Consider the following 115343-nt stretch of genomic DNA (forward strand, 5'->3'; position numbering starts at 1 on the left):
AATGGCGTCATCAAAGCTAGGCCATCCGCAACCCGAGTCGAATTTGGTATCCGATTTAAACAGAGGGGTGTTGCATCTCTTGCACCGATAGATGCCTTCCCTGAAGAATTTGTTATATTTTCCGGTTCCCGGAGGTTCAGTGCCCTTGTGGACGATGATTCTTTCTTCCTCAGGGGTCAGTATATTGAAGGTCCTTGCGTCATCATCGACCTTGCGCGACAGTTCCAACGACATGTCCGGTTCATAAACCAGCAGGAAGGTATCTTCAAGTTCATCTTCAATGGTTTTCAGGGCTTCCAGCTCTTTGGGAGTGATCAAGGCAGGTTTGAGACTGCGGGGAAAAGCGATTACTTTTCTACCTTCTCCGAGTTCCGCCTCGAGAGAATTCAACCGCGTTTCATGTGATGCTGTCATCCGTGCTCCTTAATTCGCCTAATTTTAATCCAGTTAGTCCAACCGCCGAAGAGAGTTCCCGGTTAAAGGAATATCTTCGGCGGCTAAACGCTCCGAGATAAGATAAGGTTATTACTTTTCAGCGTAGACTACCAGGGTCGCATCCATTTCTTTTTCAGCGGATCTGACTTCGTCCAACTCTTTGGGTGAAATCTGCGCGAATTTCGGCGCATTCTCATAGGCGATGATCCGCTTGCCACCGAATTCTTTTTCCAGGCTCTGAATTTTGGAGAGTTGCGCGGCGCTCATTTGTTTAAACTGGCCCATCAGACAATCCCCTTTCAAAATATTTACCCTATTATGTCTGAATAAGGCGGCGCCACGGCAATACGTATCTGTACTAATTTCAGATTGCTAAGAACACCTAATCACAAATTTAAGCCTGAAAAGGCAATCGGAAAAAGTAGCAATGGCATGGTATAATAACTTTAGTAACTTGGAAACGGAGTTAGTCTGATGAGACTTGGACCTCCAGAAATCATTCTCATTTTAGTCGTGGTCATCCTGATTTTCGGAGTTGGTAAACTACCTCAAATCGGGAAATCTTTGGGTGAAGGTTTGCGTTCCTTCAAGAAAGCACAAGATGAAGTCAACACAGAAGTTAAAGCGATTAACGCGTCCGTAGAAGGGAAGCCGGCACCCAAGGAAAAAGTTGTTGAAACTCCCAGCACGCCTCCTCCGCCGCCTCCTCAAGCCAGCGATGACGCTTGATTCATTCTAAACGTCAGCAAGATTAAATTCTTACAGCCCTGATCATCAGGGCTGTATTTATTTGAGCCGTCTCCGCCAGACGTTTTTCGAGAAGGAACAATTAATTGAAGGCTTGTCTAAAAAATCGAAGCCAGTAACGCCCCGGCTGCCTTGAGAATGGCTTTCCCATGCCAATCGAAAGTAAAGTCATCGTCCTTGAGAAGGCATTCGACGGCTCCCGAATCCCTGGCTTTCAGCATCAGACGGTCAACGATGGGTTCGGGGATGCGCTGAAACAAAGATCTTCCCAGCCTGCCGATCAGCAGATCACGGCCGATAGCCGAACGCCAGGCTTGTTCATATTTTTTAAGCGAACCGGCAGTCAGGTCGCCTGCCGCCAGGGCTGTGCCAAGAGTATCGGCGGCCATGTCGGCGCACAGGAGGCCGTAATAAAGCCCTCCGCCGGTGGTTGGTTTTACCTGACCCGCCGAATCGCCGACGGCAATAACGCGATCATTGAAAGTGCGAGGGAGGGTTGAGAGAGGGATCGCCCTACAGCGGACTCCATCCAGCTCGGCACCGATCCGGCCCTGTGATCGCAATCTATCGACTAGCAATGGTAAATTGGCATCTACCCGCCGACGTGCGATAAGACCGATCTTGGCCCGGATATCCGAGATCGGGGCCATCCAGGAAAAATACCCAGGGGTATATTTTCTATCGACGTATACTTCGACACCAACCGGCTGCGGAGTAGCTACCTCTGTTTGAAAGCCCAGAGCCGCGCGGCTAATTTTTCCCATACCCAATTGACCGGTCAACCTCGGGGATAGCCCTGCGGCGACGACCACACAACGGGCGGAGATGGTGTGGGTCGATCCCCCCACGGTAAAGCCAACTTTAGCCTCTGTTAACGATGTCTTGATATGCGTTACAGTAGCGCCGAGGAAGAGCCTGGCTCCAGAGGATACCGCGGACTCCGCCATCTCTCGATCGAATCGAGCCCGGTCAATAGCTACAGCCTGGACGGAGGGCCGACTCAAATTAATGGCGCCGCCACCGGGACCATTGATGGCCGCTCCGCAATACTTCCTAAGGACCAGATCAGGAGAAATGTTGAATTGCTCCAGGCATTGGACACTGATTATCCCTGTACAGCAGATTGGTTGCCCAAGGTTTTGACGCCGCTCTAGCAAGATGACATCATGACCAGCAGCCGCCAACCGGGCGGCCGCCCTGCTACCGGCCGGTCCCGCGCCGACAACGATTACATCAGCGTCAAAATTCATCGAATTCCTGGCAAGACCATTCGAAAAACTCTCTGTACGGTCCCGGGCACTTTTATCATCTTTTTATCTGCGCAAACCAACTCTCGGAGGCAACTAAAAGAGGTAGAACTATTATATCAGCCCTAGTTGAGACGCCTTCATTACAGTCTGGGTCCGATTGGTCCCACCTATTTTAGCAAATAATGTCTGTAATGCTTTTTTTACGGTGACCTGGGCGATGCCAACTTCAAGGCTGATTTCCTTGTTGGTTTTTCCGCCAGCCAAAAGAGAGAGTAATTGTTTTTCCCTTTGGGTCAAGACAATGTTCCCAGGGTTCGATCCTGACTTGCCGCAGTTTATCTCTCCAGGTTTGAACATCGATTCGAGTGACACGGGGTTCCATACCGTTGCCCCAAGGGCAATGGTTTTAATAGCTGAACGAACTAAATCCGAGGATGATTCTTTTGATAAATAACCACCGACTTTCAATGGTGAGAATAGAATGGTGTCGGAACCGAGAACCAGTATTTTAATAGTAGGGAAACGTTCAGTAATACTCTGAATTAACCTTGATGTTTCTGGCCCGTCACCGATGAGCAAAATGTCGGGTTCGGCGGCTTCTATAAGTTCGAGAATCTCCGGTAGAATTGCCGAATCGCCCACAATTTCAACTTCCCCGGCAAACCTCAGGACTGTCCGCAAACCGGTACGAAAAATTTCATAATCATCCGCCAGATACACCCTGGTTTTGTCCTGGCGTCCCAGTTCCGATACTGTCAATTTATTCACCTCATGCAAGACAATTATATACTAAAGTTTGTTATTCGTCTATACAAAGGTATACAGAATATCCGAAAAGTCATATCCATAATGCTTAGAGCAAATAAGCATAGATGCCGATTCCAATTTTCCAGGTTTAGCCTTAAACTAAGACAACACTAAAATTACAATGTTTAATACAACCTTAACAGTTATTAAATACCAAACTTTAAACCATCCTACCAAACACTGATCCTGAAAGAAGGTGTCATGAGAATCCTCCTGAGCATTCCGTTACGTGACGGCATGTACACCAAGTTCCCCGATGAACTGTTGTCCATCGCGGCCGTTCTTGAAAAGAACGGCCACAAGGTCATGCTCCACGACGCCAATCTGGGAGATAGATCCGCCGAATCGTTCAGGGATTTTAATCCTGACATCGTCGGTTTATCAGTCTCCACCGGTTGTGTTGCTGATTCCATCAAGAAAGCCACCGAATTCAAGGCTGCCTTCCCTAATATCAAGACCGTCTGGGGTTTCCGGCATCCTTCAGCCCTGCCCGAGCAGACGCTGAAAGAAGATTACGTTGATTACATCATCATCGGCGCAGGAGAATACACCCTACTGGAACTGGCAAACTACCTCGAAAAGGGAAATGGTTCTCTTGCCGATATCAGGGGTCTGGCCTGGAAAAACGGCAATGACATCGTCATCAACGAACCCCGGACGTTCCTCAAAAATCTTGATGAACTGCCGGATCCGGCTTGGCACCTGGTAGACCCCAAGAAATACTGGGACGTCTCAATAATCACCAGCCGGGGCTGTCCCTTCACCTGCACCTTCTGCTCCGACGCCACCTTCTACAAGGGCAATGTTTCCGACCTGTCGGCTGAGCGCATCGCGTCCCAATCGGAACGGCTGCACAAGGAGTTCGGCGTCAATTACATCATGTATACCGGAGACAACTTCGGGATCAATAAGGAACGCCTGCACCAGTTTTGCCGCATCATGATCCAGAAGAAGCTCAAGCTGAAGTGGAACTGCCAGATCTCCGGCTACGTCACCGAAGAAGACGCCAGGCTGATGGCCAAGGCTGGTTGTACCGCAGTCATCCTGGGGACCGAGAGCGGCAGCCAGAAGATCCTCGATCTCCTGACCAAGGGCAACGTCCAGGAGTTTGAGAAAACCTTCTGGAACCTGGTCAAGCAGAGGATCATCCCGACCCTCTTCATTCAATACGGTTTTCCCACCGAGACAGCCGAAGACTTCAAAGAGACGCTGGAGTTCATCAAACGCCTGGATAACCCGCCTTACCTCTTTATGAAGTTCGTGCCTTATCCCAAGACGGTGCTCTTCGACCGATGCGCAGCCGAAAAACTGATTTCGGTGCCGGAGCGGCTTTCCGGATGGTCCAGTTTCCAGTTGTATTATGCCACCCAGGGCAATGTTTCCAATGTGCCGCAAAACCTGATGGATGACGCTTTGGCAAGTTTCCGGGCAACCTTTGCGACCCGGCGTTTCCGTTTCATGATCAGGCACAACCCGGCTTATTTCCTGATGGCTTTTAAAGAACCGAAACAGTTCTTTGGCTCACTCGCTTATTTAATTAAGAACTATTTGAACATGATATTTGATTCTGCTAACGGGAATGAGTCATGGGTCGTCAAAGTCCAAAGGATTTTCGGGCGAACACCAATGAAGAGGGTATCGCCGCAAGCAGCATCCAAGTAAGCCTGAGTCACCGGTAGTAACGCCGGAAGATATAAGAAATACCGAAACAAGGAGGAATTTGAAAAGAAATGTGCACTTATCTGGGGGCGGAAACGGTTGCCGTTGACGCCGCCAAACCCCGCCGAACCGCTCGAAATCTTTTCGTGACGGGGACACTTACCCTGATAGTTGTCTTACTGATGGCCGGATGCAGCGGCTTGAACGTCGGATTAGGATCGCCAGCGACCAAAAACGGTGATTACACCGATGACCAGACTCCCATTGTGCAAGAGGTCACCTGGATCGATCTTAAAGCTGATGAACTGGTTGCCAACTACCAGCAGTATATCGGTAAAGAGGTATACGTCAGGGATACGACGGTAGTTTCGAAAGAACTGGGTTCATTCGTCATTGTCGGCGACGGCAATGTCCAGGTATTTCCAACCGATCTGGCCTTCATTAATTATCTGGCCATCACCGACACCGTGGAAGCTCGCGGTATCGTTTCAGGAATCAATTCGGACGGGCAGATCATCCTGGAGGACGCTCACATCAACGTTTGGTTCAGCTGCTATCCGAGAGAACACAGCGCAAACGATGATATCGGTAACGACAGGGTTGTCCAGAGTAACACCAATGGCGTACCGGGGAACGGTTGGCCCGGCGAAACAAATCCTATTGTTCCCTAGTTTTCGGGCAGTAACGCAGATCGGAACCAATTAAGGAGGTGATGTTCTACCGCCAATAACTGAATAAGGCAAGCAAAGTCTCAAGCAATCAAAAGTCGCAAAAAAAGTCGCAAAAGCAAAGTCGAAAAAGAACAAGGAGAATTATGCAAAAGTTTCACAGTACAGTAAGTCGCCGTGATTTCATGAAGTTCATGGGCATCACCGCCGCCGGCCTGGGCGCCGCCGGTCTAGTTGCGCCTGCCTTCCATGATCTCGATGAACTCGCTGCCTCAACCAAAGGTAATCAGAGGCGTCCCTGGTACGTCAAAGAGCGCGAGTTCTACAACCCGACCGTCGAAACCGACTGGGCGGTGATGCAGCGCCGCGATCCCACCAACACCGGACAGCAGACCGAGATGTGGGCCAAATATTATGGCCAGAAACGGGCTGATGAGGCCTCTGCTAAGGGCGCTGCCAATGTCAAACAGTGGACCGCTAACAAAGAACCCGGGTTCACCTATCGTGCTCTTGCTCTTCAAAAATCAGTGACCCGCGGTTGGCCGGCCTACGTCAGCCTAGGCTGGGGTGGCCCGACCACCAACGGTACCTGGACCAAGGGCGGCGGTAAAGCTTACACTGGTGTCCAGTCGCCTGAAGAGCGCGGCGAAGCCAAGTGGACCGGTACCCCGGAAGAAAACTCCCAGTTAATGAACGCTTTCATGCGCTACTGCGGCAATGCTATTTCCGGCTACGGCCCGCTCGATACCGACTCTCGCGAATACAAGCAGATCATCTCGACCAACATCAAGCATAATGCGGCGCAGAAGGTTGTCTTTGAAGACGTCCCCGCTGGTTATGAAACCTCGACCAAGCGTGTTATACCGACCAGCCATCAATACTACTTAGTCAACTGGGAAATGATGAGCCACGACCTTTCCCGCACCACTCCCGCCCAGGGCGGTCTGTTCAACAGCTCAGACCATGTGGCCACCATACTGAAGCCGTCCACCTTCAACTTCCTGCGGTACCTCGGTTACGGCTATGTGGGCGGCGGTTCGGATGACGGCACGCCTTTCGTCGAGGGTGCCTCTGCAATATTAACCGGCGTCTGCGAAGGAAGCCGAAACAACGTCTTTAGCCTGACCCCGGAATATGGCCCGATCGGTCGCTTGCATAACTACGTTACCAATCTGCCCCTGGCGGCAACCAAGCCGATCGATGCCGGCATGTTCAAGTTCTGCTACACCTGCGGAAAGTGCGCCAACAACTGTCCCTCCGGGTCCATCTCCACAGCGTCCGAGCCGACCTGGGAAATCCCGGATATCAACGGCATTCCAAGCACGATGCATAACCGGGGCACCAAGGAGTTCTGGAGCGACGGCGCCCTGTGCCGCATGTGGCGCACGGAGTACGGCACCAGCTGCAACAAATGCTGGGGCGAATGCACCTTCACCACGAATTCCCGGGCAATGGTCCATTCGATGATCAAGACTACGATCGCCACCGCTTCCATCAGCCCGCTGAATTCCTTCTTCGCCAAGATGGGCGATACCTTCGGTTACGGTACTGACGACCAGAAGGCTGAAGAGTGGTGGGATTACTCCCTGCCGATCCTCGGCTTCGATTCCACCGTTGTCGCTTTCGACGGCGGTTACAGGAAGACCCTCTAAATCCGAAAAGCTGGTTTACCCAGCCCGTGGAAGAAATGGAAGAAGCGGGCGCAAGCCCGCTTCTTCCATTCACCGGCAGATGCGAGTGAAAGTGTTAAAAATTTTGGCGGATTGACGTAAAGACTTTTATATTACATAATGTTAGAGAACCTAAACGATCACGATTGCAGCGTTGCTGCAACACGGAAAAAATATCCTCAAAAATAATCAAATGACCAATTTCCACACAAGCATCAATCGACGTGAATTTATGAAGGGCCTAGGCTTGGCTGGGGCAAGCGCCGCCGCGATTTCGGCATTTGGCGATATCGATTCGTTGACCGCCGGGGCAGATCTCTCCGGTTATCGCAAATGGTGGCAACGGGACCGCAATTTTGAGGATCTGACCACTCCGATCGACTGGAGTGTTTTCAAACCATACGACCCGGGCAAGTTGTATTTCATGCCCTCAGAAGTCTACAAGCGTCAGGCTGATGACCGCCGAGCCAGGCAGCTTTCAGGCATAAACAATAAAACCCCTGGAGCGTCGCTGCGGGACCTGGCTTTAGATAATGCGACATATGACAACTTCAACATGCAGAAACTCGCATGGGATGGAAACACCCGAACGGCAACACCCCTGGACAGGGGAGCATCCGGCCCTTGGGTGGGGACCCCTGAGGAAAATCTTCGGACAATGCGGGCGGCCGCCCATTTCTACGGCGCTCCGAAGGTCGGCGCAATCGAGGTCAACGAACACACCAAAAGGTTGTTCGACCTTGGCACCACGGTTTGGGAAGATATCGACGCCGGGTTTGTCGATTCCAAAGCTGTTTATCATATCCCCAATAAGTGCAAATGGATTCTCACCTGGCTGATCAAGCAAAATTATCCCCAGAGTCTGTATGCGTTAAGGAACAGCGATAGTGCCGATCAATGGAAAAACAAGGTTTTTGAACTCGGCCAGGCGGCTCGTAACGCCTCCTACTCGAACGCTCCCCAGATCCGTTGGAATATAACCGGCTTTTTACATGGACTCGGATACACAGCATTGCAACCACCGACTTCGGCAAACGTGCCATTTGGCTTGTTCTCCGGATTGGCCGAACAAGGCCGGACGGCCTATTCCTGCTCTCCTGACTACGGATTGTCGATACGATATGTAGATTGGGCGATAACCGACCTACCCCTGGAACCTACCCCGCCTATCGATGCTGGAGTCCTTGAATTCTGCAAAGTGTGTAAACGTTGTGCTGTGGTTTGTCCTTCCGGCGCGCTATCCCTGGAGAACGACACGACCTGGGACGTGGCCGGTGAGTGGAACCGCGGCGGTTTCAAAGGTTGGCATCAAAATTGGAAAAAATGCGCCGAGTGGGGCGGCCCGCATGATTGTTCCAACTGCCAGCTTTCTTGCCCATTCAACCATCCTCCAGAAGCCTCTATCCACAATATTGTTCGAGCGGCTGCCGGATGCACATCGGTCCTTGACGGGTTTTTCGCGAACATGGACCGCAGCTTCGGTTATTCCAGTCAAAAGACCGAATCCGAGCGCAAAGGTTGGTGGGACCGCAACCTGGCGACCTGGCCTTACGATGATCTAAAGGGTTTCGGAGCTAAAGACTGGTAGGTTAGACACGCATGATTACCTCGAAACAAAAGGCGGTTCTGCCACTCATTCTGCCGGTCACTGCTTTGCTTGTTATATGGCTGATGCATCCGGGCAACGCCGATGCCGGTGGCACGAATCCGGAACCAATGTTGCCAGCCGTAGATGATTTGACCGGGTCGTTCACCATAGCCGGTGATCCGTTAGTCTCTTCTTTGTCACGAGTTTGGGCGGATGAGTTTATGACCTTACACCCTGGGATAACAATAACCGTCACCGACGATGATTCAGGCATATCTGTTTTAGGCGGTGGAGCTTCGATTTATCAATCGATGCCTCGTTTGGGACCGTCCGGGATTGAAACTGCGGAAGGCATAGAATCAAACCAGATCCGCGTCGCCTCAGATGCCCTGTCGATAGTTCGTTGGCCGCGGAACCCGGTTGACCTTTTAACCGTGGCGCAAGCATCTGCCATTTACAGCGGTAAGATCACCAACTGGGAAGAACTTGGAGGCAACGACGCCTCGATTCACGTTTACGCGATGCCCTCGGGAAGCGAGACATACAACTTCTTCAAGGCCAAGGTGCTGCGAATGGCGGGACTTCCGACAGAGGACAATACAATTGAATTCGGCAATAACGTAGTGTTTTTGTCAGATGCTGAAGAGGGCAAAGGCATAGTCGCCGCCGACCGGAACGCCATTTTCTTTTGTCCGGTGGCCACTGTCACTGAAGAAGTAACACCGACCTGGATCATCAAGGCGGTGGGTGACGAACCCACGAAGGCTTGCCTGGAAACGACCTCCGCCGGCACCTTCCCCTTTTTCCGACCGGTTTTTTATTACACTGACGGAGAACCCACGGGTATTGTCAAGGCTTTTATCGATTTCTGCCTTTCCGAAGAGGAGCAGAACAAAGTCATGAAAGGCGGCTTCTTGAGGTTGTTCTATCCCGACCACACGCCGGTGCCAAATCTTACTCCTTTTCCAGCCGCTTGAGCCCAATTAGTCCCCTCGTATTGAGCCCAGCCGCCGGGCTTGCCTGACACCATCCGCTATTTGATTGAGTTGACCGGCTTAATGCGATTACTGGAGATCGCGATCATCATTACCACCTTTGTACATGCTGAAAAAGATGCCACATAATTCGCTAAAATATGCCCACACAATAGTCATGTCTCAGACTTTGGAATTTCAAAAAAATACCGTAAAACCCCTGTTATACCCAGTACTTTTGGTGTATCATTAAAATATGCTTGAGGGAAAATGCCCGAAATGCGGTTATGAGTGTATTGGATGGGGACTCCGGTTCCCCCGCCACCAGGCATGCGCCCGATGCGGTAGCGGCCTAGTCATTACCGAGGATGGTCGTCCGGTCGGGGTAGGTTATTCGCCATTTCAGGCAGACAAAATTATCAATTCCGGGGATAAAATCTCTAAACCCCGCCAATAACCGTAACGCCGTCTTCAACTGACAGAGATGCGGCGTTTAACCCTTAATCAGTGAACTTATCGCTTTGAATTGCCCGGATTTACTGGACCGAAGCAGTTCGAAAAGAGCCATTTCTACACCGGTCAGTTTAGCGCCTTCAGATGCCAAACGCCTCAGTGCAAGGTCTTTGTTCTGGGACGTGCGGGAAGAAACACAATCGGTGACCAAATGTACTTCAAAATCTTTTAAGAGCAAGTCCATCGAGGTCTGATAGACACAAATGTGGCTTTCGATGCCGCAGACCAGGACTTGTTTCCTCTGCGTTGCACTTAGCGTCGCATTGAATTCCGCTTCATTGCAACAGCTAAAATGGAACTTGCTAACCGGTTTTGCCTCATATCCCCCTATCAATTCCGGGATGGTTCTTCCGAGTCCAGCGGGATTTTGCTCGGTATAAATTATCGGAATCTCAAGCAGGCTAATGCTTTTAACCAATTTCTGAAGATTTGAGAGAAGGATCTCTTTATCAAACATGACCGGAAACAATTTTTCTTGAACGTCAATAACCAGGAGAACTGTATCTTTTACCTCTAGCATCCTTACCTCTCGTCAAACAAGCACATTTCGTGCCACAGGCATCCGGCCCTGCTGGTGCTAACCAGATTAGAATATTGTCGCAATCACTCTTTCAAAAAACAAGTCCCCGCTACCGACTTGCCGAGGATCCTACACTGTTCAAGGTCCTCCGGGCCGGGACGCCATTTAGCTTTTACGCCGGGGGTGGTCACCTCTATCTGGCTGGCTCGAAGATTTTCTTCCAGTAGGCCGACCCCCTCGCCGCTCCAGCCCCAGGTGCCAAAAGCGGCGCCGATCTTGTTCTTGAATTTGAGTCCCTTCATGCCGGTCAGCACCGGCGAAAGTGTGGGTAAAATTCCCTGATTGAATGTGGGCGAACCGAGGACGACCGCCCTGGCGAGGAGTATTTCAGTCAATATGTCGTTCCGATCGTCCGAAGCCGCATTCATCATTTTGAAGGGCAGACCGACCTCCGTCATCCCTTCCCCGATCGCCTCTGCCATTAAACGCGTCCCCTGCCACATCGAGTCATATACGATAACCGCGCTGCAATTTGATTTTTGCTCCGTCCATTTGCGGTATTGGTTGATTATTTGCATTGGAGATTGGCGCCATATGATCCCGTGGGCAGGCGCAATCATTTTTAGGGGAAGCTTAAGATTGACCATCTCATCGATCTTTTTTGCGATCATCGGAGCCAGGGGGTTCAAAATATTGGTGTAGTACTTCACCGTTTCCCAGTCCAAGATTCCCCGGTCTACTTCAGCTTCAAAACGCCCGGTTGACGCATAATGTTGACCGAAAGCGTCGCTGCTGAAAAGTATGGCATCATCGTTCAAGTAGGTAAAAAGGTTGTCCGGCCAGTGGAGCATCGGCGCTTCAATGAAGGTGAGAACCTTATGGCCAATGGAATATGTTTCACCTGTTTTTACCGGGCGAAAATTCCATGGTTGCCCAAAATGCCGGGAGAAGGTTTCGATACCGCGTGGGGAGACAATTACTTCCGCTCCCGGACAGCGCTGCATTATTTCAGGTAAAGCCCCGGAGTGATCAGGCTCGGCATGCGCGGCAACGACGATGTCTATCTTCCCCGGATCGATGACGTTGGAAATGTTTTCGATCAAAGTATTTTGAAACCCGGTAGGGACGGCATCAATAAGTACGCACTTTTCATCAATGATCAGATAAGAGTTGTAACTGGTACCGTGATTTGTCGACAGTTCGTGACCATGGAACTGCCTCAGAGCCCAATCTACGGCTCCCACCCAATAAACGCCTTTGGTCAATTCAGTCACGGTAGACATCGACAAACTCCAAAAATTATTTTTTTATGTTTAGTTATCCCCTGTCCATTTTAAGCCAACTTGAAATGGACTCCAAACGTGCCAGAGACAATCACCCTGATATTCTAGGTTATATAATAAGGAAAAATATGGAAAAAAGACTATAAATGTATAAAAAAGAAAAAATGTTGAAAAATACCACTTGCAATTGAGTACTAGTACCCTGTATGATATTGCGTATACATCTTCGACGGAGGCGAAGCTTTACCAAAAGGTCGAAAATCCAATTTTGGCAGCCAATTTTTCCTGCATCCCGCTCCCCACTTACGTTAAGGCAGACTTATCCCCAGTTCCACCGGGATAGTAGACCCGGAAAATCTTAAGAAGAAAGCGAGGGGGGAATGTATAAAAAAATTCTGGTACCACTTGACGGATCTAAGACTGCGGAAGGCGTTTTGTCTCATGCCAAGGCGCTAGCCTATTCGGAAGGGGCCGAGATTATCCTGTTGAATGTGGCAAGCAACCCAGCTCAATCATTTGCCTTTGAAGACCCGGCCATCGCTGGCGCCACGGTCGAGGACGAGGAAGAAAAAGCCGGGAAATACATGGATGCGGTGTGCAGTCAGTTACGAACGGCCGGTTTTAAGGTCACTTGCATGGTCAGACAAGGCGGCGCCGCAAGCATGATCCTGAAAGTGGCCGAAGATCTCGGAGTCGATGTGATCGCCATGTCGACCCACGGCAGGTCCGGTCCGGCTCACTGGCTCATCGGGAGCGTCGCCGAACGCGTGGTCCGCCATTCCAAAATTCCGGTTATGATGATCCGCGCGTCGGAAACGTAGCTTTTTTTAGTCTCTGGTCTTCTATCGGTCTTGTTCACACGATATCTTCAATGAGGGGAATTATAATTTTTTGAAGGGGGGAACATGGCAAGCGTAACACAAGCTGTGTCGAACAGCGTCCAAAGCATCCGAAAAGTCATCTTCGCCTCATCCGCGGGCACGGTTATCGAATGGTACGATTTCTATATCTTTGGCAGCCTTTCAACGGTCATGGCTTCCAAGTTTTACCACACCGGGACTGACATTGGCGATCTTATCGCCTGGCTGTCCACCTTTGCCATCGGTTTCATGGTGCGTCCGTTCGGTGCTCTATTCTTCGGGCGCATCGGCGACCTGGTCGGCCGCAAATTTACCTATCTTCTGACTATCACTATCATGGCCGGCTCAACCATGGGCGTTGGTTTGCTACCTACTCAGGAAACCCTGGGGGCTTTCGCTGGCATTATTCTTATCGCTCTCCGGATTCTCCAAGGCCTGGCGCTAGGAGGCCAGTACGGCGGCGCCGCCACCTTTGTCGCAGAGCATGCCCCGCACGGTAAACGTGGTTTTTATACCTCATGGATCCAAACTACAGCTACATTAGGTTTGTTTCTATCCCTTGGAATTATCCTGGCTACTCGCAGCATCGTCGGCGAAGCGGACTTCTCCGCATGGGGCTGGCGTATTCCGTTCCTTTTCTCTGTTGTCCTGATTTTCCTGTCCCTCTGGATACGCTCTTCATTAAAAGAATCGCCGTTATTCGCCCAGATGAAGGCTACCAAAACAGTTTCGAAAAACCCGCTAAAAGAAAGCTTTGTAAACAAGTTCAATCGGAAATGGGTTCTCATTGCACTATTGGGCGCCACAATGGGACAGGGTGTCGTGTGGTATACCGGTCAGTTCTACGCTCTCTTCTACCTGCAGAAGATATTCAAGGTCAGCCTGGTTGATTCCAACTTCATAGTGGGTGCCGCTGTTCTTCTCGCCACCCCGCTCTTTATCTTCTTTGGCTGGCTTTCCGACCGTATCGGACGTAAACCGATCATGCTGGCCGGCATGCTGCTGGCAGTGTTGACCTACTACCCGATTTACGGCGCTATGGCCGCCTTTGCCCCAACCGATCCAGGGCAGCACTTTATGTTCGCCTATCAGGGTTACAATCAGGTGGCTTTGTCATTCCTGGTCTTCATCCAGGTTGTCTACGTGACAATGGTCTACGGTCCAATTGCCGCCTTCCTGGTTGAACTTTTCCCGACAAAGATCCGCTACACGTCAATGTCATTGCCCTACCACATCGGCAACGGCGTGTTCGGCGGACTGGTACCGATCCTTGGTCTCGCATGGATCAATGCTACAGGCAATAACTTTGCCGGACTGTGGTGGCCGATGGGGATTGCCGCTGTATGTTTTGTGATAGGCTTAATCTTCGTTCGTGAAACAAAAGACGTTGATATCACTGATGCAACTACTACCTTTGCGCATCAGGCGGAAACGGCTCATACAAATCAAGCTAAAGGGGTTATGCCCGCCGCCTCGATGCCTGAGAAATAACAGAATCAGCCTTGGAAAAAGGGCGGATAGCACGGCTATCCGCCCTTTTGTTTTCCAGTTCGGTGCCGACTTACGAATCGAGATAAATCGAGAATCAGAAACCTTCAACTAGCCCGAAAGCTCATGGACGCCGGTAAGCCCTTCGGGACCTTTACGTTTATGATCCGGCGAAATGTCTATTCTTGGGACAGGCTAACGCACGCTCTTCGATGTTACGATAACGCCGCCCAGAGCGATGAGTCCGCCGATTCCGGCCAGAGCTGAGGGGACTTCTCCCAGCCAAAACCAGGCGATCATCGTGGCCACGATGGGGTTCAGGTACATAAAACTTGTAGCAATTGATGCCGTAGTCCGGGAAAAAACAAAATTCCAAACAACATAGGCAATAGCCGCAGGGAAGACGCCCAAGTAAACGACCGCCATAGTCGGACCGAGAGCCGCCTTCGGCAATTCAGAGATGAGATTGGGCAGGAAAACCAGCATGCCGATCGTTCCCGCCCAAAAAGCGTAGCAGGTGATCTCCAACGGCGTGTAACTCTTTAAAAGACGCTTTTGGATTATGAAATACACTGAAGTAAAAAGGGCAGCCATCAGGATTATCAGCGCGCCGCTCTCGAGTTTCAGGTGTCCGGACTCACCGAACGAGATGAGGCCGATACCTCCGAAACTAGCCCCGATACCGAGCCATTGCCTTATGCCCAGGCGTTCTTTCAGAGTCAACGTAGCCAAGATTGCGGTGAAAATCGGTACGGCGCCGATAATGAAACTCGCTGATGCGGCAGTCACCGTCTGCTCACCATAAGCCAGAAAGATATGGTAAGCGGTGATGCCTACAACGCCTCCGAGGAGGATCCACGGCAGGTCTGCCGTTTTCGGTAATCGAATCCGCTGTCGTAGAAGGACCCAGGCAAGCAATGTCGCAGAGGCTATCAAAAACCGGAAAAGGACAAGCGCTCCCGGGGTAAACGCCTGCAAGCCGGCTCTAATGCCAGCAAAGGATGATGCCCAGAGAATGGTGACAATTCCAATAGCTAACAGAGCGCGCTTATCCACGCCGGTTGAGAGTTTCAAGTCAATTCCTTAATGAGGCATTGAAAGCCGCTGCTTTTTCAAATAATTCCCGGGCAGTATCAGCGGCTGCGCGGCTGTTCTGGCCAGAAATCATGGAAGCTAATTCGGCCAACAAGCCATCCTCCGATAATTCAGACAGGGCACTGGTCATGCGGTCCTCGTCAAGGACTTTGCTGACGTTAAAATGGCGGGACCCGTAACAGGCTATCTGGGGTAGATGAGTGATACAGATCACCTGATGTGATAGAGAAAGTTTTGATAATTTGCGGCCGATAACCACGCCGGATCTCCCGCCGACTCCGATATCGATCTCATCGAAAATGAGCACTGGAACCCTATCCGCCGCTGCTAATGACGTTTTTATAGCCAGGGTGAAGCGGGACAACTCTCCGGTAGAGGCGATTTTTACAAGGGGCAGGAAGGGTTCTCCCGGGTTGGTGGAAACGAGAAATTCAACTTTGTCAGTACCTGTTAGGTCGTATTTGACTTTGCGCGAATCGAGTAGGGTCAAACCATCCGTCGACTCTTCGTTCTGTATCGAGACACGGAATCGGGCATTCGCCATACCCAATTCATCCAATTCGAGATTAACGGCCTGGTCCAGCTTAACAGCAGCGGCTTGCCTTCTCTCCGTCAGGGTAGCTCCAAGCTTGGCCAGAGCCTGACGGGTGGTTTCGCTCTCTTTCGCAAGAGCGATCTTCCGGTCATCCAGACAAGAGAAAGCTTCAAGTTCCTGCTGTGTTTTTTGTGCGTACTCCAGAATGGCAGAGATGCTACCGCCGTATTTTCGTTTCAGGTCTCGAATAAGCCCGATCCGGGTTTCGACTTCTTCCAGTCGCGAAGGGTCGGCATCCACCCGCATGACGTAAGAACGAACTTCTCTTGCTACCTCGGTTAATTCGAAGAGGGCATTCCTGACAACTTCGGCTTGAGCTTTCACCCGATTGTCTATCGCCGCCAGTTTTTCAATCGTTCCGGCTGCTTTAGAAAGACTGTGTGTTACCGGGGGCTCGATACCCTCTCCATCCAGAATATATTCCGCTTCCTGGGCCAGGTCCTTGAGTTTCTCGGCTGAGGTGAGAATCCTGCGTTCTTCCTCAAGGCTTACATCTTCATTTTCGGCCAATGCTGCCCGTTCGATCTCCCGGTATTGGAATGAAAGGAAATCCTGCTGCCTGGACATGTCGGCTTCCCGGGCTCTTATGTTTTCGATTTCACTGTTCAGGTCAGAAAGCGTTTTTGCGGTCTGTGAAAAATCATGTCTCATGCTCAACGTCCCGACATAACTATCAAGATAATCCAGGTGGCTTGATGGATTCAGCAGTGACAAGTGTTGGCTCTGCCCGTGGATCTCGACCAGTTTCTGCCCGATTTCCCGCATGAAAGAGCGCTGAACCGTCATGCCGTTTAGTCGAATCGTCGGTCGGCTGCCCCGTTTCAACGATAGGGACATGGTCATGGTGCAATCTTCTATGTCAATCCCTTGCCCGCGTAGACTGTCCAACACGTCACTTCGGGCGGAAAGATCAAAAGTCCCTTCGACCCGGCATTCCGTCGCTCCAAAGCGGATGGCGGTTTCGTCCAGTTTCCCTGAAAGCAGGGCTGAAATGGCATCGATCACCAGGGATTTGCCGGCACCGGTTTCACCGGTGATGATGTTTAAAGTTTCACCCGGCGACCAGTCGATCTCATCGATTATGCCGAAATTTCTAACTAGCAGACGTACTAGCAAAATATTGATCCCAAGTTGTGCCTGAACGTTTCCGGAAATGCCCGTAATTGTGTCACAAAAAAGCGGGGCGGCACAAATCCCTCAACCCGATCGCGGTCCAATGTAGAATCTAACCGAGGTGGACGATGCCGGATTTGTTCCATTCGAAAGAAAATCGGAGGCTGTACGTCAGTAGGGCAAATTTGTTTTACGGGTTCTATGCAATAAGTTCCCGAAGCGTTTTAAGGTTGATGGTGTCTTCCTTATTGTATTCCAGAAGGCTTTTCAAAGCCTCTTCGTCATAATTGTTGACGTATTGCCACCACAACCTTACAGCATGATAACCATTGACTCCCGGCAAATTGCGACCTATGCCAAGCATAACCTCAATTTTTTTCAAACCACCTCGAAGACCTTTTCGGTGACAACGGTGCATCAGATCGCAATGGGCAAAACCTTCTTCTACCAGGTCGACGCCCAAGCGGGTCTTAATGTAGGGGAGGTCAAACCGTTCTCCATTGAAGGTGTAAACGGTTTCAACACCATCCAGGGCTTGCAGCAAACTTTCGGGCGTAATGCGATCACCCACCAGCTGAATGAATTCCTCGGAGTTGCCATTGCAGCGGTGAATGCCGATTACAGTGATAGGGCAGTATTCCGGAGATAGTCCGGTGGTCTCGATATCGAGATAGGCTTCACATTTTTCGGTCATGGCTTGATCCATTATACCAAAAGCGCCTCCGACAGGCTTATATGACATAAAAATGCGGTAATTACGATTAATCAATATTTATTACGAACCACGTTTTTGCCTCAAAACACCCAATTATCAATATAAAGGAAGGCGAAAAATGAATCAGCGCTTGATGCCGGGGAATTTTTGGATCAGTTCATCGAATGCCTGAAACCAACGAAGTTTGACTTCATCGGTCCAGGTGGGATCGAAATCAGGGAATTTGGACATCAGCATCTGGCCGAGCGATTGCACCGGGGGGCTGGGGGGAAAAGCCAGTTGTTCGTTTGATGGTGTGGGGGGATCGGGATTTTGTTCCACGACTGTGTCGTTGCCTCTTGGCAGGTTGCGCCGGGATTTACGGCTGGAAGTCGTGGTATGAAACGCTTTGGACTTGCGGGTTACGAATGGCGATAGAGATATGCCGCCGTCCTGCGCCAGCCCGATGTAGAATTTGATGCATTTGCGGCCGACGTCAGCGGCAATCTGGAAATGCTCCTTAAGTTTTTCTTCCATTTGGGCGTAGGTTGCGTTCGCCGGTTCGAGTTCCATTAAGAAAAAAGGATACGCCTCTTGCGTAAGCTGTTTAAGTAGATTAGACCTCTGAACGCCCTTTGTTAGAATTATCTGTTTCAGCCTGAGAGTAGGGACTCCGTTCCCGTCGATCATTTTTAGGTATTTCAGGGCTCCGATCAATTGGCCGCCGGTAGATCCGGAAAGTTTATCGCCCCAAAAACTCCTGTCGATGCGGGCTGGAACCGCGGCCTGAAGTCCGTCCAAAAAATTCCAGAATGTCCGGTAGGACACATACGGCGGTAGCGTTTTGGAATTAGAAGTCGTCATGGCTTGGTTAGGTTCATTTTAGGTTAGAGGGACAAAAATGACAAGCTTTCTTGGACAAAAATTTTACACCACTGTGGACAAATAATTTTGTCAATTGGAATCAATCCGGACAAACTTGGACAACAATTGACGGTTGCTTTTTCCGGCGTTTAAGATAGCTGCAAATTTCAAGAGAAAAAAAGAGGGGGAAACAAAAATGGGTACGGCAATCGACTATCAAAAGGTAATGACCGAGATCGTCTACATCAACCTTCCGGGTCCGCAGGAACCGACCCCGGGTATGAGCGGCGGCGAACTCCTGCACGGTTTCTTGGCTGAGCTTCGGACCGGTTCCGATGCAGCTCAGAGGGCTTTCATCGATAGTCTGTGTGTCAAGTGGAACGTTCGCTACCGCGAAGGAAAATAGGCCGACAGGCGCAAGATAAGGAAGAGGAAACATTATGAAAAAAAGACTTGCTGCCATTGACGTCGGTACAACTAAGATCTGTACCATTATGGGCGATGCCGATGATTCCGGTATCCGTATCATGGGTGTAGGTACCGTCCCGTCGCTTGGCTTACAAAAAGGCATGGTCGTTAACCTGAACGAAGCCAGGGATGCCATCAAGCGCTCCGTGGTCATGGCTGAGCAATCGGCCGGATACAGAATCGAATCCGCGGTAATCAACATCACCGGCAGGCACATCCATTCCTCTAACAACCGCGGGGTCATCGCCATCTCTCGTAAAGATGAAATCATTCGCCAGGCTGATGTCAACCGCGCCCTGGAAGTAGCTAAAAACACAGCGATCCCGGCTGACCGCCGCTTGCTTCATCTCCTGCCGCTCGACTTCACTGTGGACGGCCAGGAAGGTGTGAAGAGCCCGGTCGGCATGCACGGTTTCAAATTGGAAGTAGAAACCCATATGGTCACCGCTTCTGCCACCGCGGTAGAAAACCTGGGTAAATGTGTCAAAGCCGCCGGCATCGAGATCGACGAGATGGTCTTCAGCCCTCTCGCCTGCGCCGAAGCGGTCCTTTCCGCGGATGAACTCCAGGACGGGGTCATTCTAGCCGATATCGGCGGCGGCACTACCGACATCGCCGTTTTCAAAGAAGGCAAACCCGTTCACACATCGGTCTTGCCGGTAGCCGGCTATCAGATTACTCATGATATCTCGGTCGGCCTTGGCGTCAGTTGGGAATTGGCCGAGGAGATCAAGATGCGCTACGGCAATGTCTACCCGTTTGACGAAAAAGCTTCCGATCAGGAAGTGACCGAAGGTGGACATACGTTCCCGTTGTCTCAGGTAAGCGAAATCATCCGTTCACGCGTTGAGGAAATGGTTCGTCTAGCCCTCCTCGAAGTACCCGGCGAGGATTACCAGAGCCTGCTGCGAGGTGGCGTGGTCCTCACCGGCGGCACCTGTAACCTTCCCGGTATCTCCGAACTCGGAGCCGAGGTGGCCCATCTGCCGGTCCGCATCGGCATGCCTCCAGCCATGTATGGTGTGTCCGAGAAACTGAGCGATCCTTCGTTCGCTACCAGCCTTGGGCTCATTATGTGGAAGGCCAGGAGCCGGAACGAAATGCAGGCGCCCCCGAGCACCTCACCGTCCGAAGGCGGCGGGTTGTTCGGTCTGTTCAAGAGAAAATAAAAAGAATATCGCAAAAATAAAAAAGAAAGAGAAAAACGAGGAGTACTATGGCTAGAACGATTTATGTCCCAAGTGGCGCAAAAATCAAAGTAATAGGCTGCGGCGGTGCCGGTTGTAACGCTATCACCCGGATGGTCCGCGAGCAGATTCGTGGCGTTGAATTCATCGCCATGAACACGGATGCCCAAGCTCTGGCGATCACCGAAGCCCCCCTCCGCATTCAGCTGGGTGAGAAATGCACCCGCGGTCTGGGCGCCGGCGGCGACAATAAGATGGGCCGCAAGGCCGCGGAAGAAAGCCGCGAAGATATTTTGAAGGTTGTCGAAGGTTCCGACATGGTTTTCGTAACCGCCGGTATGGGCGGCGGCACAGGCACCGGTTCTGCGGCAGTCGTAGCCGCTGCGGCCAAGGCCACCGGCGCTCTCACCATCGGCGTAGTCACCAAGCCCTTCGGCTTTGAAGGCACTCACCGCATGAAGGTCGCCGAAGAAGGTATCACCGAGCTCATGCCCAATGTCGATACCATGATCCTGATCCCGAATGACAGATTGTTCGAAATTTGCGATAACAAGACCGGCGTTGACGGCGCCTTCCGCATGGCTGATGAAGTCCTGCATCACGGCGTCCAGGCCATCGCCGAAGTCATCACCGTCCCCGGCATCATCAACCTGGACTACGCTGACGTCCGCGCCGTAATGAAAGACGCCGGCCCGGCCTGGATGAGCATCGGTCATGGCAAGGGCAACAACCGCGCTGCCATGGCGGCCAAGGCTGCTCTTAGCAGCCCTCTCTTGGATGTATCTGTTGATGGTTCCACCGGCTGTATCTTCAATGTGGTCGGCCCGGAGAACCTGACCCTCTTCGAAGTCAATGAAGCTGCCGACGTAATCCGTCAGGCTGTCGATCCCGAAGCCAACGTCATCTTCGGCGTCGGCACCGATGAGAGCCTCAGGGATGAGGTCAGGCTCACCCTTATCGCCACCGGCTTTGCCGACAAGAACACGTCCGTTGGCTCCCGCGACAAAGAGATCACTCGTTTACTGCGCAACATCAAGACCGAAAAGGAACTCGAAATCCCGGCTTTCCTGCGGCAGCGAGGGCTCGCTGGCGTCCGCCGGCCAGAACCGGCCCGCTCGACCCCGACCGCTTCATATAGTTCCAAAAGGTGGTAGACCCGGTTATTCCCTTAGACATGGGGTGGCGGTTGGTTACCGCCACCCCGCCTGGAGCTTGATATGGACTGCTCAATGACCAAAAATGAAATTGAATTATTCATGCGGGAGTTCGCTGACGACTATGAAAGCCAGGAGATGTTGCGTCTTCTCGGCCGTCACCCATACTGCCGCTTTAATCTACTGGCCCTGGCCGACAGTCTTGACATGAAACCCAAGGATATCGGCCGGACGATAAACCGCCTCCAGGAGAAAGGGCTTGTCAGGACCATCGAGTCCAAGGACAAAGCTCTCTACGCCCTGACTGAAAACAAGACCTGGCGTGACCTGATTACCAAAACCGCAGCGCTTGATTATCGACAAATGGCAAAACTGGAGAGCGCACCTTAAATTTGCTGTTTCCGCCTCATTAATACAGAAGAAAACCGCCGGGCTCCTCCTCCCCCGGCGGTTTTCTTTTCCGCGTGTAACCGAAGCATTTGTTTGATATAATTGACATAACATTATGCCGGAATTATCCCTGTATATTCACGTTCCCTTCTGCCTGAAGAAATGCAGCTACTGTTCATTCGTTTCATTTTCCGACCGGGCTCGGGATAAACAAAAATATGTTCAGGCTTTGATCGGAGAAATCACACTCGGCCAACGGGAGGGAGCCGCTGTAAGTACCGTGTACCTTGGTGGCGGTACTCCCAGCCTGCTGTCCGATCGCCAAATCGGTTCGATTCTGGAAGGAATTCATAATCATTACGTCGTCGATACTGATGCTGAAGTCACCCTGGAGGCTAACCCGGGCACGGTGGACGAGGCATACCTACAATCCATGCGAAAATTGGGTATCAATCGTCTGAGTCTGGGGATTCAAAGCCTGAGTGAAAAAGAATTGGCCTTTCTGGGCCGATGCCACACTGTGGAAGAATCTCGGCGTGCGGTAATTGAGGCGCGCCAGGCTGGTTTTGACAACCTGAGTTTGGATTTCATCTACGGCCTGCCAAATAGAAAATCCTGCCATTGGGAAACGATGCTTAATGAGATCATCGATCTCGGCGCAGAACACCTTTCCTTCTACGGCCTGACACTCGAGCCCGATACGCCGCTCGGCAAGATGGTCGCAAGTAATAAGACGCCGTCCCCTGATGCAGATCAGGCTGCCGAGGAATATGAAATCGCATCCCGAAAACTTATGGAGGCGGGTTATCGCCATTATGAGATTTCGAATTGGGCAAAGCCGGGGTTCGAAAGCCGCCACAATACTGTTTATTGGCAGCGCGGCCAATATCTTGGTATCGGGGTTGCAGCCCATTCGTTTTTGGACGGATCTCGTTTCTCCAACACCGTGAATCTTGATGAATATTTCATGAAGATCAAAAAAGGTCAATTACCCCGGGAAGACCTCGAGCCCATAAGCCCGGAACTTGCGTTGTCGGAAACCATCTTCCTGGGACTTCGCCTGGAAGAGGGAATCTCGATGAGTGACATCGGACATCAATTTAGTATAGACTTATCCAGCCGATTTTCCGCCGAGATAGCAGAGCTTTCGGGGCTGGGACTGGTTGAGGTGTCTGCTGATCGGCTGAAACTAACCCCCCGGGGGCGACTCCTGGGTAATGAGGTCTTTCTTCGCTTCCTACCGTCTTAGAATATAGGGAACTTATGGAACAATGCTTCATTCGTAATTTTTGCATCATCGCCCATATCGACCACGGCAAGTCGACGCTCGCCGATCGGCTCATCGAAAGCACCGGCGCCATGCGGCGGGAAGAGATGAGCGAGCAGGTCATGGACCGGATGGAACTTGAACGGGAACGCGGCATCACAATCAAGGCCAAGGCCATCCGGCTCAAATATATATCAGCGAATGGGCAGGAATATCTGCTTAATCTTATCGATACACCCGGACATGTCGATTTTTCCTACGAAGTATCTCGTACCCTTGCCGCCTGCGAAGGGGCGGTGCTCCTTGTTGACGTTACCCAGGGTATTCAGGCCCAAACCCTGGCCAATGTGTATCTCGCCATGGAGCACAACCTGGAGGTCATTCCGGCGTTAAATAAGGTCGATCTTCCCAGCGGTGAACCGGAACGGGTTATGTCAGAAGTGAAGAGCGTCCTAGGATACTCTGAGACCGAAACGCTTAAGATTTCAGGTAAGACCGGTCAGGGTGTCCCCGAGCTCCTGGAAGCAATTGTGGCTCGGGTGCCTCCACCAAGCGGAAGCCCTGACAGTCCTCTCCGGGCTCTTATATTCGATTCCCATTATGATCCCTACAAGGGCGTTATTGCTTATCTCCGCGTCACCGACGGAAATATCAGGAGAGGCGACAAATTAAAACTCATGGGACAGGGCACCACTCTCGAGGTGTTGGAGGTCGGCTATTTCGATCCGGCGGAACACCCAGTCGATTCATTGTCTTCCGGCGAGGTCGGTTACATAGCTACGGGCCTTAAAACGGTCGGCGATTGTTCTGTCGGAGACACGGTTACTTCCCTCGCCAACCCCGCTGTCGAACCCCTAGTCGGTTACCGGCCTGCCAAACCAATGGTGTTCGCCGGCATTTACCCGACCACGGCTTCCGACTACCAGGAACTGCGGGAAGCCATGGAAAAACTCAAGTTGAACGATGCCTCCCTTTCATATGAAATGGAAAATTCCCCGCTATTGGGTCATGGTTTTCGTTGCGGCTTTCTCGGCCTGCTCCACATGGACATTGTTTACGAACGGCTCGAGCGGGAGTTCGGGTTATCGCTGGTCGTCACCGCGCCGGGGGTGAGCTACGTCATCACCAAGACCAACGGTGAAGTCGTTACTGTGATCAATCCTTCCGAACTGCCTATGCCCACGGAAATTGCCGGTATGGAAGAACCCTGGGTTAAAGTGCGGATTCTTACGCCTTCCAAATACATCGGCCCGATCATGGAACTTGAGCAGGCTAGCGGCGGCGTCCACCGCCACACCGAGTTTTTGGGGTCAGCTTCGGGTACCGAAGGTGCCCAGAGGGTGCAACTGGATTACGATATGCCGCTCCGGTCGATGCTGACCACTTTTTACGACCAGCTAAAAAGCAGATCCAACGGCTACGCCTCTCTCGATTACGAATTAGAGGGCTACCGCGAGGCTCAACTTGCCAGGATCGATGTGCTGGTGAATAACACGTTGGTTGACGCTTTCAGCCGCATCGTTCCGCCGGAACAGGCTCACGATGTGGGTAAAGCGCTGGTCCAAAAGTTGAAAGAGGCTATTCCCCGGCAGCTTTTTGCCGTCCCCATACAGGCGGCTATAGGCGGCCGCATCGTTGCCCGAGCTGATATCCCCGCCCGCCGTAAAGATGTCCTTGCCAAATGCTACGGAGGCGATATTACACGTAAACGGAAACTTCTGGAGAAACAGAAGGAAGGCAAGAAGAAAATGAAGTCTATCGGCCAGGTAGAAGTGCCCAAGGAAGCCTTTCTTTCTGTGCTCAAAACGGAATTCTAATTTGTATCCGTTTTCGCCAATCTCGATGTTTGAGAGGCGATAAACCTTGTGTTAATATGCGGCAACTATACTACGAGAGTTATTCATAATGGATCGTACCTCCAAACCTGTTTGTTATATCGTCGGCATCGGTCCGGGCGGGTCGCCTAAGTGGCTGACCCACGCCGCCGAAGATGCCATCAAAGGATCGAATATCATCCTGGCCTGGGACTGGTCGTTGAAACCGGTCAAAGATTTGGTCGCGGGTAAGACCTTGTTTTTCCAGGAGACCAGGAACTATCTCCAAAAAGAAAAAGATGCCGCCGGGCGAGCCTTAGTCACCGGTGAAACGGTTGCCGTCCTCAGGGTGGGTGACCCCTGCGTCTCTTCCAGCCTGGCACAGGTGCTTGAAGTCTTTAAAGATTTCGATGTCAGGATCGTCCCTTCGGCCGGTGCCGCTCAATTCGCAGCCGCCCGCGCTCAGATATGTTTGGATGAATCGGTGCTTGTGTCATTCCATGACGGACACGAAGCAGAGAAAAAACGCAAGCTTAAATTCCTGGTCGATAGCTTCAATATCGGCCGCCATCTTCTGGCCTTGACCAATGAAACTCAGGTGCCTCGGCAGACCGCTTCCTACCTGATCGAGCATGGCCTCCCGCCGGAGACTTCGGTGCTGGTGTGCGAATACATGACTATGGAAGATGAACGCGTTTATTACGCTACTCTTGGAGAAGTTAGCAACACTGATTACCGCCTTACCTCCGTCATGGTCATCAAAAACCCCGGTAATGTCTTGAATCCCTGCACCTGAAAATGGAACACGAAAAGTCCGGAACAGATTATTGCCTCTCGGCGGCATTGACGTATGAACCTATGAAGCGAGGGCTGACGCAGGTATTCACCGGTGGGGGGAAGGGCAAGACATCCGCTGGTATCGGTACCGCTGTTCGCGCTTCAGGGCGGGGTTACCGGGTTTACATCGTCTATTTCATGAACCAAAATTACGACTCCGGCGAACAGGAAGTGCTGCATTGCCTGCCCGGGGTGAAATGGGCTGCCTTCGGGCCGGGCTTGGTGCGTCATCCCGAGACCCCGACGCCCGAGGTAAAAGCCAAAGCCAGTCAAGCCCTGGCTGAGGCGCGGCGAGCCATGTTATCGGGGGATTGGGATGTCGTCATAATGGACGAAATCAATATTGTGACCGGTTGGGGATGGCTGGAAACCAGGGACGTTGTTCAGCTGATCAAAGACCGGCCGGAACATGTTGAATTAGTCATGACTGGCCGTTTGGCTCCCCAGGAAGTCATCGATGCCGCCGATCTTGTCACCGAGATGGTCAAGATCAAACACCCATACGACCGCGGCATCCCGGCCCGGCGCGGTATCGAGTACTAGTCGGGAGAGCGACTACGGGCTACAACGTACCGGTTTTCAACGCGCCACGGGGTTCATAAGTGGCAATTATCACCCCTGTTGTCGACGCTTTTGAATCTATCAGTTCGAAATCTTGAGCCAAGGTGCCGTCCGAGAACAGTCTTTTACCGTTGCCGCCGACGGTGACCGGGAAGGTCCAGATATACATCCGATCTATCAAGTGATTTCTGAGCAACGTCTGGATCAGATTGCCGCTTCCGTGAACCCAAAGGTCCGGGTTATTCTTTGTCTTTAATTGTTTGATCTGGTCTACGACGTCCCCTACGATCAGTTCGGAGTTGTGCCAAGAAAGCTTAACGACCTTGTCCGACACGACCCATTTTTTCGTGCCGTTAAACCTCTCCGCTATAATCTGATCTTCTTTCGCTGTCGGCCAGTAAGCGGCGAAGATGTCATATGTCGTCTTGCCCAGGAGCAACTCGAACGGCAAAGCCATAAAACCGTTCATGATTTCGCCCATAAGATCGTCCCAGTAATTGGCCGACCAGCCGCCGTAAGCGAAACCGCCGCTGGTATCTTCGGTCGGCCCGCCGGGCGCCTGCATCACGCCGTCGAGTGTGACAAATGTTGTCGTTATGATTTTCCTCAACTTCTGCCTCGTTTTATTCTTTACTCAAGATCGTCTGCGGCCTAACCTCTCCGGCCGGTTTATCGGTTCTCAATCTCAAAAAGACAGGCTGCCGCAAAATGCCATCCCTGGTGCGCTCCGCGTATTTGATCTCGGCCACAAGTTCAGGTTTGAGCCAGGTAGTTTTTGCCTCGAAAGGGATTTCGGAAAGGAATGGTGATTTATCTGTAACCAGTTTTTTCATCTTCGACTTCAAATCATCGAGCAGGCGTTCGTCGAACCCGGTTCCGACGTTTCCGGCGTAGATCAGGCGATTGGTACTATCATATTGACCCAGGACTAACGAACCGAAGACGCCCGATCGTGCCCCCTGGCCGGCGGTATAACCTGCGATAACGAACTCATCGGCAAGCGTTCCTTTGATTTTCAGCCAGTCGGTCGATCTTTTGCCTTCCTGATAGCGGGCATCGCGTCTCTTGGCGATAATTCCCTCGAACCCGGCATCGATGGCTGCTTTGAAGATGTCAACACCGTTCCCTTCCAGGCGTGAAATTGCTTTAACCGATTTGCCGGTATTGAACACCTTTTGGAGCAGGCTGACGCGTTCAGATTGAGAGACAGCCATCAGATCATACCCGTTGAGGTGGACAAGATCGAAAACATAGTAAACGAGGGTGTATACGGTTTTCTGACTGGCACTCCGTTGAAGGTGCTGCTGCAAACACTGAAAACACGGCTTACCTTTTTCATCCAATGAAATAAGCTCGCCATCGAATATTGCGTCGTCTACTGCCTGTTCGGACAATTCGTTAGCTATGATGGGAAAACGGTCGGTGTAATCTTGAAAATGGCGGGACTGTAGTCTGGACTCGCCTCCACTGACAAAGGCAACTATCCTGTAACCATCGAGTTTGGGTTCGAAATACCAGCCCGGGTCCGTAAACGGTTTGTCTATCAGGGTCGCAAGCATCGGCGCAAGGCGAGCTGGCATTTGTGCACGCCGGGCTCCCGTAATGGCGCGCAGATCAATCCCGGACGTTTTTGAAGCCAACTATTTTCCTTTGCCTGCAGCGGTTTTGGTTTTGGCCAGACTCGCTTCAAGGGCTGCCATCAGGTCCTCGGTTTCCTTTTCCGGAGGTGCCTTAGGAACCGTTATCTTTTTGCCTTTCAACTTGGCATCGATGATTTTTTCAAGAGCTTGCCGGTACTCGTCATGATATTGTTCGGGATCATATTTCTCTTCCATACTCTTGATGAGAGAAACGGCCATGTTGATCTCTGCTTTGGAGGGCGGTGCTTTTGCTTCCGCCAACTCGGGGGGCGCCGTGATTTCACCAGGGTAATGCATCGTATGCAAGATCAACGTGTCTTTGTAAGGCCGAAGACAGGTAAGGTGTTCTTTTCTGGCAAAGGCTACTTTGGCAATCGCGACTTTTCCAACCTCCAGCATCGCTTGCCTTAATAATTTGAATGGTTTTTCGCCCAGCGGTTGCGGTTCCAGGTAATGGCTGTCGAAAAAATAAATAGGATCGATGTCTTCTGTATCGACAAAAGACTGGATATCGATGGTCCTCGTGGTGCGCAGAGGCACCGCTTCGAAATCCTTGTCGGTGATGACGATATACTGCCCTTTGGAATACTCGTAGCCCCGTACCGTATCCTTGATGCCGAAATACTCCCCATCCTCGGGACAGTGGAGCACCTGGTTTGGTTTGACCAGATCCCTCTTGTGCAGATAGCTGAAACGCAGCGGCCTCTCCCTGACCGCAACCGACATCGATACCGGGATAACCACCAATCCGAAACTAATGGCGCCTTTCCAGAAAGCCTTTGGCATATTGCCTCCAAAATACTTCTTTTATTCCAATATAGCGCACATCAAGAGTTAAGGCACTCTGAACTTGGAAATTTGAATAGGTAATTTCAATCATCGCCCCAGCTCTGCTAAAATGCGAGTAACTTATAAGGAGAAAGAATGTCACCCGAAAAACCACTGGACAGGAATTCAAGTGAAATCAGGATAATCACAGGCGACGAGCCGGTTTGTCCGCCCAAAACAAAGACCGAACGTAAGGCTGAAGACGAAGAGATGGTCCTGACCATTCTCATTGAAATTCCCAAGGGGAGCCAAAACAAATACGAATGGGACAAGGAACGCAAGATCATCAAATTCGATCGGATGTTATTCTCCGCTGTACATTATCCATCAGACTATGGATTCATATTGGACACCCTGGCCGAAGATACCGATCCGTTGGACGCGCTGGTTTTGGTCTCAGAGCCGACGTTCCCGGGGTGCCTCATCGATGCTAAACCGATCGGCTTATTCCGCATGCGGGATGAAAAGGGTCCGGATGAAAAAATTCTTTGTGTACCTATGGGGGATCCCCACTGGAACTTCATCCAGGAACTCTCCGATGTCCCGCCACACCTCTTGAAGGAAATTGAACACTTCTTCCGCATTTACAAGGAATTGGAGAAGAAGAAGACCGGCGTTGAGGGTTGGGAAGACCGCGATTCAGCGATTAAAGCTGTCCAAGCTTCACGCAAACGGTATCAGGATAAGCAAAAGCAACTCGGCGGCAGCCGGATCTAAATTTAATCCTGTCGGTTTTTGCTTTCGATCGCCCGTGAAAAGATAACTTCCAGCCGGTCGATGACTGTTACGGAAATTTTTCCTGCATTAAATGACAGGTCGATCTGCTCGATTTTTTCAGCTGGGGCTTTAAGATCATGGAGCCCTTCGGCTATCGCGTGAGTAGCGCACGTTATCGTCTCAAACATATGGAGGGCGTGTTCGGCCGACCATCTGGTCATGCCTTTGCACGATTCAGGCTTGATGTCCAGGCCTGTGACCGTCAAAACCAACCGTTTGAAACGCAGGAAGCGACGGTACACTGCGGCAAGAATTCCGAATCTGGTCAGGTAGTGGGCGTGAATAATGTCCGGTTTAATACGTAGGATAATGGGAGCTGCCGCCAAAAATGCGGCGTAGGTTATGGGGTAGGATGTGGTGAGCGGCAGCTTGTGGACCCTGACTCGCGGATCCAGGGCTTCTCTTTCGGGGGCTACATGGCACATCAGGTGAACTTTCCAGCCGCGTTCGGCGAGTTGGTTGACTAGAGATACTATCTCTGGCGAATTATCAGCTAGCTCGACTACCGTTCGGGATGATTTTTCCATGTGGCACACTATACCTCAATATTGTTGTCTAAATCTATCGCGAGGCATTTTGCGTTTTCCAGACTTGACCGTGGGTCCCCATTTTGTGAACGAGCCGAAGGTCGGGTAAACTTTATTGTGACCCTTTAAATATATCTCGGAGGTTAACGATGTATAAACGAGTGATGGTGCCCCTCGATGGTTCCGAACTATCGGAATCGATCATTCCGCAGGTCGTGAGCGTCGTCAAACCATCCAACGCTACCGTCGTCCTGTTCCAAGCCCATGAAGCCATCGAACCCTCGGTCCGCGAGGTCATGGGGGAGGACATCGCCTCTAAATTGGATACCGTAACCCGGGAGGATGCGCAAAGCTATCTCGATAAGATCGCTGGCGACCTGGCCAACCAGGGCATAAATTCTGAAATCGTCCTGGGCAAGGGAAGACCCGCAGAAGCTATCATCCAATACGCCACGACCCATGCTATCGATCTCATTATCATGGCCACCCATGGCCGCAGCGGGATCAGCCGTTGGGCTTTCGGCAGCGTAGCCGAGAAGGTGTTTCGTCAATCACCTGTGCCGATTCTCCTGGGACCTGTTGCCGGAACCCGGGCTTAGAAACGTTCGTAAAGCCCGGTTACAGATACCTCTTCCAGGACATGGCCCTTCAGGGCTTTGTCGAACCGGTCTCTATTGACGCCGGCCGGCAAATCAGGCTCGATGTCCAGCGCAAGGAAACTGTAAGTGTAATGATGGACCTTGCCTGGCGGAGGGCAGCAGGGTGCGTACCCATAGGCACCGCCTGAGTTGACGCCCTGTTTTATGCCGTTAGGCAGTTCCCGCTGGCGAGCCAGGTTGGCTGGGAGCCTGGTTGCCTTTGACGGGATCCCCCACACGAGCCAGTGTGTGAAAAGACCTCTTGAGGCGTCCGGATCGTCCATAACAACGGCAAAACTCTTAGTCCCAGTAGGGGCGCCGCGCCAGTCTATTTCGGGTGAAATTCCCGGTCCGTCGCAGGTACAGCGCTCAGGGACTTTTTCGCCATCTATGAGTCCTTCAAAAACAACTTCCATTTATTAACTCCTTTATTGGTCTATCATGTTGGTCAACTGATAGAGCGTTCTCACCCTGGGACATTCCGCCGGTGCTTCCGAAAAACCGCCGCGGTCAAGAAGGACCGCCTTCATGCCCACTGCGGAAGACCCCAGCACATCGATTTGATATTGATCTCCCACGAACATAATCTGTTGCGGGGGAAGTTCGACCCGCCTCATGGCTTCCAGGAAGATCTCGGGATTGGGTTTGGTAAAGCCGGTCTCCTGCGAGGTTACTACGGTCGTGAGAAACGGACTGATGCCAAATTCATCCATCAGCGGCTTGATGTCCTTGTCCACGTTCGACACTACGCCCATTATCATTTCGCGACGTTTTAGCTCGGACATTGTTGAAATGACGTCGTCAAAAAGGACCTGCTTCAGCTTGGCGTCGCGGAAACGGAGGAGCATCGAGCGGATGATATCCGGGTTGGGCTCGATGCCGCCTTCATTAAGGACGATCGCCTGGTGTTTGGCGTAGACCGCTTTCACCTCTTCGGCGGGTCGCTTGCTCATGGGCTTTTTGGCATTTTCGGTATAGAAATACTCGTCAGCGATGATAAAACCTTTGGCAAAAGCTTTGGCCGACGCCTTGATGCCCAGGCTATCGAGCGCCTGGGACTCCCATTCCTCCCGGGGCGGGTCATATCCGACCAGAGTTTGGTAGAGATCGAAGAATACTGCTTTGATCAATTGAACTCCTTAATACAGAACGATGATAATTCTAGCGGAGGCGAGTTTGGGGTGCAAAGGTTTGTTTTTGGTGTAAAGAATTTACCACAAAAAGCTCTTTGACCTCATCATGTGGTATTGCTATCATGGGCGGTATGAAAAACGCTCCTCCTTTTTTCCCACTTAACTCCAGCATCGATGATAACGGCCACCTCAGAATAGGCGGTCTGGATGCCGTGGCCCTTACAAAAGAGTTCGGCACTCCGCTATATGTATTTGACGAGGACGACATCCGGGAGCGGTGCCGGGAGTTCAAGCGGGAGTTCACGGGACGATACGCGGCGACGCACATTGTCTTTGCCGGCAAGGCCTGCCTCACCCGGGCTATCGCCAAGATAGTTGCCTCGGAAGGATTGGGCCTGGATGTGGTGTCGGGTGGGGAACTCGAGATCGCCCGCTCAGCAGGTTTTCCGACCGATGCGATCTACTTCCACGGCAACAACAAGTCGGATGCTGAACTTGAAATGGCCCTGGAATACCGGGTGGGCCGAATCGTCGTAGACAATTCATTTGAATTAGGCCGCCTCGAAACCATGGCCGCAAGGCGAGGAGTCCGCGCCGACATCATGTTCCGGATCAAGCCCGGCATCGATCCCCACACCCACGCCAAAATTACCACCGGCAACATCGACTCTAAGTTTGGCTTCGGCCTCGATGATGCCTCGGCGGCTGCGGCGCAAGCGATGAAGTCCAAGAACTTGAGACTGATCGGCTTTCACTACCACATCGGTTCTCAGATCTTCGAGATCCAGCCTTTCCTGGACGCCATGAAAACGACACTTGAATTCATGGCCCGGATGAAACGGGAACTCGGTTTTATCACCGAAGAACTGGACACGGGCGGCGGCTACGCTATCCAATACCTTTCTGGCGTCGTTCCGCCTACCATCGGCGAGTATGCCGAGGCGATCGTAAACGCTTTCAGGGACGAATGCCGCCGGCTTGGTCTTGCCATGCCCAAACTTTCGGTCGAACCGGGGCGGGCCACGGTGGCACGATCTGCGGTGGCTTTGTATTCCATCGGAGCGATAAAAGACATCCCCGGAATCCGCAGGTACGCCTGCGTCGATGGCGGCATGGCCGACAACATCCGGCCAGCGCTTTACTGTTCACAGTACGAGCCTTACCTCGCCAACCGCATGTCGGACTTCGCTGGACAGACCTATACCATCGCAGGGCGATTCTGCGAATCGGGCGACATTCTTGCGACAGATATCAAGCTGCCGGAGGTCAAGCGCGGCGATATCCTGGTGATGCCTGTCTGCGGAGCTTATTGCATCCCGATGTCTTCCAACTACAACGCCTTTTACCGGCCGGCCATGGTCATGATCAAAGACGGCAAAGCGCGTTTGATCAGGCGGCGCGAGACGGTCGAAGATCTGACCAGGACCGATCTGGGATAAAAAATCGAAATCCGAAATTCGAAATACGAATCAATATCAATGACCGAAATTTTCAAATGCGATGCCTCCCCTCGAATCCGACCGGAGATTGCTTCGTCGTCCTTTCGTCAAAGGACTTCTCGCAACGACGACCGGGTGAACCTTGGTGCGTTGGATTTGTTTAGGATTTCGGACTTCGTGCTTCGGATTTACCGTGACTAACTGGCGTCTCATAGGGCAGGATAACATCGTCGCTTTCCTGGCTAAAAGCCTGGAGAACGGGAATCTGTGCCATGCGTATCTGTTTTCAGCCCCCGAGCACTCCGGCAAGACTGCCCTGGCTATCAGGTTGGCCCAGACTCTCAACTGCATCGGCAGCGACCCTCCCTGCGGCGTATGCGAGCCGTGCCGGCGCATCGCCTCCGGCATCCACTCGGACGTCCAGGTGATCGGGCTGGCGGTCAACGATGAGGGCAAGAGCAAGACCGAGGTAACTATCGAACAGATCCGGGCGATCAATCATGCCTCTTCCATGCCGCCGTACGAAGGCAAGTGCCGGGTCTTTATCATCGAAGAAGCGGACCGGATGTCGACCGGCGCGGCTAACGCGCTATTGAAAACCCTCGAAGAGCCGCCGCCGAATGTCGTATTCGTACTGACGACCTCGAGAGAAAACCTGGTGCCGGAAACTGTCAGGTCGCGATGCGTTAAACTGAAACTCGCCTCCGCCCCAAGGACCGAGATCTCCCAATATCTGGAGAAAGACCTCGGTTTCTCCGCTGAGCGTGCTGGACTGCTGGCGCGCTTAAGCCAGGGCAGGGCGGGCTGGGCGATTATCGCCGCTGCAGACGACGCTGTGCTGGCGGAAAGAAAAGAAAACCTCGACCGGTTTGCCGAGACTCTGGAATCCGATTTCGATTTCCGGTTCGAATTGGCGGCGAGGCTGGCGACCCGCTTCGGCAAGTCGAGAGTCGAGATATACCGGATGCTCGACCAATGGCTGTCATTTTGCCGTGATCTGCTATTGATTAAACTTGACATAAATGATGAGGTAGTCAATACTGACTATATGGCGGCGCTCGAAAGGCTGTCATCCCGAGTGGGCACGACAGAAGCGCGTTCCATAATCGGATCGCTGTCGAATACGCGGCAATACCTCGAGCAGAACGCGTCGCCGCGGCTTGCGCTGGAAGTGCTGATGCTCGGCTTGCCGTTACTCGGAGGGAGTCTAAAGAAGAGTGGTTAACGTTGTTGAGATCCGCCTTAAAAAGGCGGGCAAATTATACCAGTTCGATCCTGCGGCCTTTGCGCTGGAACCAGGCAACAACGTCGTCGTGGAGACGGCGAGGGGCCTGGAGGTCGGCAAGGTCATAAACGGACCGAAAGAAGTCCCTGAGGATAAGCTTGAAGCCCCGTTAAAGCCGGTTGTCCGCATGGCAACCGAGGAAGATATCGAGCACCGCCACACGGTATGCCGTGCCGAAGCCCAGGCGATCGTCGACTGCGAAGAACTGGTGGTCAAGCTGAACCTGCCGATGAAGTGCCTGGCGGCGGAATACAACCTCGATGAAAGCCATGTCACCATTTATTTCAGTTCAGAAGGACGGGTCGATTTCCGCGAACTGGTCAGGGAACTGGGTCGCAAGCTGCGCATCCGTGTTGAGTTGCGTCAGGTGGGACCGAGGGATGAGACCAAGATCCTGGGCGGGTACGGCCGCTGCGGCCGAGAACTTTGCTGCGTCAGCTATCTGACCGATTTTGCACCCGTTTCGATCAAGATGGCTAAGGAACAGAATCTGCCTCTGAATCCGGTGAAGATATCCGGCGTTTGCGGCCGGCTGCTATGCTGCCTGGGTCATGAATATGAGACCTATAAGTGCATGAATGACGAACGGGCGCGCATCGCCGCGGCCGAAGCTGCCGCGATGGCGGCCAATGCCACGGTGGCTCCCTCAAACCGGCCGGTGATGCCGGAACCGGAAGACAAAATCGGCGTGACGCCGATCACCGAGGCAGACGACCAGGTGGCGCCCGCTGCGACGGCTACTACTGACACAAGCACCGTGCACAAAAGGCGGAGACGACGTCGGCGATAAGAGAAAATCCTAATATCTAATATCTAAATTTAAATAATCTCAAAACCCAAAATTCAAAGGCTCAAAACGCCGAAGGTTTTGGGTTTTCCGTTTCGGGAAGAATTTCAGGATTTTTCCGGCAGGTATTTCCGCCAGACAGGCATCCGCTCCTGGTAACGGTGCGAGAAGACAACCATCGGGCGACCGTCCGGAGGTCCGAGCTTTTTAAGCAGTTTCATGTTGGCCTGCTCCGGGGTGCGGCCGGCTTTGTGGCGGTTGCAGGGGACACAGGCTGTGACCAGGTTTTCCCAGGAGTGCCGGCCGTTCTGAAAACGGGGGACGACGTGATCGATGGTGAGGGGCTGGACCTTTTTGCCGCAGTACTGGCAGGTAAAATCGTCGCGGTGGAAAATCTCCCACCGCGTTAATTTATGCCTGGGGCGGGGACGTTTAACCTGGTGCTGCAGCCGGATGACTGAGGGCATGGGAACGGAGAGTTGCACGGTGTGGAGCATACCGAGGCCGTCTTCCAGCATTTCAGCTTTGCCCTGGTAGCAGAGGAGGATGGCGCGCCTGATCTGGCAGACGTGGATGGGCTCGTAATTCTGGTTCAACACCAGCACCGGGTGATTGAGCATATCAGTCGTTCCCTGGTGGCCCCAATTGTAAAGAATCGTTTAACAGCGCGCAAGTTAGGCGAACATCCAATCGATCGAACGAAGTGGGAGACTGAATATGCGGGTTGTTCCAACCTGCCTTTCAAGCTAGAATGTCTCGCGAGAAAAATGGACTTTCTTACCTTATTCCTGTCCCTCAGGTGCACCCATGCATGCGCCCACTGCATTTTTGGCTGTTCGCTAAACCATGGCAATCACATGCCCTGGGATGTATTTCAACAATCGATGGCGATATCGCAGAAATCCGGCATCAATAAGTTGAACTTTTTCGGGGGCGAACCTTTATTGAACCCAAGCTTTTTCAAAATGACGGAATCAGCTTTAGAAAACGGATTCTCGTTGATTGTTACCACCAATTGCCGGCCTTTAGAGGACATTGTGACGATGGCCAGGTTTTTGGAATTGACTGAAAAATATAAAGAACGCCTCGTCATTATAACCGCCAGGGACAAATTTCATTTGAAGTTCTATAATCCGCTGGCGGTTGTGAACCTGTTGAGAAGGCAAGGCTATAGCGTTATGGTAGATGATTATTCCGACAGGACCATTGCGTTAACTGAATTCAATATCCGAAATCGAGGGTTGGAGGGTCTTGACCCGGGTTACTCCTGTTGCAAGGGAGAGTGGACCGATTTTCTCGGAATCTTGCTGGATGGCAGCTGGACTTTGTGCCCTCCTTCGATCAAACCTTTCGGAAGTGTTTTCAGTGAGGGTTTGGACGAGATGGTCGAATTCAAGAAAGGTTTAGCATTCAATTCTTCCGGAGGATGCACAGTCTGCCTGAAAGACTTTGAAAGATTCAAAGATGAATTCAAACGGCTTCAAAAACCAGTGTGAAAATCAACAATCTTTCAGGTCTCTTGCCGGATAAAATTGGTGCGGACCTTTGGCTCCTTCACGGGGAAGGGTATGCCAGCCTTGATTCCGGCATCTTTACATTTTAAAAACCAGGCCATATTTCTCCCAAGTACCCGCATTGTTTGCAGCCCTTCCAGATCCTTTTTGACGTCTTCCGGCACGGCTCCATGAACCATGTTCCAATATTGTGAAGAAATAACCGGCATTTCGGCGATGGTGAAATACTTATTGAGTTGATCGAAAGCCGCGGTAGTGCCCGCTCTCCTTGCCGACACGACGGCGGCGGCAGGTTTTAGATAAAAGGACCGCCTGCCTGCGTTTGAATCGGAATAGAAAGCCCGATCCATGAAGGAAGTCATCGCCCCGCTGGCGGCGGCATAATGGACGGGAGAGCCGAAAACAAAGCCATCGGCACCCTGAGCCAGGCCGACGAAATCGTTGACGCAATCATCAAAATTGCACCGACCTTTTTTGGCGCAAGTCTTGCAGGCGATGCAACCGGAGATAGGTTCGATGCCGATCTGGAAGATCTGAGTTTCGATGCCTTCTGCATTCAGGGTATTTGCCACTTCTTCGAGGGCGGTATAAGTGCAGCCGTGGGGGTGGGGACTGCCGTTAACTAGTAATACTTTCATGTTGCTCCAGGTTCAATACCGTCATGGTTCGACGGGCTCACCACGAACGGCGGTTGGTGATTTTTCGGCTCAATTAAGTGACTAAAACATACAGTGTCAATATGAGTATCCCTATAGATGATCCGACTACCATTGCTAAACCCAAAAATTTCACCAACATGCTGCCTTCGTTAGTTTTCATTGGCTTGAGTCTCAACACAAAAATCCCTAAAAGGAGTATGACAATTCCGAACAGGATCAAACCGAATTCACTCATTTTAGTTCCTACTTGATCGGCATGGCATGTCGTGCGCTACTTTTTAAAGGTACGAGGTGAGCGGGGAGCCGGGCGGCGGGTCTTAGCATGGGACGCATCGCCGCGGTAGTCCGGCGCGGTGACGTTGAAGACCATGCTGAACTGGTGGTCAAAAAACCGTGAAGAAATAGCCGGTTCGATCTGTTCCAAACTAGCCCGGGTGGTCACCACAGTGGGTAGACGGGCGTTATAGCGGTAGGATATGACCTGGTATAACTTTTCCTGGGCCCAGGGAGTTGTTGCTTGTTCGCCGAAGTCATCGAGGACAAGGAAAGGCGTGGTTTTCACCCGGTCGAACAGCTCATCGTAGGAAACCTTGGCTTCGGGCGAAAAGGCAGATCTCAGGTGGTCGAGGAATTCCGGTACGACGACGAACAACGCCGAAAGGCCGGCCTGATAGCGATAATTGATGATGGCTGAGGCCAGATGGGTCTTGCCGCAGCCGGTGACTCCCTGGAGAATCAGCCAGCCTTCAGGGGCGCGGGCAAAATCGGAGGCAACCTGAAACGCTCGGGACAGGTTATCGCGATCTTCCGGCGGCAGGTTCAGACGCTCGCGGTCGAAGGAGAGAAAATTCATACTCCGCTGAAGCGCCAAGCCTTCCGGCCAATCCGTATCGGCGGAGCCCTGACCGGCTAGTCGGAACACCTTGGCCAGACGGGGGTCAAGGAGCCTGGTGCGCAGGCGTTCGTCGAGGGCTTCGACGGGTAGAGAAGTAGCCAAGACCGTGGGCATTTCGTGGTTGAAACGGTAGGTGATAAGCTGGTCGAGCTTTTCTCTAGCCCACGGAGTCTCGGATTGTATGCCGAGATCGTCAAGCACTAGCAGCGGTACGTTTTTAACCTGTTCGAAAACCTCGGGGAAGGGATTTTCGGCGCTAGCGGCAAAGCTGGCTTTCAGGTCGTCGAGGAGGTCCGGCGTCGAGCGATACAGCACCGTGTGTCCCAGCTCGATTCTCCGGTTGGTGATGGCGGCGGCCAAATGGGTTTTGCCTGAACCTGATGGACCCGTCAAAACCAGAAAACCCCTGGGATCTTCGGAGAAAGTCAGCGCCGCTTCGTAAGCCTGCTTGAAGGCAACGCGATGCTGGGGCGAGCCGTGCCGACCTTCGGGCAATAGGTTGTCGAAGGTAAGCGAGCGGAGCATCCCCAGCCGGGAGTAATCAATCAGACGCCGCTGTTTTTCCAGATCGACAGTAGCATCGACACAACGGCAGGGAACAGTCGTCGAGTAGTCCGGTTTGCCTTCCGGCGTCCGGGGATAGACGAACCGCGCCCCACGGCAAAACGGGCACTCAGGCATGGCGGTGTCCCCAGGTTTATCGCTGGACGTACTTGCCGTATTTGCCTTTGATGTATTTGTCGCGGTCTTCTTCAGGATGTCTTTGATATGTTGCATCGTCTCTGCCGCCAGCGTTCCAATTATCCAATATTTTACTTATATATCGCCAACTCCGCTTGTTTAGGCTGACTGCTTCCCTGATGGCGTCTTTTATCCAGGCTTCAGGGTATAGTTTCAGAGCTTCCTTAAGTTCATCGGCGATCATCGGTGTCAGCAGGCCGACGTTTTGCTCGTAAAGAGAGAAAATGTCGGGCAATTCAGGCAACGGAGGTAACTCCGAGGCAATTGATGGAGCCAGGTCTTTAATTTTGATGTCCCCGCCGATGATCTTGCGAGCAGCTTCCCGGTTCTTTTCATCGTTCAACAGGTATAGCCCGGTGGCTCGTCCTTCGAGAGTCACTGCCAGGCGCATCAAGACGCTTCTGACGACGGCTTTGTTGAGCGAGCGCTCGGCTGAAGCCTCGTCGAAACCGCTACCGGAATCAGCTAACTCCGCCGCGGTTACCCAGACAGGGAAGCCCTTCTTCTGGTAAAGCAGCTTGAAAAACACCAGGGTCGCCTTGAGTTCATCAAGGTCATCGATCGCCGGCAGCACGTAAGCTAGGTACGGCTTGGGCACCGCGGAGAATTCAAATTTTTCAGGGAAGCCGCTGAATTTCATTCAGAATAATACCAATAATATCGATGGCAAGTGCTACTAATAATCAATACCATCCCACTACCCTGAGGGATAACCTACGCGATTTCGGTGATAGATTCCAGGTTCTCGAACTTGGTCAGGGCATGCCGGAAACGCACTTTAATAGTGCCGGTGGGGCCGTTGCGGTGTTTGGCGATGATGATATCGGCGATCTCTCTGGGGTATTCCTTGTCAGGAAACTGGGCTGCCCACTCCTCTTCCTTGTAATAAACCTCGTCGCGATAAATGAATATGACGATGTCGGCATCTTGCTCGATAGAACCGCTTTCACGAAGGTCGGAGAGCTGAGGCACATGGGTAGAGCGCCACTCCACTGCGCGGGAAAGCTGGGACAAAGCGACTACGGGAACGTTGAGTTCGCGGGCGATGCCCTTGAGCGAACGGGAGATGTATGAAATCTCCTGAACCCGGTTGTCACGCCCTGAGGCTGATTCACCCTGGAGAAGCTGCAGGTAGTCAACTATGAGGAGATCGAGTTTATGCTCGAAATTAAGCCGCTGGGCTTTAGCCCTCAGTTCCGAGACCCTGAGCTGTGGGCTGTCGTCGATGTAAATCGGAGCTTCCGAAAGATTACCGATGGCATGCATGATGCGGTTTTCATCTTCAGGCGTGGCCAGGCCGGGCTGAAAGTAGCGGGTGTTGATGCCGGCTTCAGATGAAAGCAGGCGTTGAACGAGCGACTCCGAAGACATTTCCAGGGAGAACATGGCGACGCAGGCATGGTGGTCAACCGCCGAATTTCGGGCGATGTTGAGTCCAAGCGAGGTCTTGCCCATGGAGGGGCGGCCGGCGACGATGATAAGGTCGCCCCGTTTCATGCCGCCGATATAGTCATTTAAGCCGTAAAAGCCGGTGGGAACGCTCTCCAACTGCTCCTTGAGCTGAACCGGCTCAAGGTACTTGTCCAGGATGTTCTTGATGTGGATGAAGTCCTGGGACGAGCGCTCACTTCTGACCTTGAAAAGGAAGCTCTCGGCTTTGGCGATGGAAGCGGTGGGATCGGGATCGGCGGTATAGCCAAGGTTGGCAATCTGGGTTCCGGCGACGATGAGTTGCCGCGAGATCGACAGGTTGCTGACGATATTGGCGTAGTATACGGCGTCCAGCGAGGTGGGCACGACGCTCAGCAGGTGGGCGATATAGGCGGCGCCACCGATGCGCTCAAGACGCTGCTGACGTTCCAGCTCCTGGGCTACGGTAATCTGATCTATCGGGTCGCCGCGCTGGAACAGGGTCAAGGCGGCTTCGAAAACCAATCGCCCCGGTTCGGTATAGAAATCCTGCGATTTCAAGAACGGAGCCAGGTCGTAAATGACCTTGCCGTCGATCAAAAGAGATCCATTGACCGCTTCTTCAGCGGCAGGATCGAAAGGCGGCAGCCTGGTTTCCAGCACCGGTTAGCTCCCCTGAGGTACGACTTTGACTTTGACCACCGGTGAGAGCGAGGCAGACAACCGGACAGTGACGTTGTAATCGCCCAGCGACCGGATCGGTTCGGCTAGCTCGATCTTTCGCTTGTCCAGGTCATAACCGGTGACCTTCTGAACGGCGCCGGCTATGTCTACGGAGGTGACCGAACCATACAGTTTGGACCCGGCGCCGGTCTTACCAGGGATGGCCACGGTCAATCCGTCCAGCATTTTGGCGGCGGTGGCCAGTTCGGCATCGATCTTGGCCTGCTTTTTGGATTCAGCCTCAAGCTTGGATTTGGTCATGGTGGTGGCTTCCTTGGTGGCGGGAGCCGCCAAGCCGGATTTCAGCAGGAAATTGCGGGCATATCCGTCTGGCACTTCCTTGATCTGGCCGGTTTTACCAATATTTGGGACGTCTTTAAGAAGGACTACTTTCATCAGACCTCAGTTCTATTTTTCAGATATATATTTCTGCGCGTATACCGCGGCCGTCGCCCCATCGCCGGCGGCGGTGACCACCTGGCGGATCGAATTGGCGCGGACGTCACCGGCAGCATAAATTCCCGGGGCGTTAGTCTCCATTTTATCGTTGGTGATCACGGCGCCATAGGGATCAATGTCAACGAGACCTTTCAAATAGTCAGTGTTGGGTACCAACCCGACAGCGATAAAAACGCCCTGGAGTTCAAGAACCGATTCGGTGCCGGTTTTGACGTTTTTAAGCTTCAGCCGTTCGACGGAGTCGGTGCCCTCGATGGCAGTTACTTCGGTGTCCCAGATAAAAGAAATTTTGGGATCGGCGAAAGCCTTGTCCTGAAGAACCTTGGTTGCCCGCATTGTATCCCGACGGTGAATGACGTAAACCTTCGATGCAAAATGAACTATGTGGGTAGCCTCGTTCAATGCCCCGTTGCCGCCGCCGATAACGGCGACAACCTTATTGCGGAAAAAGGGCCCGTCGCAGGTAGCGCAGAAAGAGACCCCCCGGCCGGTGAGTTCTTTTTCGCCGGGGACGCCCAATTTCCGGCGCTCCGAACCGCCGGCAATGATGACCGCCGGTGCGACATAGTCGCCAATTCCGGTGGTAACCGTCTTGTCGGTCCCGTCGATCTTGATCCCTATGACGCTGGTCTGGGCATGTTCGACGCCGAATTTGTTGGCCTGTTCGAACATCTTCTGTCCCAGGTCGTAGCCGTGAACCGCCTCTGTAAAGCCGGGATAATTTTCGATCTCCCAGGCTTCAGCCATGCGGCCGCCGATGGCGCTGCCTTCGATAAGGAGCGTTTTCATCTTGGCGCGGGCGGAGTAAAGTGCCGCGGTCAGACCGGCAGGTCCGCCGCCGACGATAATGACGTCAAACCGTGACGGGGCTGGCATTATCCTTGACCTCCTCGGCGATAAGCTGGGGGATGCGCTGTTCCACCGTCCGCTTGGCCATGAGGATAGCGTTCATCATGGCCTTGGCGCGGGAGCGGCCATGGGATACGATGATGGTGCCCTTGACACCCAGGAGGCAGGCACCGCCGACCTCACGGAAGTCCATGCCCTTAACCATGTGTCCCATGCCGACATCAGCCAGGAGGGCGCGTCCCCGGAGGTGGGAAGCGGAGTTGACCGCCTGGCCGACTTGGCGGATCTTAATTATGGAATCGCCCAAGCCTTCAAACGCCTTGATCAAGACGTTTCCGGTAAAACCGTCGGTGACGATGACATCGGCTTTGTTGTGAACCAGGTCGTGGCCTTCCATGTTGCCAATGAAATTGAGGTTTGGGATGGTTTTGAGCATCTGATGGGTCTCGACGATGAGCTTGTTGCCTTTGGTCTCTTCCTCGCCATTGCTCATCAGGGCGACGCGCGGCTTGTCGACGCCGATGACGTATTTGGAATAAATGTTGCCCAGGCGGGCAAATTCCACCAGGTGTTGCGGCCGGCAGTCGGCGTTAGCTCCGGCATCCAGTAGGAGGGCAGGTGCGTGGGGCGTCAGCTTGATGATGCTGCCAAGGGCAGGACGTTCGATGCCTTCGATCTTGCCCAGGAGGAGATAGGCGGCGCATAACATGGCGCCGGTTGAGCCAGCTGAGACGAAGGCGTCGGCTTTGCCTTCTTTCACCATCATCGTCCCAATAACGATCGAGGACTTGGGCTTATTCTTAAGAGCCTCAACAGGATGCTCGTGGAATTCGATAGTCTGTGGGGCATGAACGATGGATAGATTCAGTTTCTTGAGGTGTTTGCCAGCCTGTACGTGGAGGACGGGTCGTTTGCCGATGAGTATAATCTCGACACCCTTGTCCTTGAGGGCTTGGGCAGCCTTGATGGCACCTTTGACGATTTCGTAGGGGGCATAGTCTCCGCCGGAGGCATCGACAGCAATCCGCATACTCTTCCCTTCCCTTTGTCAGCGGCCTGGTTACAGACCGGCTTTTCCCTGAAAATGCCGGTTCCTATTATGCGACAAGTCCCTCTTGAGTAGCAAGGCAGCACCCAGGGCTCCGGAGACTTCAGGAGCCGGCGGCACGATTATTTCAAAGCCGAGAACCTCGTTAAAGGCTTTCACCATACCGGCGTTCTTAGCCACACCGCCCTGGAACACGACCGGCGGCTCGATCTCCCGATTGCGACCGGCATCGGCCAGGAAGTTGCGAACCAGAGCCAGGCACAACCCATAGATGATATCGGCGCGTTTGGCGCCCGTTTGCTGGGCGTGAACCATGTCAGATTCCACAAATACCGTACACCGACCGGTCACTTTGATAGGCTTCTTGCTCTCGATTGCCTCTGAGGCGAATTCGGCCATCGATAGCCCTAAACGCCTCGCCTGGTGTTCAAGGAAACTGCCGGTGCCGGCGGCGCAAACGGTGTTCATGGCAAAATCGTTTACCAGGCCTTCGCGTAGGATAATTAGTTTTGAGTCCTGTCCTCCGATCTCGATTACCGTCCGGGCGGTGGGGACGAGGTGGGCAGCGGCCAGCGCCTGGCAGGTGATCTCGTTTTTAACGATCGTTGCGTCAATTTGCGCTCCGACCAGTTCCCGGGCGCTACCCGTGACAGCTATACCAACAATTTCACCGCTAATTGAGGCATTGATCTGATCAAGAACTCGCCGTGATGCCGAGAGAGGGTCGGCGGCAGTGGGGAGGTAGGCGGAGGCTAATACCTCATCATTGTCCGACAATGCGACGGTCTTAGTGGAAACGGAGCCGGCGTCCAGACCGATATATGTATCTATCTTCTTTCCCTAATTCCACCGATCACTAGAGCGACGATTGCACCAAGCAAGATTCCGGCAACTAAAATGCGAAAGTCCGGTCGTATCAGATCAAAAAACAAAAACACGAAGGCTGTAACTAATAGAACGATGATAGCAATCCAAATAAGGAAACGATTGTTCATCACTTAGGGGGATGCTCGAATTCAGCCTTAACCCTGGCCAGTGTCTCAGGGCTGGAGAAAAGGTCGGCGGCGGTCATGGCCATACCGGCTGCGGCATCAAGCATCGCTTTCATGCCTTCCTCCGAGGCAGCATACATGGCAAATTCTTTAGTATGACCTGAGATGTCTTTAGGGGCGATGGACAAGAAGCCATGGAGGGAGGGAGTCACCTGGCTGACGTTGCCCATATCGGTTGAGCCAAAGGCGTGGGAGGGATCGTCAAGAACGATTTCTCGTCCAAGACTCTTGATGTTATCAGTGAAAAGCTGCGCTAGGGTCACATTGGCTTTGAGGGGTTCGTAGGCATGTTCGTCCCAGTGATAGGAAAGCTCGGCGCCAGTAGCAAGGGCTCCGGCACGGAAGCAGTTGAGCACTCGCTCTTTTAATTCTTCCAGGTATTTCAGGTCCATGGCACGAACCAAAAAATTGCCTGCGGAATAGCCCGGAACAACGTTAGCGGCTTTGCCGCCGTCTGTAATGACGCCGTGAATGCGCGCCGAAGATTGGATATGCTGTCTCAAGGCGGCAACTCCGGTGTAGCCAATCACCATCGCGTCGAGAGCGTTAATACCTTGTTCGGGATAGGCGGAGGCATGCGCTTCTCGTCCGAAATATTCGATATAAAGTGTTACCACTGCCAAAGCCTGCGTCATCGCAACGGATACGGAATCAGGGTGGACCAGCATGGCGGCGTCCAAGTCGTTGAAAATGCCCTTTTTCACCATGGGGATCTTGCCGCCGTAAAGCTCTTCCGCCGGGGTGCCGATCATGACCACCGTTCCGCCGAATTTATCGGCGAGCTGTCTTGCGGCAACCGCGGCGCCGACCGAAGCCGTGCCTATAAGATTATGGCCGCATGCGTGACCGACCTCTGGCAGGGCATCGTATTCTCCGACGAAAGCGATGACGGGTTTGCCGGAGCCATAAGTGGCCTTCCATGCGGTGGGCAGATCGGCGATGCCCATCTCAACGGTGAAGCCGTTCTTTTTCAGATGATCTGTGAGCCATGCGGCGGCTTGGTGTTCGTGGAAACCCAACTCTGGGTTATCGTGGATATCAAGGGCAATTTTTGTGAGAGCTGGAGCCTGGGAATCGATGGAATTTTTGATACTTTCCTTAAGGGGTACGAGGCCGCCTTTCATAAGATTGATTATAGACTATGGCAAGTCCTGGCGCTATCGTTTAGCGATGGTTTTCCCGGTCACAATCCGCTTCTGGAATTCTTTTTTCGGCAGTTCCTTTTCCACAAATAGGGTTTTACCGGTGAAAGGATCGATTCCCGTGTAATACATCAGGCTGGAATAGGTTGACGGGGCTGGGAGGAAAACCTGCACCTGCTCCGGATTTATCTTCAGGTTTTTGGCGGTGAATTCTTGCAATTTGCCCATGTCCGCGGCGGTACAGCCGGGGTGGGCGGCGATAAGGTAGTAAGTCAGGAACTGCGCTTTACCGGCTTCTTTCGAAAGCCGGTCGAACATGCCTTTGAACTTGAGTAGTGGTTCGGTTCCGGGTTTACCCATGATCTTGAGAACCGAAGGTTCGGAATGCTCCGGTGCCACCTTCATCTGGCCGGACACATGATGCCTGACGACTTCTTCGAGAAAGGGCTCGCCATATTTTTTGTCAGCAAGAACCGCATCGTAGCGGACGCCGGATGCGACGAAGACCTTTTTGATGCCCTCGATTTTTCGTAACTTTTTGAGCAGTGAGATTTGTTTCGAATGATCGGGTTTGAGCGTCGGGCAAACCTCCGGATAAAGGCAGCGCTTGGCGACACAGGCCCCTTTCTCCAGTTTCCGGCCACACTCAAAGCCGTACATATTGGCCGTTGGGCCGCCGATGTCCCTAATATAGCCGGTGAAGTCCGAGTATTTGGTTAACTCCCGCGCCTCGGCGAGGATAGACTCCTCGCTCCGCCATTGGACGGTTCTACCCTCGTGAACAGCTATGGCGCAGAAGTTACACTCCCCATAACAACCGCGATGACTGAGAATTGAGAATTTTATCGTTTCGAGCGCCTTTACCTTGCCCTGCCGCTCATAATAGGGGTGTTGGGCGCGTTCATAGCCGACAGCAAATACGGGATCAAGTTCGGCCTGAGTCATCGAGGGCTGTGGCGGGTTCTGCGCCAGGTAGCGGTTGCCGTGTTTCTGATAAAGCCCTTTGGCAGTAATGGGATCATTGTTCCGGTAAAAAGTATGGAACATGTCGGTGAAGGCGGTTTTATCTTTTTCGACGACGTCGAGCGGAGGCAATTCTATGTAATTCTCCCTCACAGAGGCCATATCCGCTTCGCCGGAAATGTAGCAAAGACCTCGGATTTGCCTCGGACTTTCACCTTTTTCCAGAGTTTGGGCCAACTCGACGGCGACTTTTTCCGCCATACCGTATAGAAGATAGTCAGCCTTGGCATCGAAGAGGATCGAACCCCGGACTCGGTCGTCCCAGTAATCATAGTGGGCAACCCGCCGCAGGCTCGCCTCCAACCCTCCCAAGACGATCGGAACGGTTTTTTTGAAGTACTGGCGGATGAGATTACTGTAGACGATAGAGGCTCTATCAGGGCGTTTGGTATTCTGGCCACCGGGGGTATAGTCGTCGCTTTTGCGCTTCTTCTTGAGAGAAGTGTAGTTGGCGATCATCGAATCGATGCAGCCGCCCGAAACTCCCCAGAACAGTCGAGGTTCTCCAAGTCGGGTGATGTCGGCGGGCGAATGGATGTCAGGCTGGGCTATGATGCCGACACGGAATCCAGCCCTGGTGAGTGTCTTGCCTACGACGGCAATGCCGATGAAGGGGCTGTCGATGTACGAATCCCCGGTGACCAGGATAATGTCCGGCCGGTCCCATCCCAGCGTGTCCATTTCCTGTTTCGTTGTGGGTAAAAACATAGTGCATGGATCAGGCTGTGTTGGACGGTTTAAGGCTTTTGGCGTCGCCTTCGAGAGTCCAGATAACCTTATTGACCAGAACCATAACTGCATACTGGCACTGATGCATCGGTTGTACTTTTTTTTGTTCCCCCTCTGTTAATCCGAGGGGCCAAACGCGACAGGTGCTTGGGCGATCTGAATAAATTTGACACCGTCCATTCCTGGGATTCCACCAGCCACAGGGATTTACCCTCTTTATGGTCCATTCTTTACCGTCGAAAGCAAACAGGTCATCTCGTCTTTGTTTCAATTTACGGCTGATCCGGACGGCGTCTTCTTCATCAATTTCGATTCGCTTGGTCTGGGAACAGCACCAACCGCAACATGTGCAGGCTTCTTTCAGTCGTTTCATTATGCCTCTGGAATCAGCCGCGATAATATCGATGACACTAATGATATCTACGAGTTCTGTCGGTGAAAGCTCCTTCGCTGGAGGGTATGTCTCAAGGAGGGCTACCCAGACCGCAGTAACGTACTTCTTATATTTTTCACCAAAACTGCCCACAAAATGACCGGCCGCCAGTTCGCGGGCTTTAGCCAGGTCCGCATCCGACACACCAATACGTTTGAATATGTCAGTCATTAATAGGATTATACCAAAATAGAAAAACGGTTGTTGTGACATGAGTTACTTAACTTTCGACCAGATTCAGGTATTATGTTAAAATATTAAAAAGAGGTTTAGTAAATGCCTATCTATGAGTATAAATGTAAAAAATGCACCAAAAGATTCGAACTCCTGCGGCGATTTTCCGACACTGCCGAGGTCACCTGCCCCAAGTGCGGCTCGACCGAGGTTGAGAGAAAGATTTCATCATTTAGTTGCGGCTCTTCCGGAAGCGGATCTTACAGCGGCTCCAGTTGCGGATCGGGTTCCGGCGGCCGTGTTTCATCTTGAGGGTAGGTAAAGGAGCCGGTCCGGCTCCAACGAAAAACATAGCCAACCAGTCGAGGGACTTTCCAATATGATTGAACAGGTCCCGGTTAGTTTAGTACAATATCTACGGAGGTAACTATGCCGCTATACGATTACGTATGTAAGTCCTGCAAGAAGAAATTCGAAGAATTGCGCCGTTTTTCCGACACCAAACCGGTGACCTGCCCGAAATGCGGTTCTACCGATTGCGAGAAGAAACCGGCGACATTCATTACCACCGACAATCTCGGATTGTCCAAGACGCCCCGCGGTAAAGCCCCCTGGGAATACACCTAGGATTTTCCCTGCGAAAAGCGTAAAGACCCTCGGCAACGGCGAGGGTCTTTTGGTTTCAATGCGGAGACCTTTTTGGTACACTGAATCAGAGGTGAAACCGATGCCTATTTATGAATATATCTGTGCCCAGTGCCACAAGAAGTTTGAGGTGCTCCGTTCGATGTCCGATACTTCAGCGGCAGTTTGCCCAAAATGCGGGTCCTCAGACACCAAGCGGAAAATGTCGACCTTCACTTCTACATATGAGGGTAAAGTTCCGACTCCCCCGCAGTGGCGTCAATCCTGACTCCCGTCTCTCGAAAATCAAAAAGGCCGCCGGGTTAAGGCGGCCTTTTTTTATATCAGAAGTGATTCGTGGTTAAAGAGCCTCGTTTTCCGACGCCTCGACGGCTTTCCTTAGCTCATCGTTAAGCATCTTGGGCAGACCTTCGATATCAACCTTCAAGAAGCCGCGGATGATGGCGGCGGTGGCTTCGTCGCGGGTAAGGCCGCGGGCCATGAGGTATTCGACTTCATCCTCGGCGATTTTACCGACAGCGGCTTCATGCGACAGGTCAACGTTGGGGACGGTCGCCTTGAGTTCCGGTATGGCGTGGATCGAACCTTCTTCCTTCAAGATCAGGCCGCGGCACTCGAGATGTCCTTTAACATCGACCGCGTTCCCTTCCATGTAACCACGGGAGATGATCTCGCCTCCGGCGGTGATTGCCCGGGCGATCATCTCGGTGCGGGAACCGGGGGCGTTCAGGAAAGCCCGGGTTCCAAGGTCCATGTGCGATCCGGGGGTGGCGACCGAGATGGTGTTGAACCTGACCGTAGCATTCTTGCCGACGCATTTGGCTATCGGAGATGCCTGGATGGTGTGCACCGGTTTCATGATAACGTAATTGGAGAGATATAAACCGTCTTCTTCGATGATCGCCCCGGTCCTGGGCCGAACCTCGGTCTCCGGCGACCAGGTGTGGATCATGCTGAAGGTGATTTTGGCGCCCTTCTTGATATAAAACTCGGACACGCCGACATGAAGGCCCATCGACTGGCGGTGCGCCACGGCGCAACCGGTGATGATGTGGAGTTCCGAACCTTCCTCGGCGATGATAATGTTGTGGACGTCCTGGACAGCCTGGTTGTGCTGCAGGTAAAGGCAAGCCTGCACCGGATAATCTGTTTTGACGCCGGGTAAAGCGCGGATGAAATAGCCATCGGCGTCATTGAGTTCGACGTGGGCGGTGTACTTGTCGGCGTCCACCTGGACCGCTTTCCACCAGTAATCCTTCAGCCAGTCGTACTTCTTCCTGGCCTCGGAGATGCTCATAACCTCGATGCCTTCCTGGGCGGCGCCAAAGTGAACCGGGGTGTTGTCCAGTTGCACAAAGGTGCCGGAGCGGGCGCTGCGGTCGTCGAGCATGACGCCGGACTCAAGCATCCGTGACTTGTCTACCTCGTCGATGGTCTCAGGTTTTTCGATATATTTTTTTTCGCCCTTTTTGGGGACGACGAACTGTTCCAGATCGATGTCCGGCCCGGCGGCAGCTTTTTTGCCGGCGGCGGCTTTGGCCCGTTCGATGAGTTCGCTATCAGTTACCTTTTGCAGATTTGGCATGAAGCGCATTCTCCGTAACCTTTGATTTTGATCGTTTCCAGAATTTCGTGGGGATCGCCTTCGCAGATGATCCTGCCTTCGAACATGACGTAACCGGTCCGGGCATTGACGTATTCAAGGATGTGGCCGGTGTGAGAAATAATGAGGCCGCTGCGGGTCCGGGAACGCATCGGATGGGACTTTTTCAAGAGGTCATTGATGAGCTCGCCGATGAGGGCGATATTTTCGAGATCGACGCCCGACTCCGGTTCATCGAGCAAAACCAGGTCCGGGCTCTGGGCCAGGAGTTGGAGCAGTTCCGACCTTTTCGTTTCGCCGCCCGAGAAGCCATAGTTGATGTCTCGATCGAGGAAATCGACCATATTGGTCTTTTCGGCCAGGCCGGGTATCACGTCGACGCTTTCACGCCCGCGGAAGCAGGCTGCCACCATATCCCGGGTCTTGACGCCTCTGACAATGGGCGGTCTCTGGAAAGACAGGCCGATGCCGGCCCGCGCGCGTTCATCGAGAGTGGCGTGGGTGACGTCTTTGCTTTCGAAAATGATCTTACCGCCGGTGATCTTGTAGCGGGGGAACCCCATGATGGTCATCAGCAGGGTGGTTTTGCCGCTGCCGTTGGGGCCGTAGATGACGTGGGTTTCGCCGGCATTGATCGAAAGGCTGATGCCGTGGAGGATTTCTTTGCCCTCCACCTCAACCCTGAGGTCTTTGATTTCAAGGAGTTTTTCGGCGGCCATGATTCACCTCTCGGGGCAATTATGCGATATGCGAAATCTAATGTCTGTGATGAAAATCACCGGATTAGTTGTCCTGTTATTATCGGGCACTCAGGTGCGAGGGTCAAATGTACCAACATTCGAAGCCGCCTTCATCCCCACGTCGTTGCAAGCCGTAGGGTGGGTGGAGCGCAGCGTAACCCACCACCCATCTTTGCGCCGCCCGTTCCTCGATGCCCAATTATTGTGACCTCCCCACCGCCGCCCGCGGTTCGTAGCGCCTGGCGGCCTCGACGGTGAGAGCCAAGGACATCAGGTAATCGTCGTGGGCTTTGGAGGGGTCAACGTAGAAGTTGAGCGCCCGGTTGGGTTTGTAGTCTGCCGCAGCGCTCTCCAGTTGCCGCCAGCATTCCTCGCACTCCATAGACCCGTCGCGGGCGTAGAGTTGCAGCCTCCCTGTTCCCGCCGCCGCCAGGAGCTCGTAGCCGAGGGTACTTTTAGATGACGCTGTGAAAACGAATGAAACGAATCGGTGGCCCAGCGATTGTTTGAGCGACGAACATAGCGGGCTGCCCAGGCCGGTGGCGTCGGCGACGAGGCGTTTCAGGCCCCACCCCTTGGCGGCATCGGTAATCTTTTGCAGCAGAAGAGTATAGGGGAGACCGGTCCAGGAGTAGTGGTTGACTATGTGGAGCCCCATCTCCCTACCCTCTCCTCGTGGGGGAGAGGAGGTACTTATCTCAGCAATAGTCAATACAGTCGAATCGCAGGCGGCATTGCCCTCCCCACCGAAGTCCAGGCCGCCGACGTAGACCGCGCCGGGCTTTGGGAAACGGCAGCGGGGGAAATCGCCGGCCATGCTGATCAACTGCTCATCGGAGAAGAAACCGCCGCCATTAGAGACATTCTGTAAGGCGTACTGCGTCCGGAAGGTGGGGTGATTTTCACCCAGACGGGCACGCTCGCCTTCGACGTAGGAGCGGTAATCGGCGTTACAGCGGCCGACCTCCTCCCAATCGAACCGGAAGTGCCGCTTGATACCGTCGGAGCGTTCCAGTTCAAGGTTGCGCGATTTGACGGTGTCGAGCAGATTGCCTTCCCGCCACGGGGTACCATAAAGGACGGTGGTAGCGTTCCTCGTGGCGGCCATGGGGCGGAAGTCGCGGTCGAACTTCTCGATGGACACGTCCTGGGCTTCGTCGACCTCGAGGAGGAGGTGGGCGGTATTGCCGACAACATTGGCCGATGGTTCGGCGGACATGAAAATGGCGCGGGCATCGCCGAGCCTGACGATGTGCCCGGATTCGATAGCGTAATCTCCGGCAAAATTCATCATATCCAGACAGTCGCAAAGCCGGCGGAGGGAGATCAAAGCCTGTGGCTTGAAAGTCGGGGCGCACTTGACGATATTCAGCGGGAACTCGAGGTATTGGGCCAGAAACCGTGCTTCCAGCCAGGCTGACAACTCGTTCTTGCCGCCCTGGCGGGCGATCTCAACGGTGAAGGTCAGCCCGCGGCGGTTCAGCACAGAGTCCTTGACGGCCTCGAAGACTTCGCGCTGGTAGGGATAAAAATCTTCAATTGTGGAAGAGGAGAAATTCATAAAGACGAAATCCTAATATCTAATTTCTAAATTCTAAATTCTAAATAAGTCCAAAATCCAAAATACAAAACACAAAATGAGCGACCGGACTATCGAAGGAGCCTAACCTGCCCCTTCCCCTCGGCTCGAAGCTGCTCGCCGTAGGAAGGGGTGTGTTTTTAAGAGGTTCCGGCTCGCATACCCAGCTCGCCGGAACCTCTAGACCGAGGCACTACCCCAGGGACGGGAAACCTATAATCCAAAAGAGCGATCAGCTGTCAGGCTTCAGCTTACAGTTCACAGTCAACGGTTAGCAGTTTTGAGTTTCCGATTGAGCCTCGGTTTGCAGGCACCGAGATTCTTCGCGATGCTCAGAAAGACAGGGTCGGGTAAGCACGGCGACCTCGGCGGCGGCATCCGGTACCGTATGCGTGGTCTTGCGATCACCGATGATCCGGCTGGCTTTATCGATCAGGACGAGGTGTCCGGAATATTTGCGGCGGACCATAGCCAGGGACAACGTTCGTACGATGTCAGAGGCAAGCTTGGGGTTCGGCGGATCAAGCTCCGACACGAACTGGAGGCACGAACGTAGGAAACCGATCTCCGCGTCAATACCTTCCAACTCGCAGGCTTCGTCGATGATATCCTGCCGGTAGAGAGGGGCTTTTCTGGAATAAAAGCCGTGAACGCGAGCGTTCTGGTTGCCGGGCTGGCCGCCGCGGCGGGGTGGAGGGACTGTTTCGCGTTGGGTGGCACTTGGCAGGGAGTCATGAGCCGTGAGTCCAGATTCCGGGGGATTTGCTATATTCAGTTGTTGGGTAGTACCTGTGTTCTGATTCATGACAAGAATTATAGCACACGTGTACTCTCAAGCTGTCAAGCGTTTCGTGTCGTTTTTGGTGCCATTTCCAAAAAATATTTTTACGACAAACCGTTCAACGAAATGAGGCCAGTAGAAAGAGGGAATATCGCTCTGGATATTAGGCGATCAAGGGTAGATCGAGTTCTTGAAAAATTCGACGGCTTAAGGTTTCAGCCTGTTTGTGATCGAAAGTGCGGTTGAGTAGTTCCTGATTGATCTTCTGGAAAAGGTCTTTTAGGTAAGATTCATAATTCTGAACCGCTCTTGATACTAAGGCTTCGGCTTTTTCAGTTTCTTTGGGAGATAGTGACTCTATGTAAGGCAAACATATGACATACTCGCCGGGCTTCCGCGCGTAAATGATGTACTTAGCCGCTGCGATGCTGGGGGCATCATAGTCATATCCAGAGCCATCAATAACGCGCTGTCGACCCATAAAATAATGCCCAAACTTTAGAGGCGCGTTAGGCACTTGAACGCTCATGCAATCCTGCGGTTTGGGTTTGCAAGTCAGGAAGTCATCCGGGAAAGTCTTGATGCCCTCCGCGATCAAGTCCTTGGATACTTGCTCAACAAGTTCTCCAATATTCCTGATGACTTTCGCCTGCTTCTGCTTTTTTCGCATGGCAGCAAGATCGATACGCTCTCGTACCAATTCAGTAAGGCTGTCATAAACGTGACGAAGATATTTGGCCGGATCGAGCCCCAAAGCCTCCAAAATCAAACCGTCCAGTTGTTGGCGGTCTTTCAACTTGATTTCTTCGAAAATGGGTTTGACTGGACGTTTGGTTACCTTCTGGAAAGCCTCTAATATTTGAATACGCTTTTCCAAAGTGATCAACTGGATTTTGGGGACAAGTAACTCATCAATTTCAGGGCCTATAAATTTCAGAACACCTTCGCCAAGATTCGTACGACCGTGTGTCTGTACCAAGAGGGAATTTAACGAAGAATTCAACCACGCAGAAAGAATATCCTTATTGGCGGCTATTTTGGAAGAACCCTGAAAGAAAACATCACTTACCAACACACCATCTTCATTAATCGGGAAGAATGTTCGTTCTCCTTGAAATGCGATAACAAAAAAATCCGAAAAGGTAATATCATCCAGAGACCACCAATGGGTTCTTCCACGAACTGACGGAACGTCTGGATACGGAATTCCTGAGGGAGTAATTTGTTTTTCGGAATATTCTATGTATTTCAATGCTCCTAACTTACGTCTTCTACGGAGCTCTTCCTTACTCAGATTACATACGAAAAGTCTCGTCGAAGTTAAATACTTGTTTACATATATGCGCGATAAATTGCGTGGGGATTTGATAATTGGTAATAAATAATCATCTTCAATACCAAAATGCTCTATCGTACTTGAAGACGGATAGAAGAATTCGTTAATACCCGTTTTAATACCAAATTTTATATCGCTCACTTCGCGAAGGGGTAAAAATTTATCATTATTTTGTTCAAATAAATCAAAATAAACCTGTGGTGCACGTAAATATTGGCCCCATTTAGCTGTCTTTTTTTCTTTCAACAGTTGGTTTTTAAGGTCACTCTGTTTGACAAAACGAATACGAAAATCATCGTCATCAGCAGTCCCCACGTCGTTCAACGTGCATTTCCGTGAAGCCCCGTCGATAACGTAGCAATGTTTATCCGCGGCACCCTCTATCTGTTGAACTAAACCGTCCAAACCATACCAGCGTTTTGCGGGGTCAACCTTTGGGTCCCAAGGAATAAGATCGGCCAGCTTCTTTTTGATTTTGACGAAGCTAACGATGTTTTCATCCCGGTTCTTTGAATTCGAACAGCGTTCGAGGACGGTAACAACCGTGTTAACCGCTGCGTCCTCAAACCACGGCTCGCACCGGGACTCTAGGACAGCGACAATCTTGAAGTTATTAACCATGTACTTCTGAAGTTCGTATCCATAGGCTACATCAAGCCATGAATTTGACGTGATGAAGCCCATACGGCCGCCTTCTTTAATGAAGCGGCCGCAGTGGAAATAAAGATATGCGTAGATATCAGCCTGGCCAGAAAGATTCAAGTCAATGTCATCGAAGACGGCATAGGGATTGCGATTCAACTCTGCGACAATGGTTTCCCGATTGCCTTGAATATCGAATGCGTCAGGATATGCAGACAACCAGTCGTTCTTTATAACCTGCTCGAGCTTAGCTTTGTAACCTTTTTCCAGTTTCTCGATGAGTTCCTGCCGGATAAATGGGAAGTTGCCAACTGCGGCATCAAAAAGGGGAATTGCCTCTTTTATTTTGGTAATGCCGGAGCTTGGATCTACTTTTGGTGGAGGAAAATCAAAAGAATCTCCAGGATTGATCTCAAAGAAATCTTTGACGATAATCCGCGGGAAATTGGCGTAATTCGAAAGGTCCTGGCGGAAAAGGTTGATAGTCGCAAGTTCGGCGGGGAAATGGGCAATATCAACGCCCCAAATCTGAGGCAATAGGCGTTTATGGTCAACAAGCCCCAGGTGGCGCATTTTTTTGTTATAAGCACGCAGCAAGAAGGTGCCGGTGCCGCAGGTTGGATCAAGAACTTTATCATCACGCTCGCGGACGCAAAAAGCGAGAACCAAATCCACGAGGTTTTCTGGTGTGAAATACTGGCCCAATTGATGACGTTCCGTCTGCGGGATCAGTTTTTCAAATACAGCGCCAATAACGTCATGGGGCATGTGGCTGAAGCTAAACCTTTTCAGATCGATAAGTAGAGAATCAATTTCACGAATAGCTGAGTCTGGCATCTCGATCTCATCCGGTAAGCCTTCTTCGAAGACGGCATGCCAGTCAACGTCGCGGGCGTAGGAGAATACCTCTTTCAGATGTTCGCGGGCTTCTCTGCCAGTCAACCCGCCGATACCGAGTTCCGGCAGACGTTCCCGCCATTGTTTTTGAAGCGTCAGATAAAAGAGAATTCGCACTAGCAAACGATAGATGATCTGTTTGGCGACTGCTTGATAGAAATTAGCAGCGGTGACGTTAGCTATACCTTGCTTGGTGCCCCATGCCTGAAGGGACTGACGGAATTTGCTATCTCCGCCAACGCGTTGTAAAAGAGCATCTCGTAGAACGGGAAAAAGAGCCTCAACGGCCTTACTCAAACGGCCGACAAAAAAGTTGGTGTCAGCTTCAATCTGGTGGAGAGTGTGATCGAAATAAAGCGTTTTTAGATCATTCAGTATCTCGGCGGCGCGCTCTTTGAGGCGCGCCGCTGTCAGACGATCGGTCCACATATCATCCGGCAGAGAAATGACAATTGACGGATATTCTTTGACGCGGTCAGATGAAGATACAGGGATGAGGGGCTGCGGGGTACGCCACAGAATTGCGTGCCGCATATTCCAGGTTACGAATTGGTCGGCGTTCATGGCGCGAGCTTTGGCAGCGGCTGCTTCGAGGAGTTCGGGGTCATCGGCGCGGGTTGCAGGGGTTTTGAGTTCCCAGCCGCAGAAACCTTGCTTGGCAGAGCGATCCAACCATATCTGTACATCAGGGAATTTGGTGGTCTCACCGACTGTTCTGATTGAGGTCTCACCGGTAACATCTTTGAATGGGTAAGTACCGGTGGAAATGAATTCATTTAGCCAAGAGACTACCTGGCTGCTGAATTCACGCTCGTTGGATTTAACGTCTGGCATGATTCCAAACATTATAGCGGGTCAGAGGAAGAAGGCAAGGAAAATATGAGGAGATGTGGAACGAGGCTGGCGACCCTCGCTGCTTGCCCGGCATGCTATAATCATCTAAGGAATCGAAGGCAAGATGAATTTAGTCGGCATTCTCCTCATAATCTTGGGCATCGCCCTTTTTATCGCTGAGTTTTTTACTTCAGGCTACGCCCTTTTTGGGGCTGCCGGGCTTTTTGCCCTGATCCTGGGGTTGATCCTGATCTTCGATTTTGCCGTTCCATCCTGGGTTACAGTCACATTGTTCATCCTTATCCTTGTTTTTGCCGCCACGGCAACGGTACTCGTTTTCCGCCGGGTAGCGGAAGCCCAACGCCAAAAGGTGGCAACCGGCCACGAGGAACTCATCGGCAAGACGGCTGAGGTGCGATCCGAATTAAATCCATCGGGGACAGTGTTCATTGAAGGCGAAATCTGGTCAGCGCAGATTAAAGAAGGCAAAGCCGCGGCGGGGGACAAGGTGATCGTAACCGGAATCGACGGTTTAAAACTCTACGTTTCCAAAACGGTTAAGGAGGAGGAAAAATGCCCGAATCAACCATTAACGCCCTAATTCCCTGGCTCATTGTCCTGTTGGCCCTTATAGTTTTGCTGGCAATGTCGGTCAGGGTCGTTGCCGAATACGAACGCGGTGTCATCTTCCGTTTGGGACGCCTGGTCGGCGCCAAGGGGCCGGGTATTTTCCTTCTTATCCCGTTCATCGACCGCATGGTTAAAATGGACCTTCGCGTTGTCGTCATGGATGTGCCCGCTCAAGAAGTCATTACCCGCGATAATGTTACGGTACGCGTCAATGCCGTAATTTACTTCCGCGTGGTTGACCCCCAGGCAGCGGTGGTGAAAGTTGCCGACCACATCCGGGCCACCAGCCAGATAGCCCAGACAACCCTGCGAAACGTCCTTGGCCAGTCCGAACTTGATGAGCTGCTGGCTAACCGAGAGAAACTAAACGACATTCTGCAGGACATAATAGACAAGCAGACCGACCCCTGGGGCATCAAGGTTTCCACCGTCGAAATCAAAGAAGTGGAACTGCCGGAGACAATGCGCCGTTCGATGGCCGCCCAGGCCGAAGCCGAACGGGAACGCCGCGCTAAAATCATTCACGCTCAAGGTGAATTCGAAGCTTCTACCAAACTGGCGATGGCCGCAGATGTCATAGCCAAGGAACCGGTTACGCTTCAACTGAGATATTTGCAGACATTGACCGAGATCGCTTCGGAGAGAAACTCCACCGTGATTTTCCCGGTGCCGATCGACCTCATAAGCATGTTTATGAAAAAGTTCGGGGGAGACAGCAAAAAAGACGAGAAGCAGGGATAAGTCCGGCTTTAACTCAAGGTAACGTCGCCGGCAACAACGGTACAAATAGACCCGTCGGTCCGGCGGATTATCAGGGCGCCTTCATCCGTGACATCGGTGGCGGTCCCTTCAATCGTCGCCTCTCCCATGGTAGCTTTAACCGGCTGGCCCAGGGTGATAAGCCTGGCTTTCCAACTGTCCAACAGGGCGGTTTTATCAAAGTTCGAATACCGGGACTCGATCCTATCGATCGCCGCCCTGAGCAGGTTCAAAGAATCGACCGGCATTCCGGCTTGTTCCGACAGACTGGTGGCGACGCCGGTGATCTCAGGACTGGTAGATATGTCGACATTGACGTTGATGCCGACGCCGATAACGGCATATTGTTTGCCTCGTGAAAAGCTGCTTTCAACCAGCATGCCGGCGGCCTTTCTCCCTCCGATCAATACGTCGTTGGGCCACTTGAGACCGGCCTGAACCGCAACGCATTCTTCTATAGCCTCGGCTACGGCCAAACCGGCAAGCATGGTCAGGTACGGCAGTTTTTCTATCGGGGGATACAGCAGCACCGAGAAGTAAAGCGAACCCGGTGGGGATATCCATTTACGGTTCAGGCGGCCCCGCCCCTCGGTTTGTTCGGCGGCGATGACGAGAGCCCCTTCCCGCGCTCCTTTGTGAGCCAGTTCACCGGCCCGGTCCATGGTCGAACCGATGGAATCGTAGGTAAACAGGGTGTGTCCCCAGCGGCAGCCGGCGAGGGCTTTTTCGACACTCCCGAAATCAAGCGAATGCATCAAGGAAGTATATCATCCGGTAAGTCCGGGTTGCCATTGACACAACGGCGAACCGAACCAATAATGGTCTTAAGGTGAAAGATATGAAGGCCGAAGAGAAGTTAAAAGAATATAAAGCTAAGCGAAATTTCAAAAAAACTACCGAACCGCCTGCTGAGGTTGTTCCATCTTCGGCTAAGCCGATGTTCGTCATTCAGAAACACGACGCGTCTCACCTGCACTATGATTTGCGCCTGGAAATCGACGGCGTTTTGAAGAGCTGGGCGGTGCCCAAAGGACCCTCACTCGATCCACAGGCCAAGCACCTGGCCGTACCCACCGAAGACCACCCGATGGCTTACGGCGGGTTCGAGGGGACCATTCCGGAAGGGGAGTATGGAGCGGGAACGGTCATGGTCTGGGACACCGGCACCTACCGGAACATCAAAGCAGATAAGCCTGAACCCGAGACAATGTCTGAGGCTTACGATAAAGGCAGGATCGAGGTTTTCCTTGAAGGGAAGAAACTTAAGGGGCTGTTCGCCTTGATCAAGACTGCCCGTGGCTGGCTCTTCTTCAAGATGAACGATGAATTTGTAAAAACCGGGGACATCCTCGAAGAAGCCCCGAAGTCAGCCCTTACAGGACGGACTCTCGAACAGATCGCCGCGGCGAAGGATTAATCTATACCCGGTTCGACAGCCCGGCGCATGGCCAACAAATTAACCTCCGGCACGCTGATCGGGTAAGTACATCCGGTTGTGAGGATCAGCCTCCGGCTGTTCATGCTCCGGATGGCTTCTTTAGCCTGGTCTGCCACTGCCTGGGGCGATCCGTCCTGAAGCAGGTGCATCTGTTCCACTCCGCCCATCACCGCCTTCGAGGAGAGTCTGGCGGCCGTCTGCAGATCGATGCCCGAGGTCCGGTCGTGCCAGTTCACCGCGTGAACCGGGTACCCGGCGGTCTCTTTGAACATGGGATGCTGGCCGTGGAGATGGAGCACGTTGAACCAGCCGCCGGAGGCGGCGTCAAGGACCATCAAATCGGACGGTCTGCCGAACTGGTCATATTCGTCACGGCTTAACAGTTCAAAACTGGCAAAACGGGCCGACAGAAAAATACCGTCGGCGCCGGCTTCGATGCAAGCAGCGGCAAATTTGGCGCTGGTCTCAGCCAGGGAGTGAAGCGCTGACATGATTGTTTCGGGGTATTCACGGAGGTGGGCCAGGAAAAGTTCATCGCCGGCGAGGTAAGCTGCCATGGCGATAGGATGGAACATGGTGACGATTAGCGGGGTTGCGGGGTCCTTTTCTTTGGCGATCTTTTGAAGCGATTCGAGATGCCAACCGTAGGTACCTCTCCGGACATCGAGTGGGACAATTTTTGCCCAGTCTCCCGGGGAATTTATCACCCGGGACAAATATTCCCTGTCTCCGACGATGCTGCCGCGGTAGGCGTGAGCGATGCCGTAATCCTCGACGCAATATGTCGAAGAAACCGGCAATTTGATGAAGTCCAGGTCGTATTTACGTTGGTAGGCCAGGGACACCGCAGCCAGGGAGTCCGGATTCTGGTCGTCTCCGGGCCAGTGGCGCCAGAAGCCGACAGGTACCCGGTCGACCGGTTGCCCGGCAAGCGCCGCCTGAATTCTCTCCCGTTTGGTCATCATGGCTCGCCTCCTCAATTCCGGTCCAGCCTGATAGTACGCAATCGGGCCGACTCGGTCAAATAGAAATGGGGAATTGGCGGAAAAATCAGGTGGAAAAGGATCAGGTGTTGGGGAGATCCGGGGAAGGTTTGGCGGCAGTCCGGGCGTTGAAATGTGTTCGTATGTCTTCGATAACCCCGATGAGCCGTTCGGGTTTATCAACCTTGGAAACATAGTAATCGGCTCCAGCTTCCAAGGGTATGGAGCGGTCCAGGCAACAACTTAAAACCACGATAATAGCGGGCGAGGATTCTCTGAGGTCCGCCAGGGTGCCCTTTGGCCAAGCCCCCAGCAATTCCCATTCGAGGAGGGTGAGGTCAGGTTTTGCCGATCTGGTCAGCTTCAGCAAGTTGTCCGTATCTCCGGCGGCGCCGGCATACACCATGTTGGGGTATTGCTCAACAAGGAGTTTAAGCGCCGAACGTATGCTGGGCTGCCTGTCGGCTACAATAAAACGCATCTCACCGATCCGTTAAGTCACTCGAGTGCCATATTTTACTGATGATAGAACGGACCGGCTCTGATTACATCGGGCGTCCGGGGGGATTTCTACTGACCGTTCGGCGGGTTTTTATACTGGTCATTTGACCAGTTTCTGCTTCAGAGCCAGGGAAACCGCCTCAGTGCGGCTGGCCACTCCCAGCTTAGAGAGGACGTTGGAGACGTGGAACTTTGCGGTGGAGGGGCTCACCCCCAGCTTATCGGCGATCTCGGTGTTGGGCAAGCCGTCTACCATTAGCTTAAGGATCTCCTTCTCACGGGCGGTCAGGTCATAGTCCCGGGCCGACGGGCTCCTCATCTCCTGGATGAGCACCTGGGTAGCCTCGGAAGAAAGTTTGGATTGCCCTGCCATGGCACCCCGGATGGCAGAGACCAATTCCGAGGCGGATACGGTCTTTAACAGTTAGCTCATGGCCCCGGCCTTGAGCGCCCCATCTACCTGTTCCCGCTCCTTGAAACTGGTGAGAACGATGATCCTGATGTCAGGGTAACGGTCGTGGATGGCTTTGGTGGCGGCTACCCCCTCTTTCGATAAATCGGGAAAACGCGAACAGTAATCTGCGAGGAATCTTAACACAAATAAATGAAGCAGGTGAAACGGTTAATAGCTCCAATTTGAACGTGAAATTGGGCTAGTGTACAATCTCAATATTCAAAATAGTCAGGAGATCCTATGACCCAAGAGCGTTGTCGCGGCTGCCGCGACCTTGTTCCCCAGGAAATGTTGAAGTTCCGCCTCGCCGAATCGGTGTTCATCGACACGGCGCTTAAATGGGGATACGAGGAGGTGCGGACTCCAACCCTGGAATACCTGCACCTATTCACCGCAACCGGAACACTTACGCCGGGTATGCTGGGGCAGGTATTTTCCTTCCTGGACTGGGACGGGTGGAGCGGAGAGAGGGTGGTAATGCGCCCGGACGGGACTATCCCAATAGCGCGGCTTTACGTCGATTCGCTTGTCGACCGGGACGTGGCACGCCTGTTCTATGTCGTCAACGTGTTCCGTTTTGAGGATGCATCGGGGACCGGCAGGGAACGCTGGCAGTGCGGCGCCGAACTTATCGGCGGCAATTCGGCTTTAGCCGACGTCGAGTTGATCAGGATGTCCCTGGAAGCCCTGGAATTGCTCGGATTGGAAAGCCATATCAAAGTCTCCCATTCGGGTGTCATCCAGGCAGTGCTTGCCCAGCTTGAACCTTCTCCTGAACTGAGGCATAAGCTGCTGGATGAAATCCTGGATGGCAACGAAAGCGTGATGGCCCGGCTGGCAGAAACCAAACCGGAACTGATGGCGGGATTGAAAACACTCCTTGAAGTCACCGGGACTTCGTCTGCCTACTTATCCAATCTTCGATCTCTGTTCGGCTTTTCGCCCGAACTAGAAGCGGCAGCTGCCAATTTCGCCGCCACCCTCGACATGCTCGACGATATCGGGCTGCCGTACGAGATCGACCTGGCATCCGGCCGCGGTTTCGAATATTACACCGGCATCATTTTCCACCTTTCAGCCGACGGTAAAACCGTCGGCGGCGGAGGGCGATACGATAACCTCATCGCGTTGATGGGCGGACCTTCCAAGCCCGCAGCCGGGTACGCTCTTTACATCGATGAACTGATTAAGCTCATCGATATGAGTGAATACGAGATGGAAGAACCCGACCGGTTCCTGGTCAGTTTCCAGCCTGGTGACGAAGCCCGCGCTTTTGCGGTGGCTACCGATCTTCGGGATGCCGATTATACCGCCGAAATCAAATTGGGCGACCCGGACGTAATGGACTATGACTGGGTGCTCAACATCACTGAAGAAGGGCTGCTGGTCCTGTCTGACACCGAGACCGATGAGGAATTCGAGTTCGAAACTGTCGATGAGTTGGTGGAGATGCTGGGCGGGGAGGCTTCCGAAGAATGAGGGTCGCATTACCCAAGGGAAGGCTCCTGACCGATACGGCGGCGCTCCTGGAGCGGGCTGGTTGGCAGCTTAACGACTACCAGCCCAAAGCCCGGCTCTACCGATTGAAGAGTGCTAAATTTTCGGAAATGTCCGCCAAGATGTTGCATGAGAAAGATATTCCCATCCAGGTAGCCATCGGCAATTACGACCTGGGTATCTGCGGGGCAGATTGGGTTGAAGAACTGGTGTCGCGCTACCGCCTAACTTCACTGGTCAAAGTCAAAAACCTTGGATACGGCCACGGCGCCCTTTTTGCCGCCTCGGCGGCAGGCGACGGTATCGCTTCGTTAACCGACCTTGCACAGCGGTCCGATAAGATCCGCCTGGCATCCGAATATCCTAATCTGGCCGAACAGTTGGCGATGCAGCTCAGGCTCAAGAATTATGCCGTTTATCCGCTATGGGGCAGCGCCGAAGCTTACCCGCCGGAAACAGCCGAGGTGGTCATTCTGCCCCGGAAATCTGCCGGTGAGCTCGAGGGTAAAGGACTGAAAGTGCTTTCCAAGGTCTTGGATTTCAAAGCTGTCCTGGTTGCCAACCGGGAGAGCCTGGCATCGAAAGACCTTTCCGAAGCTATCAGTTCGATTATGGCCAACCTGCAACCAACGCCCGAAGTTGAGGAGACGGCGACGATCACAGCCGCACCCCTCGAGGCTTATCATGAATACGCGCCCGACGTAGTTCGTTTAGCGCTGCCCGACGGCCACCAGCAGCCCCATGTTCGTAAAATACTGGATGCAGCAGGTATTCATGTCGAAGACTACCCATCTGATAGGGGTTTACGGCGGCCGAAAAGCGACCTCGAAGGCTTTACCATCAAGACCATTCGTCCCCAGGATATGCCGGTTCAGGTGGCTAACGGCAATTTTGACCTGGCCATCACCGGTTGGGACTGGCTCACCGATCACCTGCATCAGTTTCCCACCAGCCCGGTAAAGCGGCTTCTGGACCTGAAATACGGTTGGGTGCGTATCGTGGCTGTGGTGGCCAACGACGTACCGGTGAATAATTCAGCGGAACTCAAATCTTATTTCCGGAACAAAAACCTGCGGGTGGCGTCTGAATACATAAACATCGCCGACGACTATGCCCGGAACAACCATTTCGGCCGCTACCGCATCGCCCCGACCTGGGGATCGACCGAAGCTTACCTGCCCGAGGATGCTGATCTATTGATCGAAAATACCGAGACCGGCGGCACTATCGCGCGGCACAACCTACGCATCATCGACACGCTCTTTGAATCGACGGCCTGCGTCATCGGCAATACAGGCGCGGCCGACAATCCGGTGAAACGGAAGCGGATGGAAGCTCTGGTGGAACGGCTGGGCCAAGCCCTGGAGAAAATCTGATGCGTTTCGTGACCGGTTTCGAAGCGGCGAGGAAGCTGCTTGTGCGCCGGGTAAATGCCTCAGTTAGCGATGCTGCGGTTGAGCAATCGGTCCGCTCGGTTATTGAAGAAGTTGTCCGGGACGGTGATGCAGGCCTCAAGCTTCTGACCGCCAAATTCGACCGGGTTGAACTGCTAACTTTTGAGGTATCCAGGGAAAACATCGAGGCGGCTAGATCGGCAATCGATCCTGAACTGCTGGCAGCCTTGGAAACGGCAGCCGGGCGCATCCGCAGCTATCATTTGGACCAGCGGAAGGCAATTTCCGCTATGGAAACGGCCATGAACGGGCGACAAATGTTCCGGGCGCTGGAACGCGTCGGAATCTATGCGCCGGGCGGTAAGGCTTATTATCCCTCTACCGTGTTAATGACGGCTATTCCCGCTAAGGCCGCGGGCGTCCCTGAGGTTATTTTGACGACACCTCCGGGTCCGGACGGAAAAATCCCGGCTCCGACCCTTGCCGCTGCCGCGATCGCCGGCGTAGATAGGGTTTTCAGAGTCGGCGGGGCACAGGCGATCGCCGCACTGGCTTATGGCACGGAATCGGTGCCTAAAGTCGATAAAATCTGCGGACCGGGCAATATCTATGTCATGACCGCCAAGCGTCTGGTCTATGGCGCCGTGGCTATCGATGGATTGCAGGGCCCGAGCGAGGTGCTTATCATAGCCGATGAAAGCGCCAATCTAGCTTTCGTGGCTTCGGATATGCTGGCGCAAGCCGAGCACGACCCTTTGGCTCAATCGGTTTTGGTCACCACATCAAAAATCGTGGCTGAGAAGGTTCTGACGATAATACAAAATGAACTTGCCAGTTCAGCGAGGCGGGATATCACCGGAAAATCGCTCGAGGAACGCGGCATCATCGCCCTGGTAGATAAAGTCGATCAGGCTATCGAACTGGCTAATGCCTATGCGCCGGAGCATCTTCTGGTGCTTACAGCCGATGCCGAAATGATCCTAAAAAAGATTGAAAACGCAGGGTGCGCCTTCGTTGGAGACAAGGCATCGGTAGCCTTCGGCGATTACGTCGCCGGACCTTCTCACGCCCTTCCAACCGGCGGAACGGCCCGTTTTGCCTCGCCTTTAAACGTGCTGGATTTCTTGAAAATTACCGATGTCGTCCATGTTGATGACAGCATGGTCAAGAGTCTTGGTCCTGACGCCGCGACAATCGCCGGCGCTGAAGGACTGACGGCGCACCGGGACGCCCTTCGTTTGAGAATGGAGGCGAAGTGACCGATATAACAAAATTTATGAGGCGGGAACTAGACAAGTTCGCCGGCTACGCCGCGTGCAAATCGCCAGAAGCCCTCGACGAAGAGACTCGGGCGTTGGGCATTCTCAAGCTCGACGCCAACGAAAACGTCTACGGCCCCTCACCTAAAGTTAAAGCGGCGCTTGCTTCCTTTGATGACGCTCATATTTACCCGGATTCGTGCCAGACTGAATTACGCAGAGCCTTGGCAGGATATACCGGCGTTTCTGCCGAACATATCGTCGCGGGATCTGGTTCAGATCAGCTAATTGACCTGCTTATAAGGCTTTTCGTAAGTCCCGGCGATGAGGTCCTGACTGCCACGCCGACTTTTGCCATGTATAAGTTCTTTACAGAACTGGTCGGCGGCAAATTTGTGGCAGTACCGCGGGACGACGAGTTTAACCTTGTTCCCGAAAAATTGATCAAGGCGATATCCAAAAAGACGAAGCTTGTTTTCATCGCCATGCCGAACAACCCCACGGGCACACAGATACCCGTTGACGCCGTCAAGAAAATAATCGAAACCGGCGTACCCGTTGTTGTTGACGAGGCCTACTACGAGTTTACAAGCCAAACCCTGGCGCCCGAGATCGATAATTCTCCCAATCTAATGATCTTGCGGACGTTCTCGAAGTGGGCCGGTCTTGCTGGTTTGCGGGTGGGCTACGGCCTTTTCCCCACAGCCGTTGCTGAACGGGTTGACGCCATTAAAGACCCGTATTGTGTCAACGCGGCTGCTGTGGTTGCCGCGAAAGAATCCCTCAAAGACGCCGATTATCTCATGGGTAACGTTAGGCTCATGATCTCCGAGCGGGAAAGACTTTTCGATGCTCTATCGTCAATCAAATACCTGAAAACTTATCCGTCCGAAGCCAATTTCATCCTATGCAAAGTGAAATCCAGGATAGCATTGCAAATTCAGGTCCTACTGGAACGACGGGGAATTTTAGTTCGCTACTTCAACTCGCCGCAAATGGAAAATTGCCTGCGGTTTAGCATCGGTAGGCCTCAGGACACCGACCGGCTGATCACCGAACTCCAGAGAATAGGGGAGATGTAATATGACCGAACGCACAGCCACTGTCAAACGGGAAACCAGAGAAACGACCATTTCCGTCGCGGTCAACCTGGACGGCACCGGCAAGGACGACATGTGTACCGGCAACCGTTTATTTGACCATATGCTGTCGCAGATCGCCAGGCATGGTGTATTTGACATAAAAGTTTCAGCGACAGGAGATGACATCCATCATTTAGTCGAGGATGTCGGTATCTGCCTTGGCAAGGCTTTCAATGAAGCCCTCGGTGACAAGAAGGGCTTAGTTCGGACGGCTGATTCTCAGGTGCCCATGGATGAGACGCTGGCGGTTGTAGTTGTGGACCTGGGCGGCCGGGGATATTCGGTCATGCACATGGATTTTGAAAAGAATGATCTGGCTGGATTCCCAGTTGATATGGTACGCCACTTCTTGGAGAGTTTTGCATCGGAGGGGAGGATGAACCTTCACGCCTCCGTTTGCTACGGTACTAATGATCACCACAAGGTGGAAGCAGTCTTCAAGGCTCTCGGACGGGCGCTGGATAAAGCTACCCGGATTGACCCGCGGATTGCGGACAGGGTTCCCAGTACCAAGGAGTGGGTGGAGTAGAAAACCTATGGGTTCAGAAGAACCTGATCTACAACAGGTTGGACCCGGTTCCGAAAAGGTCAGGATTAAAACCTGTCGTTACTGTGGAAGGAAGTATAGTCCACCATCGCATAGCTACCCGAACTATGAGGCGATTCATGAATACTGCTCGTACACTTGCATGAAAAAGGGGAGCATTCCAAACCTAGTAGGCACTAAAAATCGATTTTTGCAGCTGGCGGATTCGATACTTTCAAGGGATGTGTTATAGGGTGTTTCACTAAGTGTCTAGGGGCTTGGGAATTCTCTCGCCTGTAAAAAGAATTACGAGAGTGTCTTCCCCGTCAAAACCTCGTACGCATGCACATACCGCCGCCGGGTGCTTTCGATGACCTCAGATGGTAGAGCCGGAGCCGGAGGCTCCTTGCTCCAACCAGATTTCTCCAGCCAATCGCGAAGTGGTTGCTTGTCATAAGAATCCTGCGGTTCGCCCACCTTATAGAGTTTCTCATCCCAGAAGCGTGATGAATCCGGTGTTAACGCCTCATCGATGAGGATGAGTTTGTCGCCATCCAGACCGAACTCGAATTTGGTATCGGCGATGATGATGCCGTGGTGGCGGGCGTAATCCCTCGCGAAAGCATAAAGGGTGATACTAACCGTCCGGAGTTTCAGGGCCAGGTCTTTGCCGACCTCTTTTTCAACCTCTTCAAACATCATCGGCAGGTCATGGGTATTATCACCCTTGGTCGTCGGGGTGAAGATCGGTTCTTCTAGTATCTCGCTCTGCCTCAAACCCGGCGGTAGAGACACTCCGCAGACCGATTGCCGCTTCTTGTATTCCGCCCAGCCCGAACCGGCCAGGTAGCCGCGAACGACGCACTCGACCGGTAACCGCCTGACCTTTTTGACCACCATCGATCGCCCTTCGAGGTATTTCGGGTAGTCGAAACGCTGCTTTTCAGGAATGTATTTGTCGAGTTGTTTTACGTCGTTGATGAGGGCGACGACGTGATTGGGGATTATTTTCTTCGTTTGATCGAACCAGAAAGCCGAGATTTGATTCAGCACCTTGCCCTTATCCGGGATGCCGGCCGGCAGGACGATGTCAAAAGCAGAAATGCGGTCGGTAACGACGATCAGCAGGTATTCCCCGAGGTCGTAGGTGTCACGGACTTTGCCGGAAATGAAGCGTTTTAAGGGAAGATCTGTTTTTAAGACAACCCTGTTTTCAGTCATGTTATCACCTCGGCTTAATATTCAAGGGACACGGCACGCCGTGTCCCTACTGTTATATTCTATTATTTCCCTCTCCATGGCAGAGGAAAGTGGTTCACAAGGACTGCGGTGAAAGTTTTTCGGGTGGAATCTCGGCGCTTCCTTTCCATTGAGCCGCGGTCAAGCCGACCCGTTTGAAAATGTCGTCCACGTGCCGGGTGTAGTACTTGTAATCGAAAAGGTTGTCCAGTTCCTCCGGCTTGAGAACAGCGGTGACCTCGGGGTCGGCTTTGAGCAGGTCGATGAACTGGCCGCTGCCGGACCAGGTAGCCATGGCATTGCGCTGGACGATCTTGTACGCCCCCTGCCGAGACAAGCCCTTGTCGATGAGCGCCAGCAGCACCCTCTGGGAGAACAAAAGGCCGCGGGTGATTTCCATGTTCTGCCGCATTCGCTGGGGATAAACGGTCATTCCTTTGATGATGCCGGTGAAAATATTCATGGCATAATCGAGGACAAGGCAGGCATCCGGGAAGATGACGCGCTCGGTCGAGGAGTGCGAGATATCACGCTCGTGCCAAAGGGCGATGTTTTCAAGGGAGGTGAGGGCGTAGCCTCGGAGAAGACGGGAAATACCGCAGATGCGCTCGCACAGTTCGGGGTTTTTCTTGTGAGGCATGGCGGATGAACCGGTTTGTCCGGAACCGAACGGTTCCTCAACCTCCCGGACCTCTGTCTTCTGAAGGGCCCGGATCTCGGTAGCGAATTTCTCCAGCGAGCCGCCGATTACTGCAAGGGTGCTCATAAACTGGGCGTGACGGTCGCGCTGGATGACCTGGTTGGAGACCGGATCCGGGGCGAGACCGAGCTTGGCGCAGGCGAATTCTTCCACTTCGGGAGGGACGGTGGCGAAGGTGCCGACGGCGCCGGAGATCATGCCGACGCTGATACCCTTGGCGGCATCAGCCAGGCGCAGGCGGTTGCGCTGCATCTCTTCCATCCACAGCGCCAGTTTCAAACCGAAGGTAATCGGTTCGGCATGTACGCCATGAGTGCGGCCAGCCTCGACCGTATACTTGTACTCAAGAGCTCTTTTCCCCAGGGCGGCGATCAGTTCTTTGACATCATCGGCCAAAATGGCTGAAGCCTCGACGAGTTGCAGGCTGGTGGCGGTGTCCATGACATCGGAAGATGTCAGCCCAAGGTGGATGAACCGGGCTTCTTCGCCAACACTTTCAGCAACCGCGCCAAGGAAGGCGGTCATATCGTGGTGAGTCTCTTTGAGGAGTTCTTCCATGCGCTTGAAATTCAGCCGCGCCAACTTGATCTTGGGCAGCGCCTCGCGCGGGATGACTCCTTGTTTTACCCACCCTTCGCAGACAGCGATTTCAACATCGAGCCACTTGGCGAATTTGTTTTCTTCGCTCCAGACCTTTTTCATCTGGGGGCGGCTGTAACGTTCGATCATGGTCTAGTTCCCTTTAAATTCGGTACGGAGATTTTCATAAGCCCGGGCGACTTCCGGGTATTTCAACCCGAGTATCTGCGCCGCCAAGTAGCCGGCATTCTTGGCCCCGGCGGTGCCGATAGCCACGGTCGCTACCGGAACTCCGGCGGGCATCTGGACGATGGCATAAAGCGAATCGATGCCCTTGAGATCGCTTGAAGGGATCGGCACACCGATGACGGGCAGCGTCGTCCACGATGCAATGACGCCCGGCAGATGCGCTGCGGCCCCGGCGCCGGCGATTATCACTTCAAAGCCTTTGTCGCGGGCGGAGGTACAAAAGGTGTGCACCTTCTCTGGCTGCCGGTGGGCGGACATGACCATGACCTCAGATTCGAGTCCCATTTTTGCAAGTGCGTCGACGGCGGCCTGCATGACTTCCAAATCTGACTTGGAGCCCATAACTACGGCAACTTTGGGCATATTGTTACCTCGGTCCGTTATTGCGACTTGAAAAGGGCGATATCGCTTCGATAGTGCGCGCCATCGAACTTAATCTTGATGGCGTTGTAATAGACCTGACCGCGGGCGTCTGCGAAATTGTTGCCGCACGCCGTGACCGCCATGACCCGACCGCCGGAAGTGACCAATTGGCCGTCGACCAGCTTTGTCCCGGCATGAAACAGATTCACATCAGCGTCAACGTATTCGAGGCCGCGGATGGGCAGACCTTTTTTATAATCGCCGGGATAACCGCCGGAGGCGAGGACCACGGTGACGCAGGACTTCTTCTGCCATTCAATCGAAACCTTGTCCAGATTGCCGTCGACCACTGCCTGAATGACATCTACAAGGTCGGATTTGAGTTGCGGCAAAATCACCTGGGTTTCAGGGTCGCCGAAGCGGGCGTTGAATTCAAGGACCTTCGGTCCCTCCGAAGTAAGCATCAAACCGGCGTAAATCACGCCCCGATAATCGATACCCTCGCTTGCCAGGGCGCAAACCATCGGGCCCATGATCGTGGCGTCGATCAGTGCGCTCATCTGGCGGTCGAAAAACGGCGGAGGCGAGTAGGCTCCCATACCGCCGGTATTAGGCCCCTGGTTGCCGTCGAAAACCCGTTTGTAATCGCAAGCCGGAGGCATCGCGGAGAAAGTCTTACCGTCGGTGAAAGCGAGGTAGCTCATTTCCTGGCCGGTCAGGCATTCCTCGATGATGACCTTCGAACCGGCTTCTCCGAAAATCTTGTTCTCCATCATGTTGGCCAGGGCTGTTTCAGCCTCGGTCCAGCTTGAGCAGACGGAGACGCCCTTCCCCGCCGCTAACCCATCGGCTTTGACGACCACAGGAAGATTTTGTTCCGCTAGGTAAGCCTTTGCCGCGGCGTAATCGGTAAACGATTTGCCCCGGGCGCAGGGGATGGCATATTTTTCCATCAGGTCACGGGCGAACGACTTGCTCGACTCAAGCTGTGCCGCTACCCTGGATGGACCGAACACGGGAATCATCCGGGACTTGAACTCGTCGGCGATACCGGCGGCCAGCGGACCTTCGGGACCGACGACTACGAGGTCGATGTTGTTGGATAAGACCGCTTCAAGCAGCCTCGGGAAATCCGTCGGTTCGATGTCCAGGTTCTGGGCAAGCGCCGCCGTGCCCCCGTTGCCTGGCGCGGCAAAGATGGCGCTGACCCTGGGGCTGCTTTTAAGTATCCAGACGAGGGCGTGCTCCCGCCCGCCGCTACCGATAACTAATACTTTCAGCGCAGGTCTCCTTAAATCAGGGCAAGGCGCTAACGCCTCTTAGACTGGTCTTTTGGCTTGAAATTGACCGGGCGGGCCTTCCACTTGTCCTGGGCGATGGAGTTCGAGGCTCGATCGCGGAGCTGGTCGATATCGGCCGGAGTCAATTTGAGTTTCTTCAGCAGTTTTTGTTCTTCAGCTTCAGCAGCGGCCCTTGACTCCTCACTTTTGGACTGCAGGTCTTTGAGCGAGGGCCCCTCTGAGGCTCCTTCTTCTGCCTTTATCCCCGCCAGCTTCGAGCCGAGGTAATCTGCTTGGGCGTTAGCCCAGGCGAGATAGTCGGAATATGCCGCGTGCCAGGCAAAATAGTTGGAAGTGGCTTTATCGGGCACCGATTTCAAGGCGTCCTTGCGCCTCAATAATTCCGCCGCAGACTGCGCCAGCTGGTTGGCGGCGATATAGATGTTTTCATAGGCTGCCGGATTTTTAGCTGCGGCTGTGGGATCGAATTGGGCTGCGGCGGTAGTGTAGACTTCAGCGCCCTTCTCCTGGAAGGCCCTGAGGGTCCACTCATCGCCGACGTAGTCGATGTACGTCAGCAGTTCATCGCCCTGGATCTTGTTCCTGTCAAAAAGTCCCATAATCAAATACTCCTTTTCCGGAGCTTATTCCCATTCGATGGTACCCGGCGGTTTGGAAGTGATGTCGTACACTACCCGGTTGACGCCGCTAACCTCGTTGACGATCCGGTTTGAAATCCGGGCCAGGAGGTCGTAGGGCAACCGGGCCCAATCGGCGGTCATGGCGTCGTCGGAAGTTACCGCCCGAATCGCCACCAGATGGCCGTAGGTGCGGAAATCGCCCATGACGCCGACGCTTCGAACATCAGTGATAATGGCAAAACTCTGCCACAGTTGCCGATAAAGCCCGGCTTTTTTAATCTCGTTCATCACGATCCAATCGGCAGACCGCAGCATCTCCAGCTTTTCCCGGGTGACTTCGCCAATGACGCGGATAGCCAGTCCCGGTCCCGGGAACGGCTGGCGCCAGACCATTTCCTCCGGCAATCCAAGCTCGACGCCGACCTGCCGTACCTCGTCCTTGAAGAGGTAACGCACCGGTTCGAGCAGCTTCAATGCCATATTGGCAGGAAGGCCGCCGACGTTGTGATGGCTCTTGATCTTGGCTGATGCGTTGGAAACCGAGGAAACGCTTTCGATAACGTCAGGGTAGAGGGTGCCCTGGGCCAGGAAATCAACCTTACCCAGTTTTATTGCTTCTTCTTCGAAGACCCGGATGAACTCGACGCCGATAGCCTTCCGTTTTTGTTCGGGATCGATAACCCCGGCCAGGCGTTCGAGGAAGCGATCGGTGGCGTCGATGAAAATTATCTTCATTCCGAGGTTCTGCTCGAACACCTTGAGGGTACGCTCGGCTTCATCACGTCGAAGCAGCCCGTTGTTCACGAAAATGCAGGTCAACTGGTCGCCGACGGCGCGGTGGATGAGGGTTGCCACGATGGCGGAATCAACCCCACCGGAAAGCGCGGCAATGACCTTGCCCTTGCCCACCTGGCTGCGGATGCTTTCAATGCTTTCCGTGATGAAGTGACCGGGCGTCCAGGTGGCCTGGCAGCCGCAGATGTTCATCACGAAATTCTTGAGCAGCGTCTTACCGAAGGGTGTGTGAGCAACCTCAGGATGGAATTGCAGACCGAAGATGTTGTTGTCGTTGCCCATGACTGCCAGCGGCGAATTTTCGGTATACGCCAGCGATCTGAAGCCCTGTGGCAATTGTTCGACACGGTCGCCGTGGCTCATCCACGCGGCGGACGACTCAGGAATTTCTTTAAATAGGGGAGATTTAAGGTCTGAAAGGTGCAAAATCGCGTGGCCGTATTCACGGGCTTGACCGCGGGCGACGACGCCACCGAGTTGCTGGGTGATCAACTGCATGCCGTAGCAAATGCCCAGGATCGGAAGTTTGCTTTCGTAAATATACGCCGGAGCCATGGGAGCGCCGGGGGCATAAACACTGGCCGGACCGCCGGACAGGATGAAACCCTTGGGATTCAGGTGGGCGATTTTTTCCCAGGGCGTATCATGGGAAACCAGTTCGCAATAAACATGGAGTTCACGAATCCGGCGGGCAATCAGGAGACTGTATTGAGAGCCAAAATCGAAGATAACTATAGATTCACGTGAAGCACCGGAAACGGCTTCGCCCTTGGCCGGTTTCTCGATTGCTTGTTTGGCGATTTCGAGGTAGGTGGCAACCTCAATGTCACCTGAGGTCGCTACACGGAGGGTTTCTGACGGGGTGGTTTCGTCTCTTTTTTCGGTCATTTCGGTAGTGTTAAAGATTACCATTCTGATATACTAGCGTCAAGAATTTCAACTTAACTTAACATAACGAGGCACCAAGTATCTCATCCTCTCAAACCCAGAGCGACGCATCGCGCGCAATCGAAATACTGAAAAACGGCGGCGTGATTGCCATACCGACCGACACTGTCTATTGCCTGGCAGCCAGTTTAAAATATCCCGAAGCCATCGGAAGGATTTTCGACATCAAGGGCAGGGTGACGACCAAGGCTTTACCGGTGCTAGTTGCCGACGTTATCCAGATGCGGCAGGTGGCGGAAATGAACCCCCTGGCAGAGGTGCTGGTTAGACGGTTTATGCCGGGCGGTCTGACGCTGATCCTGCCGAAGAAACCGGTCGTTCCTGACATCGTAACCGGTGGCAAACCAAGCGTTGCCGTGCGCATCCCTGGACACACCCTGACTCTTTACATCATCAAAGCGGTGGGGACTCCTTTGACCGGTACATCGGCTAACCTTTCGGGGAGGGGCAGCGTTTGCGAGGCGGCGGACGTCCGGGCTCAGCTTGGTGATAGTGTGGACTTGGTTCTCGATAGCGGCCGGTGCCCCGGCGGAATAGAGTCGACAATTGTCGATCTGACTGGGCCTGAAAGTCCGGTCATAGTGAGAGAGGGAGCGGTGCCGCGGTCAGAATTGGAAGCTTATTATTTTAAATAGAGGTCTGAATGAGAATCGCAATAGGGAATGACCATCGCGGGTACGAGCTTAAACTAAAGATCGTTGAATGGCTCAAGAGCCAGGGATACGAAGTTACCGATGTTGGCGCCTTCTCCGAAGAATCGGCTGACTATCCGGATTTTGCCGCTAAAGTAGCTAAAGCGGTAGCTCAGGGCCAGGCCGAGCGCGGAGTTCTCATTTGCGGCACCGGCATTGGCATGAGCATGTCGGCTAATAAAATGCCAGGTATCCGGGCGGCATTGGTGTACAAACCTGAATATGCGGCTTTGACGAGGATGCACAATGATGCCAACGTCCTTTGTCTTGGCGAGATGAACGGCGACGATCTCAATATGGAAGTGCTAAAGGTGTTCATGGGGACGCAGTTCGAAGGCGGCCGGCATCAAAGGCGCATTGATAAAATTCAGGGCCGCTGCTGTTAAACAACGACTCTTTAATCGTAATTCCTTGAAAATTAAAACCGCCTGTGCTATGTTTAGGCACTGCTCGCCCATCCGTCCCTTCGCGGACGGATTTTAGTTAGGGGGGACTAAATGAGAAGCGACTCGATCAAAAAAGGCGCCGAAAGAGCCCCCCACCGCGCGCTCCTCCGTTCTCTTGGTGTCAGCCCCGCAGATTTCAACAAACCCTTCATCGGCGTCGTCAACAGCTTTACTGAAATTGTCCCGGGACATCAACACCTCCGCGCCATCGCCGAGGCTGTGAAATCCGGTATCAGACAGGCAGGCGGCGTGCCATTTGAGTTCAACACAATCGCCATATGCGACGGCCTGGCGATGAACCACACCGGGATGAAGTATTCGTTGGCTTCCCGCGAACTCATCGCGGATACGGTTGAGGTCATGGCCCAGGCTCACGCCTTCGACGGCCTGGTGTTCATCCCTAACTGCGATAAGGTCATCCCCGGCATGCTCATGGCAGCCGTCCGATTGAACATTCCTGCAGTATTCGTAAGCGGCGGCCCAATGCTGGCCGGGCATCTGCCGATCGACGGTAAAACGAAAGCTGTCGACCTGAATTCGGTCTTCGAAGCGGTTGGTCAATTCGTCAAAGGTGACCTGACTCCGGAAAAACTCGAAGAGATCGAGGGTGCCGCCTGCCCCGGCTGCGGGTCCTGCTCGGGTTTGTTCACCGCCAATACCATGAACTGCCTGACAGAGGCTTTAGGGATGGGTCTGCCTGGCAACGGCACCATCCCGGCGGTCGATGCCAGACGCAGCGCACTTGCTCGAAAAGCGGGCGAGACCATCATGCGGGTGGTGTCTGAGGATTTGAAACCTCGAGATATCATTACGCCTAAAGCAATCCATAACGCCTTCGTTGTCGATGTGGCTCTTGGAGGCAGTTCCAATTCGGTTCTTCACCTTGAAGCCATCGCTCACGAAGCGGGCATTGAGTTCCCACTTGTAAAGATTAATGAGATCAGCGACAAGACACCCTGCCTGTGCCGCATTCGGCCTGCCGGTGAACATCATATCGAGGATCTCGATAAAGCCGGTGGCATCCCGGCGGTAATGCGGGAGCTTTCGTCACTTCTCAGATTAGATGCCAGAAGCGTTTACGCTGGGCTCATCGGAGACGTAGTTAAATCGGCGGCTCATGCCGATGGAACGGTCATCCGCCATGTGAACGATCCGGTTACTCCTAAGGGCGGCATCGCTATTTTATTCGGCAACCTAGCGCCGGAGGGTTCCGTGGTCAAGCGTTCTGCGGTCGCTCCGGAAATGATGGTTCACACAGGGCCGGCTCGTATTTTCAATTCCGAAGAAGAAGCCACACTGGGCATCATGGATAACAGGATCAAAGAGGGGGATGTTGTCGTCATTCGCTACGAGGGGCCCCGTGGAGGCCCAGGTATGCGGGAAATGCTGACCCCGACATCGATTCTGGCCGGCATGGGTCTCGATAAGTCCGTAGCCCTTATCACCGACGGCCGGTTCTCGGGAGCAACCCGCGGAGCCTCCATCGGTCACGTCGCGCCGGAAGCAGCACTGGGCGGTCCGATAGCGGCATTGAACGAGGGCGATATCATTGACATAGATATTCCAAATCACGTCTTGAGCGTCCGTCTCGCGGATAATGAAATCCGCCACCGGATGGAAAAAGTTCCGGATTTCCAGCCAAAGATAAAGACAGGCTATTTAAAACGCTATGCCCAGCAGGTTTCTTCAGCCAGCCGCGGCGCGGTTTTTGAGACCTAGGAGATTATATGAAACAGACCGGAGCTCAGATATTGTGCGAAAGCCTCCTGAAGGAAAGCGTGGACGTCGTGTTCGGCTATCCCGGCGGACAGGTTTTACCGCTCTACCACACCCTAACTCAGTATCCCCAGTTGCGGCACATCCTGGTCCGCCATGAGCAGGGTGCCGTCCATGCCGCGGATGCCTACGCCCGGGTCACCGGCCGGGTCGGCGTTTGTTTTGCCACCTCCGGCCCCGGCGCCACAAACCTCATCACCGGTCTGGCAAATGCCTACATGGACTCGATCCCCATGGTCGCCGTCACCGGCCAGGTTCCGCGTTCCATGATCGGCCGCGACGCTTTCCAGGAATCAGATATCACTGGCATCACTATCCCCATCACCAAGCATAATTATCTGGTGATGGATGTAGCCGATCTAGCCAAGACGGTTAAAGAGGCCTTCTATATCGCCAGCACCGGCCGTCCCGGTCCGGTACTCATCGACCTCCCGCGGGACATCCAGCAGGAATGCACTGAGTTCCATTTCCCGGCCAGGGTCAACCTCCCGGGATACAAACCCACGTTGGGCGGGAATCCATTGCAGATAAAAAAAGCAGCCAAACTTCTTGCCGAAGCCAAAAAACCGGTCCTTATCGCGGGACACGGCGTTCGGATTTCAAGGGCATATAAAGAACTCAAAACCCTTGCGGAAACACTTCAAATACCTGTGGTGACCACACTATTGGGTATTTCGAGCTTTCCTGAAAGCCATCCCCTGTCTTTCGGTATGATCGGCATGCATGGGCTCGCTCCAGCCAATATGGCGATCACTAATTCCGACCTGGTCATCGCTGTCGGAATGCGCTTTGATGACCGGGCTACCGGCAAAATTTCATCGTTCGCACCCCATGCCAAAGTGATTCACATCGATATCGACCCGGCTGAAATAGGCAAAAACGTCGCAGTCGACGTGCCCATCGTGGGCGATGTAAAAACGGTTCTGGCCGAGCTTAATAAAGAAATCAGCCCCATGCGCCATGATGACTGGCTGAAGCAGTTGTCGGATTGGAAGAAACAATTCCCCTCGGGTATAGAAATCCGCGAGTCCGAAACTATCCTGCCACAATATGTCATCCGGAAGATCTGGGAAACCACCAAAGGTGACGCCACCATTGTTACTGGAGTCGGCCAACACCAGATGTTTGCGGCTTTACACTATTTCTATGATAAGCCCAACAGCTTCATCACCTCGGGCGGCCTTGGCACTATGGGTTTCGAACTTCCCGCGGCTTTCGGCGCTCAGGTCGGGCTGCCTGATGAGACTATTTGGTGCATTGCCGGCGACGGTTCAATCCAGATGACCATTCAAGAACTCGGAACCATCCGGCAGGAAAATTCACCGGTTAAGATCGCCATTCTGAACAATGGCTTTCTAGGCATGGTTCGCCAATGGCAGGAGCTTTTCTACGAGCACAACTACTCTTCGACTCCGCTGTGGTGCCCTGATTTTATCAAGATCGCCGAAGCCTACAGCATTCCCGCGCAAAACGTGACTAGGAAAGAAGACGTCGGCTCTGCTATTAAGAAAGCCATGGAAACGGAAGGGCCGTACATCCTGAATTTCGTCGTCGAGCCTGAAGAGAACGTCTATCCCATGGTGCCCCCGGGAGCCGGTATCGACCATATACTTCATGAGCCGCTGAAGGAGGCGTGTTAGATGGCCAATAAACATACCATCGTCGCCCTGGTGGCAGACCGTCCGGGTGTTTTGAACCGCATGGCCAGCCTCTTCCGGCGCCGCGGGTTCAATATCGATTCAATAGCTGTAGGCCATTCCGAAACGCCCCATCTCTCCCGCATGACCATCGTCGCCGAGGGCTCCGACAGTCAGGTGGAGCAGATCCGCAAGCAGGTTGAAAAGATCATCGACGTCATTCGCGTTCAGGATATTTCCGGCCTCGATATCGTATCCCGCGAATTGGCTCTCATCAAGGTCAAGGCCAGCGCCGAAACCCGCTCCGAGATCATGCAGATAGTCGATATTTTCCGCGCCAAGATAGTTGATGTCTCCGCGGATTCGGTGATGGTCGAAGCAACTGGGGATGAGGAAAAACTGAGTTCTCTGTATAATCTCTTGAAACCCTTCGGCATCAAGGAAATGACCCGCACCGGCCGGATAGCTATGGCCCGGGGCGGTCAAGTAGCTCGCCGTGAAGAAGCGGCTGAATAAAATAAACAGGAGAAAATAATGGCTGTCATCTATTACGAAAAAGATTGCAATTCCAAGCTGTTGGCAGGTAAGACTATCGGCATCGTCGGTTACGGCAGCCAGGGACATGCCCACGCCCAGAACCTGCGTGACAGCGGCTTTAAGGTCATTATCGGCGGCGTACCGGGCTCGCCATCGGGCTTACGTGCCGCCGAAGACAAGTTCGAGGTATTTTCCACCGCGGAAATGGCCAGGAAAGCCGATATCATCATGATCCTCGCGCCGGACCAGGTGCAGGCGAAGATATACCGTGAAGACATCGCTCCCAACCTCCGTGCCGGGATGATGCTGATGTTCGCCCACGGCTTCAATATTCATTTCGGCCAGATTCTCCCGCCCGGTGACATAGATGTGAGCATGATTGCCCCCAAGGGACCCGGCCACATGGTGCGGCAGGTTTACACCGAAGGCGGTGGGGTTCCGGCTCTTATCGCTGTATACCAGGACGCCACCGGTAAAGCCAAGGATTTAGCGTTGGCTTATGCCTCGGGCATCGGTGCCGCTCGTGCAGCCGTTTTAGAAACAACTTTTGCTGAAGAGACTGAGACCGACCTTTTCGGCGAACAGGCCGTCCTGTGCGGCGGTGCATCAGCGTTGATTAAAGCCGGCTTCGAGACGCTCATCGAGGCGGGTTATCAACCCGAGGTGGCTTATTTCGAGTGCTGCCATGAGTTAAAACTCATCGTCGATCTCATCTACCAGGGCGGCCTCAAATACATGCGGTATTCGATAAGCGACACCGCTGAGTATGGCGATTACAGCCGCGGTCCTCGAATTGTTACCGAGGATACCAAAGAGGAAATGCGGACCATCCTCTCTGAAATTCAGGACGGCAGCTTTGCCCGGGAATGGATATTGGAGAACCAGGCCGGCAAGCCGCACTTCAACGCCATACGCCGCATTGAGGCCGGACACCCCATAGAAGAAGTGGGTGAAAGCCTCCGCGGCATGATGAGCTGGCTTAAAAAACCCAAGAAATAAGGTGCTCTCTTTCCTCTTCCCTTGATCGGAGAATAAATCAAGGGAAGGGTGAAAAGTCTATTTGCCGCCGATGCTTTCTTCAAGTTTGAAATCAGATAAAGGTTTCAGGTAACATTAACGCATTATGATTCATTTGTCCCGGAGGATTCTCATCCTTATTAGCCCCTCTTCCTGGTAGGAGGAGGGGTAGTCGTTATTTTGAAAATAACGTTAAGGAGAGTTTCCCGGACAAATGAATAAGCTGATAATCTTCGACACCACTCTGCGCGATGGCGAACAAGCCGCCGGCGCATCCCTCAACATTCAGGAAAAGCTCGAGATAGCGCGTGCCCTGGAATCCCTGGGCGTCGATGTCATCGAAGCCGGATTCCCGATCAGCTCACCAGGAGATTTCGAGGCGGTCAAAAAGATTGCTTCGGACGTCAAGGGCTGCTCGATTTGCGGTTTAGCGCGCGCCAACCCCAAAGATATCGATCGTGCTTGGGAAGCCCTGCAGATGGCGGCCGACCCCCGCATCCATGTCTTTATCTCCGCATCTGATGTGCATATGGTGCACCAACTGAAGAAAAGCAGAACCGAGGTCCTGAACCTGGCTAAGGATATGGTGGCTCACGCCAGGACATATCTTTCCAACATCGAATTTTCCCCTATGGATGCCTCCCGCTCGGATCCGCAATTTCTTTACGAGTTGCTGCAAGCGGTTATTGAGGCCGGAGCCACAACTCTGAATATTCCGGACACCGTAGGTTACGCCATGCCCGGTGAATTCGGCGGGCTCATCGAAGGCATCATCAAGAATGTTCCGAGTATCGATAAGGCGGTTATCTCCGTACACTGCCACGACGACTTAGGTCTATCCGTTGCCAATAGCCTGGAAGCGGTCAGGCGCGGCGCCCGCCAGGTTGAGTGTACGGTGAACGGCATCGGGGAGCGGGCTGGCAATGCCGCCCTGGAAGAAGTAATCATGGCCATCCGGACTCGGCCGGATTATTACGACGTCACGACCTCGATAAATACCGAACTTATCTATCCTACATCCAGGCTGGTTAGTCAGCGCACTGGTTTTTCGGTGCAGCCCAACAAGGCGGTGGTGGGAGGCAACGCCTTCCGCCATCAGTCCGGGATCCACCAGGACGGTGTCATCAAGATGCCCAAGACTTACGAGATCATGGACCCCCGCACAGTCGGAGTGCCCGCTTCATCGCTCGTTCTGGGGAAATCTTCAGGCCGCCATGCTTTCAAAGAGCGCCTGGCTGAACTCGGGTACAATCTTTCCGAGGCGGACTTTGACCGTGCTTTCGCGGCTTTCAAGGAACTTGCCGACAAGAAAAAAGAGGTCGCCGACCGCGATATCGAGTCGCTGGTTGCCGAAGAGCAGCGCACCCTGGTCGAAGCTTTCCACCTTGACCGTTTGCAGGTAACCTGCGGTGATTGCGGTTTGCCGACGGCGGCGGTCAGATTGATTGACCCAAACGGCAAGGTCCTCGAGGATGCCGCCCTGGGCACCGGCCCGGTGGACGCAGTGTACAAAGCCATTAACCGCCTGGTGGGCGTGCCGAACCGTTTAACAGAATTTTCGGTGACCTCCATTACCGCGGGCATCGACGCCATCGGAGAAGTCTTCATTCGTATCGATAGTGAGGGAGTATCGTATTCCGGGCGCGGCGCCGATACCGATATAGTCGTATCCTCAGCTAAAGCTTATATGAACGCGCTCAACCGACTTCTGGCAGTGAGGAAGAACGGCCAGGGCAAGTCCTTTATGCCGCAAGATTACCATGCCTGATGAACTAGTAATGATATTCCGGCTGGTCCTGGCTGGAGCCTTAGGCGCGATAATTGGGTTTAACCGCGAGAAGGCAGGTAAACCTGCCGGAATCCGCACCCTGGCGCTGATCTCGATTGGCGCCGCCCTTTTCACCATGCTCTCGATTTTTGCTTTTGAAACGGCTGATCAGGCCAGGCTTGCTGCCAATATCGTCACTGGTATCGGTTTTTTAGGCGCAGGGGCAATCATCCTCAGGCGCGAACAGGGCATCATTGAAGGAATGACTACCGCCGCCACCATCTGGGTAATGGCGGCGATCGGGGTCGCGGCTGGTTCCGGTAAGTATTTTGTCGCCGTCGCCGCTGCTGTAATCGTCCTTTTGGTCCTGGTGTTGCCCCATAACGAGCGAGGGAGTAAAAAAGAGTGAACTTAGCTGAAAAAATACTGGCCTCTCATTCCGGCAAAGACCATGTGGTGCCGGGCGAATTCATCAGCGCAAAAGTGGATGTTGTTTTGGCTAACGACATCACAGCGCCTATTGCCATCCGAGAGTTCAAGAAACTTGGTGTTGAAAAAGTATTTGATCCTAAGAAGATCGTTCTGGTGCCCGATCATTTCGTGCCCAATAAGGATATTGCCTCCGCCGAGCAAGCCAAGATATTGCGGGATTTCGCCCGGTCCCAGGAAGTGAACTTCTTTGAGTGCGGCCAGATGGGCATCGAGCACGTCATTCTTCATGAAAAGGGACTCGTCGTGCCCGGTGACCTGGTTGTAGGCGCCGATTCGCACACCTGCACCTACGGCGCCCTGGGCGCTTTTGCTACCGGCATGGGCTCAACCGATATAGGCGTTGCCATGGCCACCGGCGATGTCTGGATGAAAGTGCCTCCCACGATCAAATTTGTCTATCATGGGAAATTGCCCAAATATATCGGCGGCAAAGACCTGATCCTTTACACCATCGGCCAGATAGGGGTCGATGGCGCTCTCTATGCGGCGATGGAGTTTTCCGGTGAGGCGATCGATGATTTGTCGATGGAAGGCCGTTTCACCATGTCGAACATGGCGATCGAGGCTGGGGGCAAAGCAGGGTTATTCTTCGCCGATAAAAAAGCCGTTGAATATGCGAAGAACCGGAGCAAACGTAAACCAGTGGTCTTCGCGCCGGATTCTGATGCTTCCTATGAGGCGGTCCATGAATACGACGTTTCAAAACTGGAACCCCAGGTGGCGCTGCCCCATCTCCCCTCCAACGTCAAGCCGGTCAGCCATGTTGGAACCATATACCTGGACCAGGTGGTTATCGGTTCGTGTACGAACGGGCGGCTCGAAGACCTCCAGGTTGCGGCTGGTATTCTGAAAGGGACAAAGGTCAATTCCAATCTGCGGTGCATCGTCATCCCCGGTTCTCAGCAAGTTTATCTCGATGCCATGCACGCAGGTTACATTGAGGTGTTTATCGAGGCCGGATGCGCCGTTTCGACTCCCACTTGCGGTCCCTGTCTCGGCGGCCATATGGGAATCCTGGCTGCTGGCGAAAAGTGTTTGGCCACCACCAACCGCAACTTCATCGGCCGTATGGGCAGCCCCAAGAGCGAGGTTTACCTTGCCGGGCCCGCCGTCGCCGCTGCCAGCGCTGTTGCCGGAAAGATAGTCTCACCGGAAACTTAGATAAATGGTCTTTCTGAGCGCAGCGAAGAATCTCAAAGACGCTCAGATTGAGAGGTTGAAATTAAATGCTCCAAGGTCACGTTTTTAAATACGGCGCCAATGTGGACACGGATGCCATCATCCCGGCGCGTTACCTTAATGTCTCCGATCCATACGAATTGTCTCGTCATTGTATGGAAGATATCGACCTGGACTTCGTCAATAAGGTGAAGCCCGGCGATATCATCGTTGCCACTACCAATTTCGGTTGTGGGTCTTCCCGGGAACACGCGCCGATCGCTATCAAGGCATCGGGTGTTTCCGCGGTAGTGGCCAAGAGTTTCGCCAGGATTTTCTTCAGGAACGCCATCAACATCGGCCTGCCTCTTCTCGAAAGCCCCGAGGCAGTCGATGCCACCGATGCCGGGGACGAACTGGAAATCGATCTAGCTACAGGGACGATTAAAAATTTGACGAAAGGCAAAACCTTCAAGGCCGCTCCGTACCCGGAGTTCATGAGCGGTATCATCAAAGCAGGCGGGTTGATCGAATACACCAGGGAACGTTTGAAGCACCATTAAAAATATATATTTTGAAAACAGTACCAAAAACGACACGAAACTCTTGACACGTTAAGTGAACTGATGTGCTATAATAATAGCCTTATCAAATATATTTGATGTTCGTATTATTAAAGAATAAATCCGGGGGCAAATTTATTGAATCGAAATCACAAAGGGAAAAATCGGTTCGTTATTTGGAACGAATCCCACGTTCGGAATGAACGTAGTTGGACAGTATTCGTTCGTAAATAAAACATTTTTGTAAAGGTATATAAAACAAATAACAAATCTGGAAGCTGGTAGCTGACGACTAAGGAGCCTGTAAATTGAAATACCGCGTTACTGTTCTCCCCGGCGACGGGGTCGGGCCTGAAGTCATGGCAGAGGGCATGAAGGTCCTCGATGCTGTGGCCAAGAAATTCGGCCATACTTTTAAGCTTGAGTACGAGCTCATCGGTGCGGTCGCCATAGATAAAACCGACTCTGCTTTGCCGGATGAAACGCTCAAGATGTGCAAAAAGAGCGATGCCGTGATGTTGGCGGCTGTCGGCGATCCTCGTTACGATGACCCGAAATTGCCCGTGCATCCCGAAGACGGGTTGCTCGCGTTGCGCAAGGGGTTGGGGCTTTTCGCCAACATCAGACCGGTCAAGGTTTTCGATGAACTCGTCAACGCCTCAACTCTTAAACCAGAAGTGCTTAGGGGCACGGATTTCATCTTTGTCCGTGAGTTGACTGGCGGAGTTTACTTTGCCAAACCGAAAAAGCAATGGATAACCGCCAAAGGCCGCAAAGCTACCGATTCCATGACTTATACAGAACAAGAAATCGAGCGCATCGTCCGCGTTGGTTTTGAACTGGCGCGTTCACGCAAGAAGAGACTGGTTTCAGTCGATAAAGCCAATGTCCTCAAGTCATCCCGCCTCTGGAGGCAGGTGGCTATCGAGGTGTCGAAAGACTATCCGGATGTTGCTCTTTCTCACGTCCTTGTAGACGCTTGTGCCATGCAGTTGATCAGAACGCCAACCGTTTTCGACGTCATCGTCACCGAAAACCTCTTCGGCGATATCCTGACCGATGAAGCCGCTCAGCTAGCGGGATCCATGGGCATGCTGCCTTCCGCGAGCTTGGCGGGTATTCCGGAATCCGGAAAACAAACCTTTGGATTGTTTGAACCTATCCATGGCAGTGCTCCTTCGATCGCAGGCAAGGATATCGCCAATCCAGTGGCTACGATCCTGACTGTGGCCATGATGTTGCGTTATTCGCTCGCCCTCGAAAAAGAAGCGGCTTCAATTGAGAAAGCGGTAGAAATCGTTCTGAAACAGGGTTATCGCACGGATGATATAATGGCCGCTGGAAATACCCGGGTCGGCACCAAACAAATTGGGGACCTGATAGCCGCCGAGGTCTGACAATGGCAAGAATCGAATTATACGATACCACCTTGCGCGACGGCGCCCAGCGGGAAGGAATTTCCTTTTCGGTCCTGGATAAGCTCCATATCGCGCAAAAACTGGATGAATTCGGTTTCGACTACATCGAGGGCGGCTGGCCGGGCGCTAATCCCAAGGACAATGAGTTTTTCCAGCATGCCGCCGGTTTGTGTTTCAAAAAGGCGAGACTGGTTGCTTTCGGCAGCACCCGTAAAGCTGGCGTCGCAGTGGAGTCCGATGCCAATATCCGGGCCTTGGTCGAATCTGGAGCACCGGTGATAACCCTGGTGGGCAAGAGTTCGGCTCCTCAGGTTGAAAAGGTTTTGGCCACAAGTCTGGATGAAAACATCAACATGGTGGCTGATTCCATCCGTTATTTGAAGTCCCTCGGCCGTACCGTTTTTCTCGACGCAGAGCATTTCTTCGATGGTTTTAAAGCTGACCGGGAATATTCCTTGAAGGTCCTTGAAGCTGCCGCCGAAGCCGGGACGGATTGCCTGGTCCTATGTGATACCAACGGGGGCAGCCTTCCTGATGACGTCTCAGAAGCGGTTAGCGCAGTCGTGGCGACCATAAAGGCGCCCGTGGGCATTCACGCTCATAACGATGCAGAATTAGCGGTTGCCAACAGTCTGGCTGCGGTAAGGTCCGGGGCAACACAGGTTCAGGGCACCATAAATGGCTATGGCGAAAGATGCGGGAACGCCAACCTGTGTTCCATTGTTCCCGCTCTCAAGTTGAAAATGGGGATCGACGTAATGGGTGGTGAAGAACTTTCCCGCCTGACTGACCTATCCCATTTCGTTTCTGAAGTTGCCAACTTATCACCGGATCCATTCTTGCCTTATGTGGGTCACAGCGCTTTTACCCATAAGGCGGGGCTACATGTTTCCGGTTTATCCCGCTGGGTTTTTGCCTACCAGCATATAGATCCCACGGCAGTTGGCAACAAGCCGAGGACGCTAGTGTCCGAATTGGCCGGCAAAATGAACATCATTCAAAGGGCTCAAGAGATAGGCGTGAACCTCTCGCCAAAAAGTCCGGAAGCCCAGCAACTGCTGGAACGGGTAAAGAAACTGGAGAGCATGGGCTTCCAGTATGAAAACGCCGAAGCCTCGTTTGATCTGTTGGTTCATCGGGCAAGCCCGGGTTACGTACCGCCGTTCAATCTCATTGACTTCATGGTGATCGTCGAGAAACTCCGGAGACCCCCGATCGTTGCCTGCGAGGAAGAAGAGATGATGAGCGAGGCGGTGGTGAAGGTTCGAGTCGGTGGCGAAATCATGCACACCGCGGCCGAAGGCAGCGGCCCGGTGAACGCGCTCGACGCCGCGATGCGAAAAGCCCTGCTGCCTTCCTACCCGGCACTCGATACCGTAACACTTACTGATTTCAAGGTTCGTATATTAGAAGAGAGCACCGGGACGGAATCTTTGGTCCGCGTGCTTATCGAATCAACTGACGGCACGGATGAATGGCATACTGTAGGTGCTTCAGCCAACCTTATCGAAGCTTCGTGGTTGGCACTGGTAGACAGCCTGGAATACTTCCTGATCAAGCATTAGGTTTGGCAGGAACTCCGACAGGCATGATGTAAAGCGGTTGGAAGTCACCCGGAATAGAGAGTAGATCTTTCACACCTGTGTCATCGAAGGCTCCGATGGCGGTCGTACCCAATCCTAACGCGGCGGCCTGCAGGTAGAGATTCTGAGCTGCATGCCCCGCCTCCATATGTACATAGCGTTCAGTCCTGTTACGATAACGGCTCCGGGTACGTTCATAATCGGCAACAATGACAAGATTGACCGGGGCTGCTGTGATAGCCGATTGCTCTAAGGATACCTTAGCCAGTTGATCTCTAAGGTCACCGCTCTTGTAGGCTTTGAGTCCATTAGATTCGGGGTTGTACAGATAGGAACCTGCCGAGAGGTTGGTTACGCCGAAAGTACCGACAATCGCGATTATTTCAAGAGGATACGTACCGCCCGCACTTGGAGTGGTTCGGGACCGCTTGCCTGTAGATCCCTGGAGTGACCATAACAACTGCGAAAGAATATCCAATGTCAGCGGCTGATCCACGAATCCCCGGGTTGAACGCCGCATGAGGATGGCTTCTTCGACCGTCACCGAACCTTTGACGCTCGGCTCTGGAAGTCTGATCTCGGGAAAATTCGAAATCACTATATTCGGATCCATGAAGTGTATTATACCATCCAAAAATCGAGTAAGCCGTCTTTAAGTCCCCGGTGCCTATTTTGTATAATTGGATTACCTTAAACGGGAGAAGATTATGGGCGAAATACGTTCTGCAAAAGAAATTGCCGCTGAGCGTCTGAAAAACATCGGAGAGATAACTGAAGAAGATAGGCTCCGCTGGAAGTTTGTTCCTGCCGGTGAAAAACTCGGTCAACGATATATGTCGGAGCGCCTCGATATCGAGAATGAACTCGGCAAGTTCGATCAAAAACAACTGCCGTTCGTGAAACAAGGAATGACCCAATCACTTTTGATATACCTTGACTTGCCGCGTAATGAGACGATTGAAAAACGGAATTTCAAAGTCATGGAAGGATTGATGCAGATAAAGGAAGATAAGCAATCGGCGGCGGCTGCTCTTGGTCAACTCCAGAGAATTTTTGATCACTACGCCCAACAGGGGGAAGCTCAACGCACTCAAGCAAAACAAGCTCTAAAGACCAAGTTTGAACAAAGCCTGAGGCAGGCTTTAAGGGCTCAAGGTAAAGAATTCCCAAGCCAGATGAACGTGGAACAGCTTCCCCAGTTCGAGGAAGAATGGCGTCGTACATTGTCCCAGTTGGAACAGCAATATATTAAATCGCTCGACGACCTTAAAAAATATCTCGTTCAAATTCAGTAGCGGCTTTGGAACTATAGCAAATGAACGATTGGGAACGGGTTTGGAGGGCTGCGGTCCACACGCAGGTGATAAGACCGCCGCAGCAATTGCTCGCCACGTTTGGCCAGACGAATATTCATTACTACCTTTTGACGGAACCCGCCTATAAGGAAATGGATGAGTCCGGGTTGCCTGAAACCGTCTTACGGGAAGGCAGGGTCATCGCAGAACGGCCAAAAATAGTGACTCCTCTTTATATGAAGAAACTCGAAGGTTTTGGCGATGATGCCAGGCGCTATTTCGATATGATGATGCAGCGTCACGGCCCTAACGCTCCAGGCCTTCTTTACACTTATAAGAATGAACCGAAGGACACCAGCATCTTAAGCGGCAATTTGCCTTCGGTGGCTCAACGAATAAACAACGATATCAATGAAAGGGGCGAAACGGGCGCCACTATCATCAGGGGTCTCGATGAAATGTGGGACGTTTCCCTTTTTAAATTTATTTACGAGCTTACCGAGCATTCGATCGGGCAGAACGTATCGGAGTTGCACCAGCACGGATTGATGGGGGTAGATGAACGCGGTCTTCCCGCCGAATCCCGCATGCGAATCGAGCAATTGTTTTGGGAAGTCGGGATGGGGGAATGTGATCCTGCAACGCTAAAGACGGAATTGGACCGCTGGGAACTTTTTGACGAGTACCAGGACAGGTTTTTCGAAGTAATCCGCCGCCGTCGCTAAAAAACCAACCATTGATTTGAAAGGACCGCAATGAGAGCATCGAGCATCACTGCCCGTGATCTGTCTGAAGCATGGTTCTTCTGCCTGCGAGAAGTACTGGCCTATGGCTATGAATACAAGATTGACCGCGGCAGTTATGCCGGGCAGAAACGCAAAGAACTGGACATGATAACGGTCCAAATCCTGAACCCCGAGAATCGCCCGATCATTCCCGATGTCCCCCCCGGTGTGCCGCCGCCATCAACAATGGAATATCTTGATCACTACCTTCCCTATCTGATGACAGGGCAACGGGCTGAGGGTGAACAGTACACCTACGGCCAGTACCTTGAAAGCCAGATATCTGAAGTAATCCGCATGTATAAGGAAGAGGGTTACAATACCAATCAGGCTTTTATGACTGTCGGCAATCCTGAAGCGATTTATCTATCCGATCCGCCGTGTCTGCGCAGCGTCGATACACGGATACGCTATGGCAAACTGCATTTCGTCGTGTATTTCCGCTCCTGGGATCTGTGGGCTGGCTTTCCGTCAAATCTGGCCGCTCTGCAACTCCTCAAGGAATATATGGCTGCCGAAATCGGAGTCGATCCCGGGGAGACGATCGCAGTAAGCAAAGGTATGCACCTTTACGACTACGCCTGGGATATTGCAAAGACCGCCTGCGGATTGACTGATGAATTGAAATAGCCGCACAACTTGCCGCCTCAGGTGTCTTTTGATATTATATTTAGGTTGTCTCGAACGGGCCGCTAGCTCAATTGGCAGAGCAGCTGACTCTTAATCAGCAGGTTACAGGTTCGAAGCCTGTGCGGCTCACTTTAAAGCTATTTTCACCGCGAGTGGGCTAAAACATTTATATGCCTAACTCGCCGATTCAGACCAAAGTCCAATCGTATCCCGTATCGCAATTAATCTGCTGATTTCCCAAAACGGCTCAAGGGGCACTGCTTTTCCTTCCTTTTGGCCTAGTAAGGTCAGGGCCTGTCGCCAGCCACCATCAGGTATTACCACCAGACGGTGAGCGGGCTAGTGGAGTTCTTGGTCTCGCAGGACATCGACGACCCGGCTAAAGTCATTTCTTTCCACGTCCGGGCACTCGATGTTGCACGATCCATGATCCTTTGGGCGAAGACTAATTGTGATTATCCACTTTTAGGCAGCGATTGAAATGCGGCCAAAACCGCAAGCTGCTGCCTGTTTTTTATTTCCAATTTGTGCAGGATATTTCTGATGTGCATCTTGACGGTGTTTTCGGTAATGAACAGGGTTTTTGCAAGCTCCTTATTCGTTGCGCCCTGAGAAACAAGCTTGGCAATCTCCATTTCCCTTCGCGAAAGGACTGAAATCAATTCCTGGCTGGTTTTTTTATTCTGTATTACGGAAGGCGATAACCTTTGGTTATCTAAAGCACCATACTGAGGTTTGACCGCGACAGCATTTTCTTTATACTTGGTGACTATCTGTTTGGTCAGCCTATTATTGGGAATAATTAAAAGCTTACCATCAGGAGTCTTAATTTCGACGCAATGCCACCCCATATTGATAACAACGCCCTGTTCGCCATCCTGTAGTCTTATAGTCTCACCAATTTGAATTTGTTCTCGAATACCAAGCTGAAGGGCGGCGAAATAGTCTGGTCCGGCATCTCGAATTAATAAAAAAAGAACAGCGAATAGCGCAAGGACTGAAACAAATATCTGAGTCGAAGCGACTCCCCATACTCCTGCCGCGACGAGTGAGGCAAGAATCACGGTTGTAGCGACAACAACATTACGTATACCGCTGTAAAAAGGATTTGAGGCTATTTGACCTTGGAAATAACTCGCAATTCTGTTTGTGAAGACCATGGCCGATAGCGTGGTGATCAGCATCATAATTGACAAGATGAGTTTTACAAGATCGGTTTTCCAGGGGATGTCTTGTGATAGGGCGAAGACTCCAATAAGAAGGCCAATAAGCAGAGAAAGGATCAGCATTGGATGCCAAATCGCGCCAATGGCGATATAGGTAGGCCAATTTCTGCTTTCAGCCCACTTTTGCAGCACGTCCAGGATTAGGATTCTAAGAAGCAAAAAGATTGTTGCAGCGAAGAAGAAAAGCAATAACGGTAATATATACTCAGACACACCCCTATCCATCCCGCCATTTTTCGAGAGAGCATTATACCATATATGGTTCAGGTGTAATTAGGTTGGGTGCTAAATCGATCAAATTTGGTAATGATTTTTCGGATAAAAACAGTGGGCAAGCGTCAGATGACAAAAGCCATCCTCAAAATTCATAACCCATTTGGTGATACGGTCGGTTCAACCTTTGACAGCACATACAATTTTTTACCGGATGGAAGTGGTTCAATGTCGTCAACAAGATTTAGCTGGACATTCATTTCCTGACCCAGAGCCTGTTTGATATTTGCTATTATGTACTCAAAATCCGATTTTCCACTATTTGGGTCTACAATAATCTTGACCGAGATATGATCTTTAGATTCTTGGATTAACTGGTACTGTTTTATTTTCTGGTACTGGACTTTTCCTTCATTTGAGTCATCGCATCCAGGATAAAACAAGTACGGCACAAAACATGGTGACATTGGAATCCCATTGCAGCCTCGAAGGATCTGGTTACTTCTCCCCGTAACTGATCGAAGGGTGGGTAATGGACTCCCGCAGGAGCAGATGTCTGGGCCACGGACAGCCAAGTCCCCAAGATCGCATCTGATAAACGGCATGGCATAATTGTGAAGGTTGGTCACGACAACCCGACCCTCTTCCCCATCGACAGCATTGCTCCCATCTTCTTTTATTATTTCAACATATTCGTGGAACCCTAGAGTGTGGATCAAGCCTTGGAGGCACTCTCCTCCCAAATTGTTGGTTTCTCTGGAGCCATAAAAATTAAAAACTTTAGTGCCCCAAACTTTTTCGATAGTGTTTCTCATTTCGTCAGTGAGAGTTTCTGCAGAACTAATTACTATTTTGGGATGATGCGTTTGAAATTTATTAAATTCTATAAATTGGCAAAGATGGAAGAGAGAACTCGCATAACCGCGAATTAAATCTGGTTTAAATTTGTTTATGATGGAGATATATTGAACAAGATCTGTGTCAGTCATTTTGAAACTATTTAAAAGAATCGTATTGGTCAACGAGTACAAGGACCTGGAAACTATGTCCTTTTGATTGTGGAGATACTCGTCATGCGATCCCCAGAGAATTATTTTTTTTAGCGAACCCTCGTTGATTCCCAGGATTTTATCGTAGTAGTAGCGGTTGGCGACTCTTCCCCAACGGACATATTCTCTATCTTGCGTAAACAACGTTGGTTCACCGGTCGAACCGCCAGTTGAACTGGTGAAAGAATGGCGTGACTTATGATCCGTTGATAATAAGTCAGTTCGATGTTTTTTCATCAATTCTTTAGTCAGAATCGGGATCTTGTTAAAGTTATCGAAATCCACCTTTCCGCCAGATATCAATCTGATCTCATTAAGAACTCGTGTGTAATAAGGCACTTTTTGATAAGCGTGGAGGAGTAACGATTCCAGGTGTTTCCGCTGGAAACGAACCAGGTCCTCCCGGTTTTTGATTGTCATTACGTCCTGGTACGACCGTTGGATTCCAAGATTCTGGAGTAGCGAAGGAATATTGATTGGAAACGTTCTCATTAGCGCACCTTACACGGAAACGTAAACAGGGTAAATATAGAGGGGCGATTGTTCCATTTCATCCAAGAATCCTCTGTTTTGAAAAATTTCTTGAGGGATCTACCAAGAATTTTGTGACTTGGCACAGAGTTGGTGTGTCGTCATGCCGGTAAGAGCACCGTCCGAAAATGCAAAACATGTTAAGGTTAAATTGGGCACTTCAAACTCAAGAGATTCTTCCCAGGTCCTATTCAGAATAACACCATGGAACTGCTGAAGGAACACGCCGTGCGATACAACCAAAATACCGAAATCACCACGATGTTGTGATAAGAAATCATAAAACTTTTCGGCTCGATGCCTCAGTTCCGGAAATGACTCGCCGCCCGGCGGATTTAATGAATGCGTGTCATTGCCGGCGTGGAGATACTCTATCGGTGGGTTCATTAGTTTTACCTGGTCGACTGTTTTACCCTGCATCTCGCCGAAGTTTCTTTCATTAGCTAGGGAACATTGAATAATCGGCAGTCCATTCGAAAGAATCTCAGCAGTCTGGATTGAACGATGCAACGCCGAGCAGATGATTGCACGTATGTTTAGACCAAGTAAACTAAGTGTTTTAGCTGCTTCGACGGTGTCTTTTATTCCAACGGCATTCAGTTGAACATCCAACGAACCAGCGTATCTTTTTTGGATATTGAAATCAGTTTGTCCGTGTCTAACGGTACAAATAGTTGAATGTTTACTCATTTGTGCATCCAAGCCTGATCAATTCGTTGAATCTTATTATCGAAGAATAATCGGAAAACAAAGGGCCTATTTTAAAATATTCAATACCGTATTCACATATTACTCTTGATAAAAAGGTCGATTCTGTGCTGATAGACCGGTGTGAGGCGATGATAATTTGATTAGTGGATCTTGCGGTCTGCACCGTCGCGATCGTTGAAGAGATTGTACCAGCTTGATCAGGTTTCAGAACCAGACCGTTGGTATAACCTTCCTGCGCTCCGGTTTTCAGCCTTTCGGCGTTAGAGGAGTACAGATTATCCCCAATGATCCGACAATTGCTTTGTTGAGATGTAAGGTCACGCCAATTCCCAAAATCTTTCTCATGGAAGGGGTCTTCAAGGAACTTCACATTGTATTGATCGATGAGGTCTACCCAATATGCCAGCAATCTGTCACGTGTCTTAATCGAATGATCCGTGATTTTGAACTTGTAGGCATTATCTTCGAGAAGATCACCACCAGAAGCATCTATCATAAGATCGTATTGGTCTTGGAGATTTAAGTTTGTAAGAATGCCAAGGAGAAACTCTATGCACTCACGATTGTCTTTCGTTACGAATCGATGCACTATATTCCCTTCTACCGACACCCGCTCTTTCGACCGGAGTCCTGACCAAACTGCTAATTGTATCAGAGCGTGATCCTCAAGGTTTTTTCTCAATGAAGCCTTTTTGGGTACGAGAAGGTATTCATGGAAATCGCTCAGCACGGGATTTGTATAGGCGTGTTTGCCACCGTTCAGAATGTTTAAACAAAGGCGTGGAAAATTGAAAGATTTTGTGGGGGCTTGGCTGCTTTGAATTTTGTTGCCTTCCAGCGCATTATATAAAGCTAATGACAAGGCGTAACAGTTATTTCGGCCCCAACTTTTCGTTTTTGATTCGAGTAACCTATCAAATTCTGATTGGCTAAGTGGGCCTCTACAGGTGTTAATCTCATCAACAATGGAGGACGGCTCCACGCATCCCGTTCGGTCAACAGACTCGTAAATGCTGATCGTTTCACCCGATGGAGAGGAACCTGAACCCTTACGCCCGTCTTCCAAGTGTATAGTGAATTCATTGGTGAACTGGACATGTGAGTTGAGGATTTGCCTTACCTCGATTTTTCTAATCCCATTCATAGCAAATCCAATGACAAACACCCATTAGTATCCGATAAATTGATCCACTCAACACAGTTCGATTATTGCATTTTTTGAGACAGTTTCCAATTAATTAATATTCGAAATTGAAACGTTAACCTTGATCGATGTTGTGAACTACAAGGGGATTTTACGAAATTCTGCGGTCGTCACGACGCCTGGCAAAAAGACGATTAAGCTCCATGACAATAACCACAATAGAGAAAATGATGATTAAACCTGTCGCAATGATCTCACCCCATAAGATGGTTTTGTTGGTCTCCGTCGATATGATGCTACCGCCGTTAGCTGAGATGGCTATCAAATATATACCCCACGCGACGGCCAAGGCGATCAGTAGGGCTTGGCTGATTATTACGATCAGTGAAAACCTGACTCTTCTTCTTGATCTCGGATCCTGCTGATTCATTAAGATTCAATCCGGAGCTTTGCGTTCTTTCAACGATTATTTTTAAGCTGCTTAAAACGTACTAAAAGAACCATAATCAGTATAATACTAAGTGCAATAGACCAACCAACCAGTGTGGCCAGGAGGTTCCATCTGACGACAGTGCCATTCGAAATCTCATTATTTGGTTGTATTGATATCTCGACCGCTTCGGTGGCAATATCGAAAAATCCGGCAGTTTGTTCGACCGCGACTGTAAAATTATAACTTCCGTTTCCCCAGTCTGTCTCCGGGATATATTGCAGCAATCCATTGTCATCACTGAGGCTTAATGAATAGTATTTAGTATCGATTACCTTTTCATCGTGAATTACTTCAAAGACGAGGGTTATACTTTCTAAACCTAGTGTTGTTACGGGAGAAGGCAGCCGGTAATCGATGTCTATTCGGGAGATCGAACCATCACTCGCATACAATGGCAGAATCTCGGCCACAATCGATTCCATGAGTTGTTGCTCGTCTGATCGGGTTTGTTGTGGAGGGATTTCTTGTACTGAAAATGAGGTGGGATTAATAGGCGCCAATAAACCGTAAATTGAAAAATGACTTATTGGGGCAGTGACAGTGTCTGAGACCGGGTCAACGGCACTTTGGAGCTTGATCCATTTTGTTCCATCCCACCAGCCAATATAAAGGTCATCCTCCTGGCAGCCAACAGGCAATTTGTCAACCTTGTAGGAAATCATCAAATTGACCGAAGGATTAAAGGTTGCACCTACAGGCCCCATCTCGTACGCACACAGGACTTCTGCTATAGGAGTTTCAGGTAAAATTCCGGTAATCGGCTGAGCGGAGAGGAATGGCTGCGCGGCTCCAGCGGCGTTCCAAATATATACGCTTGCAGGAATCTGCAAAGTTAGCTCTCCATCCGGCGTTTGGATTTTACCGACTGTTAACGATTTTCCGTTTCCGTCCATGAATGGAGATGTTCCCGATAGGTTAATACCAACAAGTTGGGCGCCAAATCCACCGCCACCTCCGCCAGTATTGATTGTAACCGTTGGTTGTGAAGGTGTGACTGCTGTCGTAGTAGGCGGAGGCGTCGTCGTAGTAGGCGGTGGCGTCGTCGTAGTAGGCGGCGGCGTTGTCGTAGTGGGCGGAGGGTTTGTAGTAGTAGGCGGAGGCGTTGTCGTAGTGGGCCGAGGGTTTGTAGTAGTAGGCGGAGGTGTCGTAGTAGTAGGTGGAGGCGTTGTCGTAGTAGGCGGAGGCGTTGTCGTAGTAGGCGGCGGCGTTGTCGTAGTAGGGGGCACAACCTCTGTAATTGCTGCCATATAGTTTTCAAAGGCAGGAGAAGGCAACTGTTGCAAACTAATAGAACAGTAGGCAGCTCCAAATCCGTAGTTGATGGCGCTGTTGGTTGACGAAGCATCATAACTACCACTGTATGACAGAACAAAACATTGATTAGTGAAGAATTTTTCCTGTCCGACAGGAGCTAACCCTGGTGCCCGGGTATTGTATTCCTCACTGGTAAGCACCGCGTTGACTATTGGGAAGATATTGGAATTTATACGGGAGGGACGCACATACTCGTCCGGGCAACCAACGATCACGAACATGTTATGCTCTTTGGCGTGGTTGATATAATACTCTGCCGTTAATCCTTTCCATGCTTCAGCGGTGGTGGCGTTGTATTTAGGATTACCAATCACCGACAAAATGGGGGGACTACTCACGCCAGCCCCGCTGCCGGGGGCTACCAGTGTTCGATCAAGGAATGCGTCCTGCCAAGTCCTTCCGGCTACTGGTGTATAGAGACCACCTTCATCGAAGAATACACCATTTAAACCGATATTTACGGCCTGGTTTATAAGCCTATCAAGTCCTGCTGGCGTCTTGTCCGTAGTATCGAGCTCGTTCCAGATGTAACCGCGCATGCCCCCTGTCGGAATATAGGCGCACAGAGTAATGCCGGCGTTTTTGCAGAGTGTAATGTCAGACGGTGGGATCCTGGGCCAGGTTGACAAGTCTAAAATAACGTATTCCGGCTTGGAGGCTATGAGTCTGTCACGGATACTAGCCGACCAGCCGCCGAAATAGAAAACACAGGCAGGCTTCATTGTTGAAGCGGCCGATGCTTTATGAGAAACGGTCGGAATAAAGGATACGAATAAAAAAAGTACTACGACTATTGGAAGAACTAATTTAGCCTTCATATTGTTTTTGAGTCCATACCGTTTTTGAAATCTGAACTATTTATTTAGATGACAATAAGAATAAACGCAGCGGAGTACGTTGGGTATCCCATAATAGTAACCCTTACTTTTGGATATAGTTGACCATAAAAGCCTTGGTTCAATTGTGGTGAAGTATGCCTGAGAATTTGTTCAAATGGGTAGGTAGGCTTTGCACCCTGGTAGCATTTAGATTAGACTAGGCTGATTTGAACTTCGGGATCAGATTTGTCAGCGTGAACGTAGAACGTGGAAACTGATTTCACCTTTTCGTAGAAGAATATTGGGAAATGGGTTGAATCCAACGTTTCGGTTACTTCAGAGAGTGGTTTCGTCCGGTTATCGAGCGATCCTGAAAGAAGAGATCGGGCCGGAAGCCAAGAATTTCATCAATAATCTCCTTATAGTGACCCTCGGGTCCGGATTAGCATCTTTGGGCACTTTTGCTTTTACTATCCTGGGTGGTCGTCTGCTCGGGCCGGAAGAATTCGGGAAATTTTCGCTTATCCAGTCGGTAGCATTCATATTGTATATTCCGATGCTCGCAGGGTTCGGCGTCGGCCTAGTCAAATATGCAAGTGAAACCTCAAATCTCCTCCAACAAAAAAAAATCCTTGGGACGACATTTAGACTGACAGCCTTAACTACGGTGGTCTCGGTTATTGTCATCCTGCTCCTTCGGCCTTGGATTATCGAGATATTCTCTATCACACCAGAAATGCTTATCATCGCCCTGTTCGTTAGTGTTGTTTACGTACTGTCGTCGATGGCCAACAGTGTCCAACGCGGCCTTAAACTGATGAAGTCATATGCGGTGTGGCAGCCGGTTTATGCTTTCATTTTGCTTGTTTTATTCGGAGTATTCGCTTTCTTGCGCGTTGATTCATTCCGTGCCATGGCACTACCTTTGTTGGTAGCTTACGGGATTACTGGTCTCGGCATCATGATAATGCTAGGTGTTAGAAATCACTTGAGCTTTGGATATGATTACAACACGGCAAAGAAATTGATGAAATATTCATTTTTTGGCCTGATTGTGCTGATCAGCTCTTCGATCTATACCAACGTTGGCAGGATTTTCGTTGCGCACTACTTAACCTTCTCCGATGTTGGAGTATATAGTGCGTATTTCGGATCCTCGATAAACCTTGGGTCGATCCTCTTCCTGACGTTTAATGCAGTCTTTTTCCCCACCATTTCAGGTTATGAAGACCAGCGGCCAGTACTTGCCAAGTTCGAAAGGATACTACCCTATTTCGTAATAGGTGGAATAACAGGAGTTTTCATATTTGAATCAATCGCTCTCAGGTTGTTTGGAGAAGGTTATCCAAGAGACATCTGGTTGATGGTGTTGTTTGCTGCCACGACGGTGCTCAACATTTGGTATCTAGTATATTCCAATGTGTTTAACGCCAAAGGTCTTAGAGGTGCTAAATATAGTGCCGTAACCGTAGTCATCATGGCACTTGTCATTTTCTCGTTGAGTTTTGGGTTAATCCCAATATTTGGGGTAGCTGGTGCTGTCGGTGCGTCTGCAATATCTTTTGGAGTTGGGATCATCTTCCTGCGAGGCTTTAGACAACAGGTATTTGGCCGATTGAACGATCAACCCCCGACCAACCTCAATTGATATATGGCTCTACGCATTCATGGTTAGGCTAAGTATCCAGCACGTCAAACCATAGGTATAAAGGCGAAAGATAAGGTTGTCCATTTATTAGGAGTGAAATCTCAATCTTCTGATCCTGGCCTGAGGAATCAAAAATAAAAGTCAGCGGCTCCTGTCGGGTCTGCCCGTCAGCCAGGACGAGGTCCGACCATGTATCGACTGTGTTCCCATTCTTCTTAAGTTCAACCGCGTAATTTAGCGTTTGTCCCTCATGGTTAAATATGGAGACATAAACCGTGAAAGCCTGATTGATCGGCAGGGTATTGGGAAAATGGGTATTACCTTCCGCTGAAGAGGCTATCGTAAATTGAGTGAATTCTTCCCCGGTCTTGGGTGCGTTGAAGAAGTATATAATCGCTGACATTGCGCCCAAAGCAATGAAGATAGAGAAGAAAAAGAATGTTTTGTTAAAAGCCGATTCTGGGCGTGAGAACCAGGCAGATTCAGACACTCTGGAAGTAGGATGGTGAATATCCAGGTTGGAGGATGCGAATCTGTGTCGAACGACGGCAATAAAAAGGCAAAATGTTGTAAAAAGAGCCAATGCGTAAGTCACCGAAACCATGTTTATGCCCCAAGGAGTTGAATTCAGACCGAGGCCAACAAGGGTTGCCACCAGCATACTTAAAGGCACGCTCAGAAAAAGCCTTTGGGTAGACTGAATGGTAAGCGCACTTAAAAGCGCATAACCCGGGAAAAAAAGAAGGAATGGTATACCGATGCCAACGCGTATAGGGGCTATCGGAATAAGGGTCTCGGCAACCACTAGAAACCAGGTAAGAACATTAATAAATATGAATTTAGGTAAGCTCATCAGTCGGCCTGTTCCAGATCAATGAACAATCAACTTCCTTGTCTCGTCGTTCCGGTCAATAATTGTTCGGTAATGGAGTTAAGCAGCGATTTTCCATTTTCTATATTGAGAGGCGCCTTGTAAACAGCAACGCCGAGATAACCATGTTCGATCACGTATTTGGTCTTTTGTCTGACAAGGTCAGATCCGTTAAACCAGATTATCCCACCCGGTACCGAGGGCTCTGAAACGGAATTCGCACCAGGGCTTGGAGCGTATTTGTTAGCAATGTAGTCGTAGCGGAAAAAACCGGTAGCGGCGTCCCGACCATAAAACGGTATCCCCAACAACAGTTTATTCTTGGGAATACCACCCTGAAAATACAGGTCTATAGCTTGAATCGAGTCTTCGTAGGTAGAATGTTCGGGATAGCCGACCGTGTAATAAATATCATAAGCCATTACATCGATCCAATCGAGGTATGCTGCGGCGTAAGGCAGCACATTGAGGTTCTTGGATTCCACCGCAATAGATAATTTAAGGTTCGAATTCTCGAACGAGGTTGCCAGTTCGACGATGAAATCTGAAAATGTAGCTGCATCGGAGATAGGCTCAATATCTAAGTTTACGCCATAAAGGCCATAAGAATTGCAGAAATCGATGAGATTCTTAATGAAGAGCTGTCTTGAGGATGATTCTATGGTCGGGAAAAACGTTGAATTCGGCCATTTGCCGACCACGGCGATCCACGGATGTACATCGTGGGATTTTGTTTTATTGACGAAATCGGACAACGCATTATCGGGCCATGAATAAACTAGTGTACCGTCTTCGGGATCGACATCGACGTATTCATAGACGGCATCTGTAAAATGGCTCCAATCAATCTTATTGAGGTCTTTCTGGTCTGCCCAGGCAAAAAAAGTGACTAGTCGCATGTTATTGTTGGGTTTTAAGTCCGCCTCGGTAGGGATTGCCATGCAGGACTGGAGCATGCAACATGAACTAATCAAAGCGAGGAGGAGGATACGTTTGGGGGAGGTGCTTTTTAGGATCGCCATAATACAACGTATTATATCCACCGTTAAATGGCACGGCAAACTAGCCAGAATATTAACTGGACGGGTTAACCCTGATATTTATAAAAATGAAGTTAGGTTGGTGGTGATACATTATGGCATCACCACCAACCAATTACCTTTAGCTGGTCTTCTCGAACACCGCTATTATCGAAGAAGGCTCGGTCATTATCCATGAAGTCGGATTTTCTTTCCAGCCTGCATATTTGGGATTTTTCAGCCAATTGCTTGGCCAGGTCCAGGTGCGGAATCTGTATCCCGGCTCTGGGATGGCAATTAGGGTGACTGACTGCCCTTTAGGAATCTGATATGTACCAGCCGTAATCACCTTGCCATTGAGGGACACTTTACCCAGTCCCTTCGTGCCTATAACGAGGTTGTAGTATACCTCTTCTGGTGGTTTCACGAGTGCAGAGAAAGTCGCTTGAAGGTTGATGTTGCTATTGACCACGAAATCGATCGTCTGGTTTGCGGATGTTATGGAACCTGTCCAACCGGCAAATGTAAAGCCACTGGCCGGGACGGCGGTGACAGTCATAGTTGAACCTGCCAGGGCAGTCCGTACGCCTTGTGGGGATGTTGTTCCCGAGCCCAGGGTTGAAATGTTCACCGTATACTGTTGGGTTTGGGGTGCCTCTACCCTATCGAACACCGCCACTATAGATGTTGATTTGACCATGGTCCAGGATGTCGGATTGTCTCTCCAACCAGAATAGCCAGGATTGTTCAACCAATTGCTTGGCCAGGTCCAGGTGCGGAAGACGTAACCTGGCGCCGGGGTGGCTACGAGATTTACAGTAGCGTTAGCAGGTATTTGATTGCTGCCCTGGGGTAGTACGGTCCCGTAATTGCTAATTGTGCCCTGACCCTGGATCGAGACATTCAAACTGTAAGTCATACCCGTTGTCGGAGGTGTCGTTGTAGTAGGCGGCGGCGTTGTCGTAGTAGGGGGCACAACCTCTGTAATTGCTGCCATATAGTTTTCAAAGGCAGGAGAAGGCAACTGTTGCAAACTAATAGAACAGTAGGCAGCTCCAAATCCGTAGTTGATGGCGCTGTTGGTTGACGAAGCATCATAACTACCACTGTATGACAGAACAAAACATTGATTAGTGAAGAATTTTTCCTGTCCGACAGGAGCTAACCCTGGTGCCCGGGTATTGTATTCCTCACTGGTAAGCACCGCGTTGACTATTGGGAAGATATTGGAATTTATACGGGAGGGACGCACATACTCGTCCGGGCAACCAACGATCACGAACATGTTATGCTCTTTGGCGTGGTTGATATAATACTCTGCCGTTAATCCTTTCCATGCTTCAGCGGTGGTGGCGTTGTATTTAGGATTACCAATCACCGACAAAATGGGGGGACTACTCACGCCAGCCCCGCTGCCGGGGGCTACCAGTGTTCGATCAAGGAATGCGTCCTGCCAAGTCCTTCCGGCTACTGGTGTATAGAGACCACCTTCATCGAAGAATACACCATTTAAACCGATATTTACGGCCTGGTTTATAAGCCTATCAAGTCCTGCTGGCGTCTTGTCCGTAGTATCGAGCTCGTTCCAGATGTAACCGCGCATGCCCCCTGTCGGAATATAGGCGCACAGAGTAATGCCGGCGTTTTTGCAGAGTGTAATGTCAGACGGTGGGATCCTGGGCCAGGTTGACAAGTCTAAAATAACGTATTCCGGCTTGGAGGCTATGAGTCTGTCACGGATACTAGCCGACCAGCCGCCGAAATAGAATACTGAGACTGATTTGGAGGTTGATGAAGTGGTCGAAGCCGCAGAGGTAGCAACGGGTGCCACGAAGGCTCCGACTGATAATGAAACAATACAAAGAATACCGATTATAAGCCTAGAAAACATTCTACAAACCCCGCATTATTAAAGTTTTTATATTGTAAACGCCGTCCGCGACTCAGGGTATGCCAAAATAGTAATGTTACTTTTGCCGGTTCAAAGCGAAGACGGCGGATAAAAATGAGACGACTCAACAGGAAGAACCTTTGCCAATAGGCGTTATTGAGCTTCGGCATGAAGTTGATTCAAAACATCGAACAATACGATCCATAACTACCAAATTGGGAGACAACTTCCGATGGCGGTTGTCATTCTAAAATGCTTTAATTTTTTAAGGTACTAGCAAAAAGCTGCCAGCACTGTAACCGGAAATAAGTAAAATGACTATACCCCAGATGGGTGATTTTCTGTAATCCTTATGGAGTATTTCAGCCAAAAACGCATTTGAAAACAAAAAAACGCCTAGATTGTTGACAATACCTTTAGAAATTCGGTAACTTAAGCTCGATTGAATGTCACAGAAGTTGGACGGACCTAGTGTACAGGAATAAGTCGGTTGCATTGGTGATCCCGGCTCATAATGAAGAACGCTTTATCCTAAAAACACTGGCTAGTGTCCCTGAATTTATCGACAACATATTCCTGATTGATGATGCCAGCACGGATTCTACCAATATTCTGGCATCCTCGGCGGCCGAGTCAGATCCCAGGATAAAAATCGTGAGATTGCACAAGAACAGTGGAGTGGGCGCCGCAGTAATTTGTGGATACGGGCTTGCCTTGGACCAAGGTTCCGATATTGTTGCTCGAATGGATGGCGACAACCAGATGCCACCATCGATGCTGACAAAGCTACTTGATCCAATTGTCGAAGGTGCGGCTGAATTCACCAAAGGAAACCGACTCTCGAACTCCAATCATCGAAAAGCGATGCCAAGATTCAGATTGATTGGAAATACACTTCTGACCGCACTCACCAAGATCGCTTCTGGATATTGGAACATTGAGGACCCTCAAAATGGGTTCGTTGCCATCTCGCGGGCGACGCTCCAAAGTCTTGATTTACACGACTTGCGGAAAGACTTCAGCTTCGAGAATGATTTACTCATCCATTTGGGCATGATTCGGGCGAGGGTTGTAGATGTCCCGCACCCCGCGATTTATATGGGACAAACATCAAAAATTCGTTATCTGAAGTTCATCCCCGCGACTTCCTGGGTACTTTTTACAGGTTGGTTGCGCCGCTTGAAAATAAAATTTGGCGGTTCCAATTAATCCATGTCTTCTGATCGTATTGTTTTGTTGGTTGTAACAAGTACTTTCCACGCTGCCTTAAAGGAATTGGTAGCAATCCAGTCCGAGGTTTATGAAACCCATGTGGTTTATATTGACTACCCCGGCGTCTCCGGTTCGGTAGACCGGGGTAACTTTGTCGCATATCCAATCAAATACAGGGGCAAGACGCCTTTTCTCGCAGAGATGGGATTGTTTGAATCTCTCGCGATAGTACCCACGTTATTTGAAATGCTTAGGACCACACATCGTATCTTAAAGGAGCATTCAGTCAATATCATACATGCCCATTGGTCGCTCCCGGCGGGTTTTATAGCTGCTCTTGCAAAAGGAAAAACACCCGTGGTGCTAACATTGCGCGGGTTGGATGCAAGGTTGCAGCGTAAACAAAAGCTTTTTCAACCATTCGCCAATTTCGCGCTACGCCAGGCATCCAAAGTAGTGGCTCTTGGAAGCGATCTGAAAAGGCAAGCCGCCGAGTTGGGATGCCCGGACACAAAGATCATGATGATGAATGTCGGTGTAAATATGGATAGATTTAAGCCAGCCAATAAAACCAATGCAAGGACATCCCTGAATGTTCCTGATGTGTTCACCGTAGTCTATGTCGGAAATTTGATCAAGCTTAAAAGGGTTGACATGGTGATACGCAGCTGTTCGGAACTTGGACCGGAACATGATTGGCGTTTGATGATCATAGGCAGTGGGCCTGAAGAAAGCCAATTAAAATTGTTGGCTTCATCCATCGGCTGTTCCAAAAGGGTATCTTTTATTGGCCAGGTAAGTTATTCAAAGATACCTCAATACGTGGCCTCTGCCGATGTTCTCATGCTCCTGTCAGAAAGCGAAGGACTCCCAGGTTGTATTCAAGAAGCGTTCGCTTGCGGTGTTCCCGTCATCGCGACTGCCGTTGGCGGCGTTGTTGACCTTGTCAAAGACGGCGATAATGGTTTTTTGGTTCGGACATGGGAAGAAGCGCGAGACCGATTGGAAAAAATGATTTCTAATCCTGATCTTACTCTTCGGCTAGGTGCTAGCGCTTACAAGTATGCTCAAAAGAATCTTTCGCTTAACAGTATCGCCAATGACCTTGACAATATCTATCGGAGGCTGATTACAGGATGCCCACAAAGCAAATAACAAAGATTGGGTTACTATCCTTTTTTGGCAGGAGTACCCAGGGTGAAACACTCTTACACCGCTTGGTGACGTTACTCAGCACGATAGATCCCTTTCTTCATGTAGTAGCCCCAGATTTGGACCAGGGAGATTTTCCCAAGATTTCAATCCAGCCTATTCGTTATCAGGTTGGAACTAACTCATTAACACAACTCTGGAATCAATTGAAAATGCAACTTCAAATGTCAGTTGCTGTCATTAGGAGTTCCGGTAAGACCGACGTGTGGCTTTTATACGGAGGGGATATATTAATATTACCCATGGTGGCCGCAAGATTGATGCGGAAACCCGCATGGTTAATCTTGGCCGGTAATCTCGAATCAGAAATCAAGCTCAAGAAGAATCCTCTTAACATTCTGCAACGGGCGTCACGTTATATTTGCTTGCACTCTGCAAACCGCATCGTCCTCTATTCCAGCCTACTAATCGAAGAGTGGAATCTCAGGCGTTTTAACCGGAAAATAGCCATCACCGATACTCATTACGTCAATACAACGAAGTTTGTTCCGGTAAAACCATTTTCTGAACGGGAATTTGACATAGGATTTGTTGGGCGTCTTAGTCCAGAGAAGGGCATTATGAATTTCCTACGCTCTTTACCCTTCGTGAGACAACAAGGTGTCGATATAAAGGTGCTTATCGTTGGTGGCGGACCGTTGGAGCAAGCTGTTGTTGACTGGATCGAATCGAATCAGCTTGGAGCCTGTGTTATCTTCCGCGGAAAAGTGCCTCATGAAACTATCCCGGGAATTTTGAATGAAATGAAAATTTGCCTTTTGCCATCATATACCGAAGGGATGCCAAACGTTGTGCTCGAATCGATGGCGTGTGGTACTCCAGTAGTAACTACCCCGGTTGGAGCTATCCCTGATGTCGTGCGCCATCACGACACTGGATTCATCATCAAAGACAATTCGCCTGAGAGTATTGCCCAGGGGATAAACGATGCCCTGGTGTCAGAGGATCTTGCTCGAATCTCCATAAAAGCCAGGGAACAAATTCTAAACTCGTTTACCTTTGAACGTGCTCAGTCGCGATTAAAAAAACTCCTAGGATGGTCTAGAGACAGCTAGAATCTATCTCGTTGATGTTGCATTTGGTTAATATTGTGAAAACAACATCCTGATATGTTGGTCACTCTACCCTGTTTGCAAAGACGCTCAGATCGTTTGATTCATATATTTTATTAAAGACCGTCGAGCCTGAAGTCTCAAGCTGGCGCATCTCGTCTATTGCAGATTTGGTCGCCGCGGTATACAGCCCCTCCTCGTCAAGGGCTCTTCTATTCACAACGATCCAGCGGAAACTTTCGAATTTGATGGGGCTTTCCAAGGAAAAGGCATTTTCGCCCAACACATTATCGGTATAATATACAGCCATAACGGCATTCAGGTTTGCAAGAAATGACACAACGTGCGTATTGGATTGTGCCTGTGAACGAGGCAAAGCACTGAAATCCAGTGTTTGTGCCAGGCTGAAATCCTCAAGGGAAGCGCGGGCTCCAGCCCCTTTGACTTCAGGGTTCCATTCAGTAGGATGAAGGGTGAATATGTTGATGGCTACAAAAAAAACAACGACAGCCATCGCACCCACGCGCTTCAATTTGTTGTTCATATTGATTATGGAAAAAGCAAGAGCCCCAAAGGCGAAGATCCAACCAAAAGTTAGGAACCTATCAGCTAGGATCCTTTGGGGGAGCAAAAATGAGAAAAGCAAAGCAGCGAAGCCGCAGGCGAACAGATACAATGAAAATGTTTGAAGATCAGTAGATCCCGGTCCCTCGCGCGGTTTCATTTTGAACAGTAATATTACTCCGAACACCAGATAACAAAAGTATGAACCATAGATTAGAAAATAATACCTTGCGTTGGGTAGTGCGGCAGTAATACCCGTACTAGCTGCATAAGTGTCGACACCCCAGGTAGCAGGGTCAAAGACACTCTCAATGAACGTGATAAAGACATGCAGTGGCAACAACACTGAAGTAACCCAAAAAGTAGCAGTAGCAACAATTGCAAGGAGCAGTATAGACAGGGTTACTCTTTGACCAGTTAACCCACCTTTAAACAAGCTGGTTTGAACAAATCTTACTTGGGTAATTTTAGAAACCAAAAAACCAATAGCGAAGAAAGTGATTAACATCGCTGCGGTAAAGTGATGCGATAGTACCACACCGCCCAAGAAAGCCATTGACAGAATTCTGAGCGCCGTTGAGTGGGATGAATGGGAGGATGCCCAATAGCAATATACACATCCAGTTGTGAACACGATTGCGAGTGTTTCTCGAATGAAAAAAGATCCAAATAGCATCTGATGCTGAAGAATGGCGAACAAAAATACTCCAAGCAATGCTATCTTTTCGGTTTGGAAAATCTGCTTGAAAAGGGCGAAGAGCAACGGAATTGAAGTAACGCTAATGACTGACGGCACCCATTTAGCTACATTATAAGGCTCTATCCCCGTTACCAGAGTTATCTGTGCCCCAAGGATATGTACAAGTGGGAAGCTAGTTGTTTCTTGCTCGAGTTCAGCCAATCCCCCAATATGACCGCTAGCCAGAATGCTTTTTACTGAAGACAGGTCAAAATAAGCGTCGGAACCCCAGATTCCAAATCCGGGAATTTGAAAAATTAGGTGGAACGTTAGGGCAAGAACAAAGACCTCTCCCAATACGGTTAGTGCGAAATTGTTGCGCGGATTTAATGCAAAAATTTGGAAGAGAATTGTGGCTGCCATTAATCCAGAGGCCGCGATGAATAGAAACGGCGGGAAAGGTACGTGGTATCGCATACCAAGCATATAGGTTAAAAGTAGCAGGGTAGAGGCGACAAATATTATGGTCGAGCTAATTTTTACATTCAATACCGTCTCACGCCATTGTCGCGTTTTTCATTTGTGCGCTAGGCTTAAGACATAAGTATGTCTGAAGCCAGACTGTCGATTACAATGAAAAATAGGAAAAACCCTCGTTACGGGCTTCTTCCCGCGGGAACAAACCCCTGACATCAACCAATACTGGGCCGGGTTTCATGATAGCCTTCATATCAGCTAATGTGTAGGGATTAAAATTTGAATGCTTCACAGTAATGATGACACAATCGAGACCACTGAGTGCCCTTATGTCGCTGACCGGTTTCACTCCGAATTGTCCCGGGATGTCATCGACTAAAGGATCGTGAGCGAAGATATCTACGCCGTATTCTGAGAGTTCTTTAATAATCTCCTTGCTTGGTGTTTCTCTGATGTCCGGAACATTTTCCTTATAGGTCAAGCCCATGATCAGCACCTTCGATCCCTTGATCAGCCTCGACCTATCATTAATCAGCCTGATTGCTTGTTGGGCGACGTATTGCGGCATACTGTCGTTGATTTCGCGCCCCGCCAGGATTACCTGCGAATGGTACCCTAACTCTCGGGCTTTGTAGACAAGATAATATGGATCCACCGGGATGCAATGGCCGCCAACCAAACCCGGGGAGTATCTCGCAAAATTCCATTTTGTTGCTGCCGCATCAAGTACTTCATCGGAATGGATGCCCATGCGGGCGAAGATCATACTAAGTTCGTTGCACAGGGCAATGTTTATGTCGCGCTGGGTGTTTTCGATTATCTTGGCAGCTTCTGCTGTCTTTATATTCCTTGTTACATGCACCCTCTGACAAACCTTGGAGTAAACATATTTCAAAAGGCTGGTGGTTTCATCATCCTGTCCACTGACGAGTTTTGTAATTTTATCGACGCCGTGCTCAGGGTCGCCAGGATTAATTCGCTCCGGTGAATAGCCTACCTTGAAGTCAAGGCCGCATTTCCAACCGAATTTTTCAATTTCGGGGACGACAATCTCCTCGGTAGTACCAGGATACACGCTGGATTCAAGAACTACGGTGCATCCCTTCTTAAGATTTTTTCCGATGCTCTGAGCGGCGGAGAGGATACAACCCAGGTCGGGGTCCTTATGCCGGTCTACGGGTGTTGGCACTGCGATAACATTGATATCAGCCTCGCAAATACCTGAATCGTCATTTCTGATGCTGAATGTTTCACTATTGTATGGCTTTAATTCATCGATTTTCTTGCTGCTGGAGTCAAAACCAACCACGTTGAAATGTTTGGAGAACGCCAGGGCCAGGGGGAACCCCACATAACCCAACCCGATCACGCAAATGGTAAGGTCATTTAGTTTATTTTCCATTCTCATCCACCTGTTATCATTTCTCGGAGGCCTTTTTCAAGATTATATTTTGGATGATAGCCGAACGAGCCCGCGGAATCAATGCTTGCGAGGCTGTCTCTAACGTCTCCCTTCCTGGGAGCCTGAAATTCGGGTAGTATATTCCTACCAAAAATCGCATTTATCCGGCCGGCAAGTTCTAGGATACTTATCGGGCTTCCCGAGCCGATATTATATACTCCGTTTTCTGCCCGTTCGGCCGCCAGGATATTGGCTTCTACCACGTCTTTCACATAGGTGAAATCTCTTGTTTGTTTTCCGTCGCCATAGATTACCGGGCTTGAACCGTGTTTGATGCGTTCGACAAATTGAGGAATCACCGCTGCATATGCCGAATCGGCGCGCTGGCGAAGCCCGTAAACGTTAAAGTATCGCAAACTTACCGTCGAAAGCCCGTAAACTTGGCTGAATATTCGGCAGTATTCCTCGCCCACCCTTTTTGTCAGGGCATAAGGTGATTTTGGGTTGGGTTGCATTGATTCTTTTTTGGGCAGTTCCAAAGTATCACCGTAAACCGAGGACGAGGAGGCGAAAACTACTTTACTGACACCGCAATCTTTCGCAGCGACGAGAACGTTCAACGTCCCCCGGATGTTGGTATCATTGGTGGAAATCGGGTCTTCGATACTCTTTACTACATTCGGGATCGCTGCTTGGTGGAATACAAAATGGGCATCCGAAAATTGTCGACGTAACATCTCCAAATCCATAATGGAACCCTCGACAAACGTGATGTTGTCACGATTGAGCAGTTGGGCGATATTCTCGAATTTGCCTGTCGATAAATTGTCGATGATAACGACCTCGCCTTTTTGAGACAAAGCCTCGGCGAGGTGAGAACCGATAAAGCCTGCTCCGCCTGTGACGACCATTTTCATTTCTTTTTACCTCGCAGACGCATCCTATTTTTTATCCAAAAGTTGATATTGAGTAACGGTAGTGCTGCCCCGCTCACCAGGGCTTTGAAAATCGAAAAATCAACTGTTCCGTTCAGCCTTTTTAAAGTCAGGAGCCCGCTGTTAGTATCGACAAATCCTGGCACTGTTGTCGTTGCCGTAACGTAGCCATATTGTTGGAGCTTATGGGGCAACGTCTCATCGAACGAACCTGAAGGATAACAAAAATGGTCAATAGGATAATTGACCATTTTTTCCAATGTGATCTTTGAACTGCCTAATTCAAATTCGAACTCTGATTGGCTTGTTAGCTTCGTACACTCCGCATGGCTCTGGGTATGGGAGCCTACCTCTAAGATGTCCCGATTCAATCCTGCGATTTGTTTTTCGGAGACTATCTTTAGAGATTTCGGAACATTGCGCGGTTCTGGGAATTGATTTAGTACAGCGCGGCGAGCGCTGTCAGGTATGGATCGGAGATGATGGATGGCGTCTGAAACTGCTTTTGAACGGCTTGATTCGTCGTCAACATAATACGTAACCGTTTGGCCGCAGGCAGTAAATGCGAAATTTCCGACGGGACTGCGGTCAATGGCCAAAGCAACCCGGTCCGGCCACAACACTTGATCTCGGCCAACTGCTTCGGATACGACATAAAGACATCCCTTGGCTTCAAGCGTCTCCATGCATGGGTAAGCCAACTCGGCAATATCAGCGAAACCGTCATCAAATGTCAAAACTACCTGTTTACCGACCGGAGCTCCACTAGCTAATTTGGATACCAGCCCGGATAGGGTAACAAATGTATATCCATGCCGTTTTAGGTAAAGGATCTGCTTGTTAAATTCCGACATCGGCAAGTGCATGTCGCAATATGATTTAGAAGGATTAAAATCATCAGGACTTATATTGTGGTACCACAAAATGATGCATTTGTTTCGGTTCAGATATCGGGAAATGCTATTAATTCCGAATAGATCTAGGCATTCTGCAACTACATTAACTAGGAATGATGGGTAATTCATCTTCTTCAGATCAGCGATTCGTTTCTGAATTATTGTTTAATCGTTGCGCTTTATCAATCATCGTAAAGACCCTCAACCTCTTCCCCTGAGGTGTCACAGGTATCTCGTTAACTGTTTCCCAATTTACGATGCAATCCTTACCCATGAGCGAGCGAATCTTGTGTTCAAAATCCCTCTGGTCCTTAAGTACCACTTTTCCTCTTGGTACGATTTTTATTCTGATCCGTTTGTAATCTTCTTGTATTACCTGGAAATCTCCGATCCATTTATAAGAGATTAATGAAAGACGAAAAACATAGGGCGATATGAGGGTGCCATCTTCTTTTGAAAAATGTTCTCGGGTTCTGCCGTTAATTTTGGCAATTGTTGGCAGAAAACTTCCGCACTGACAGGTATCGGGCCCTAGGGTTGCCAAATCGCCAATATCATACCTGATCAACGGCATAGAATAATTATACAAGTTAGTGACGACCACTTTGCCGGTTTCTCCCACTTTCACTTGTTGATTCGATTGATTCAACAATTCGATCAGATTGTGAAAGCCCAAAATGTGATAAAGTCCTTTTGGGCATTGACCGGCAAGAGTGCTGATTTCTCTTGAACCGTAAAAATCAAATACTTTTTGGCCAAACGCTTGTTCGATAGTCGCACGCATCTCCTCCGTCAGCATTTCAGCAGAACTGACGACTGCTTGGGGGCGATTTATAGGCATGGAGTGATCCAGAGCAAATTTTGACAACTCGTATAACGATTCGGCATATCCCCTGACTAACTCCGGCTTGTGTTTGTTAATTTTGTGAATACAACTTGACAATATCTCCTGGTTGATGACATGAGTGTTGATAGAAATGGTGTTTCGAGCCCAACCAGACACTCGGGCTTTCCAGGTTGGCATCAGGTCTTGTGGAGAACCCCAAAATAGAAACTTTTTGGCACGTATTTCGTCGATCCCTAAAAAATTCTTGTACCAATAGAGAAAACTGGCTTCGCACCAACGCAGGTAGCGGAGGTCGTGTATAAGTGTGATCGGCTGGCCAGTTGATCCACCAGTGCGATCGTAATGAGTTTTTCCGAGTGTGGTGTCTCTTGACTTCAGGTCATTCCAATTAGCCATGATCAAGTCTTTGGTTAGAAGTGGTACTGATGAGAACCTATTCAGGTATACTTGGCCTTGTTCCACTAACTGTACTTCATCGAACACACGATGGTAATAAGGCACATGGTTATATGCTGAAGTAATCAAATTTGTCAGCGCTCGTTCTTGATGAGCCCACAATCCCTCCTTGCTGGTAATTGTTTCACAGACACCGAGCTCTGAACTCGCATCGCGACCGGAGATCTTTGAAAGTAAAGAAAATACCGTGGCTTTCATAGCACTATTCAAGATAGGACCTGAGTTTATTACCAACTTTATTTAATGCGCCCGCGTCGGCGGATAGATTCAGCCGATTCAAAGCCGCCTGGCGATCAAGACACCCAGTTCGAACCAAATGGGCGAGCTCAAACACATAGGGATTGACTCCGAACCTTTGTTGATGAATGACATTGGCATATGAATTGAGCTGGCAATTGGATGAATTGGGATCCACATCCCTTGGTGGTTCCCACCCCAGGCGCGAGATCGTAGAGTAAATTTGATCTTCATCGTAGGGGAGAAAAGCCAATGGGTGGATATTGTAGGGGAATCGTTCTGGTTGCTCAAAATGCCGTTGAGTTAAGAAATATTTGACTATTTCATCCCCGGCCATTTGGCGAAGGGGAGTAAGGACCGAATGTTGCATCATCTTTACCATAGACGGATTGTTTTTCATAATCGAAGAAGTCAAAGGCGCCTGACCAGGAGACCAACCGTAAATTACATATGGTATGTCATCTTCGATCGCCAACCGCAAGGCCATGAACTTGGTGAAGGTCATGCAAGCCGTGCAGATGGTAGACGCTCTTTCCAAAGTCTTGACCGGGAAAATATCGTTTTCGGCACAATGTGCGAATATGGCTGCTAACAACCTGAAATTTGGCTTAAAAAAGAGGTGATCGACGCCCAAATTTTCAACCAGACTGGCGATATTTTTTAAAGCTTGTGGTGAGATAAAACCATTGTCTAAGGTTGCCGCCAACACGTTTAGGTGATAACGTTCTTTTAATAAACTTAGAGTGTAGGAGCTATCTTTGCCTCCGCTATAACAGATCAACGCGTCATAATGGTGTTTGCCGCGTTCTTGTTCAAATAATTCCTCACATCTAATTTGATATTTAACTTTTTCGTCGGTTTCTGACAGGTTAGATTTATATTCGCTACAATGATTGCATACGCCAAATTCGTCGATATGTACTCCCGGGAATGTTTCCGGGAGAACGCATTCGGCGCACACCTTGGCAGTACATTCTGTCACTTCTTTAGTCACCTGAGTTCACTGACCCCTTATTCGTGAGTTCTCCAATCGTAAAATCCGTACTTGGTGGTAAGGATCGTAGATGTCTGGTGATATTATATTTTGATCTGATCTCTCGGAAAGCCCTGCCGACCTGGTCTTCTGAAAGTCCCATAACATTGCAGACTGTGGGAATGGGCACATCATTTTCCCATGCAAACAATAACAAATCTAATGTTTGGTAAGGCATTCGAAAATAAAATTCTTCATCGGTGGTTGCTAATCCAAGCGTATCCGGGGTAGGAGGTCTATCTATTATTTCTTTAATGACGTTCATTTCCCTGGCAAGCTCGTAAACCTGAGACTTGTACAAAGCGGCGATAGGTTCGATATCAACACCTCCATCACCGTATTTCACGAAAAACCCCTGAATCAACTCGGATTTGTTGGTGGTTCCACAAACTAAATAATCCAGTGCTTCAGCGATATTATACAAATAGAGCATTCGCGTTCGTTGTTTGCAGTTATTGGCTGCCACGATCTGACGTAATACTTTGTTAGTTACTCTAGCTGATTGAATATTCCCTTGACCATCGTCAGCAAAAACTGTGTAGAAATTATAGCTATCTCGGTTTAATAAATTTCCTGGTAGGACGATTTTGAATTTCCAGGTGGCATCATACCGCGGAAAAAACACCCTCAAGGCATCGATCAGTTGCGAATACGCACCAAAGCTTTCGATGCTTTGAGTGATGTCGATTACTCTGGTCCGAATACCAAGGTGAGCAGCCTGCTCCAGGGCGTATTTTTGAGAAACAGGATCCGAGTCCTTTTCCGGTAATATGAGT

At 51.3% G+C, this 115343-nt stretch carries 114 protein-coding genes and 1 tRNA gene (2 of these 115 running past the window's edge); 55 read left to right on the forward strand and 60 right to left on the reverse strand.

Annotation, left to right across the window (positions count from 1 at the left end; translation table 11 throughout):
* Together HX448_RS03225 and HX448_RS03230 are read right to left on the reverse strand one after the other, a co-directional pair.
* On the reverse strand, positions 1 to 414 hold the 5' portion of the coding sequence (locus HX448_RS03225) for a methionine-R-sulfoxide reductase (protein WP_336470081.1). Its footprint begins 180 nt before the window's first position; 414 of the gene's 594 nt are visible here — the first part of the coding sequence; it begins with the start codon at positions 412 to 414; its stop codon lies off the left edge, out of view.
* Between the two features lie 111 nt (positions 415 to 525).
* Complete coding sequence (locus HX448_RS03230; protein WP_102330735.1) at positions 526 to 720, reverse strand: hypothetical protein; 195 nt, start codon at positions 718 to 720, stop codon at positions 526 to 528.
* A 189-nt stretch (positions 721 to 909) separates the two neighbouring features.
* On the opposite strand from HX448_RS03230, the gene tatA reads away from it, so the two are divergent.
* The gene (tatA, locus tag HX448_RS03235) at positions 910 to 1164 is read left to right on the forward strand and encodes a twin-arginine translocase TatA/TatE family subunit (RefSeq protein WP_102330736.1); all 255 of its coding nucleotides are present in this window, start codon (positions 910 to 912) and stop codon (positions 1162 to 1164) included.
* A gap of 116 nt (positions 1165 to 1280) precedes the next feature.
* Here the strand turns inward: tatA and HX448_RS03240 are convergent, their stop codons facing one another.
* Together HX448_RS03240 and HX448_RS03245 are read right to left on the reverse strand one after the other, a co-directional pair.
* The gene (locus HX448_RS03240; protein ID WP_102330737.1) at positions 1281 to 2432 is read right to left on the reverse strand and encodes an NAD(P)/FAD-dependent oxidoreductase; all 1152 of its coding nucleotides are present in this window, start codon (positions 2430 to 2432) and stop codon (positions 1281 to 1283) included.
* Between the two features lie 111 nt (positions 2433 to 2543).
* Positions 2544 to 3152: a response regulator transcription factor gene (locus HX448_RS03245; RefSeq protein ID WP_162485986.1), complete on the reverse strand. Its 609-nt coding sequence runs from the start codon at positions 3150 to 3152 to the stop codon at positions 2544 to 2546.
* 288 nt (positions 3153 to 3440) lie between these two features.
* On the opposite strand from HX448_RS03245, the gene HX448_RS03250 reads away from it, so the two are divergent.
* The 5 genes from HX448_RS03250 (at position 3441) to HX448_RS03270 (ending at position 9801) form a co-directional block, all read left to right on the forward strand.
* Positions 3441 to 4901 carry a B12-binding domain-containing radical SAM protein gene (locus tag HX448_RS03250; protein WP_102330739.1) on the forward strand — a complete coding sequence of 487 codons (1461 nt, stop codon included), beginning with the start codon at positions 3441 to 3443 and terminating at the stop codon, positions 4899 to 4901.
* Between the two features lie 68 nt (positions 4902 to 4969).
* Positions 4970 to 5569, forward strand: a complete 600-nt coding sequence (locus tag HX448_RS03255; protein WP_102330740.1) for a hypothetical protein — start codon at positions 4970 to 4972, stop codon at positions 5567 to 5569.
* Positions 5570 to 5712: 143 nt separating this feature from the next.
* The gene (locus HX448_RS03260) at positions 5713 to 7218 is read left to right on the forward strand and encodes a reductive dehalogenase (protein WP_102330741.1); all 1506 of its coding nucleotides are present in this window, start codon (positions 5713 to 5715) and stop codon (positions 7216 to 7218) included.
* 211 nt (positions 7219 to 7429) lie between these two features.
* Positions 7430 to 8824: a reductive dehalogenase gene (locus HX448_RS03265; RefSeq protein WP_102330837.1), complete on the forward strand. Its 1395-nt coding sequence runs from the start codon at positions 7430 to 7432 to the stop codon at positions 8822 to 8824.
* Between the two features lie 11 nt (positions 8825 to 8835).
* Complete coding sequence (locus tag HX448_RS03270; protein ID WP_102330742.1) at positions 8836 to 9801, forward strand: substrate-binding domain-containing protein; 966 nt, start codon at positions 8836 to 8838, stop codon at positions 9799 to 9801.
* A 490-nt stretch (positions 9802 to 10291) separates the two neighbouring features.
* Here HX448_RS03270 and HX448_RS03275 read toward each other — a convergent pair whose 3' ends face one another.
* Both HX448_RS03275 and HX448_RS03280 read right to left on the reverse strand, forming a co-directional pair.
* Positions 10292 to 10831 (reverse strand): hydrolase, encoded by a 540-nt coding sequence (locus tag HX448_RS03275; RefSeq protein ID WP_102330743.1) that lies wholly within the window; start codon positions 10829 to 10831, stop codon positions 10292 to 10294.
* Positions 10832 to 10914: 83 nt separating this feature from the next.
* On the reverse strand, positions 10915 to 12114 hold the full coding sequence (locus HX448_RS03280) for an oxygen-binding di-iron domain-containing protein (protein ID WP_226846831.1): 1200 nt from the start codon (positions 12112 to 12114) through the stop codon (positions 10915 to 10917).
* Positions 12115 to 12494: 380 nt separating this feature from the next.
* On the opposite strand from HX448_RS03280, the gene HX448_RS03285 reads away from it, so the two are divergent.
* Positions 12495 to 12935, forward strand: coding sequence for a universal stress protein (locus tag HX448_RS03285; protein WP_102330744.1), 441 nt, complete (start codon positions 12495 to 12497; stop codon positions 12933 to 12935).
* Positions 12936 to 13019: 84 nt separating this feature from the next.
* Positions 13020 to 14465, forward strand: coding sequence for an MFS transporter (locus HX448_RS03290; RefSeq protein WP_102330745.1), 1446 nt, complete (start codon positions 13020 to 13022; stop codon positions 14463 to 14465).
* A gap of 192 nt (positions 14466 to 14657) precedes the next feature.
* On the opposite strand, the gene HX448_RS03295 is transcribed toward HX448_RS03290, so the two are convergent.
* The 4 genes from HX448_RS03295 to HX448_RS03310 form a co-directional block, all read right to left on the reverse strand.
* Complete coding sequence (locus HX448_RS03295; protein WP_226846833.1) at positions 14658 to 15536, reverse strand: DMT family transporter; 879 nt, start codon at positions 15534 to 15536, stop codon at positions 14658 to 14660.
* A 1-nt stretch (position 15537) separates the two neighbouring features.
* The gene (gene recN, locus HX448_RS03300; protein ID WP_162485987.1) at positions 15538 to 17268 is read right to left on the reverse strand and encodes a DNA repair protein RecN; all 1731 of its coding nucleotides are present in this window, start codon (positions 17266 to 17268) and stop codon (positions 15538 to 15540) included.
* 196 nt (positions 17269 to 17464) lie between these two features.
* Positions 17465 to 17971, reverse strand: a complete 507-nt coding sequence (locus HX448_RS03305; protein WP_226846835.1) for a ribonuclease H-like domain-containing protein — start codon at positions 17969 to 17971, stop codon at positions 17465 to 17467.
* Between the two features lie 132 nt (positions 17972 to 18103).
* Positions 18104 to 18823 carry a DUF5343 domain-containing protein gene (locus HX448_RS03310; protein WP_102330747.1) on the reverse strand — a complete coding sequence of 240 codons (720 nt, stop codon included), beginning with the start codon at positions 18821 to 18823 and terminating at the stop codon, positions 18104 to 18106.
* A gap of 196 nt (positions 18824 to 19019) precedes the next feature.
* On the opposite strand from HX448_RS03310, the gene HX448_RS03315 reads away from it, so the two are divergent.
* The 8 genes from HX448_RS03315 to cobO all read left to right on the forward strand — a co-directional run bounded on the left by HX448_RS03315 (position 19020) and on the right by cobO (position 26483).
* Positions 19020 to 19229 carry a hypothetical protein gene (locus HX448_RS03315; RefSeq protein WP_076003758.1) on the forward strand — a complete coding sequence of 70 codons (210 nt, stop codon included), beginning with the start codon at positions 19020 to 19022 and terminating at the stop codon, positions 19227 to 19229.
* A gap of 34 nt (positions 19230 to 19263) precedes the next feature.
* Entirely contained in the window at positions 19264 to 20460 is a 1197-nt protein-coding gene (gene ftsA, locus HX448_RS03320; RefSeq protein ID WP_102330748.1) for a cell division protein FtsA, read from the forward strand.
* Between the two features lie 47 nt (positions 20461 to 20507).
* Positions 20508 to 21632, forward strand: coding sequence for a cell division protein FtsZ (ftsZ, locus tag HX448_RS03325; protein WP_102330749.1), 1125 nt, complete (start codon positions 20508 to 20510; stop codon positions 21630 to 21632).
* Between the two features lie 63 nt (positions 21633 to 21695).
* Complete coding sequence (locus HX448_RS03330; protein WP_102330750.1) at positions 21696 to 22022, forward strand: hypothetical protein; 327 nt, start codon at positions 21696 to 21698, stop codon at positions 22020 to 22022.
* Between the two features lie 115 nt (positions 22023 to 22137).
* A complete protein-coding gene (hemW, locus tag HX448_RS03335; protein ID WP_102330751.1) occupies positions 22138 to 23271 on the forward strand; it encodes a radical SAM family heme chaperone HemW in 1134 nt (377 codons plus the stop codon).
* 14 nt (positions 23272 to 23285) lie between these two features.
* The gene (gene lepA, locus HX448_RS03340) at positions 23286 to 25106 is read left to right on the forward strand and encodes a translation elongation factor 4 (RefSeq protein ID WP_102330752.1); all 1821 of its coding nucleotides are present in this window, start codon (positions 23286 to 23288) and stop codon (positions 25104 to 25106) included.
* Between the two features lie 88 nt (positions 25107 to 25194).
* The gene (gene cbiE, locus HX448_RS03345; protein WP_102330753.1) at positions 25195 to 25899 is read left to right on the forward strand and encodes a precorrin-6y C5,15-methyltransferase (decarboxylating) subunit CbiE; all 705 of its coding nucleotides are present in this window, start codon (positions 25195 to 25197) and stop codon (positions 25897 to 25899) included.
* Between the two features lie 2 nt (positions 25900 to 25901).
* Entirely contained in the window at positions 25902 to 26483 is a 582-nt protein-coding gene (gene cobO / locus HX448_RS03350; RefSeq protein WP_102330754.1) for a cob(I)yrinic acid a,c-diamide adenosyltransferase, read from the forward strand.
* A gap of 19 nt (positions 26484 to 26502) precedes the next feature.
* Here the strand turns inward: cobO and HX448_RS03355 are convergent, their stop codons facing one another.
* From HX448_RS03355 to ku, 3 genes are read right to left on the reverse strand one after another with little or no spacing between them, the layout of a single operon-like run.
* Positions 26503 to 27111 (reverse strand): dihydrofolate reductase family protein, encoded by a 609-nt coding sequence (locus HX448_RS03355; protein ID WP_102330755.1) that lies wholly within the window; start codon positions 27109 to 27111, stop codon positions 26503 to 26505.
* Positions 27112 to 27124: 13 nt separating this feature from the next.
* Positions 27125 to 28141, reverse strand: a complete 1017-nt coding sequence (ligD, locus tag HX448_RS03360) for a non-homologous end-joining DNA ligase (RefSeq protein WP_102330756.1) — start codon at positions 28139 to 28141, stop codon at positions 27125 to 27127.
* The gene (ku, locus tag HX448_RS03365) at positions 28142 to 28927 is read right to left on the reverse strand and encodes a non-homologous end joining protein Ku (protein WP_102330757.1); all 786 of its coding nucleotides are present in this window, start codon (positions 28925 to 28927) and stop codon (positions 28142 to 28144) included. It abuts the gene before it with no gap.
* Between the two features lie 138 nt (positions 28928 to 29065).
* On the opposite strand from ku, the gene HX448_RS03370 reads away from it, so the two are divergent.
* Positions 29066 to 29686 carry an inorganic diphosphatase gene (locus tag HX448_RS03370; protein ID WP_102330758.1) on the forward strand — a complete coding sequence of 207 codons (621 nt, stop codon included), beginning with the start codon at positions 29066 to 29068 and terminating at the stop codon, positions 29684 to 29686.
* Between the two features lie 2 nt (positions 29687 to 29688).
* Here HX448_RS03370 and HX448_RS03375 read toward each other — a convergent pair whose 3' ends face one another.
* The gene (locus tag HX448_RS03375; RefSeq protein WP_102330759.1) at positions 29689 to 30273 is read right to left on the reverse strand and encodes a glycosyltransferase; all 585 of its coding nucleotides are present in this window, start codon (positions 30271 to 30273) and stop codon (positions 29689 to 29691) included.
* 149 nt (positions 30274 to 30422) lie between these two features.
* Here HX448_RS03375 and HX448_RS03380 point away from each other — a divergent pair, with 149 nt between their 5' ends.
* Positions 30423 to 30872, forward strand: a complete 450-nt coding sequence (locus HX448_RS03380; protein WP_102330760.1) for a universal stress protein — start codon at positions 30423 to 30425, stop codon at positions 30870 to 30872.
* Here HX448_RS03380 and HX448_RS03385 read toward each other — a convergent pair.
* Together HX448_RS03385 and HX448_RS03390 are read right to left on the reverse strand one after the other, a co-directional pair.
* Positions 30869 to 31327 carry a YbhB/YbcL family Raf kinase inhibitor-like protein gene (locus tag HX448_RS03385; RefSeq protein ID WP_102330761.1) on the reverse strand — a complete coding sequence of 153 codons (459 nt, stop codon included), beginning with the start codon at positions 31325 to 31327 and terminating at the stop codon, positions 30869 to 30871. The two genes, HX448_RS03380 and HX448_RS03385, sit on opposite strands and share 4 nt — an antisense overlap.
* Positions 31328 to 31339: 12 nt before the next feature.
* Positions 31340 to 32041: an HAD family hydrolase gene (locus tag HX448_RS03390; RefSeq protein ID WP_102330762.1), complete on the reverse strand. Its 702-nt coding sequence runs from the start codon at positions 32039 to 32041 to the stop codon at positions 31340 to 31342.
* A 134-nt stretch (positions 32042 to 32175) separates the two neighbouring features.
* Between HX448_RS03390 and lysA the strand changes: the two genes are divergently transcribed.
* The 3 genes from lysA (at position 32176) to HX448_RS03405 (ending at position 35558) form a co-directional block, all read left to right on the forward strand.
* On the forward strand, positions 32176 to 33483 hold the full coding sequence (gene lysA, locus HX448_RS03395) for a diaminopimelate decarboxylase (RefSeq protein WP_102330841.1): 1308 nt from the start codon (positions 32176 to 32178) through the stop codon (positions 33481 to 33483).
* 193 nt (positions 33484 to 33676) lie between these two features.
* Positions 33677 to 34708, forward strand: a complete 1032-nt coding sequence (locus HX448_RS03400) for a DNA polymerase III subunit (RefSeq protein WP_162485988.1) — start codon at positions 33677 to 33679, stop codon at positions 34706 to 34708.
* The gene (locus HX448_RS03405; RefSeq protein ID WP_102330764.1) at positions 34701 to 35558 is read left to right on the forward strand and encodes a PSP1 domain-containing protein; all 858 of its coding nucleotides are present in this window, start codon (positions 34701 to 34703) and stop codon (positions 35556 to 35558) included. The genes HX448_RS03400 and HX448_RS03405 overlap by 8 nt, the downstream gene beginning before the upstream one ends.
* Before the next feature lie 104 nt (positions 35559 to 35662).
* On the opposite strand, the gene HX448_RS03410 is transcribed toward HX448_RS03405, so the two are convergent.
* Positions 35663 to 36175, reverse strand: coding sequence for an HNH endonuclease (locus tag HX448_RS03410; protein ID WP_102330765.1), 513 nt, complete (start codon positions 36173 to 36175; stop codon positions 35663 to 35665).
* A 147-nt stretch (positions 36176 to 36322) separates the two neighbouring features.
* Here HX448_RS03410 and HX448_RS03415 point away from each other — a divergent pair, with 147 nt between their 5' ends.
* Positions 36323 to 37051 (forward strand): radical SAM protein, encoded by a 729-nt coding sequence (locus tag HX448_RS03415; protein ID WP_102330766.1) that lies wholly within the window; start codon positions 36323 to 36325, stop codon positions 37049 to 37051.
* A gap of 14 nt (positions 37052 to 37065) precedes the next feature.
* Here the strand turns inward: HX448_RS03415 and HX448_RS03420 are convergent, their stop codons facing one another.
* The 11 genes from HX448_RS03420 to HX448_RS03470 all read right to left on the reverse strand — a co-directional run bounded on the left by HX448_RS03420 (position 37066) and on the right by HX448_RS03470 (position 48403).
* Positions 37066 to 37707 (reverse strand): flavodoxin family protein, encoded by a 642-nt coding sequence (locus HX448_RS03420; RefSeq protein WP_102330767.1) that lies wholly within the window; start codon positions 37705 to 37707, stop codon positions 37066 to 37068.
* 292 nt (positions 37708 to 37999) lie between these two features.
* Positions 38000 to 39400 (reverse strand): ATP-binding protein, encoded by a 1401-nt coding sequence (locus HX448_RS03425; protein ID WP_102330769.1) that lies wholly within the window; start codon positions 39398 to 39400, stop codon positions 38000 to 38002.
* Positions 39321 to 40004: a DnaD domain-containing protein gene (locus HX448_RS03430; RefSeq protein WP_102330770.1), complete on the reverse strand. Its 684-nt coding sequence runs from the start codon at positions 40002 to 40004 to the stop codon at positions 39321 to 39323. The genes HX448_RS03425 and HX448_RS03430 overlap by 80 nt, the downstream gene beginning before the upstream one ends.
* A gap of 74 nt (positions 40005 to 40078) precedes the next feature.
* Positions 40079 to 41437 carry a replicative DNA helicase gene (dnaB, locus tag HX448_RS03435; protein ID WP_102330771.1) on the reverse strand — a complete coding sequence of 453 codons (1359 nt, stop codon included), beginning with the start codon at positions 41435 to 41437 and terminating at the stop codon, positions 40079 to 40081.
* 3 nt (positions 41438 to 41440) lie between these two features.
* Positions 41441 to 41893 carry a 50S ribosomal protein L9 gene (rplI, locus tag HX448_RS03440; protein WP_102330772.1) on the reverse strand — a complete coding sequence of 151 codons (453 nt, stop codon included), beginning with the start codon at positions 41891 to 41893 and terminating at the stop codon, positions 41441 to 41443.
* Between the two features lie 12 nt (positions 41894 to 41905).
* Entirely contained in the window at positions 41906 to 42832 is a 927-nt protein-coding gene (trxB, locus tag HX448_RS03445; protein WP_102330773.1) for a thioredoxin-disulfide reductase, read from the reverse strand.
* On the reverse strand, positions 42810 to 43835 hold the full coding sequence (plsX, locus tag HX448_RS03450; protein ID WP_102330774.1) for a phosphate acyltransferase PlsX: 1026 nt from the start codon (positions 43833 to 43835) through the stop codon (positions 42810 to 42812). The genes trxB and plsX overlap by 23 nt, the downstream gene beginning before the upstream one ends.
* Before the next feature lie 30 nt (positions 43836 to 43865).
* The gene (locus tag HX448_RS03455; RefSeq protein ID WP_102330775.1) at positions 43866 to 44684 is read right to left on the reverse strand and encodes an acyl-CoA dehydratase activase; all 819 of its coding nucleotides are present in this window, start codon (positions 44682 to 44684) and stop codon (positions 43866 to 43868) included.
* 163 nt (positions 44685 to 44847) lie between these two features.
* The gene (locus HX448_RS03460; RefSeq protein ID WP_102330776.1) at positions 44848 to 46029 is read right to left on the reverse strand and encodes a M20 family metallopeptidase; all 1182 of its coding nucleotides are present in this window, start codon (positions 46027 to 46029) and stop codon (positions 44848 to 44850) included.
* 33 nt (positions 46030 to 46062) lie between these two features.
* Positions 46063 to 47778, reverse strand: a complete 1716-nt coding sequence (locus HX448_RS03465) for a YgiQ family radical SAM protein (RefSeq protein ID WP_102330777.1) — start codon at positions 47776 to 47778, stop codon at positions 46063 to 46065.
* 10 nt (positions 47779 to 47788) lie between these two features.
* Positions 47789 to 48403 carry a YkgJ family cysteine cluster protein gene (locus HX448_RS03470; protein WP_162485989.1) on the reverse strand — a complete coding sequence of 205 codons (615 nt, stop codon included), beginning with the start codon at positions 48401 to 48403 and terminating at the stop codon, positions 47789 to 47791.
* 105 nt (positions 48404 to 48508) lie between these two features.
* Between HX448_RS03470 and HX448_RS03475 the strand changes: the two genes are divergently transcribed.
* From HX448_RS03475 to HX448_RS10695, 3 genes are all read left to right on the forward strand, one after another.
* Positions 48509 to 48718, forward strand: coding sequence for an FmdB family zinc ribbon protein (locus HX448_RS03475; protein ID WP_102330779.1), 210 nt, complete (start codon positions 48509 to 48511; stop codon positions 48716 to 48718).
* Between the two features lie 117 nt (positions 48719 to 48835).
* Positions 48836 to 49033 (forward strand): FmdB family zinc ribbon protein, encoded by a 198-nt coding sequence (locus HX448_RS03480; protein WP_102330780.1) that lies wholly within the window; start codon positions 48836 to 48838, stop codon positions 49031 to 49033.
* 100 nt (positions 49034 to 49133) lie between these two features.
* Positions 49134 to 49319: an FmdB family zinc ribbon protein gene (locus HX448_RS10695; protein ID WP_162485990.1), complete on the forward strand. Its 186-nt coding sequence runs from the start codon at positions 49134 to 49136 to the stop codon at positions 49317 to 49319.
* Between the two features lie 72 nt (positions 49320 to 49391).
* On the opposite strand, the gene HX448_RS03490 is transcribed toward HX448_RS10695, so the two are convergent.
* Positions 49392 to 50636, reverse strand: coding sequence for a SufB/SufD family protein (locus HX448_RS03490; protein ID WP_102330782.1), 1245 nt, complete (start codon positions 50634 to 50636; stop codon positions 49392 to 49394).
* The gene (locus tag HX448_RS03495; RefSeq protein ID WP_102330783.1) at positions 50615 to 51373 is read right to left on the reverse strand and encodes an ABC transporter ATP-binding protein; all 759 of its coding nucleotides are present in this window, start codon (positions 51371 to 51373) and stop codon (positions 50615 to 50617) included. The genes HX448_RS03490 and HX448_RS03495 overlap by 22 nt, the downstream gene beginning before the upstream one ends.
* 40 nt (positions 51374 to 51413) lie before the next feature.
* On the opposite strand from HX448_RS03495, the gene HX448_RS03500 reads away from it, so the two are divergent.
* Positions 51414 to 51602 (forward strand): hypothetical protein, encoded by a 189-nt coding sequence (locus HX448_RS03500; protein ID WP_162485991.1) that lies wholly within the window; start codon positions 51414 to 51416, stop codon positions 51600 to 51602.
* Here the strand turns inward: HX448_RS03500 and HX448_RS03505 are convergent.
* The 3 genes from HX448_RS03505 to HX448_RS03515 all read right to left on the reverse strand — a co-directional run bounded on the left by HX448_RS03505 (position 51594) and on the right by HX448_RS03515 (position 57463).
* The gene (locus tag HX448_RS03505) at positions 51594 to 52955 is read right to left on the reverse strand and encodes a hypothetical protein (protein ID WP_102330785.1); all 1362 of its coding nucleotides are present in this window, start codon (positions 52953 to 52955) and stop codon (positions 51594 to 51596) included. The two genes, HX448_RS03500 and HX448_RS03505, sit on opposite strands and share 9 nt — an antisense overlap.
* Positions 52956 to 53244: 289 nt before the next feature.
* On the reverse strand, positions 53245 to 53778 hold the full coding sequence (locus HX448_RS03510) for a hypothetical protein (protein WP_102330786.1): 534 nt from the start codon (positions 53776 to 53778) through the stop codon (positions 53245 to 53247).
* A 139-nt stretch (positions 53779 to 53917) separates the two neighbouring features.
* On the reverse strand, positions 53918 to 57463 hold the full coding sequence (locus HX448_RS03515; protein ID WP_162485992.1) for an HsdM family class I SAM-dependent methyltransferase: 3546 nt from the start codon (positions 57461 to 57463) through the stop codon (positions 53918 to 53920).
* Between the two features lie 124 nt (positions 57464 to 57587).
* Between HX448_RS03515 and HX448_RS03520 the strand changes: the two genes are divergently transcribed.
* Positions 57588 to 58064: an NfeD family protein gene (locus tag HX448_RS03520; protein ID WP_102330788.1), complete on the forward strand. Its 477-nt coding sequence runs from the start codon at positions 57588 to 57590 to the stop codon at positions 58062 to 58064.
* Positions 58037 to 58834 carry a slipin family protein gene (locus HX448_RS03525; protein WP_102330789.1) on the forward strand — a complete coding sequence of 266 codons (798 nt, stop codon included), beginning with the start codon at positions 58037 to 58039 and terminating at the stop codon, positions 58832 to 58834. The genes HX448_RS03520 and HX448_RS03525 overlap by 28 nt, the downstream gene beginning before the upstream one ends.
* Positions 58835 to 58842: 8 nt before the next feature.
* Here HX448_RS03525 and HX448_RS03530 read toward each other — a convergent pair whose 3' ends face one another.
* The gene (locus HX448_RS03530) at positions 58843 to 59607 is read right to left on the reverse strand and encodes a biotin--[acetyl-CoA-carboxylase] ligase (RefSeq protein WP_102330790.1); all 765 of its coding nucleotides are present in this window, start codon (positions 59605 to 59607) and stop codon (positions 58843 to 58845) included.
* Between the two features lie 83 nt (positions 59608 to 59690).
* On the opposite strand from HX448_RS03530, the gene HX448_RS03535 reads away from it, so the two are divergent.
* The gene (locus HX448_RS03535; protein WP_102330791.1) at positions 59691 to 60269 is read left to right on the forward strand and encodes a DNA polymerase ligase N-terminal domain-containing protein; all 579 of its coding nucleotides are present in this window, start codon (positions 59691 to 59693) and stop codon (positions 60267 to 60269) included.
* On the opposite strand, the gene HX448_RS03540 is transcribed toward HX448_RS03535, so the two are convergent.
* From HX448_RS03540 to HX448_RS03555, 4 genes are all read right to left on the reverse strand, one after another.
* Positions 60266 to 61255: a uroporphyrinogen decarboxylase family protein gene (locus HX448_RS03540; protein ID WP_162485993.1), complete on the reverse strand. Its 990-nt coding sequence runs from the start codon at positions 61253 to 61255 to the stop codon at positions 60266 to 60268. The genes HX448_RS03535 and HX448_RS03540 overlap by 4 nt on opposite strands.
* Positions 61256 to 61355: 100 nt before the next feature.
* The gene (locus HX448_RS03545; protein ID WP_102330793.1) at positions 61356 to 61754 is read right to left on the reverse strand and encodes a response regulator; all 399 of its coding nucleotides are present in this window, start codon (positions 61752 to 61754) and stop codon (positions 61356 to 61358) included.
* Positions 61755 to 61874: 120 nt separating this feature from the next.
* On the reverse strand, positions 61875 to 62147 hold the full coding sequence (locus tag HX448_RS03550) for a response regulator transcription factor (RefSeq protein WP_102330794.1): 273 nt from the start codon (positions 62145 to 62147) through the stop codon (positions 61875 to 61877).
* A 51-nt stretch (positions 62148 to 62198) separates the two neighbouring features.
* Positions 62199 to 62372 (reverse strand): response regulator, encoded by a 174-nt coding sequence (locus HX448_RS03555; RefSeq protein WP_162485994.1) that lies wholly within the window; start codon positions 62370 to 62372, stop codon positions 62199 to 62201.
* Between the two features lie 96 nt (positions 62373 to 62468).
* Here HX448_RS03555 and HX448_RS03560 point away from each other — a divergent pair, with 96 nt between their 5' ends.
* The 5 genes from HX448_RS03560 to hisB are packed head-to-tail and all read left to right on the forward strand — an operon-like array spanning position 62469 to position 68049.
* Positions 62469 to 63707 carry an ATP phosphoribosyltransferase regulatory subunit gene (locus HX448_RS03560; RefSeq protein WP_102330795.1) on the forward strand — a complete coding sequence of 413 codons (1239 nt, stop codon included), beginning with the start codon at positions 62469 to 62471 and terminating at the stop codon, positions 63705 to 63707.
* Entirely contained in the window at positions 63704 to 65101 is a 1398-nt protein-coding gene (gene hisG, locus HX448_RS03565) for an ATP phosphoribosyltransferase (RefSeq protein WP_102330796.1), read from the forward strand. Before HX448_RS03560 ends, hisG begins: the two co-directional genes overlap by 4 nt.
* Positions 65101 to 66378, forward strand: coding sequence for a histidinol dehydrogenase (gene hisD / locus HX448_RS03570; RefSeq protein ID WP_102330797.1), 1278 nt, complete (start codon positions 65101 to 65103; stop codon positions 66376 to 66378). The genes hisG and hisD overlap by 1 nt, the downstream gene beginning before the upstream one ends.
* 17 nt (positions 66379 to 66395) lie before the next feature.
* The gene (gene hisC / locus HX448_RS03575) at positions 66396 to 67460 is read left to right on the forward strand and encodes a histidinol-phosphate transaminase (RefSeq protein WP_102330842.1); all 1065 of its coding nucleotides are present in this window, start codon (positions 66396 to 66398) and stop codon (positions 67458 to 67460) included.
* Between the two features lies 1 nt (position 67461).
* Positions 67462 to 68049, forward strand: a complete 588-nt coding sequence (gene hisB, locus HX448_RS03580; RefSeq protein WP_102330798.1) for an imidazoleglycerol-phosphate dehydratase HisB — start codon at positions 67462 to 67464, stop codon at positions 68047 to 68049.
* A gap of 303 nt (positions 68050 to 68352) precedes the next feature.
* On the opposite strand, the gene HX448_RS03585 is transcribed toward hisB, so the two are convergent.
* The 6 genes from HX448_RS03585 to guaA all read right to left on the reverse strand — a co-directional run bounded on the left by HX448_RS03585 (position 68353) and on the right by guaA (position 74804).
* The gene (locus HX448_RS03585; RefSeq protein WP_102330799.1) at positions 68353 to 69267 is read right to left on the reverse strand and encodes a phosphoribosylaminoimidazolesuccinocarboxamide synthase; all 915 of its coding nucleotides are present in this window, start codon (positions 69265 to 69267) and stop codon (positions 68353 to 68355) included.
* A 94-nt stretch (positions 69268 to 69361) separates the two neighbouring features.
* Entirely contained in the window at positions 69362 to 70714 is a 1353-nt protein-coding gene (gene purB / locus HX448_RS03590; RefSeq protein ID WP_102330800.1) for an adenylosuccinate lyase, read from the reverse strand.
* Positions 70715 to 70717: 3 nt separating this feature from the next.
* Positions 70718 to 71176 (reverse strand): 5-(carboxyamino)imidazole ribonucleotide mutase, encoded by a 459-nt coding sequence (gene purE, locus HX448_RS03595; protein WP_102330801.1) that lies wholly within the window; start codon positions 71174 to 71176, stop codon positions 70718 to 70720.
* Positions 71177 to 71193: 17 nt separating this feature from the next.
* Entirely contained in the window at positions 71194 to 72456 is a 1263-nt protein-coding gene (gene purD, locus HX448_RS03600; protein WP_102330802.1) for a phosphoribosylamine--glycine ligase, read from the reverse strand.
* Between the two features lie 29 nt (positions 72457 to 72485).
* On the reverse strand, positions 72486 to 73076 hold the full coding sequence (locus HX448_RS03605) for a hypothetical protein (protein ID WP_102330803.1): 591 nt from the start codon (positions 73074 to 73076) through the stop codon (positions 72486 to 72488).
* Between the two features lie 24 nt (positions 73077 to 73100).
* Positions 73101 to 74804 carry a glutamine-hydrolyzing GMP synthase gene (guaA, locus tag HX448_RS03610; RefSeq protein WP_190259899.1) on the reverse strand — a complete coding sequence of 568 codons (1704 nt, stop codon included), beginning with the start codon at positions 74802 to 74804 and terminating at the stop codon, positions 73101 to 73103.
* A 56-nt stretch (positions 74805 to 74860) separates the two neighbouring features.
* Between guaA and HX448_RS03615 the strand changes: the two genes are divergently transcribed.
* From HX448_RS03615 to cimA, 12 genes are all read left to right on the forward strand, one after another.
* Positions 74861 to 75475, forward strand: coding sequence for an L-threonylcarbamoyladenylate synthase (locus HX448_RS03615; protein WP_102330804.1), 615 nt, complete (start codon positions 74861 to 74863; stop codon positions 75473 to 75475).
* An 8-nt stretch (positions 75476 to 75483) separates the two neighbouring features.
* Positions 75484 to 75918, forward strand: coding sequence for a ribose 5-phosphate isomerase B (gene rpiB / locus HX448_RS03620; RefSeq protein ID WP_102330805.1), 435 nt, complete (start codon positions 75484 to 75486; stop codon positions 75916 to 75918).
* Positions 75919 to 76029: 111 nt separating this feature from the next.
* Positions 76030 to 77697, forward strand: coding sequence for a dihydroxy-acid dehydratase (gene ilvD, locus HX448_RS03625; RefSeq protein ID WP_102330806.1), 1668 nt, complete (start codon positions 76030 to 76032; stop codon positions 77695 to 77697).
* Between the two features lie 8 nt (positions 77698 to 77705).
* Positions 77706 to 79394, forward strand: a complete 1689-nt coding sequence (ilvB, locus tag HX448_RS03630) for a biosynthetic-type acetolactate synthase large subunit (RefSeq protein WP_102330807.1) — start codon at positions 77706 to 77708, stop codon at positions 79392 to 79394.
* A complete protein-coding gene (gene ilvN, locus HX448_RS03635; RefSeq protein ID WP_102330808.1) occupies positions 79395 to 79907 on the forward strand; it encodes an acetolactate synthase small subunit in 513 nt (170 codons plus the stop codon). It begins immediately after the preceding gene.
* An 18-nt stretch (positions 79908 to 79925) separates the two neighbouring features.
* A complete protein-coding gene (ilvC, locus tag HX448_RS03640) occupies positions 79926 to 80927 on the forward strand; it encodes a ketol-acid reductoisomerase (RefSeq protein ID WP_102330809.1) in 1002 nt (333 codons plus the stop codon).
* Positions 80928 to 81159: 232 nt separating this feature from the next.
* Positions 81160 to 82713, forward strand: coding sequence for a 2-isopropylmalate synthase (locus tag HX448_RS03645; protein WP_102330810.1), 1554 nt, complete (start codon positions 81160 to 81162; stop codon positions 82711 to 82713).
* On the forward strand, positions 82706 to 83122 hold the full coding sequence (locus tag HX448_RS03650) for an MgtC/SapB family protein (RefSeq protein WP_102330811.1): 417 nt from the start codon (positions 82706 to 82708) through the stop codon (positions 83120 to 83122). Before HX448_RS03645 ends, HX448_RS03650 begins: the two co-directional genes overlap by 8 nt.
* Positions 83119 to 84366, forward strand: coding sequence for a 3-isopropylmalate dehydratase large subunit (gene leuC, locus HX448_RS03655; protein ID WP_102330812.1), 1248 nt, complete (start codon positions 83119 to 83121; stop codon positions 84364 to 84366). The genes HX448_RS03650 and leuC overlap by 4 nt, the downstream gene beginning before the upstream one ends.
* Before the next feature lie 65 nt (positions 84367 to 84431).
* Positions 84432 to 84926 (forward strand): 3-isopropylmalate dehydratase small subunit, encoded by a 495-nt coding sequence (gene leuD / locus HX448_RS03660; protein ID WP_102330813.1) that lies wholly within the window; start codon positions 84432 to 84434, stop codon positions 84924 to 84926.
* 308 nt (positions 84927 to 85234) lie between these two features.
* On the forward strand, positions 85235 to 86323 hold the full coding sequence (leuB, locus tag HX448_RS03665; RefSeq protein ID WP_102330814.1) for a 3-isopropylmalate dehydrogenase: 1089 nt from the start codon (positions 85235 to 85237) through the stop codon (positions 86321 to 86323).
* A 2-nt stretch (positions 86324 to 86325) separates the two neighbouring features.
* Positions 86326 to 87909, forward strand: a complete 1584-nt coding sequence (gene cimA, locus HX448_RS03670; protein ID WP_102330815.1) for a citramalate synthase — start codon at positions 86326 to 86328, stop codon at positions 87907 to 87909.
* On the opposite strand, the gene HX448_RS03675 is transcribed toward cimA, so the two are convergent.
* Entirely contained in the window at positions 87899 to 88540 is a 642-nt protein-coding gene (locus HX448_RS03675) for a SagB/ThcOx family dehydrogenase (protein ID WP_102330816.1), read from the reverse strand. The two genes, cimA and HX448_RS03675, sit on opposite strands and share 11 nt — an antisense overlap.
* A gap of 94 nt (positions 88541 to 88634) precedes the next feature.
* On the opposite strand from HX448_RS03675, the gene HX448_RS03680 reads away from it, so the two are divergent.
* The 4 genes from HX448_RS03680 to HX448_RS03695 all read left to right on the forward strand — a co-directional run bounded on the left by HX448_RS03680 (position 88635) and on the right by HX448_RS03695 (position 90766).
* A complete protein-coding gene (locus tag HX448_RS03680) occupies positions 88635 to 89222 on the forward strand; it encodes a hypothetical protein (RefSeq protein WP_102330817.1) in 588 nt (195 codons plus the stop codon).
* Between the two features lie 20 nt (positions 89223 to 89242).
* Positions 89243 to 89947: a hypothetical protein gene (locus tag HX448_RS03685; RefSeq protein ID WP_102330818.1), complete on the forward strand. Its 705-nt coding sequence runs from the start codon at positions 89243 to 89245 to the stop codon at positions 89945 to 89947.
* A 30-nt stretch (positions 89948 to 89977) separates the two neighbouring features.
* Positions 89978 to 90637: a thymidylate synthase gene (locus HX448_RS03690; protein ID WP_102330819.1), complete on the forward strand. Its 660-nt coding sequence runs from the start codon at positions 89978 to 89980 to the stop codon at positions 90635 to 90637.
* Positions 90638 to 90693: 56 nt separating this feature from the next.
* Positions 90694 to 90766 (forward strand) — tRNA-Lys (locus HX448_RS03695).
* Between the two features lie 326 nt (positions 90767 to 91092).
* On the opposite strand, the gene HX448_RS10445 is transcribed toward HX448_RS03695, so the two are convergent.
* The 4 genes from HX448_RS10445 to HX448_RS03715 form a co-directional block, all read right to left on the reverse strand.
* Positions 91093 to 92076, reverse strand: coding sequence for a LuxR C-terminal-related transcriptional regulator (locus HX448_RS10445; protein ID WP_226846839.1), 984 nt, complete (start codon positions 92074 to 92076; stop codon positions 91093 to 91095).
* A gap of 152 nt (positions 92077 to 92228) precedes the next feature.
* On the reverse strand, positions 92229 to 93545 hold the full coding sequence (locus tag HX448_RS03705) for a phenylacetate--CoA ligase family protein (protein WP_162485995.1): 1317 nt from the start codon (positions 93543 to 93545) through the stop codon (positions 92229 to 92231).
* A 171-nt stretch (positions 93546 to 93716) separates the two neighbouring features.
* Complete coding sequence (locus HX448_RS03710; protein ID WP_102330821.1) at positions 93717 to 94346, reverse strand: histidine phosphatase family protein; 630 nt, start codon at positions 94344 to 94346, stop codon at positions 93717 to 93719.
* On the reverse strand, positions 94339 to 95532 hold the full coding sequence (locus HX448_RS03715) for an enolase-like domain-containing protein (RefSeq protein ID WP_102330822.1): 1194 nt from the start codon (positions 95530 to 95532) through the stop codon (positions 94339 to 94341). The genes HX448_RS03710 and HX448_RS03715 overlap by 8 nt, the downstream gene beginning before the upstream one ends.
* A gap of 206 nt (positions 95533 to 95738) precedes the next feature.
* On the opposite strand from HX448_RS03715, the gene HX448_RS03720 reads away from it, so the two are divergent.
* On the forward strand, positions 95739 to 95936 hold the full coding sequence (locus HX448_RS03720; RefSeq protein ID WP_162485996.1) for a hypothetical protein: 198 nt from the start codon (positions 95739 to 95741) through the stop codon (positions 95934 to 95936).
* 34 nt (positions 95937 to 95970) lie between these two features.
* On the opposite strand, the gene HX448_RS03725 is transcribed toward HX448_RS03720, so the two are convergent.
* A complete protein-coding gene (locus tag HX448_RS03725; RefSeq protein ID WP_190259900.1) occupies positions 95971 to 98040 on the reverse strand; it encodes a hypothetical protein in 2070 nt (689 codons plus the stop codon).
* A 439-nt stretch (positions 98041 to 98479) separates the two neighbouring features.
* Here HX448_RS03725 and HX448_RS03730 point away from each other — a divergent pair, with 439 nt between their 5' ends.
* Positions 98480 to 99784 (forward strand): oligosaccharide flippase family protein, encoded by a 1305-nt coding sequence (locus HX448_RS03730; RefSeq protein WP_264294076.1) that lies wholly within the window; start codon positions 98480 to 98482, stop codon positions 99782 to 99784.
* A gap of 28 nt (positions 99785 to 99812) precedes the next feature.
* Here HX448_RS03730 and HX448_RS03735 read toward each other — a convergent pair whose 3' ends face one another.
* The 3 genes from HX448_RS03735 to HX448_RS03745 all read right to left on the reverse strand — a co-directional run bounded on the left by HX448_RS03735 (position 99813) and on the right by HX448_RS03745 (position 103505).
* A complete protein-coding gene (locus HX448_RS03735; protein ID WP_190259902.1) occupies positions 99813 to 100637 on the reverse strand; it encodes a DUF6541 family protein in 825 nt (274 codons plus the stop codon).
* 29 nt (positions 100638 to 100666) lie between these two features.
* Positions 100667 to 101677: a glycoside hydrolase family 18 protein gene (locus HX448_RS03740; protein ID WP_190259903.1), complete on the reverse strand. Its 1011-nt coding sequence runs from the start codon at positions 101675 to 101677 to the stop codon at positions 100667 to 100669.
* Between the two features lie 139 nt (positions 101678 to 101816).
* Positions 101817 to 103505 (reverse strand): InlB B-repeat-containing protein, encoded by a 1689-nt coding sequence (locus HX448_RS03745; RefSeq protein WP_190259904.1) that lies wholly within the window; start codon positions 103503 to 103505, stop codon positions 101817 to 101819.
* Between the two features lie 558 nt (positions 103506 to 104063).
* On the opposite strand from HX448_RS03745, the gene HX448_RS03750 reads away from it, so the two are divergent.
* The 3 genes from HX448_RS03750 to HX448_RS03760 are packed head-to-tail and all read left to right on the forward strand — an operon-like array spanning position 104064 to position 107044.
* Positions 104064 to 104774 carry a glycosyltransferase family 2 protein gene (locus tag HX448_RS03750; RefSeq protein WP_226846878.1) on the forward strand — a complete coding sequence of 237 codons (711 nt, stop codon included), beginning with the start codon at positions 104064 to 104066 and terminating at the stop codon, positions 104772 to 104774.
* 3 nt (positions 104775 to 104777) lie between these two features.
* The gene (locus HX448_RS03755; RefSeq protein WP_190259906.1) at positions 104778 to 105932 is read left to right on the forward strand and encodes a glycosyltransferase; all 1155 of its coding nucleotides are present in this window, start codon (positions 104778 to 104780) and stop codon (positions 105930 to 105932) included.
* Positions 105914 to 107044, forward strand: a complete 1131-nt coding sequence (locus HX448_RS03760) for a glycosyltransferase family 4 protein (RefSeq protein WP_190259824.1) — start codon at positions 105914 to 105916, stop codon at positions 107042 to 107044. Before HX448_RS03755 ends, HX448_RS03760 begins: the two co-directional genes overlap by 19 nt.
* 61 nt (positions 107045 to 107105) lie before the next feature.
* Here HX448_RS03760 and HX448_RS03765 read toward each other — a convergent pair whose 3' ends face one another.
* The 7 genes from HX448_RS03765 to nadE all read right to left on the reverse strand — a co-directional run.
* Positions 107106 to 108833, reverse strand: a complete 1728-nt coding sequence (locus tag HX448_RS03765; protein ID WP_190259825.1) for a hypothetical protein — start codon at positions 108831 to 108833, stop codon at positions 107106 to 107108.
* A 79-nt stretch (positions 108834 to 108912) separates the two neighbouring features.
* The gene (locus tag HX448_RS03770; RefSeq protein ID WP_226846841.1) at positions 108913 to 110163 is read right to left on the reverse strand and encodes a nucleotide sugar dehydrogenase; all 1251 of its coding nucleotides are present in this window, start codon (positions 110161 to 110163) and stop codon (positions 108913 to 108915) included.
* Between the two features lie 2 nt (positions 110164 to 110165).
* Complete coding sequence (locus HX448_RS03775) at positions 110166 to 111080, reverse strand: SDR family oxidoreductase (protein ID WP_190259827.1); 915 nt, start codon at positions 111078 to 111080, stop codon at positions 110166 to 110168.
* A complete protein-coding gene (locus tag HX448_RS03780; protein ID WP_425490953.1) occupies positions 111077 to 111784 on the reverse strand; it encodes a polysaccharide deacetylase family protein in 708 nt (235 codons plus the stop codon). The genes HX448_RS03775 and HX448_RS03780 overlap by 4 nt, the downstream gene beginning before the upstream one ends.
* Before the next feature lie 349 nt (positions 111785 to 112133).
* Entirely contained in the window at positions 112134 to 113495 is a 1362-nt protein-coding gene (locus HX448_RS03785) for a phenylacetate--CoA ligase family protein (RefSeq protein ID WP_190259829.1), read from the reverse strand.
* Positions 113496 to 113499: 4 nt separating this feature from the next.
* Positions 113500 to 114528, reverse strand: a complete 1029-nt coding sequence (locus tag HX448_RS03790) for an adenine nucleotide alpha hydrolase family protein (protein WP_190259830.1) — start codon at positions 114526 to 114528, stop codon at positions 113500 to 113502.
* Positions 114521 to 115343 carry the 3' portion of an NAD(+) synthase gene (gene nadE, locus HX448_RS03795; RefSeq protein WP_190259831.1) on the reverse strand. 188 nt of this gene lie beyond the right edge of the window, so the window shows 823 of its 1011 coding nt (coding positions 189-1011); the start codon falls outside the window, past its right edge; its stop codon occupies positions 114521 to 114523. Before nadE ends, HX448_RS03790 begins: the two co-directional genes overlap by 8 nt.

This window comes from Dehalogenimonas etheniformans (assembly GCF_014672715.2).
Taxonomy (GTDB): Bacteria; Chloroflexota; Dehalococcoidia; order Dehalococcoidales; family Dehalococcoidaceae; genus Dehalogenimonas; species Dehalogenimonas etheniformans.

Coding starts and splice junctions, on each gene's coding strand:
- rpiB (WP_102330805.1), top strand. CDS start 75,484: ATGAGAATCGCAATAGGGAATGACCATCGCGGGTACGAGCTTAAACTA.
- HX448_RS03535 (WP_102330791.1), top strand. CDS start 59,691: ATGAAGGCCGAAGAGAAGTTAAAAGAATATAAAGCTAAGCGAAATTTC.
- HX448_RS03705 (WP_162485995.1), bottom strand. CDS start 93,545: ATGACAATCAAAAACCGGGAGGACCTGGTTCGTTTCCAGCGGAAACAC.
- HX448_RS03290 (WP_102330745.1), top strand. CDS start 13,020: ATGGCAAGCGTAACACAAGCTGTGTCGAACAGCGTCCAAAGCATCCGA.
- hemW (WP_102330751.1), top strand. CDS start 22,138: ATGCCGGAATTATCCCTGTATATTCACGTTCCCTTCTGCCTGAAGAAA.
- HX448_RS03420 (WP_102330767.1), bottom strand. CDS start 37,707: ATGAAAGTATTACTAGTTAACGGCAGTCCCCACCCCCACGGCTGCACT.
- HX448_RS03475 (WP_102330779.1), top strand. CDS start 48,509: ATGCCTATCTATGAGTATAAATGTAAAAAATGCACCAAAAGATTCGAA.
- HX448_RS03605 (WP_102330803.1), bottom strand. CDS start 73,076: ATGGGACTTTTTGACAGGAACAAGATCCAGGGCGATGAACTGCTGACG.
- HX448_RS03755 (WP_190259906.1), top strand. CDS start 104,778: ATGTCTTCTGATCGTATTGTTTTGTTGGTTGTAACAAGTACTTTCCAC.
- HX448_RS03380 (WP_102330760.1), top strand. CDS start 30,423: ATGTATAAACGAGTGATGGTGCCCCTCGATGGTTCCGAACTATCGGAA.
- HX448_RS03500 (WP_162485991.1), top strand. CDS start 51,414: ATGTCTGTGATGAAAATCACCGGATTAGTTGTCCTGTTATTATCGGGC.
- ilvN (WP_102330808.1), top strand. CDS start 79,395: ATGGCCAATAAACATACCATCGTCGCCCTGGTGGCAGACCGTCCGGGT.
- hisD (WP_102330797.1), top strand. CDS start 65,101: ATGCGTTTCGTGACCGGTTTCGAAGCGGCGAGGAAGCTGCTTGTGCGC.
- HX448_RS03725 (WP_190259900.1), bottom strand. CDS start 98,040: ATGAAGCCTGCCTGTGTTTTCTATTTCGGCGGCTGGTCGGCTAGTATC.
- HX448_RS03260 (WP_102330741.1), top strand. CDS start 5,713: ATGCAAAAGTTTCACAGTACAGTAAGTCGCCGTGATTTCATGAAGTTC.
- HX448_RS03780 (WP_425490953.1), bottom strand. CDS start 111,784: ATGGAGACGCTTGAAGCCAAGGGATGTCTTTATGTCGTATCCGAAGCA.
- HX448_RS03280 (WP_226846831.1), bottom strand. CDS start 12,114: ATGTCTACCGTGACTGAATTGACCAAAGGCGTTTATTGGGTGGGAGCC.
- HX448_RS03240 (WP_102330737.1), bottom strand. CDS start 2,432: ATGAATTTTGACGCTGATGTAATCGTTGTCGGCGCGGGACCGGCCGGT.
- HX448_RS03720 (WP_162485996.1), top strand. CDS start 95,739: ATGATGATTAAACCTGTCGCAATGATCTCACCCCATAAGATGGTTTTG.
- HX448_RS03305 (WP_226846835.1), bottom strand. CDS start 17,971: ATGGATCAAGCCATGACCGAAAAATGTGAAGCCTATCTCGATATCGAG.
- purB (WP_102330800.1), bottom strand. CDS start 70,714: ATGATCGAACGTTACAGCCGCCCCCAGATGAAAAAGGTCTGGAGCGAA.
- HX448_RS03465 (WP_102330777.1), bottom strand. CDS start 47,778: ATGTTTTTACCCACAACGAAACAGGAAATGGACACGCTGGGATGGGAC.
- HX448_RS03270 (WP_102330742.1), top strand. CDS start 8,836: ATGATTACCTCGAAACAAAAGGCGGTTCTGCCACTCATTCTGCCGGTC.
- HX448_RS03650 (WP_102330811.1), top strand. CDS start 82,706: ATGCCTGATGAACTAGTAATGATATTCCGGCTGGTCCTGGCTGGAGCC.
- HX448_RS03785 (WP_190259829.1), bottom strand. CDS start 113,495: ATGAAAGCCACGGTATTTTCTTTACTTTCAAAGATCTCCGGTCGCGAT.
- hisB (WP_102330798.1), top strand. CDS start 67,462: ATGACCGAACGCACAGCCACTGTCAAACGGGAAACCAGAGAAACGACC.
- cimA (WP_102330815.1), top strand. CDS start 86,326: ATGGCAAGAATCGAATTATACGATACCACCTTGCGCGACGGCGCCCAG.
- HX448_RS03560 (WP_102330795.1), top strand. CDS start 62,469: ATGACCCAAGAGCGTTGTCGCGGCTGCCGCGACCTTGTTCCCCAGGAA.
- ftsZ (WP_102330749.1), top strand. CDS start 20,508: ATGGCTAGAACGATTTATGTCCCAAGTGGCGCAAAAATCAAAGTAATA.
- ilvB (WP_102330807.1), top strand. CDS start 77,706: ATGAAACAGACCGGAGCTCAGATATTGTGCGAAAGCCTCCTGAAGGAA.
- HX448_RS03540 (WP_162485993.1), bottom strand. CDS start 61,255: ATGATGACCAAACGGGAGAGAATTCAGGCGGCGCTTGCCGGGCAACCG.
- HX448_RS03375 (WP_102330759.1), bottom strand. CDS start 30,273: ATGGAAAAATCATCCCGAACGGTAGTCGAGCTAGCTGATAATTCGCCA.
- HX448_RS03740 (WP_190259903.1), bottom strand. CDS start 101,677: ATGGCGATCCTAAAAAGCACCTCCCCCAAACGTATCCTCCTCCTCGCT.
- leuD (WP_102330813.1), top strand. CDS start 84,432: ATGCTCCAAGGTCACGTTTTTAAATACGGCGCCAATGTGGACACGGAT.
- ilvC (WP_102330809.1), top strand. CDS start 79,926: ATGGCTGTCATCTATTACGAAAAAGATTGCAATTCCAAGCTGTTGGCA.
- purE (WP_102330801.1), bottom strand. CDS start 71,176: ATGCCCAAAGTTGCCGTAGTTATGGGCTCCAAGTCAGATTTGGAAGTC.
- tatA (WP_102330736.1), top strand. CDS start 910: ATGAGACTTGGACCTCCAGAAATCATTCTCATTTTAGTCGTGGTCATC.
- HX448_RS10695 (WP_162485990.1), top strand. CDS start 49,134: ATGCCTATTTATGAATATATCTGTGCCCAGTGCCACAAGAAGTTTGAG.
- trxB (WP_102330773.1), bottom strand. CDS start 42,832: ATGCCAGCCCCGTCACGGTTTGACGTCATTATCGTCGGCGGCGGACCT.
- hisG (WP_102330796.1), top strand. CDS start 63,704: ATGAGGGTCGCATTACCCAAGGGAAGGCTCCTGACCGATACGGCGGCG.
- hisC (WP_102330842.1), top strand. CDS start 66,396: ATGAGGCGGGAACTAGACAAGTTCGCCGGCTACGCCGCGTGCAAATCG.
- HX448_RS03425 (WP_102330769.1), bottom strand. CDS start 39,400: ATGCAACATATCAAAGACATCCTGAAGAAGACCGCGACAAATACATCA.
- HX448_RS03520 (WP_102330788.1), top strand. CDS start 57,588: ATGAATTTAGTCGGCATTCTCCTCATAATCTTGGGCATCGCCCTTTTT.
- HX448_RS03315 (WP_076003758.1), top strand. CDS start 19,020: ATGGGTACGGCAATCGACTATCAAAAGGTAATGACCGAGATCGTCTAC.
- HX448_RS03645 (WP_102330810.1), top strand. CDS start 81,160: ATGAATAAGCTGATAATCTTCGACACCACTCTGCGCGATGGCGAACAA.
- HX448_RS03505 (WP_102330785.1), bottom strand. CDS start 52,955: ATGAATTTCTCCTCTTCCACAATTGAAGATTTTTATCCCTACCAGCGC.
- HX448_RS03675 (WP_102330816.1), bottom strand. CDS start 88,540: ATGGATCCGAATATAGTGATTTCGAATTTTCCCGAGATCAGACTTCCA.
- lepA (WP_102330752.1), top strand. CDS start 23,286: ATGGAACAATGCTTCATTCGTAATTTTTGCATCATCGCCCATATCGAC.
- HX448_RS03530 (WP_102330790.1), bottom strand. CDS start 59,607: ATGCATTCGCTTGATTTCGGGAGTGTCGAAAAAGCCCTCGCCGGCTGC.
- HX448_RS03685 (WP_102330818.1), top strand. CDS start 89,243: ATGAACGATTGGGAACGGGTTTGGAGGGCTGCGGTCCACACGCAGGTG.
- HX448_RS03480 (WP_102330780.1), top strand. CDS start 48,836: ATGCCGCTATACGATTACGTATGTAAGTCCTGCAAGAAGAAATTCGAA.
- HX448_RS03310 (WP_102330747.1), bottom strand. CDS start 18,823: ATGACGACTTCTAATTCCAAAACGCTACCGCCGTATGTGTCCTACCGG.
- HX448_RS03430 (WP_102330770.1), bottom strand. CDS start 40,004: ATGAAATTCAGCGGCTTCCCTGAAAAATTTGAATTCTCCGCGGTGCCC.
- HX448_RS03385 (WP_102330761.1), bottom strand. CDS start 31,327: ATGGAAGTTGTTTTTGAAGGACTCATAGATGGCGAAAAAGTCCCTGAG.
- HX448_RS03265 (WP_102330837.1), top strand. CDS start 7,430: ATGACCAATTTCCACACAAGCATCAATCGACGTGAATTTATGAAGGGC.
- HX448_RS03510 (WP_102330786.1), bottom strand. CDS start 53,778: ATGAATCAGAACACAGGTACTACCCAACAACTGAATATAGCAAATCCC.
- HX448_RS03545 (WP_102330793.1), bottom strand. CDS start 61,754: ATGCGTTTTATTGTAGCCGACAGGCAGCCCAGCATACGTTCGGCGCTT.
- ku (WP_102330757.1), bottom strand. CDS start 28,927: ATGCCAAAGGCTTTCTGGAAAGGCGCCATTAGTTTCGGATTGGTGGTT.
- HX448_RS03410 (WP_102330765.1), bottom strand. CDS start 36,175: ATGCTCAATCACCCGGTGCTGGTGTTGAACCAGAATTACGAGCCCATC.
- HX448_RS03515 (WP_162485992.1), bottom strand. CDS start 57,463: ATGCCAGACGTTAAATCCAACGAGCGTGAATTCAGCAGCCAGGTAGTC.
- HX448_RS03525 (WP_102330789.1), top strand. CDS start 58,037: ATGCCCGAATCAACCATTAACGCCCTAATTCCCTGGCTCATTGTCCTG.
- HX448_RS03415 (WP_102330766.1), top strand. CDS start 36,323: ATGGACTTTCTTACCTTATTCCTGTCCCTCAGGTGCACCCATGCATGC.
- plsX (WP_102330774.1), bottom strand. CDS start 43,835: ATGCGGATTGCTGTCGATGCCTCCGGCGGAGACTATGCCCCCTACGAA.
- HX448_RS03770 (WP_226846841.1), bottom strand. CDS start 110,163: ATGGAAAATAAACTAAATGACCTTACCATTTGCGTGATCGGGTTGGGT.
- HX448_RS03495 (WP_102330783.1), bottom strand. CDS start 51,373: ATGGCCGCCGAAAAACTCCTTGAAATCAAAGACCTCAGGGTTGAGGTG.
- lysA (WP_102330841.1), top strand. CDS start 32,176: ATGAAAAACGCTCCTCCTTTTTTCCCACTTAACTCCAGCATCGATGAT.
- HX448_RS03285 (WP_102330744.1), top strand. CDS start 12,495: ATGTATAAAAAAATTCTGGTACCACTTGACGGATCTAAGACTGCGGAA.
- cobO (WP_102330754.1), top strand. CDS start 25,902: ATGGAACACGAAAAGTCCGGAACAGATTATTGCCTCTCGGCGGCATTG.
- HX448_RS03330 (WP_102330750.1), top strand. CDS start 21,696: ATGGACTGCTCAATGACCAAAAATGAAATTGAATTATTCATGCGGGAG.
- rplI (WP_102330772.1), bottom strand. CDS start 41,893: ATGAAAGTAGTCCTTCTTAAAGACGTCCCAAATATTGGTAAAACCGGC.
- guaA (WP_190259899.1), bottom strand. CDS start 74,804: ATGGTAATCTTTAACACTACCGAAATGACCGAAAAAAGAGACGAAACC.
- HX448_RS03370 (WP_102330758.1), top strand. CDS start 29,066: ATGTCACCCGAAAAACCACTGGACAGGAATTCAAGTGAAATCAGGATA.
- HX448_RS03550 (WP_102330794.1), bottom strand. CDS start 62,147: ATGGCAGGGCAATCCAAACTTTCTTCCGAGGCTACCCAGGTGCTCATC.
- HX448_RS03470 (WP_162485989.1), bottom strand. CDS start 48,403: ATGACTGACATATTCAAACGTATTGGTGTGTCGGATGCGGACCTGGCT.
- HX448_RS03710 (WP_102330821.1), bottom strand. CDS start 94,346: ATGAGTAAACATTCAACTATTTGTACCGTTAGACACGGACAAACTGAT.
- HX448_RS03690 (WP_102330819.1), top strand. CDS start 89,978: ATGAGAGCATCGAGCATCACTGCCCGTGATCTGTCTGAAGCATGGTTC.
- HX448_RS03255 (WP_102330740.1), top strand. CDS start 4,970: ATGTGCACTTATCTGGGGGCGGAAACGGTTGCCGTTGACGCCGCCAAA.
- HX448_RS03585 (WP_102330799.1), bottom strand. CDS start 69,267: ATGACTGAAAACAGGGTTGTCTTAAAAACAGATCTTCCCTTAAAACGC.
- HX448_RS03760 (WP_190259824.1), top strand. CDS start 105,914: ATGCCCACAAAGCAAATAACAAAGATTGGGTTACTATCCTTTTTTGGC.
- ftsA (WP_102330748.1), top strand. CDS start 19,264: ATGAAAAAAAGACTTGCTGCCATTGACGTCGGTACAACTAAGATCTGT.
- HX448_RS03460 (WP_102330776.1), bottom strand. CDS start 46,029: ATGAAAGGCGGCCTCGTACCCCTTAAGGAAAGTATCAAAAATTCCATC.
- ilvD (WP_102330806.1), top strand. CDS start 76,030: ATGAGAAGCGACTCGATCAAAAAAGGCGCCGAAAGAGCCCCCCACCGC.
- HX448_RS03250 (WP_102330739.1), top strand. CDS start 3,441: ATGAGAATCCTCCTGAGCATTCCGTTACGTGACGGCATGTACACCAAG.
- HX448_RS03490 (WP_102330782.1), bottom strand. CDS start 50,636: ATGCCAAATCTGCAAAAGGTAACTGATAGCGAACTCATCGAACGGGCC.
- HX448_RS03230 (WP_102330735.1), bottom strand. CDS start 720: ATGGGCCAGTTTAAACAAATGAGCGCCGCGCAACTCTCCAAAATTCAG.
- HX448_RS03735 (WP_190259902.1), bottom strand. CDS start 100,637: ATGAGCTTACCTAAATTCATATTTATTAATGTTCTTACCTGGTTTCTA.
- HX448_RS03275 (WP_102330743.1), bottom strand. CDS start 10,831: ATGCTAGAGGTAAAAGATACAGTTCTCCTGGTTATTGACGTTCAAGAA.
- HX448_RS03775 (WP_190259827.1), bottom strand. CDS start 111,080: ATGAAAATGGTCGTCACAGGCGGAGCAGGCTTTATCGGTTCTCACCTC.
- cbiE (WP_102330753.1), top strand. CDS start 25,195: ATGGATCGTACCTCCAAACCTGTTTGTTATATCGTCGGCATCGGTCCG.
- HX448_RS03680 (WP_102330817.1), top strand. CDS start 88,635: ATGGGCGAAATACGTTCTGCAAAAGAAATTGCCGCTGAGCGTCTGAAA.